The organism is Curtobacterium sp. 'Ferrero' (assembly GCF_002412165.1).
Classification (GTDB): Bacteria; Actinomycetota; Actinomycetes; order Actinomycetales; family Microbacteriaceae; genus Curtobacterium.
Map to the genome: position 1 here is coordinate 1 of NZ_NXIA01000004.1, position 113,766 is coordinate 113,766.

General features: G+C 72.6%; 106 protein-coding genes, 1 tRNA gene and 2 pseudogenes. 53 read left to right on the forward strand and 56 right to left on the reverse strand.

The genetic code is table 11. The features are described 5' to 3' along the window. Window positions 1-36: 36 nt before the first annotated feature. From Csp2054_RS05305 to Csp2054_RS05325, 5 genes are read right to left on the reverse strand one after another with little or no spacing between them, the layout of a single operon-like run. Window positions 37-789, reverse strand: coding sequence for an SCO1664 family protein (locus Csp2054_RS05305; RefSeq protein ID WP_096898276.1), 753 nt, complete (start codon window positions 787-789; stop codon window positions 37-39). After that, window positions 786-1,313 (reverse strand): DUF3090 domain-containing protein, encoded by a 528-nt coding sequence (locus Csp2054_RS05310; protein ID WP_096898277.1) that lies wholly within the window; start codon window positions 1,311-1,313, stop codon window positions 786-788. Before Csp2054_RS05310 ends, Csp2054_RS05305 begins: the two co-directional genes overlap by 4 nt. A gap of 33 nt (window positions 1,314-1,346) precedes the next feature. Continuing rightward, window positions 1,347-2,096, reverse strand: a complete 750-nt coding sequence (locus tag Csp2054_RS05315) for a histidine phosphatase family protein (protein ID WP_096898278.1) — start codon at window positions 2,094-2,096, stop codon at window positions 1,347-1,349. Window positions 2,097-2,106: 10 nt separating this feature from the next. Further along, a complete protein-coding gene (locus Csp2054_RS05320; RefSeq protein ID WP_096898279.1) occupies window positions 2,107-2,847 on the reverse strand; it encodes an ABC transporter ATP-binding protein in 741 nt (246 codons plus the stop codon). Next, on the reverse strand, window positions 2,844-3,950 hold the full coding sequence (locus tag Csp2054_RS05325) for an ABC transporter permease (RefSeq protein WP_096898280.1): 1,107 nt from the start codon (window positions 3,948-3,950) through the stop codon (window positions 2,844-2,846). The genes Csp2054_RS05320 and Csp2054_RS05325 overlap by 4 nt, the downstream gene beginning before the upstream one ends. 149 nt (window positions 3,951-4,099) lie before the next feature. On the opposite strand from Csp2054_RS05325, the gene Csp2054_RS05330 reads away from it, so the two are divergent. From Csp2054_RS05330 to Csp2054_RS05340, 3 genes are all read left to right on the forward strand, one after another. Continuing rightward, entirely contained in the window at window positions 4,100-5,278 is a 1,179-nt protein-coding gene (locus tag Csp2054_RS05330) for a sensor histidine kinase (RefSeq protein WP_096898281.1), read from the forward strand. Then, a complete protein-coding gene (locus Csp2054_RS05335) occupies window positions 5,275-5,904 on the forward strand; it encodes a response regulator (RefSeq protein WP_096898282.1) in 630 nt (209 codons plus the stop codon). Before Csp2054_RS05330 ends, Csp2054_RS05335 begins: the two co-directional genes overlap by 4 nt. A 75-nt stretch (window positions 5,905-5,979) precedes the next feature. Beyond that, the gene (locus tag Csp2054_RS05340) at window positions 5,980-6,408 is read left to right on the forward strand and encodes a BLUF domain-containing protein (protein WP_096898283.1); all 429 of its coding nucleotides are present in this window, start codon (window positions 5,980-5,982) and stop codon (window positions 6,406-6,408) included. 21 nt (window positions 6,409-6,429) lie between these two features. Here Csp2054_RS05340 and Csp2054_RS05345 read toward each other — a convergent pair whose 3' ends face one another. The 3 genes from Csp2054_RS05345 to Csp2054_RS05355 all read right to left on the reverse strand — a co-directional run bounded on the left by Csp2054_RS05345 (window position 6,430) and on the right by Csp2054_RS05355 (window position 9,232). Next, entirely contained in the window at window positions 6,430-7,005 is a 576-nt protein-coding gene (locus Csp2054_RS05345; protein ID WP_096898284.1) for a GNAT family N-acetyltransferase, read from the reverse strand. A gap of 9 nt (window positions 7,006-7,014) precedes the next feature. Further along, window positions 7,015-7,623, reverse strand: coding sequence for a ScbR family autoregulator-binding transcription factor (locus tag Csp2054_RS05350; protein ID WP_176491571.1), 609 nt, complete (start codon window positions 7,621-7,623; stop codon window positions 7,015-7,017). A gap of 64 nt (window positions 7,624-7,687) precedes the next feature. After that, complete coding sequence (locus Csp2054_RS05355; protein WP_096898286.1) at window positions 7,688-9,232, reverse strand: alpha-L-fucosidase; 1,545 nt, start codon at window positions 9,230-9,232, stop codon at window positions 7,688-7,690. 137 nt (window positions 9,233-9,369) lie between these two features. Between Csp2054_RS05355 and Csp2054_RS05360 the strand changes: the two genes are divergently transcribed. From Csp2054_RS05360 to Csp2054_RS05370, 3 genes are read left to right on the forward strand one after another with little or no spacing between them, the layout of a single operon-like run. After that, the gene (locus Csp2054_RS05360) at window positions 9,370-10,362 is read left to right on the forward strand and encodes an aldo/keto reductase (RefSeq protein ID WP_096898287.1); all 993 of its coding nucleotides are present in this window, start codon (window positions 9,370-9,372) and stop codon (window positions 10,360-10,362) included. After that, the gene (locus Csp2054_RS05365; protein ID WP_096898288.1) at window positions 10,359-11,402 is read left to right on the forward strand and encodes a LacI family DNA-binding transcriptional regulator; all 1,044 of its coding nucleotides are present in this window, start codon (window positions 10,359-10,361) and stop codon (window positions 11,400-11,402) included. Before Csp2054_RS05360 ends, Csp2054_RS05365 begins: the two co-directional genes overlap by 4 nt. Further along, a complete protein-coding gene (locus Csp2054_RS05370; protein ID WP_255252625.1) occupies window positions 11,399-11,824 on the forward strand; it encodes an RbsD/FucU family protein in 426 nt (141 codons plus the stop codon). The genes Csp2054_RS05365 and Csp2054_RS05370 overlap by 4 nt, the downstream gene beginning before the upstream one ends. Before the next feature lie 59 nt (window positions 11,825-11,883). Here Csp2054_RS05370 and Csp2054_RS05375 read toward each other — a convergent pair whose 3' ends face one another. The 4 genes from Csp2054_RS05375 to Csp2054_RS05390 form a co-directional block, all read right to left on the reverse strand. Then, window positions 11,884-12,354, reverse strand: coding sequence for a BLUF domain-containing protein (locus Csp2054_RS05375; protein ID WP_096898290.1), 471 nt, complete (start codon window positions 12,352-12,354; stop codon window positions 11,884-11,886). Window positions 12,355-12,447: 93 nt separating this feature from the next. Then, window positions 12,448-13,821 carry an ABC transporter substrate-binding protein gene (locus Csp2054_RS05380; protein WP_096898291.1) on the reverse strand — a complete coding sequence of 458 codons (1,374 nt, stop codon included), beginning with the start codon at window positions 13,819-13,821 and terminating at the stop codon, window positions 12,448-12,450. A 9-nt stretch (window positions 13,822-13,830) separates the two neighbouring features. Further along, window positions 13,831-14,775 (reverse strand): carbohydrate ABC transporter permease, encoded by a 945-nt coding sequence (locus tag Csp2054_RS05385; protein ID WP_096898468.1) that lies wholly within the window; start codon window positions 14,773-14,775, stop codon window positions 13,831-13,833. Window positions 14,776-14,853: 78 nt separating this feature from the next. After that, window positions 14,854-15,810 (reverse strand): carbohydrate ABC transporter permease, encoded by a 957-nt coding sequence (locus Csp2054_RS05390; protein ID WP_096898292.1) that lies wholly within the window; start codon window positions 15,808-15,810, stop codon window positions 14,854-14,856. A 201-nt stretch (window positions 15,811-16,011) separates the two neighbouring features. On the opposite strand from Csp2054_RS05390, the gene Csp2054_RS05395 reads away from it, so the two are divergent. From Csp2054_RS05395 to mtnN, 3 genes are all read left to right on the forward strand, one after another. Then, window positions 16,012-17,277 carry a Gfo/Idh/MocA family protein gene (locus Csp2054_RS05395; RefSeq protein WP_411897137.1) on the forward strand — a complete coding sequence of 422 codons (1,266 nt, stop codon included), beginning with the start codon at window positions 16,012-16,014 and terminating at the stop codon, window positions 17,275-17,277. Between the two features lie 76 nt (window positions 17,278-17,353). Further along, complete coding sequence (locus Csp2054_RS05400; protein WP_096898293.1) at window positions 17,354-18,367, forward strand: LacI family DNA-binding transcriptional regulator; 1,014 nt, start codon at window positions 17,354-17,356, stop codon at window positions 18,365-18,367. A gap of 160 nt (window positions 18,368-18,527) precedes the next feature. Then, window positions 18,528-19,235, forward strand: coding sequence for a 5'-methylthioadenosine/S-adenosylhomocysteine nucleosidase (mtnN, locus tag Csp2054_RS05405; protein ID WP_096898294.1), 708 nt, complete (start codon window positions 18,528-18,530; stop codon window positions 19,233-19,235). Window positions 19,236-19,641: 406 nt separating this feature from the next. Here the strand turns inward: mtnN and Csp2054_RS05415 are convergent, their stop codons facing one another. The 5 genes from Csp2054_RS05415 to Csp2054_RS05435 form a co-directional block, all read right to left on the reverse strand. Then, window positions 19,642-20,184 carry a GNAT family N-acetyltransferase gene (locus tag Csp2054_RS05415; RefSeq protein WP_096898296.1) on the reverse strand — a complete coding sequence of 181 codons (543 nt, stop codon included), beginning with the start codon at window positions 20,182-20,184 and terminating at the stop codon, window positions 19,642-19,644. 4 nt (window positions 20,185-20,188) lie between these two features. Continuing rightward, window positions 20,189-20,273 (reverse strand) — tRNA-Ser (locus tag Csp2054_RS05420). 74 nt (window positions 20,274-20,347) lie between these two features. Next, window positions 20,348-21,256, reverse strand: a complete 909-nt coding sequence (locus Csp2054_RS05425) for an HAD family hydrolase (protein ID WP_096898297.1) — start codon at window positions 21,254-21,256, stop codon at window positions 20,348-20,350. After that, window positions 21,253-22,518, reverse strand: coding sequence for a serine--tRNA ligase (gene serS / locus Csp2054_RS05430; RefSeq protein ID WP_096898298.1), 1,266 nt, complete (start codon window positions 22,516-22,518; stop codon window positions 21,253-21,255). Before serS ends, Csp2054_RS05425 begins: the two co-directional genes overlap by 4 nt. A gap of 74 nt (window positions 22,519-22,592) precedes the next feature. Next, on the reverse strand, window positions 22,593-23,054 hold the full coding sequence (locus tag Csp2054_RS05435) for a MarR family winged helix-turn-helix transcriptional regulator (RefSeq protein WP_096898299.1): 462 nt from the start codon (window positions 23,052-23,054) through the stop codon (window positions 22,593-22,595). A gap of 60 nt (window positions 23,055-23,114) precedes the next feature. Between Csp2054_RS05435 and Csp2054_RS05440 the strand changes: the two genes are divergently transcribed. Next, entirely contained in the window at window positions 23,115-23,480 is a 366-nt protein-coding gene (locus tag Csp2054_RS05440) for a VOC family protein (protein ID WP_096898300.1), read from the forward strand. A 77-nt stretch (window positions 23,481-23,557) separates the two neighbouring features. Beyond that, window positions 23,558-24,625: a diacylglycerol/lipid kinase family protein gene (locus Csp2054_RS05445; RefSeq protein ID WP_096898301.1), complete on the forward strand. Its 1,068-nt coding sequence runs from the start codon at window positions 23,558-23,560 to the stop codon at window positions 24,623-24,625. Between the two features lie 28 nt (window positions 24,626-24,653). Here the strand turns inward: Csp2054_RS05445 and pheA are convergent, their stop codons facing one another. The 4 genes from pheA to Csp2054_RS05465 all read right to left on the reverse strand — a co-directional run bounded on the left by pheA (window position 24,654) and on the right by Csp2054_RS05465 (window position 28,127). After that, the gene (gene pheA / locus Csp2054_RS05450) at window positions 24,654-25,610 is read right to left on the reverse strand and encodes a prephenate dehydratase (RefSeq protein WP_096898302.1); all 957 of its coding nucleotides are present in this window, start codon (window positions 25,608-25,610) and stop codon (window positions 24,654-24,656) included. 103 nt (window positions 25,611-25,713) lie between these two features. After that, on the reverse strand, window positions 25,714-26,265 hold the full coding sequence (locus tag Csp2054_RS05455) for a MarR family winged helix-turn-helix transcriptional regulator (protein ID WP_096898303.1): 552 nt from the start codon (window positions 26,263-26,265) through the stop codon (window positions 25,714-25,716). 9 nt (window positions 26,266-26,274) lie between these two features. Beyond that, complete coding sequence (locus Csp2054_RS05460; protein WP_096898304.1) at window positions 26,275-26,730, reverse strand: hypothetical protein; 456 nt, start codon at window positions 26,728-26,730, stop codon at window positions 26,275-26,277. Then, the gene (locus Csp2054_RS05465) at window positions 26,727-28,127 is read right to left on the reverse strand and encodes a molybdopterin-dependent oxidoreductase (RefSeq protein ID WP_096898305.1); all 1,401 of its coding nucleotides are present in this window, start codon (window positions 28,125-28,127) and stop codon (window positions 26,727-26,729) included. The genes Csp2054_RS05460 and Csp2054_RS05465 overlap by 4 nt, the downstream gene beginning before the upstream one ends. Before the next feature lie 54 nt (window positions 28,128-28,181). Here Csp2054_RS05465 and Csp2054_RS05470 point away from each other — a divergent pair, with 54 nt between their 5' ends. From Csp2054_RS05470 to Csp2054_RS05480, 3 genes are read left to right on the forward strand one after another with little or no spacing between them, the layout of a single operon-like run. Continuing rightward, window positions 28,182-29,696: a glycosyltransferase family 87 protein gene (locus Csp2054_RS05470; RefSeq protein ID WP_096898306.1), complete on the forward strand. Its 1,515-nt coding sequence runs from the start codon at window positions 28,182-28,184 to the stop codon at window positions 29,694-29,696. Window positions 29,697-29,701: 5 nt separating this feature from the next. Beyond that, window positions 29,702-30,730 (forward strand): GTP 3',8-cyclase MoaA, encoded by a 1,029-nt coding sequence (moaA, locus tag Csp2054_RS05475; RefSeq protein WP_096898307.1) that lies wholly within the window; start codon window positions 29,702-29,704, stop codon window positions 30,728-30,730. A 4-nt stretch (window positions 30,731-30,734) separates the two neighbouring features. Continuing rightward, window positions 30,735-30,974: a MoaD/ThiS family protein gene (locus tag Csp2054_RS05480; protein ID WP_096898308.1), complete on the forward strand. Its 240-nt coding sequence runs from the start codon at window positions 30,735-30,737 to the stop codon at window positions 30,972-30,974. A gap of 4 nt (window positions 30,975-30,978) precedes the next feature. Here the strand turns inward: Csp2054_RS05480 and Csp2054_RS05485 are convergent, their stop codons facing one another. From Csp2054_RS05485 to Csp2054_RS05505, 5 genes are read right to left on the reverse strand one after another with little or no spacing between them, the layout of a single operon-like run. Further along, a complete protein-coding gene (locus Csp2054_RS05485) occupies window positions 30,979-31,986 on the reverse strand; it encodes an ABC transporter ATP-binding protein (RefSeq protein WP_096898470.1) in 1,008 nt (335 codons plus the stop codon). 5 nt (window positions 31,987-31,991) lie between these two features. Next, window positions 31,992-32,834: an ABC transporter permease gene (locus Csp2054_RS05490; protein ID WP_096898309.1), complete on the reverse strand. Its 843-nt coding sequence runs from the start codon at window positions 32,832-32,834 to the stop codon at window positions 31,992-31,994. 3 nt (window positions 32,835-32,837) lie between these two features. Then, a complete protein-coding gene (gene modA, locus Csp2054_RS05495) occupies window positions 32,838-33,662 on the reverse strand; it encodes a molybdate ABC transporter substrate-binding protein (protein WP_096898471.1) in 825 nt (274 codons plus the stop codon). Between the two features lie 8 nt (window positions 33,663-33,670). Then, window positions 33,671-34,795, reverse strand: a complete 1,125-nt coding sequence (locus tag Csp2054_RS05500) for a HesA/MoeB/ThiF family protein (RefSeq protein ID WP_096898310.1) — start codon at window positions 34,793-34,795, stop codon at window positions 33,671-33,673. After that, complete coding sequence (locus tag Csp2054_RS05505; RefSeq protein ID WP_096898472.1) at window positions 34,792-35,205, reverse strand: molybdopterin-binding protein; 414 nt, start codon at window positions 35,203-35,205, stop codon at window positions 34,792-34,794. Before Csp2054_RS05505 ends, Csp2054_RS05500 begins: the two co-directional genes overlap by 4 nt. Window positions 35,206-35,314: 109 nt before the next feature. Between Csp2054_RS05505 and Csp2054_RS05510 the strand changes: the two genes are divergently transcribed. Then, window positions 35,315-36,940: a glycosyltransferase family 39 protein gene (locus Csp2054_RS05510; protein ID WP_176491572.1), complete on the forward strand. Its 1,626-nt coding sequence runs from the start codon at window positions 35,315-35,317 to the stop codon at window positions 36,938-36,940. A gap of 95 nt (window positions 36,941-37,035) precedes the next feature. On the opposite strand, the gene Csp2054_RS05515 is transcribed toward Csp2054_RS05510, so the two are convergent. From Csp2054_RS05515 to Csp2054_RS05530, 4 genes are all read right to left on the reverse strand, one after another. Beyond that, window positions 37,036-37,968 (reverse strand): 4-(cytidine 5'-diphospho)-2-C-methyl-D-erythritol kinase, encoded by a 933-nt coding sequence (locus tag Csp2054_RS05515; RefSeq protein ID WP_096898312.1) that lies wholly within the window; start codon window positions 37,966-37,968, stop codon window positions 37,036-37,038. 262 nt (window positions 37,969-38,230) lie between these two features. Then, entirely contained in the window at window positions 38,231-39,535 is a 1,305-nt protein-coding gene (locus tag Csp2054_RS05520) for an O-acetylhomoserine aminocarboxypropyltransferase/cysteine synthase family protein (RefSeq protein ID WP_096898313.1), read from the reverse strand. Continuing rightward, window positions 39,535-40,587: an LLM class flavin-dependent oxidoreductase gene (locus Csp2054_RS05525; protein ID WP_096898314.1), complete on the reverse strand. Its 1,053-nt coding sequence runs from the start codon at window positions 40,585-40,587 to the stop codon at window positions 39,535-39,537. Before Csp2054_RS05525 ends, Csp2054_RS05520 begins: the two co-directional genes overlap by 1 nt. Window positions 40,588-40,671: 84 nt before the next feature. Next, on the reverse strand, window positions 40,672-41,670 hold the full coding sequence (locus Csp2054_RS05530; RefSeq protein WP_096898315.1) for a RimK family alpha-L-glutamate ligase: 999 nt from the start codon (window positions 41,668-41,670) through the stop codon (window positions 40,672-40,674). Window positions 41,671-42,305: 635 nt separating this feature from the next. Here Csp2054_RS05530 and Csp2054_RS18705 point away from each other — a divergent pair. Further along, window positions 42,306-42,485 carry a DUF3800 domain-containing protein gene (locus Csp2054_RS18705; RefSeq protein WP_411897138.1) on the forward strand — a complete coding sequence of 60 codons (180 nt, stop codon included), beginning with the start codon at window positions 42,306-42,308 and terminating at the stop codon, window positions 42,483-42,485. Window positions 42,486-42,615: 130 nt separating this feature from the next. Here Csp2054_RS18705 and Csp2054_RS05545 read toward each other — a convergent pair whose 3' ends face one another. Further along, window positions 42,616-43,974: a sensor histidine kinase gene (locus tag Csp2054_RS05545; protein WP_176491573.1), complete on the reverse strand. Its 1,359-nt coding sequence runs from the start codon at window positions 43,972-43,974 to the stop codon at window positions 42,616-42,618. A gap of 26 nt (window positions 43,975-44,000) precedes the next feature. After that, entirely contained in the window at window positions 44,001-44,687 is a 687-nt protein-coding gene (locus tag Csp2054_RS05550) for a response regulator transcription factor (RefSeq protein WP_096898319.1), read from the reverse strand. 161 nt (window positions 44,688-44,848) lie between these two features. Between Csp2054_RS05550 and Csp2054_RS18020 the strand changes: the two genes are divergently transcribed. Next, on the forward strand, window positions 44,849-45,463 hold the full coding sequence (locus tag Csp2054_RS18020; RefSeq protein WP_176491574.1) for a hypothetical protein: 615 nt from the start codon (window positions 44,849-44,851) through the stop codon (window positions 45,461-45,463). 10 nt (window positions 45,464-45,473) lie between these two features. Here Csp2054_RS18020 and Csp2054_RS05560 read toward each other — a convergent pair whose 3' ends face one another. After that, window positions 45,474-46,316 (reverse strand): helix-turn-helix transcriptional regulator, encoded by an 843-nt coding sequence (locus Csp2054_RS05560; RefSeq protein ID WP_096898321.1) that lies wholly within the window; start codon window positions 46,314-46,316, stop codon window positions 45,474-45,476. Between the two features lie 101 nt (window positions 46,317-46,417). Here Csp2054_RS05560 and Csp2054_RS05565 point away from each other — a divergent pair, with 101 nt between their 5' ends. Continuing rightward, on the forward strand, window positions 46,418-47,158 hold the full coding sequence (locus tag Csp2054_RS05565) for an SDR family oxidoreductase (protein ID WP_096898473.1): 741 nt from the start codon (window positions 46,418-46,420) through the stop codon (window positions 47,156-47,158). Between the two features lie 78 nt (window positions 47,159-47,236). Here Csp2054_RS05565 and Csp2054_RS05570 read toward each other — a convergent pair whose 3' ends face one another. The 6 genes from Csp2054_RS05570 to rsmI all read right to left on the reverse strand — a co-directional run bounded on the left by Csp2054_RS05570 (window position 47,237) and on the right by rsmI (window position 52,968). Then, window positions 47,237-47,776, reverse strand: coding sequence for a hypothetical protein (locus Csp2054_RS05570; protein ID WP_096898322.1), 540 nt, complete (start codon window positions 47,774-47,776; stop codon window positions 47,237-47,239). Window positions 47,777-47,822: 46 nt separating this feature from the next. Then, entirely contained in the window at window positions 47,823-48,341 is a 519-nt protein-coding gene (locus Csp2054_RS05575) for a hypothetical protein (protein ID WP_141399149.1), read from the reverse strand. A 339-nt stretch (window positions 48,342-48,680) separates the two neighbouring features. Then, window positions 48,681-49,529, reverse strand: a complete 849-nt coding sequence (rsmA, locus tag Csp2054_RS05580; protein WP_096898475.1) for a 16S rRNA (adenine(1518)-N(6)/adenine(1519)-N(6))-dimethyltransferase RsmA — start codon at window positions 49,527-49,529, stop codon at window positions 48,681-48,683. Between the two features lie 2 nt (window positions 49,530-49,531). Next, window positions 49,532-50,461 carry a TatD family hydrolase gene (locus Csp2054_RS05585; RefSeq protein WP_096898324.1) on the reverse strand — a complete coding sequence of 310 codons (930 nt, stop codon included), beginning with the start codon at window positions 50,459-50,461 and terminating at the stop codon, window positions 49,532-49,534. Then, complete coding sequence (gene metG, locus Csp2054_RS05590) at window positions 50,458-52,038, reverse strand: methionine--tRNA ligase (RefSeq protein WP_096898474.1); 1,581 nt, start codon at window positions 52,036-52,038, stop codon at window positions 50,458-50,460. The genes Csp2054_RS05585 and metG overlap by 4 nt, the downstream gene beginning before the upstream one ends. A 108-nt stretch (window positions 52,039-52,146) precedes the next feature. Further along, the gene (gene rsmI, locus Csp2054_RS05595; RefSeq protein ID WP_096898325.1) at window positions 52,147-52,968 is read right to left on the reverse strand and encodes a 16S rRNA (cytidine(1402)-2'-O)-methyltransferase; all 822 of its coding nucleotides are present in this window, start codon (window positions 52,966-52,968) and stop codon (window positions 52,147-52,149) included. Window positions 52,969-53,022: 54 nt separating this feature from the next. Here rsmI and Csp2054_RS05600 point away from each other — a divergent pair, with 54 nt between their 5' ends. Beyond that, window positions 53,023-54,657 carry a dolichyl-phosphate-mannose--protein mannosyltransferase gene (locus tag Csp2054_RS05600; RefSeq protein WP_096898326.1) on the forward strand — a complete coding sequence of 545 codons (1,635 nt, stop codon included), beginning with the start codon at window positions 53,023-53,025 and terminating at the stop codon, window positions 54,655-54,657. Between the two features lie 105 nt (window positions 54,658-54,762). On the opposite strand, the gene Csp2054_RS05605 is transcribed toward Csp2054_RS05600, so the two are convergent. After that, window positions 54,763-55,410 (reverse strand): TetR/AcrR family transcriptional regulator, encoded by a 648-nt coding sequence (locus Csp2054_RS05605; protein WP_176491575.1) that lies wholly within the window; start codon window positions 55,408-55,410, stop codon window positions 54,763-54,765. A gap of 148 nt (window positions 55,411-55,558) precedes the next feature. On the opposite strand from Csp2054_RS05605, the gene Csp2054_RS05610 reads away from it, so the two are divergent. The 7 genes from Csp2054_RS05610 (at window position 55,559) to Csp2054_RS05640 (ending at window position 66,475) form a co-directional block, all read left to right on the forward strand. Then, complete coding sequence (locus Csp2054_RS05610) at window positions 55,559-57,115, forward strand: MFS transporter (protein WP_096898327.1); 1,557 nt, start codon at window positions 55,559-55,561, stop codon at window positions 57,113-57,115. A 202-nt stretch (window positions 57,116-57,317) separates the two neighbouring features. Then, the gene (locus Csp2054_RS05615; RefSeq protein ID WP_176491576.1) at window positions 57,318-58,178 is read left to right on the forward strand and encodes a sulfurtransferase; all 861 of its coding nucleotides are present in this window, start codon (window positions 57,318-57,320) and stop codon (window positions 58,176-58,178) included. 119 nt (window positions 58,179-58,297) lie between these two features. Continuing rightward, window positions 58,298-59,353 carry an NAD-dependent epimerase/dehydratase family protein gene (locus Csp2054_RS05620; RefSeq protein WP_096898329.1) on the forward strand — a complete coding sequence of 352 codons (1,056 nt, stop codon included), beginning with the start codon at window positions 58,298-58,300 and terminating at the stop codon, window positions 59,351-59,353. A 2-nt stretch (window positions 59,354-59,355) separates the two neighbouring features. Continuing rightward, entirely contained in the window at window positions 59,356-59,901 is a 546-nt protein-coding gene (locus Csp2054_RS05625; RefSeq protein WP_096898330.1) for an ATPase, read from the forward strand. Between the two features lie 99 nt (window positions 59,902-60,000). Beyond that, on the forward strand, window positions 60,001-61,833 hold the full coding sequence (locus tag Csp2054_RS05630) for a thioredoxin domain-containing protein (RefSeq protein WP_096898331.1): 1,833 nt from the start codon (window positions 60,001-60,003) through the stop codon (window positions 61,831-61,833). A gap of 30 nt (window positions 61,834-61,863) precedes the next feature. Continuing rightward, complete coding sequence (gene hrpA, locus Csp2054_RS05635; RefSeq protein ID WP_096898477.1) at window positions 61,864-65,724, forward strand: ATP-dependent RNA helicase HrpA; 3,861 nt, start codon at window positions 61,864-61,866, stop codon at window positions 65,722-65,724. Between the two features lie 94 nt (window positions 65,725-65,818). Continuing rightward, window positions 65,819-66,475 (forward strand): CatA-like O-acetyltransferase, encoded by a 657-nt coding sequence (locus Csp2054_RS05640; protein WP_096898332.1) that lies wholly within the window; start codon window positions 65,819-65,821, stop codon window positions 66,473-66,475. Between the two features lie 77 nt (window positions 66,476-66,552). Here the strand turns inward: Csp2054_RS05640 and Csp2054_RS05645 are convergent, their stop codons facing one another. Next, window positions 66,553-67,224, reverse strand: coding sequence for a DUF2461 domain-containing protein (locus tag Csp2054_RS05645; protein ID WP_141399151.1), 672 nt, complete (start codon window positions 67,222-67,224; stop codon window positions 66,553-66,555). Window positions 67,225-67,320: 96 nt separating this feature from the next. On the opposite strand from Csp2054_RS05645, the gene Csp2054_RS05650 reads away from it, so the two are divergent. The 6 genes from Csp2054_RS05650 (at window position 67,321) to Csp2054_RS05675 (ending at window position 72,314) form a co-directional block, all read left to right on the forward strand. Next, the gene (locus Csp2054_RS05650; protein WP_096898478.1) at window positions 67,321-67,794 is read left to right on the forward strand and encodes a nucleoside deaminase; all 474 of its coding nucleotides are present in this window, start codon (window positions 67,321-67,323) and stop codon (window positions 67,792-67,794) included. 97 nt (window positions 67,795-67,891) lie between these two features. After that, complete coding sequence (locus Csp2054_RS05655) at window positions 67,892-68,914, forward strand: Gfo/Idh/MocA family protein (protein WP_096898334.1); 1,023 nt, start codon at window positions 67,892-67,894, stop codon at window positions 68,912-68,914. Continuing rightward, the gene (locus tag Csp2054_RS05660) at window positions 68,911-69,999 is read left to right on the forward strand and encodes a Gfo/Idh/MocA family protein (protein ID WP_255252628.1); all 1,089 of its coding nucleotides are present in this window, start codon (window positions 68,911-68,913) and stop codon (window positions 69,997-69,999) included. The genes Csp2054_RS05655 and Csp2054_RS05660 overlap by 4 nt, the downstream gene beginning before the upstream one ends. A gap of 46 nt (window positions 70,000-70,045) precedes the next feature. Next, a complete protein-coding gene (locus Csp2054_RS05665; protein ID WP_096898335.1) occupies window positions 70,046-70,795 on the forward strand; it encodes a class I SAM-dependent methyltransferase in 750 nt (249 codons plus the stop codon). Window positions 70,796-70,826: 31 nt separating this feature from the next. Continuing rightward, window positions 70,827-71,834, forward strand: a complete 1,008-nt coding sequence (locus Csp2054_RS05670; protein WP_096898336.1) for a LacI family DNA-binding transcriptional regulator — start codon at window positions 70,827-70,829, stop codon at window positions 71,832-71,834. A gap of 93 nt (window positions 71,835-71,927) precedes the next feature. Next, window positions 71,928-72,314 carry a VOC family protein gene (locus tag Csp2054_RS05675; RefSeq protein WP_255252629.1) on the forward strand — a complete coding sequence of 129 codons (387 nt, stop codon included), beginning with the start codon at window positions 71,928-71,930 and terminating at the stop codon, window positions 72,312-72,314. 70 nt (window positions 72,315-72,384) lie between these two features. On the opposite strand, the gene Csp2054_RS05680 is transcribed toward Csp2054_RS05675, so the two are convergent. Together Csp2054_RS05680 and Csp2054_RS05685 are read right to left on the reverse strand one after the other, a co-directional pair. Next, complete coding sequence (locus tag Csp2054_RS05680; RefSeq protein WP_255252630.1) at window positions 72,385-73,107, reverse strand: esterase/lipase family protein; 723 nt, start codon at window positions 73,105-73,107, stop codon at window positions 72,385-72,387. Further along, complete coding sequence (locus Csp2054_RS05685) at window positions 73,104-73,895, reverse strand: alpha/beta fold hydrolase (protein WP_176491577.1); 792 nt, start codon at window positions 73,893-73,895, stop codon at window positions 73,104-73,106. Before Csp2054_RS05685 ends, Csp2054_RS05680 begins: the two co-directional genes overlap by 4 nt. Window positions 73,896-73,979: 84 nt before the next feature. Between Csp2054_RS05685 and Csp2054_RS05690 the strand changes: the two genes are divergently transcribed. From Csp2054_RS05690 to Csp2054_RS05700, 3 genes are all read left to right on the forward strand, one after another. Then, window positions 73,980-74,528 carry a hypothetical protein gene (locus Csp2054_RS05690; protein ID WP_096898338.1) on the forward strand — a complete coding sequence of 183 codons (549 nt, stop codon included), beginning with the start codon at window positions 73,980-73,982 and terminating at the stop codon, window positions 74,526-74,528. 26 nt (window positions 74,529-74,554) lie between these two features. Then, complete coding sequence (locus Csp2054_RS05695; protein ID WP_096898339.1) at window positions 74,555-75,103, forward strand: dihydrofolate reductase family protein; 549 nt, start codon at window positions 74,555-74,557, stop codon at window positions 75,101-75,103. Window positions 75,104-75,204: 101 nt separating this feature from the next. Continuing rightward, on the forward strand, window positions 75,205-76,503 hold the full coding sequence (locus Csp2054_RS05700) for an NAD(P)/FAD-dependent oxidoreductase (protein WP_096898340.1): 1,299 nt from the start codon (window positions 75,205-75,207) through the stop codon (window positions 76,501-76,503). Between the two features lie 231 nt (window positions 76,504-76,734). On the opposite strand, the gene Csp2054_RS05705 is transcribed toward Csp2054_RS05700, so the two are convergent. Further along, complete coding sequence (locus Csp2054_RS05705; RefSeq protein WP_096898341.1) at window positions 76,735-77,640, reverse strand: SDR family oxidoreductase; 906 nt, start codon at window positions 77,638-77,640, stop codon at window positions 76,735-76,737. A gap of 96 nt (window positions 77,641-77,736) precedes the next feature. On the opposite strand from Csp2054_RS05705, the gene Csp2054_RS05710 reads away from it, so the two are divergent. Then, a complete protein-coding gene (locus tag Csp2054_RS05710; protein WP_096898342.1) occupies window positions 77,737-78,309 on the forward strand; it encodes a TetR/AcrR family transcriptional regulator in 573 nt (190 codons plus the stop codon). 94 nt (window positions 78,310-78,403) lie between these two features. Further along, entirely contained in the window at window positions 78,404-79,609 is a 1,206-nt protein-coding gene (locus tag Csp2054_RS05715; protein ID WP_176491578.1) for an acyltransferase family protein, read from the forward strand. 135 nt (window positions 79,610-79,744) lie between these two features. Here the strand turns inward: Csp2054_RS05715 and Csp2054_RS05720 are convergent, their stop codons facing one another. Beyond that, entirely contained in the window at window positions 79,745-80,653 is a 909-nt protein-coding gene (locus Csp2054_RS05720; protein ID WP_096898344.1) for a DMT family transporter, read from the reverse strand. Between the two features lie 70 nt (window positions 80,654-80,723). On the opposite strand from Csp2054_RS05720, the gene Csp2054_RS05725 reads away from it, so the two are divergent. The 12 genes from Csp2054_RS05725 (at window position 80,724) to Csp2054_RS05780 (ending at window position 99,188) form a co-directional block, all read left to right on the forward strand. Then, entirely contained in the window at window positions 80,724-81,587 is an 864-nt protein-coding gene (locus Csp2054_RS05725; RefSeq protein WP_096898345.1) for a LysR family transcriptional regulator, read from the forward strand. A 32-nt stretch (window positions 81,588-81,619) separates the two neighbouring features. Then, the gene (locus tag Csp2054_RS05730) at window positions 81,620-82,447 is read left to right on the forward strand and encodes a fructosamine kinase family protein (RefSeq protein ID WP_096898346.1); all 828 of its coding nucleotides are present in this window, start codon (window positions 81,620-81,622) and stop codon (window positions 82,445-82,447) included. Between the two features lie 94 nt (window positions 82,448-82,541). Further along, the gene (locus tag Csp2054_RS05735; RefSeq protein WP_096898347.1) at window positions 82,542-84,755 is read left to right on the forward strand and encodes an ArnT family glycosyltransferase; all 2,214 of its coding nucleotides are present in this window, start codon (window positions 82,542-82,544) and stop codon (window positions 84,753-84,755) included. A 32-nt stretch (window positions 84,756-84,787) separates the two neighbouring features. Then, window positions 84,788-85,507 carry a response regulator transcription factor gene (locus Csp2054_RS05740; RefSeq protein WP_096898348.1) on the forward strand — a complete coding sequence of 240 codons (720 nt, stop codon included), beginning with the start codon at window positions 84,788-84,790 and terminating at the stop codon, window positions 85,505-85,507. Window positions 85,508-85,566: 59 nt separating this feature from the next. Then, window positions 85,567-87,102: a sensor histidine kinase gene (locus tag Csp2054_RS18650; protein ID WP_141399152.1), complete on the forward strand. Its 1,536-nt coding sequence runs from the start codon at window positions 85,567-85,569 to the stop codon at window positions 87,100-87,102. A gap of 73 nt (window positions 87,103-87,175) precedes the next feature. Next, window positions 87,176-87,448 (forward strand): hypothetical protein, encoded by a 273-nt coding sequence (locus tag Csp2054_RS05750; RefSeq protein ID WP_096898350.1) that lies wholly within the window; start codon window positions 87,176-87,178, stop codon window positions 87,446-87,448. Between the two features lie 100 nt (window positions 87,449-87,548). Continuing rightward, on the forward strand, window positions 87,549-88,013 hold the full coding sequence (locus Csp2054_RS05755; RefSeq protein ID WP_141399153.1) for a hypothetical protein: 465 nt from the start codon (window positions 87,549-87,551) through the stop codon (window positions 88,011-88,013). A gap of 248 nt (window positions 88,014-88,261) precedes the next feature. Continuing rightward, complete coding sequence (locus Csp2054_RS05760) at window positions 88,262-89,539, forward strand: bifunctional glycosyltransferase family 2/GtrA family protein (protein WP_217990869.1); 1,278 nt, start codon at window positions 88,262-88,264, stop codon at window positions 89,537-89,539. A 399-nt stretch (window positions 89,540-89,938) separates the two neighbouring features. Then, window positions 89,939-95,509, forward strand: a complete 5,571-nt coding sequence (locus Csp2054_RS05765) for a glutamate synthase-related protein (protein ID WP_096898352.1) — start codon at window positions 89,939-89,941, stop codon at window positions 95,507-95,509. Next, window positions 95,506-97,308: a sulfite reductase subunit alpha gene (locus tag Csp2054_RS05770; protein WP_096898353.1), complete on the forward strand. Its 1,803-nt coding sequence runs from the start codon at window positions 95,506-95,508 to the stop codon at window positions 97,306-97,308. Before Csp2054_RS05765 ends, Csp2054_RS05770 begins: the two co-directional genes overlap by 4 nt. Window positions 97,309-97,808: 500 nt before the next feature. Then, on the forward strand, window positions 97,809-98,153 hold the full coding sequence (locus Csp2054_RS05775) for an ArsR/SmtB family transcription factor (protein WP_096898354.1): 345 nt from the start codon (window positions 97,809-97,811) through the stop codon (window positions 98,151-98,153). 51 nt (window positions 98,154-98,204) lie between these two features. Beyond that, window positions 98,205-99,188: an SRPBCC family protein gene (locus Csp2054_RS05780; RefSeq protein ID WP_096898355.1), complete on the forward strand. Its 984-nt coding sequence runs from the start codon at window positions 98,205-98,207 to the stop codon at window positions 99,186-99,188. Between the two features lie 230 nt (window positions 99,189-99,418). On the opposite strand, the gene Csp2054_RS05785 is transcribed toward Csp2054_RS05780, so the two are convergent. From Csp2054_RS05785 to mvk, 5 genes are read right to left on the reverse strand one after another with little or no spacing between them, the layout of a single operon-like run. Further along, window positions 99,419-100,576: a hydroxymethylglutaryl-CoA synthase gene (locus tag Csp2054_RS05785; RefSeq protein ID WP_096898356.1), complete on the reverse strand. Its 1,158-nt coding sequence runs from the start codon at window positions 100,574-100,576 to the stop codon at window positions 99,419-99,421. Then, window positions 100,573-101,637, reverse strand: a complete 1,065-nt coding sequence (locus Csp2054_RS05790; protein WP_096898357.1) for a hydroxymethylglutaryl-CoA reductase — start codon at window positions 101,635-101,637, stop codon at window positions 100,573-100,575. The genes Csp2054_RS05785 and Csp2054_RS05790 overlap by 4 nt, the downstream gene beginning before the upstream one ends. Continuing rightward, complete coding sequence (locus Csp2054_RS05795) at window positions 101,630-102,730, reverse strand: phosphomevalonate kinase (protein WP_096898358.1); 1,101 nt, start codon at window positions 102,728-102,730, stop codon at window positions 101,630-101,632. The genes Csp2054_RS05790 and Csp2054_RS05795 overlap by 8 nt, the downstream gene beginning before the upstream one ends. After that, a complete protein-coding gene (gene mvaD / locus Csp2054_RS05800) occupies window positions 102,727-103,734 on the reverse strand; it encodes a diphosphomevalonate decarboxylase (protein WP_096898359.1) in 1,008 nt (335 codons plus the stop codon). The genes Csp2054_RS05795 and mvaD overlap by 4 nt, the downstream gene beginning before the upstream one ends. Beyond that, window positions 103,731-104,702 (reverse strand): mevalonate kinase, encoded by a 972-nt coding sequence (gene mvk / locus Csp2054_RS05805; RefSeq protein ID WP_096898360.1) that lies wholly within the window; start codon window positions 104,700-104,702, stop codon window positions 103,731-103,733. The genes mvaD and mvk overlap by 4 nt, the downstream gene beginning before the upstream one ends. A gap of 164 nt (window positions 104,703-104,866) precedes the next feature. Here mvk and Csp2054_RS05810 point away from each other — a divergent pair, with 164 nt between their 5' ends. From Csp2054_RS05810 to Csp2054_RS05825, 4 genes are all read left to right on the forward strand, one after another. Further along, window positions 104,867-106,483, forward strand: a complete 1,617-nt coding sequence (locus tag Csp2054_RS05810; RefSeq protein WP_096898361.1) for a DHA2 family efflux MFS transporter permease subunit — start codon at window positions 104,867-104,869, stop codon at window positions 106,481-106,483. 137 nt (window positions 106,484-106,620) lie between these two features. Beyond that, complete coding sequence (locus tag Csp2054_RS05815) at window positions 106,621-107,049, forward strand: MarR family winged helix-turn-helix transcriptional regulator (RefSeq protein ID WP_096898362.1); 429 nt, start codon at window positions 106,621-106,623, stop codon at window positions 107,047-107,049. A gap of 21 nt (window positions 107,050-107,070) precedes the next feature. After that, window positions 107,071-107,493 carry an organic hydroperoxide resistance protein gene (locus Csp2054_RS05820; RefSeq protein WP_096898363.1) on the forward strand — a complete coding sequence of 141 codons (423 nt, stop codon included), beginning with the start codon at window positions 107,071-107,073 and terminating at the stop codon, window positions 107,491-107,493. A gap of 24 nt (window positions 107,494-107,517) precedes the next feature. Then, window positions 107,518-108,492, forward strand: a complete 975-nt coding sequence (locus Csp2054_RS05825; protein ID WP_096898483.1) for a zinc-binding dehydrogenase — start codon at window positions 107,518-107,520, stop codon at window positions 108,490-108,492. A 120-nt stretch (window positions 108,493-108,612) separates the two neighbouring features. Here the strand turns inward: Csp2054_RS05825 and Csp2054_RS18710 are convergent. The 6 genes and pseudogenes from Csp2054_RS18710 to Csp2054_RS05850 all read right to left on the reverse strand — a co-directional run. Beyond that, window positions 108,613-108,822, reverse strand: a pseudogene (locus Csp2054_RS18710) (hypothetical protein); the annotation flags it as partial. 6 nt (window positions 108,823-108,828) lie between these two features. Beyond that, a pseudogene (locus Csp2054_RS05830) lies at window positions 108,829-110,361 on the reverse strand (chloride channel protein); the annotation flags it as partial. A gap of 100 nt (window positions 110,362-110,461) precedes the next feature. Next, window positions 110,462-110,911 (reverse strand): MarR family winged helix-turn-helix transcriptional regulator, encoded by a 450-nt coding sequence (locus tag Csp2054_RS05835; protein WP_176491580.1) that lies wholly within the window; start codon window positions 110,909-110,911, stop codon window positions 110,462-110,464. A 27-nt stretch (window positions 110,912-110,938) separates the two neighbouring features. Further along, on the reverse strand, window positions 110,939-111,646 hold the full coding sequence (locus Csp2054_RS05840) for a DUF4396 domain-containing protein (protein WP_217990871.1): 708 nt from the start codon (window positions 111,644-111,646) through the stop codon (window positions 110,939-110,941). Between the two features lie 76 nt (window positions 111,647-111,722). Then, window positions 111,723-113,168, reverse strand: a complete 1,446-nt coding sequence (locus Csp2054_RS05845; protein WP_096898365.1) for a sugar porter family MFS transporter — start codon at window positions 113,166-113,168, stop codon at window positions 111,723-111,725. A 6-nt stretch (window positions 113,169-113,174) separates the two neighbouring features. Continuing rightward, window positions 113,175-113,672 carry a hypothetical protein gene (locus tag Csp2054_RS05850; RefSeq protein ID WP_096898366.1) on the reverse strand — a complete coding sequence of 166 codons (498 nt, stop codon included), beginning with the start codon at window positions 113,670-113,672 and terminating at the stop codon, window positions 113,175-113,177. Window positions 113,673-113,766 lie beyond the last annotated feature (94 nt).

Here is a 113,766-nt window from a genome sequence, read left to right on the forward strand (position 1 = left end):
ACGGCCGCGCGTACCCGATCAGCCGAGCGGACCCGGTCAGAACAGCGGCCACGGCACGGCGGGGCCGTGCCCCGGCGGCGGCGGGAAGATGCCGACGGCGCGGAGCGCCGCGCACCGGGCGCCGAGCGTGTCGATCTCCTGCGGGGTCAGGTGCTCCTCGAGCGCTCGGCCGAGGTCGCCGCGCAGGGCCTCGGACACGCGGTCCACGCCCTCGAGTTCGTCGGGGGTGAGCGGTTCGCCGATCCACCCCCACAGCACGGTCCGGAGCTTGTGCTCGACGTGGAAGGTGAGCCCGTGGTCGACGCCGTACCGGTGGCCGTCGGGCATGGCCAGGACGTGCCCGCCCTTCCGGTCGGCGTTGTTCACGACCGTGTCGAACACCGCCATCCGACGCAGCTGCTCGGTGTCCTCGTGCACGAGGGTGACGGGCTGTTCGTGCTCGTCGATCGCCTCGAGGACCGGCAGCCAACCGCTGTCCGGCGCCTCGGCGACGTCCGGCGCGACGATGTCGACGGCGTCCTGCTCGGGATCGATGTCCTGCCACCGCTGGACCATCCCGGGTCCGAACGGGCCGTCGCCCAACCACGTCGGCGGGACCACCGACCATCCGAACGCCTCGGACACCAGGAACGCGGCGACCTCGCGACCGGCGAGCGTGCCGTCTGGGAAGTCCCACAGCGGCCGCTCGCCCTCGACGGGCTTGTAGACCACGGCTTCGCCGTCGAGGTCGGCGAGGAAGGTCGCGTTCGACGCCTCGCGGATGCGCGCGCGGATGGTCAGGTCGGTCATGCGACGCCGGGCGGCCGCCCTGCCGCGACGACCTCGCGGGTGCGCTCGACGAAGGCCCGGGCGGTCCCGACCGGGATCTTCACCTGGAAGAGCTCAGCGGGCTCGGGGATCTCGACGACGGCCTCGACCTCGCCGTCCTCGCCGGTCTCCTCGGCGACGATCTCGACCTCGTCGTCGATGGGGTACGCCTCGATCACGACCTGCGCGGTCGCGGGGTCGAACCCCAGGCTGAGCGCCCCGGCTCGGAACTCCGGCTCGACGGGCTGGTCGAGCGGGTCGCCGTCGAACAACTCCTTCGGCGCGGTCTCCGGCACGCTGAAGCGGTTGTCGTCGACGGTCGCGACCTCGTCGAGGAGTTCGGCGACCTTGTCGGCGAGGACGGCCGACTGCTCCTTCTCGAGAGCGACGCTCGTGACGCGTCTGCCGTCACGTGCCTGCAGGTAGAACGCGCGCTCGCCGGGCCGTCCGATCGTGCCGACGACGATGCGGTCCGGCCAGTCGAAGCCGTGGACGATGGTGGGCATACCCGAAGTGTAGGAGCCGACGGCTCCGGTCGTTCAGGGAGCGACGGTCCCCGGACGGTCGCCGTCGGACGTGGCCGACGACGGCTCGTGTCCGGCGCCGCCGCCGACGGCCGCGTCGCCGGCCGGCGCGGGTGCAGCGGCCAACCAGGACAGGTCGCCGGACTCGGTGTTCGTCGCGACGACCTCGGGCCGGTGCTCGCCGTATCGCACGATCGACACCGAGGCCGGACCCACGGCGATCCGCTGGAACAGGTCGAGGTGCATGCCGAACGCGTCCGCGAGCACGGACTTCACGATGTCGCCGTGGCTCACCGCGACCCAGACCGCACCGGGACCGTGCTGCCGTTCGACCTCGGCGTCGAGCCGCCGGACGGCCGTCACCGCGCGCGACTGCATGGTCGGCATGGACTCCCCGCCGGGGAACACGACGGCGCTCGGGTTCGCCTGCACCGTGCGCCAGAGGGGCTCCTTCGCCAGGTCGGCGAGCTTGCGGCCCTGCCACTCGCCGTAGTCGGCTTCGGTGATGGCCCGCTCCACGACGGTGTCGGGCGCGCGGCCGTGCGCGGCGCGCTGGGCGTCGGCGATCGCCCGGGCCGTCTGACGGCAGCGTTCGAGGGGGCTCGTGACGAGTGCGGCGAGCGGGACCGCGGCGATGCGCTCGGCGGTCCGCTGGGCCTGCCGGCGCCCGACGTCGTCGAGCCGGACCCCGGCCGTGCGGCCGGCGAGGAGTCCGGTGGCGTTCGCGGTGGTGCGTCCGTGCCGGACGAGGAGGACGGTCGCCATGCCGACGATCCTAGGCCGCGTGCTGCGCCGCGCCCGCGGGCTCCGGCACCAGCCGCCCGTCGACCACCCGCGGGTCGACCACCCGCCCGTCGACCACGCTCACGAGCTCGTCGAGCGCTCCCCGGTGGACGAGGTCGTGCGTCACGAGCAGGGTCGCCGTCCCGCGCTCGTGCGTCAGCCGGGCGATGAGGTCCATCACGGCACCGCCCCGCTCCTGGTCGAGGGCGCTCGTCGGTTCGTCGACGAGCAGGACGTCGGGGTCGTGCACGAGCGCCCGGGCGATCGCGACCCGCTGCCGCTGCCCGCCGGAGAGCTGCGCGGGGCGCTTGTCACCGTGACCGGTGAGCCCGACGGCGTCGAGCAGGTCGTCCACACGGTCCCGCGACACCGACCCGCCGCCGCCGCCGAGGTGCCCCATCACGAGCAGCTGTTCCCGTGCCGTCAGCGAGGGGATCAGGTTCGACTGCTGGAACACGATGCCGATGCGCTCACGGCGGAGCGAGGTCGCCGCGTTCCGGGACAGCTGCGCGGCGTCGACGACCGGCCCGTCCGCACCCCCGACGAGCACCCGTCCGGAGTCCGGCCGGATGAGCGTCGCCGCGACCGCGAGCAGCGAGGACTTCCCGGAGCCGGACGGGCCGGTGATGCCCGTCACCACCCCGGCGGGCGCGGTGAGGGAGACGTGGTCGACGGCGGTGACGCGGCGGTCACCGTCGGGGAAGGTGAGGGTGACGTCGTCGAGGGTGATCATCGGTTGCTCCCGAGTGCGGTGAGGGGGTCGGCTGCGGTGACGGTGCGGAGGGCGACCGCGGCGCCGGCGAGCCCGAGCAGGGCCATCGCGGCACCGGGCACCAGGGTGGTGAGCGGGCTGAGGAGGAACGGGAGCGCACCGCCGGCGAGCACTCCGAGCCCGACGACGAGGGCGGTGCCGACGCCGATGCCGAGCACGAGGACGACGAGTGCCTGCCCGAGGGCGTCGCGGACGAGCGACGGCGTGCTCGCGCCGAGGGCCTTGAGCACGGCGACGTCGCCGGCGCGCTGCATGGTCCACACGGTGAAGAACGCACCGACCACGAGCGCGGAGACCCCGAAGAGCATCACGATCATCAAGCCGAGCGAGCCGATCTCGGACCGGAAGGTCTCGAGCGCGGTCAGGGAGCCGAGGGGCGTCGCGGCCGAGGTGTGGGTGCGATCGGCGACCGCCGCCCAGTCCGGCTGGCCGGTCACGGCGAGCACCGTCGGGTCGCCGTCGCCGCCGAGCCGACGGTCTGCCTGAGCCCACGCCGTCGGGGTCATCGTGACGACCGGGGTGTGACTGTACCAGAGGTCGTCACCGACCGTCGCGACCGTGAACGTCGCCCCGGCGATCGTGACGCGGTCCCCGGTCCGGACGCCGAGGTCGTGTGCGGCGCCGGAGGACAGGCCGACGTCGCCGTCGCGTTCAGGAGCGAGCCGCGCCACCGCGCCGTCGTCCGACGGGGGCAGCCCGAACAGCGCGACCCCGACCGCGGAACCAGAACCAGAACCAGCACCGGCACCGGACTCGCCCCCGCGAGCCGCGCGCCCCTGCAGGATGCCCACGGGGACCACCCGCTCGACGCCGGCCGACGCGCGCCAGTCGGCCCGTGCCTCCCGGCCGACGCCCGACGTGGAGAACGACGGCTGCCCGCCGGACGGCTGCTGCAGGACGAGTCGGTCGCCCGGCAGGGCGAGCACGGCCGACACGTTCTGTGCGGCCAGGCCCCCGGTCAGCCCCGCGAGGAAGCCGACGAGGACGGTGATGAGCGCCACGACGGACCCGATGAGCAGGAACCGTCCGCGGGCGAACCGGAGATCGCGCCAGGCGACGAACACGGTGGTCCTTCCCGTGTCGCGGACCCTCCGCGACCACGACGACCAGCCTCGCGAGCGGACCGCTCGGGGACATCGACGGGCATGCTGGTCCTCCGCTCCGACTTTCGGTTGATCCGCCGACGCCCGCGCGACCGTACGCTGACGGGGACATGGCGCACGGAACCCTCACCCCGGTGTTCGTCGGTCTCCGGACCGGCCTGCACGTGCTGTCCGCGGCACTCCTGGCGCTCGTGGTGGCGCGGGTCGTGGTCGTCGGTGGTCCGACGGCGCTGCCGGCACTCGTGCTCGCCGCGCTCTTCGCCGGTGTGTACCTCCTCGGCGCCCGCGTCGCGCGGACGACCGGCCCGCGACGGCAGCGTGCCGGGGCGTGGTGGCTCGTAGCGCTGACGGTGGTGTGGGCGGCCCTGCTGGTCCTGGTGCCCGAGGCCGCCTACCTGGTGTTCCCGCTGTTCTTCCTGTACCTGCACGTGCTGCCGCGGATGGTCGGTCCGGCAGCGGTCGTCGTCGCGACCGCCGTGTCGATCGTCGCGCTCGGACTGCACGGGGGCTTCACGGTCGGGGGCGTGATCGGGCCGCTCGTCGGTGCCGGGGTCGCACTGCTGATCGGGCTCGGGTACCGGGCCCTCGCGCGCGAGGCCGCGGAACGCGAGCAGCTCGTCGCCGAACTCCTCGCGACCCGCGACCGCCTGGCCGCGACCGAGCGCGAGCAGGGCGTGCTCGCCGAACGGGCTCGGCTCGCGCGGGAGATCCACGACACGGTCGCGCAGGGCCTGTCGAGCATCCAGATGCTGCTGCACGCGGCCGAGCGCGCGGACGGCGACCGACCCGGCACGGAGCACATCCGGCTGGCGCGCCAGACCGCCGCCGAGGGGCTCGCGGACACGCGCCGCTTCATCCGCGAACTCGCGCCGCCCGCGCTCGAGGCGGGGCTGCCCACCGCCCTGCGGCGGCTGGCGGACGCCAGCTGGTCGGTCGACGGGCTGACGGTCGCGGTGGACGCGCCGGACACGGTGTCGCTGCCGATGGACGTGCAGACGGCGCTGCTGCGGATCGCGCAGGGCGCGCTCGCCAACGTGGTGCAGCACGCGCAGGCCACCTCGGTCCGGCTGACGCTCACGGTGGACGGACGGGAGGCGCGGCTCGCGGTCGCCGACGACGGTCGCGGGTTCGACGTGGCCGGGTCCGGTGACGGCGTGGGAGCGGGCCGGTCGGACTCGTTCGGCCTGCGCGCCATGGCGGACCGCGTCGCGCAGTTCGGCGGTCGGCTCGACGTCGAGTCGCTGCCCGGCCGCGGGACCTCGGTCGTCGCGACGCTGGAGGTCCCGTGATCCGCATCGTCATCGCCGACGACCACCCCGTGGTCCGCGCCGGGCTCCGTGCGCTGCTCGACGGCGAACCGGACGTCGAGGTCGTCGCCGAAGCCGCCACGCCGGACCAGGCGGTCGACGCCGCCGTCCGGTTCGCTCCCGAGCTCGTGCTCATGGACCTGCAGTTCGGCGAGCGCACCACGGGCGCGGACGCCACCCGTCGGATCCGGGCGCTCGAGGCCGCGCCGTACGTGCTCGTGCTGACGAACTACGACACCGACGGCGACATCCTCGGCGCGGTGGAGGCCGGAGCGAGCGGGTACCTGCTCAAGGACGCACCGCCGGAGGACCTCGTGGCCGCGGTGCGCGCGGCGGCGTCCGGGCAGAGCGCCCTCGCCCCGACGATCGCCGGGCGGCTCATGGCGCGGATGCGTGCGCCGCAGGTGAGCCTGTCCGCGCGGGAGATCGAGGTCCTGGCACTCGTCGCGGAGGGGGCGTCGAACGGCGAGGTCGCCGCGCGCCTGTTCATCTCCGACGCCACCGTGAAGTCGCACCTGGTGCACGTGTTCTCGAAGCTCGGGGTCTCCTCGCGCACGGCGGCGGTGAACGAGGCGCGTCGACTGGGGGTGCTGCGACGCGGCGCGTGACCGCTCCTGTGCGATCGCGACTGCGCGATCTGGACAAGGTTCGGATGCCGCGCGGTGAGGCACCAGGATGGGACGGTGCTCGTCTCCATCCTCTACATGAGTCGCGCGAACGTCCCCTTCGACGATGCGGACATGCAGGAGCTCCTCCGCGAGGCGCGCATCCGGAACACGGCGCTCGGGGTGTCCGGGCTCCTCGTCGCCAAGAGCGGCCGCTTCATGCAGCTGCTCGAGGGGCCGGCGTGGAGCGTGGACGACCGGTTCGCGGCGATCTCCCGCGACGCCCGACACGGAGACGTGAAGTCGCTCGTCCGCGAGGACATCGAGCGTCGTCGGTTCGACGGCTGGGCCATGGCCTACCGCTCGCTGGAGGACGCGGACGTCGAGCAGCAGGAGGGCTTCAGTCCCTTCCTCACCGGCGACATGGACTTCCCGCGCGCGTTCGACCGCACGAGTTCCGCGTGGCTCCTGAAGTGGTTCCGCTCCCGCGAGCTCAACGACGCCTGACGCCCCGCCCGGGCCGCGGCGTCACCGTTCGAGGGTGACCCACTCCTCGTCGCGGCGGTACCCGAGTGCCGCCCCCGCCGCGATGATCGCCGCGTTGTCCGCCGAACCACCGGTGCGGAACCGGCGGACGCCGTCCTCGACGAGCGCGAGCACCGACGCGGCCTTCACGGCGACGCCGACGCCCCGACCGCGGAACGCCGGGTCGACGACGGTGAAGTCGGTCTCGACGGTGTCGCCGTCCCGGTCGACGTAGGTCAGGCCGACGAGCCGTCCGTCCGGCGTCCAGGCGCCGAATGCCCGGCGGTCGTGGTGGAGCGCGGCGGTCACGTCGGTGAGGAGCTCGTGCCGCGTGGCGACACTGCCCGGGTAGTCCCCGACGGTGGCGGCATCGAGCGCGCGCACGGCGCGGAGGTCGGCCTCACCGAGCTCGCGGACGACGAACGGTGCGACACGGTCCACACGTGCACGGAGCTGGGCTCGGTCCAGTCCACCGGCGTCGAGCTGCGCACCGAACGAGCGGGCCGTCGTCCGCCACCCCGCCGCGGCGAGCGCCCGGACGCGCGGGTCGTCCGCGCGCAGCACCGTGGTCTCCCCCATGGCCGCAGCCTACGGCGTGCCGAACAGGTCCGCGACGACGCCGAGCAGACGCTCGCGGTGCCTCGGGTCGACGATGCCGGCGAGCACGAGCCGCCACATGGACTCGAGCGCCGGGAAGAGGTCCTGCCGTCCGGTCCGGACGGCGGAGACCAGGTGGACGCCCGTGAACATCGGCACGACGGTCGCGCCGAGCTGCTCGGCGGTGAGGTCGGTCCGGAGCTCTCCTGCCGCGAGCGCCAGCCGGAACAGGTCGCTGATGCCGCCGATCCACTGCTCGTAGAACGCGGCGGTCGCGGCGCCGAACTCCCCGCGCTCCAGGGACAGGCGGATGCCGGCGCTGACCACCGGGTCGTCGAGGAGCATCTCGGCGATGCCGTGGGAGGCGCGGAGCAGGGCGTGGAGCGGCGACGCGTCGGCGAGGCGCACGACGTCGAAGGTCCGGACGTTCTGCTCGTCGATGACCCCGAGGGCGAGCGACAGCTTCGTCGGGAAGTGGAAGTGCAGCGCGCCCTGCGAGACGCCCGCTCCGCGGGCGACGGCGGCGATCGTGGTCGCGGACCAGCCGACGCGTTCGAACTCGCGCGCAGCGGCTTCGAGGATCAGGGTGCGTCGTTCCACGACACCAGTGTCGCGGACTGGAGGCACGGGGCGGGCCCCGCCACGCGCCTCCCGTCCGCGCGCGTCAGCCGTGGAGCGCGTCGTGGCGCTCCTGCCGCACCTCAGGGCGGAGCCAGACCTTGACCACCGGCCCGGACCCGGGCGTCGGGTCGGTCGGGACGGTGACCTCGAGTGCCTCCGCGGTCTGCGTCCACGCCGCCTCACCGTCCTGGCCGAGGACCTCGACACTCCGGACCGGACGGCCCAGCAGGTTCGCGCCGCTGCCGAACGACCGGATCCGTGCGACGCCGTCCGCGGGCGTGCCGAGCAGCATCGCGTAGACGTACTCGCCCGTGACGTCGATCCGCCGGGTGAAGCGGACGTCCTCGTGGGTGTAAGCCGGGGCCTCCCCGTCGACGAACGACCCGGCCTGCACCGCGGTCGGGCCCTCGCCGAACACCGTCCACGGACGGGAGCCGTAGATCGCCTCGCCGTTCACGACGAGCCACCGGCCGATCGCCTCGAGCAGCTCCTGCTCGGGCTCGGCGATCGTGCCGTCCGGCTTCGGTCCGACGTTGAGCAGCAGGACGCCGTTCTTCGAGACCACGTCCACGAGCTCGGCGACCAGGTCCGGGACCGACTTGTGGTCGTGCCCCTCGATCCAGCACCAGGCGGACTTGGACACCGAGGTGTCGTTCTGCCAGACGGTGGGTGCGATGCCGCCCAGGGCGCCACGCTCGATGTCGTAGACCGCGGACCCCTCCGCGAAGGCGTCCCACTTGTAGTTGATGACGACCTCGCGGCCCCACTCGGCCGCCCGGTTGTAGTAGTACGCCGCCAGTGTCCGCAGCCACGGCTCGAACGCGGGCTGCTCGATCCACCAGTCGAACCAGAGCACCTGGGGCCGGTACTTGTCGATCACCTCGACCGTCCGGAGCAGCCAGTCCTCGAGGTGCCGCTCGTTCGGGGCGGTCTCCTCGCGCTGGGCGGGGCCGTAGAAGTCGATGAACCGGGGGTCGAGGACGTCGGAGTCGAACCGGGCGCCGCCGTTCATGAAGAACCAGTGCTCCGCCCGGTGTGACGAGGCACCCCGGACCATGAACGCGTCGTCGGCGGCCTGGAGCAGGTCACCGAACACGTCCCGCTGCGGTCCCATCCGTGCCGCACTCCACCGGGAGCGGTCGGTGTCGTACATGGCGAACCCGTCGTGGTGCTCGGCGACGGGGACCACGAACTGCGCCCCCGCCCGACGGAACAGGTTCGCCCAGGCCTGCGGGTCGAAGTGCTCCATCCGGAACGACGGGATGAAGTCCTTGTAGCCGAACTCGGCCTGCGGCCCGTAGGTGGCGACGTGGTGCTCGAACTCGGGCGTGCCCTCCCGGTACATGTCACGGGAGTACCACTCGTTCCGGAACGCCGGCACCGAGTACACACCCCAGTGCAGGAAGATCCCGAACTTCGCGTCCTGGTACCACCGCGGCGGGGTGTACCGGCGCAGGGACTCCCAGGTCGCCTCGAACGGGCCGGCCGCGACCACGGCCGAGACCCGGGCCAACGCCTCGGAGTTGTCGGACACGTCCACCGGTTCCGGCAGCGTGGTCGGGTCGATGCGGGGCAGGTCGCTGGTCATGACTCCTCCTCGAGCCTGGCGATCGGATCAGAACGAAACGTTCCGCTCGTGCTGTTCGACACGGTAGCGTTCCTTCCAGCCGTCGTGAAGAGGTTGCGACGAAACGTTTCGGGCAGTGCCGCCCGGGAAGGAGCACCGTGGACGTCGAGACCAGCCGCCTGCTGCGTACCGGGGCGCGGATCCCCTCGATCGGGCTCGGCACCTTCGGGTCCGACCGGTACGGACCCGACGAGGTCGCGGCTGCTGTCCGCGGGGGGCTCGCGGCCGGGTACCGGCTGGTCGACTGCGCATCCGTGTACGGGAACGAGGCCGAGGTCGGCGCGGCCATCGCGGACAGCGGCGTCCCGCGCGACGAGCTCTTCGTGATGTCGAAGGTCTGGAACGACGCGCACGAGCCGGACGCCGCCGTCGCGTCCGTCCGCCGGTCGCTCCGTGACCTGCGGACCGACCACCTCGACGCCGTGTTCGTGCACTGGCCGTTCCCGAACCACCACGCCCCGCACGCCTCCGTCGAGGACCGCGACCGCCGTGCGCGCCCGTACGACCACGGGGCCTACCTCGCACTGTGGCGCGCCCTCGAAGAACTCGTCGACGAGGGGGTCGTGCGGCACCTCGGCACGTCGAACACCACGGTGCCGAAGCTCCGACTCCTGCTCGAGGACGCCCGGGTACTCCCGTCGCTCAACGAGATGGAGCTCCACCCCACCTTCCAGCAGCCCGAGCTGTTCGACTTCTGCCGCGCGAACGCCGTGCAGCCCATCGGGTACTCGCCGCTCGGTTCGCCGTCCCGGCCCGAGCGGGACCGCACCGACGAGGACCCGGTCGACATCGACCACCCGGTCGTCCGACGGATCGCGGCCGCCCACGGCGTGCACCCGGCGGTGGTCTGCCTGAAGTGGGCGGTGGCGAGGGGGCAGGTGCCGATCCCGTTCTCGGTCAAGCCCGAGCAGTACCGGGCGAACCTCGAGGGCGCGCTCACCGATCCGCTGACGGCCGACGAACTCGCGGCGATGACGGAGGTGGACCGGGGCGTGCGCCTGATCAAGGGCCAGGTGTTCCTGTGGGAGGGCGCCGACAGCTGGCACGACCTGTGGGACGAGGACGGCACGATCCCGGGCGGCCGCGGGTGACGGCGACCTACAAGGACCTGCAGCAGGCCACCGGCCTCTCGCTCGCGACGATCTCGAAGTTCTACAACGGCGGCACGGTTCGCGACGGGAACGCGCGTGCCATCGAGCAGGCCGCCGAGCGGCTCGGGTACCGACCGAACGGCGTCGCCAGGAGCCTGCGCTCGCGGCGCTCCGGCACCATCGGGGTCCTCCTGCCGGCACTCGACAACGACTTCCACCTCACCGTGATCGCGGGCGTGGAGAGCGCTCTGCGCCCGTACGGCATGAGCGTGATCGTTTCCTCGAGCCCGGACGCCGCCGCCGGTGCCGTCGACCTGCTCCTCAGCCGCATGGTCGACGGGATCGTCGCCGTGCCGTCCCGGCACGACGTCGACGCCCTGCGCCGGGCGGCCGAGCGGGTCCCGGTCGTGCAGGTGGACTGGCGAGCCGACGGTCTCGACACCGACGGCGTGTACCTCGACAACCACGGCGCAGGGGCCCTCGCCGCCCGGCACCTGGTGGACCACGGGCACCGGCGGCTCGCCGTCATCGGGGGCGACCCCGCGATCTCGACGATGCGGGAGCGGACCGAGGGGTTCCTCGACGTCGCCCGGGCCCACGGCGCCCAGGTCGACGACGCCGCGGTCTCCGGCGGACCCCTGACGGTCGAGAACGGCCGCGACGCGATGCAACGGCTGCTCGTGCTGCCCGAGCGTCCCAGCGCGGTGTTCTGCGCGAACTACGAACTGACCCTCGGAGCGGTCATCACCCTGAACGAGTCGGGGCTCCGGCTCGGACAGGACCTCTCGGTCGCCGGGTTCGACGGGCTCGAGCTCGCGCAGGCCACGGTGCCGAAGCTGACCGTCGTCGTGCAGCCGACCCACGAGCTCGCCGTCCGCGCGGCGGAGCGCATCCGGGAGCGGCTCGACGAACGTGGGAGGGACCGTCCGGGGAGCGCCGTCCGCGACGTCGCCGACCCGATCGACGTCGTCGTCCCGCCACGCCTGGTCGCCGGCGGCTCCGTCGCCCGGCTCCCCCGCCCCGACGCCCTGGAGGCATGATGCTGCGCTACACCCTCACCCACCAGCCGACGCTCAGTGCGCTGGCGTCGCTCGGGCACGGCTCGAAGGTGCTCGTCGCGGACGCGAACTACCCGTTCGCGACGGCGATGCACCCGGGGGCGGCCCTGGTCCACCTGAACTTCCGACCCGGGCTGCTCGACGTCGACGAGGTGCTCACGACGCTCCTCGACGCGGTCCCGGTCGAGGCCGCCACGGTCATGACGCCGCCGCCGGAGGGGCCGGTCGCGGCGCACGACGGGTACCGGCGGATCCTCGGGCCGGACGTCCCGCTCGGGCACCTGGACCGCTTCGCCTTCTACGACGCCGTCCGCGCCCCGGAGACCGGCCTCGTCATCGCGACGGGCGACCAGCGCTCGCACGCGAACCTGCTCCTCGAGCTCGGGTTCGTCGCGACGGTCTGATCGGGGTCGCCCGACGCCGCAAGACGCGGTCGCGGGACGACCGTGACCGCACCACCCGCTCAGGCGGCGTGCCTGCCCAGGGTGATCCGCTCCTCCTGGCCGTCCTGCAGGTCCCGCGCGCGGAACCAGCGGAGCAGGAAGTCGGCGGACGTGCCGGCGAGCGTCCCGGGCAGCGCCTCGCGCCGCTGCAGGAACCCGCTGAAGCCCGGCTCCTCGAGGACGTCCACGTCGGAGGGCGAGCCGAACGCCATCGCCCACCCGTCGAAGCGGCGGCTCTCGATCGCCTCCCGCGACAGCGACTGCACGTCACGGTGGCGCGGGTCGCGTTCGATCGCGGCGTAGCGGTCCTCGACGCTCCAGCTGGGGCCCTCGAGGACCTGCATGAAGCGGCCGCCCTTGGCGAGCAGCAGCCCCGAGACCCCGAGCGCGTCGTTGCGCAGACGGGCTTCGCGGAGCATGTCGACGAGCTGGGCGTCAGTGAGCTCGTCGACGGCGACGGACATGTACACGAGGGAGGTGAGGGAGGTCATCGGCGCCAGTGTCGTTCCGCACCCGGACCGACGTCAACGCGGTCGTCCACGGACCGCACCGGGCCGTGGACGACTGCGTCGACCGGATGAGGGTCAGGTGAGCGCGAGCAGGGTGTTCACCTGCTCGTTGACCCCTGTGAGCGTCGACACCGGCTTGCCGTTCGCGTAGATGTCGTCGAAGGCGGGCTGCACCAGCGCCTGCACGTCGGCGGGGTTCCGCGTCACCGGGAAGAGGAACGTGGTGCCGTCCTCGACCTGCTGGGTGAACGCCGTGACGTCGAGGCCGCGCTCGGCGTACGCGGCCACCGCGGCGTCGGTCCCGGAGCGACGGGCCGGGAAGACGATGCCCGCCCGGCCGACGATGTCCTGTGCGGCCGCGCTGCCGAGGAAGGCGACCCACTTCGCCGCCGCCACGGGGTTCTTCGCCTGCTTCGTGATCGAGTCTCCGAGTCCGTTGAACATCGACGCACGGTGACCGACCGGGCCCTTCGGGGTCGGTGCGATGCCGACGTCCACCCCCTGCAGACCGGCGTAGGTGCCGATCATCCACGAGCCGTTGAACGACAAGGCCACCTTCTTCGAGCCGAGTTGCACGTCCGGGCCGGTCGTCGTCGAGAACACCCCGTACTCCGGCATGTAGCCCTTCTCGGCGAGCCCGAAGTACCACGAGATCGTCTTCTGCAACACCGGCTCGTCGTAGCGGAACCGGTTCCCCCACGGGTTCTCGTTCGTGTAGAACCAGTCGGTCGAGCCGGTGAAGGGCGACCACTGTGTCTGCCCGAACCCGTCGCCGCCGCTGCCGTTGGCGCTCATGCCGTACACGGCGACGTCGGTCTTGTCGAACCCGGGTTCGTCGCCGCGGCGCCCCTTCCCGTCGATCGTGAGGTGGGCGATCGCCCGCTCGAAGGTCCCGCCGTCGTCCGGGTTCCACTCCAGAGCTGCGAGGTCGTCCGCGGTGTAGCCGGCCTTCGCGATGACCCGCTTGTCGTAGAACATCGCGATGGTGTCCCAGTCCTTCGGCGACCCGTACCGGTGGCCGTCCTGGCCCTTCCAGAGCTGGGCGAGCCCGGACTGGTAGTCGTCGTCGCGGATGGCGCTCGTGGCCTCGAGCTCGTCGAGCTTCCAGAGCACGTCGAGGTCGGCGAACTGCGGGAACTTCGAAAGGTGGTCCGTGAAGACGTCGGGTGCGGTGCCGGCGATGAACCCGGCGGTGAGCTTCGTCCAGTAGTCGGTCCACCCCAGTTGGGTGATCTTGATCCGGATGTCGGGGTTCTCGCGTTCGAAGGCCTTCGCGACGGCCTGGTACGCGGGGAGCTGGTTCGCGTCCCAGAGCCAGTAGGAGACGGTCCCGGTCTTGCCGCTGCGCGGGTTCGGGGTGCTCGGGGACGAGCAGGCGGCGAGCGCGCCGAGGGCCAGGGCGGAGGCGCCGCCCGCGAAGAGGGCTCGGCGGGAGATGGAGTGCGTCATGAGCGGTCCCTACTTGATGCCGGAGAAGCCGATGGAGTTGACGATGCGCTTCGCGAAGAGCCCGAACAGCACGATCATCGGGAGCGCCGCTACGAGGGTCGCGGCCATCAGACCCGCCCAGTCGGTGCCGGACTGCGGCGACTGCGACTTGAAGACGCCGAGTGCCACGGTGAGCACCCGGGAGCTGTCCGTGTAGGACACCATCAGCGGCCAGAAGTAGTCGTTCCACGCGGTGATGTAGGTGAGCACGGCGAGCGTCGCGATCGGGGCGGAGGCCATGGGCAGGATGAGCCGGAAGAACACCCGGACCTTGCCGGCACCGTCGATGAGCGCGGCCTCCTCGACCTCGCGCGAGATCCCGAGGAAGAACTGCCGCAGGAAGAACACGGCGAACGGGGTCATCAGCATCGACGGGAGGGAGATACCGAGCAGTGTGTCGACGAGTCCGAGGGACTTGATGAGCGCGAAGTTCGGCAGGAGCGTGAAGATGGTCGGCACCATGAGCCCGGCGAGGAACACCGCGAACACCCTGTCGCGCCCGGGCCACCGCAGCCGGGCGAAGGCGTAGGCGGCCGCTGCGGAGAAGAACACCTGGCCGACCGTGATCATCGTCGCCGTGATCACCGAGTTCAGCAGGTAGCGCCAGAAGTCGATCGCGGCGCCGGAGCCGCCCTGGGCGAGCGCCTCCTTCGTGGACTGCATGCCGAAGACGCGCTCGAACCCGCCGAGGCTGAAGCCCGTGGGCAGCAGCGAGGTGGGGTCGGCGGAGATCGCGCCGTTGGACGAGAGCGCGGTGCGGAGGATCCAGTAGAACGGGAACAGGGTGACGACGATCACGGCGATCATCGCGCTCCAGGCGACCACCCGACCGACGGATGGTCTGCGACGCGGCGGACGCGGACCACCGCGTGTGGTGATCGCACGGGTGGTCTGGGGTTCGACCACGGGAGGCATGGTGCTGGTCATCTTCGACTCGCTTCCGGGAGGTGAGGGGCGGCCGCCTCGGCGGACGGCCGGGTGGGATCGGCCGCGTCAGTCCAGGTCGCTCTCGCCGGAGCGCGAGAGGCGGTACTGGACGAACGTGATGACGCTGAGGACGACGAGGAGGGCCACCGAGACGGCGGACGCGTAGCCGAACTGGAATCGCCCGAAGGCCAGGTTGTAGATGTAGTTCTGCACGACGTTCGTGGCGTTCGCCGGGCCGCCCTGCGTGGTGACGGCGACGGTGTCGAACACCTGGAACGAGCCGATGATCGTGATGATGAGCACGAGCGAGAGGATCGGCCGGAGCAGCGGGACCGTGATGCGCCAGAACATCTGCCACTCGCTGGCGCCGTCGATGCGACCGGCCTCGTACACCTGCTCGGGCAGGGCCTGCAGGCCGGCGAAGATGAGCAGCGCCGTGTAGCCGACGTTCCTCCACACGTTGATGAAGGCGATCGTCGGGATTCCCCACACGTCGCTCTGGAGGAACGGGATGCGTCCGACGCCGATGGCCGACAGGACCTCGTTCCCGATGCCGAGCTGCGTGTCGAGGATCCACAGCCAGATGAGCGCGGCGACGACGTTCGAGACGAGGTAGGGCGCGAGGACGATCCCACGGACGAACGTGGACTTCGTCAACCGGTGCATCATCACCGCGATGAACAGGGCGAGGACGGTCTGGAACCCGATGTTGAGGAGCACGTACTCGACGGTCACCGACATCGAGTTCCAGAAGATCGAGTCCTGCACGAGCCGTGCGTAGTTCTGCAGTCCGGTGAAGACCGGGGGCGTGAGCAGGTTGTACGTCGTGAAGCTCAGGTAGATGCCCCGGACCGTCGGCCAGACGAGGAACACCAGGAACCCGATCGCGGCCGGGGCGATGAACACCACCGCGAGCCAGAGGTCGTTGCGGGGCCGACGCCTCGGGGAGACGCTCCGGGCACGGGCGAGGTCGGCAGAGCGCCCCCGCCCCGCGCGTGGTGTCGACAGGGTTTCCGTTGCCATCGCGACTCCTTCGTCTGCGGCGGACCGGCCGGATGCGGCGGTCCGTGGCCGGGAATCTACACGTGGAGACCCGTTCCGACAAGAGTCAACGGTGTTCATGGAAAACGTGGTTGTCACGAGTAGACAAGCGTGCAATGCTGGCCCGGATCGCACCGGCGCGGCCCGCCCGGCGACGCAACCCTCCGTTCGGAAAGGTCACTGATGATCTCCATCGCCATGGTCGGCGCCGGCCAGTTCGCCCCCCAGTTCGCCAAGCTGTTCAAGCTCCACCCCGACGTCGACCGGGTCTTCGTGACCGACCTCGTCGAGGACCGCGCGGCGGACCTCGTCGAGAGCCAGCACCTCGACGGCACGTTCGCGGACTTCGACGCCGCGCTCGCGTCGGACGTCGACGCGGTCGCGATCTTCACCCAGCGCTGGACCCACGGTCCGCTCGTGGTGCAGGCCCTCCGTGCCGGCAAGCACGTCTACTCCGCGGTACCGATGGCCGTCTCCGTCGACGAGATCCGCGCGATCATCGAGACCGTCCGCGAGACGGGACTCACCTACATGATGGGCGAGACCAGCTACTACAACCCGGCGACGGTGTTCGCCCGGAAGCAGGTCGCTGCCGGCGCGTTCGGCCGGGTCTTCTACGCCGAGGGCGACTACGTCCACGACATGGACCTCGGGTTCTACGCCGCGTACCAGTACAGCGGCGGCGAGGACTGGAAGCGCACCGCCAGCTACCCGCCCATGCTCTACCCGACACACTCCGTCGGCGGCGTGCTCGGCGCGATCCCCGGACACGCGGTGAGCGTCAGCTGCATCGGTGTCAGGGACGACCGCGGCGACGGCGTCTTCGACAAGGACGTCAGCCAGTTCGACAACGACTTCTCGAACGCGACCGCGCTGTTCGAGCTCGACAACGGCGGCGTCGTGCGGATCAACGAGATGCGCCGTGTCGGCTACCCGTCGCACATCCGCGAGTCCCGCTTCCGGTACTTCGGCACCGAGGGCAGCTTCGAGCAGCTCGCGAAGGTCAGCGTCTGGCAGGACAAGCAGGACTCGGTCGACATCAGCGACCAGATCGACACCCAGCCGACCATGTCCCTCGACGACCCCCGACTCGCTGGCGTCGACCCATCGCTCCGCGAGGCGTTCGTGTCCGGGTACGCGCCGGTCCACGACACCGGGCGCCTGCCGTCCGAGTACGACGGCGTCCCGACCGGCCACGAGGGCAGCCACCAGTTCCTCGCCGACGACTTCGTCCGTGCCGTCGTCGACCGCACCCTGCCGCCGGTGAACGCCTGGACCGCCGCCCGGTTCACCCTCCCCGGCATCATCGCGCACCAGTCCGCCCTCCGCGGCGGCGAGCGGCTCGAGGTGCCGGACTTCGGTGACGCCCCCGTGACGGTGGACGCCGGGGCCGCGAGCACCGGGTCGGAGGACGCGGCGGTGTCCGGCGGCGGGTCGAGCGCCGTCTAGGATCGCAGCCACGACCGACCGTCCGGGTGTCGGCCCCGCTCGGGGTCGGCACCCGGACGCCATCCAGGAGGCCTCCGTGAGCACCCCGACCACCCCGAGGGCGGTCACCCGCGCGGACGTCGCCCGGTACGCGGGCGTCAGCACCTCCGTGGTCAGCTACGTCGTGCACGACGGCCCGCGACCGGTCGCGGCCGAGACGGCGGCACGCGTCCGCGAGGCGATCCGCGTGCTCGGCTACCGCCCGAACGCGAGCGCGCAGGCGCTGCGGACCGGCTCCTCCAAGATGCTGGGGCTCATCGTCCCGGAGCTCGACAACCCGTTCTGGCCGGAACTGGCGCAGGAGGTCATGCACGCCGCCGCCGCCCGTGGGTACGACGTGCTGCTCGCCAGCAGCGACGGCGAGGCCGCACAGGAACGCGACCGTCTCCGCACTCTGTCCGCTCGCCAGGTCGACGGGATCATCGTGACGAGCATCATGACCCGGCCGGACCTGTCGACCGTTCCCGATCCGGGCATACCGATGGTGCTCCTCAACACGTTCTTCGAGGTGCCCCGGTACGCGTCCATCGGCGTCGACGCGCTCCGCGGCGCACACGACGGCACGACGCACCTGATCGAGCACGGGTACGACTCGATCGGGCTCGTGATGGGGCACGCGGGGTCGCTGGAACTCCGCGAGCAGGGGTGGATGCGGGCGCTCCGGGACGCCGGTCGCCCCGACGGACCGATCGTCCGCTGCGCGTTCACCCGCCAGGGCGGCCACGAGGCCGGACTCCGCATGTTCGGCGACGGCACCGGCCCCCGCGCGGTCTTCGTCAGTTCCGACATGCAGGCCGTCGGGGTGCTCCGCGCGCTGCACGAACTCGGGCTCCGCGCCCCCGATGACGTCGCGATCGTGTCCTTCGACGGGTCCGCCGAGGCCGACTACACGACCCCGCAGCTCACCGTCGTGCGGCAGCCGGTCGAGACGATGGCCCGCGCCGCCGTCGACCGGGTGCTCGGCCTCGACGGCGACCACGAGTGGCACCGCGACCTCGTCCCGCCCCGCCTGGTGCTCGGGTCGAGTTGCGGGTGCGACGTGCGTCGCTGACGCGACCGCCCACCGGACGGGAGGAACGGGGCGGGCCCGCCACGGGCCTCCCGTCCGTCACGGGACCGCGCGGGTGATCCAGCACGCTCGCAGCGATCGACGCGCGCTCTTCGGCGGGCGCGGATCCACGGGCCCCCGCCGAGCATGGGAGACTCGATCAGTGCAGCACCCACCGATCGCGGTCGTCATCGCCGCCATGAGCGAAGAGGTCTCCGCGTTCACGGACCTGTTCAGCGGCAGCCCCGTCCTCGACGGTCCGGTCGGCGGCCACGACGAGCACCACCTGCTCGACGTCGGCGGGGCCACGGTCGCGGTCCGCCGCAGCGGCATCGGGTTCGCCAACGCCACCGCGGCGATCGCCCACGCGTTCCACGACTTCGGCTCCGGCACCCCCGTGATCAGCGTCGGGACCGCCGGCGGCCTCATGCACGGCATCGCGATCGGCGACGTGGTCGTCGGGGACCGCTACGTCAACCTGAACGCCGACGCCACCGCGTTCGGCTACGCGCTCGGGCAGGTCCCCGGGATGCCGACCGGCTACGCCCCGGACCAGCGCCTGGTCGACCTGGCGCTCGGTTCGGACACGGACTCGCCGCTCCGGACGGCCACGATCGGTTCGAGCGAGATCTTCGTCACCGAGGGTCGCGCCCGACTCCTGCGCGAGTCGTTCCCCACCGTCGCCGCCGTCGACATGGAGACGGCGGCGATCGCACAGTTCGCCCACGTGCACGACATGCCGTTCCTGTCGGTCCGGTGCATCAGCGACCTCTGCGCGCCGGACGGCGACGAGTTCGAGGAGCACCTCGACGACGCGTCCGCGCGCGCAGCGCGCGTGGTGCACGACGTGGTGACCGGCCTGGTCGGCTGACCCCCGGCTCGACCGCACCGGACGACGGTCGGGAGGCACGGTGCCAGCCCGTCACGTGTCTCCCGTCCGGCCGGTGCCGCCTTGTGGCCGCGCGATCGCGCGGCCACGGACGCACCGTGATCGGAGAACGTGTACTCCTTCTCAGACGTTCTGCGCACGCGTCGGGGGGTCCGCAGCGGTCCGCCGGGCAAGGTTGGGCGACCAGGACGGACGACCGAGGGGCGGCGAATGGCGTCGAGAGCGAGCAGGCCGTCCCGCGGGCGGCTGGACGGGTGGGGCTTCGTCGTCGTCGGGGGCGTGGTCGTCGCGGTGGCCCAGGTCATCGGTCTCGTCGTGATGCTGGTCGACCTCGTCGTGTGCGAGCCGCTCGAGATGGCGGCGGACGGCTCGGTCGAGGAACCGACGGTCAGTCCTGCGTCGCCGAGGCCCGCGGTGCGACCACCTGGAACATGACGTGGTCGCGCCACTGGCCCGCGATCTGCAGGTACTCCGGCGCCACCCCGTAGCGGACGAACCCGTTCCGTTCGAGCACCCGCTGCGAGCGGTGGTTCTCCGGCAGGGTCTCGGCCTGGACGCGGTGCAGGCCGAGCCGGTCGAAGGCGTGTGACACCGCGAGGCGCACCGCCTCCGTCGCGTGGCCCCGACCCTGCCGGTCCGCCCGCACCCAGTACCCGAGGGCGCAGGACTGCAGCGCTCCCCGGGTGATGCCGCTCAGGGTGATCCGGCCGACGATCTCCCCGTCCGAGTCGATGACGAACGACTGCCCGGTGCCCCGACGTTCCGCGGCGCGCAGCTGCGTGATCGTGTCGAGCTGCCCCGCGACCGTGAACCAAGAGTCAGGCCGCTGTGGCTCCCACGGCCGGAGGTGTTCCGCGTTCGCGGTGACGAGCGCCGCCAGGTCGGGGGCGTCGCCCGGTTCGATCGGGCGCAGGCGGGTGGTGGGTCGCATCGCGCGGAGGGTGTGGGATTCGAACCCACGAGACATCACTGCCCACCTGTTTTCAAGACAGGCTCCATCGGCCGCTCGGACAACCCTCCATGACCCGGCCACGTGGCGAGACGTGACCGCGTCCCGGGAAGTCTAGCGGGCTGCAGACCGGCCGACGAGGTCGCTACCGCGGGAGCGTGTCGAGCGCCGCGGCGAGTCCGTCGTCGGTGACCCCGCCGGTGAGCTCGTTGCCCGCGTCCACGACGTCCTGCGGCGCCTGCCCCATGACGACCCCACGGCCGGACGTCGACGCCCAGCGGAGCATGTCGATGTCGTTCCGGCCGTCGCCAGCGGCGAACACCCGGGAGCGCGGGATGTCGAGCCACTCCCGGACCCGTTCCATGGCGGTGGCCTTCGTCACGCCCTCGGGGGCGATGTCGAGCCACGACGTCCAGCCGACCGAGTACGAGACCTTGTGGAGACCCATCCGCTCGACGACTTGCAGGAAGTCCTCGGTGTCGTGCCCGGGCGAGATGACGACCACGCGGGTGGCCTGCACGCCGAGCAGCTGCTCGAACGGCACGTGCTCGCCCTGCACGGTCATGGTGTCGTCGGGGAAGTTGCCGGACAGCAGGAAGTGGCCGTCCTCGTCCTCGACCCCGAATGCGGCGTCGGACAGGGCGCCGTGGATGGTCTGCAGGACCTCGGTGGGGTCGAACTGCTCGACGTGCGCGTGCTCGTACGAGCCGTCCTCGCGGCGTCGGAGCGTGAGGGCGCCGTTCGCGCAGACGAGGAACCTCGGACGGATGCCGAGCGTGTCCAGGAGCGGCACCGTCATGCTCTCGCTCCGGCCGGTGGAGAGCATGACCTCGTGCCCGGCGGCCTCGGCGTCACGGACGGCGGCGGCGACGGTGTCGGTGATGACACCGTCCTCGCGCATGGTGGTGCCGTCGATGTCGAGTGCGACGAGCCAGCGCTTCGTGCCCGTGCGCGCGGACGCTCCGCCCGCACCGGCGCGCACGGCACCGTGCTCCGCGGCGGTCGGACCGCCCGCGCCGCCGGACCCGTCGACGAACCGCTCGTGGGAGGTCATCGGGGCTCGATCACCTCGACGCCGCCGAGGTACGGACGGAGGACCTCGGGCACGACGACCGAGCCGTCGGCCTGCTGGTGGGTCTCGAGGATCGCGACGATCCACCGGGTGGTGGCGAGCGTCCCGTTGAGGGTCGCGACGGGCGCGGTCTTCCCCGACTCGGTGCGGTACCGGATGTCGAGGCGACGGGCCTGGAACGTCGTGCAGTTCGAGGTCGACGTGAGCTCGCGGAAGGTGCCCTGCGTCGGGACCCACGCCTCGATGTCGAACTTGCGGGCGGCGCTCGTGCCGAGGTCTCCCCCGGCGACGTCGATCACGCGGTAGTGCAGCCCGAGGTCCTGGAGCATCGACTCCTGGTACCCGACGAGCTTCTCGTGCTCGGCCTCGGCCTCGTCGGGGTGCACGTACGAGAACATCTCGAGCTTGTTGAACTGGTGCACGCGGAGGATGCCCCGGTTGTCCTTGCCCGCCGACCCGGCCTCGCGTCGGTAGCAGGTCGACCAACCGGCGTACCGGTGCGCCTGACCGGGCTCGATCGACAGGATCTCGTCGGCGTGGAACCCGGCGAGCGCGACCTCGCTCGTGCCGGTGAGGTAGAGGTCGTCGGCCTCGAGCCGGTAGACCTCGGCCGCGTGCTCGCCGAGGAACCCGGTGCCGGCCATCGTCTCGGGCCGGACGAGCGTCGGCGTGATGAGCGGCTCGAACCCGGCCGCGACGGCTCGGTCGAGCCCGAGCGACATGAGCGCGATCTCGAGCCGGGCGCCGAGGCCACGGAGGAAGTAGAACCGCGAGCCCGACACCTTCACACCGCGGGGGATGTCGATGATGCCGAGATGCTCGCCGAGGTCGGCGTGGTCCTTCGGCTCGAAGGCGAACTCGGGCTTCGTGCCGACCGTGCGGAGCGTGACGAAGTCGTCCTCGCCGCCCTTCGGCACGCCGGGCAGGACGACGTTGGGGATCGACCGGACGACCCGGTCGAAGGTCTCCTCGGCCGCGGTGACGGTGGCCTGCGCCTCCTTCACCTTCGCCGCGAGCGCCTGGGCCTGCTGCACGAGGGCGGCCTTCTCGTCCTTCGGCGCCTTCGCGACGGTCTTGCCGAAGGCGTTCTGCTCGGCGCGGAGGGACTCGAACGCGGTGATGGCGCTCCGCCTCGCCGCGTCCGCGGCGACGGCGTCGTCGACGACGTCGACGGAGGCGCCGCGCGCCTCCTGCGAGGCCTTGATGACGTCGGGGTGGTCGCGGAGCAGCTGGGGGTCGATCACCGGTTCATCCTAGAGGGAGCGTGTGACCGCCGGACGGGAGGCGCGTGGCGGCCCCGCCCCGGGCCTCCCGTCCGTCATCGGGTCGCGTCCACGGGATGGTCGTCGCGCAGGGCGGCGACCATCCCGCGCAGCAGGCGGAAGGCCGCTGCGCGGCCCTCGTCGTCGAGGTCCCTGGTCATCCGGAGCTCGACCTCCCGCACGGCCGCGCTCGCCGCCTCCCGCTGCCGACGTCCTGCCTCCGTGAGCGTCGTGGGGAGCACCTTGCCCGTCGTCGGCGTGGACGGCCGGCTGACGATCCCGTCGCGTTCGAGCTGCTGCAGGAGCGTGTTCATCGACTGCCTCGTGACGAAGGTGCCGCGCGCCAGGTCGGAGTTCGACAGGCCGGGGCGCTGGGCGAGCAGTTCGAGGCACGAGTAGTGCGTGACCGTCATGCCGAGCGGCCGCAGGGCGTCCTCCATGGCGGACCGGAGTGCGCTCGCCGCCTCCTTGAGGGCGTAGCCGACCGAACTGTCGAGGTCGATCCGGGCTTGACGCATGTCAGAATTCTGACACGTACTCTCTGTGTCAGGCATCTGACACGAACGAAGGAGCACACCATGCCCGCCACCGGGATCGACTTCACCTCGCTGCAGGTCCGAGACCTCGACGCCTCGCGCGCGTTCTACGAGCGGTACCTCGGACTCGTCCGCGCTCCGGCGGGACCGCCGCACGCCGTGGTCTTCCAGACCGAGCCGTCCGCGTTCGCCCTGCGGGACATCGTCGAGGGCACGGACCTCTCCGACGGACAGCCCGCGCTCGGCGTCGCGCTGTGGTTCCACGCCACCGACGTCCAGGCGATCCACGACGCGCTGGTCGCCGACGGGCACACGATCGTGACCCCGCCGTTCGACGGACCGTTCGGGCGGACGTTCACGTTCGCGGACCCGGACGGGTACCCGGTGACGCTGCACGACCGGCACTGACACGGTCCCCCCACCTCCCGGCCGGTCCAGGGTCGGTTCCGCGACCGCTCGCAGCACGCGCTCGGTACGGTGGGGGCATGTCGAGCCCCTCGGAGACCGCGCCCGCAGACGACGCACTCCAGACCGAGCAGCGGACCGCCGCCGTGGTCTACAACCCGGTCAAGGTGCACCTGGAGACCCTGCAGCGCACCGTCGCGGAGCACCAGCAGGAAGCCGGGTGGGCCGAGACGCTCTGGTTCGAGACCTCGGAGGAGGACCCGGGCGGCGGCATGGCGCGCGCGGCGATCGAGGCCGGGGCCGACGTCGTCGCGGCCGCGGGCGGTGACGGGACGGTCCGGGCGGTCGCCGAGGTCGTGCACGACTCCTCCGCCGCGCTGGCCCTGCTGCCGAGCGGCACCGGCAACCTGCTCGCGCGCAACATGAAGCTCCCGCTCGACGACCTGCCCGCGAGCGTCCGCACGATCTTCCACGGTGACGACCGCACCATCGACTTCGGCACGCTGCAGGTCGAACGCGACGGCGGCGACCGGGAGCGGTTCGGCTTCCTGGTCATGGCCGGGCTCGGGCTCGACGCCCGGATGCTCGCGAACACCAGGCCCGAGCTGAAGAAGCGCGTCGGCTGGCTGGCGTACGTGGACTCGCTGTTCCGGTCGGTGCGCGACGCCGACGCGTTCGAGTTCCGCTACCAGCTCGACGACGACGGCAACCACTCGATGCGCGCGCACTCGCTCATCGTCGGCAACTGCGGGCAGCTGCAGGCCGGGGCGATCCTGCTGCCGGACGCCGAGATCGACGACGGGGTGTTCGACATCGCCGTGATGCGGCCGCGCGGCTTCCTCGGCTGGGTGCGCATCGGCGCGCGCGTGTTCTGGGAGAACGGGATCCTCCGCACCTTCCGGCGGTCGTCCCTCGCGAAGACCGTGGTCGGGCAGAAGCTCGTCACGGCGTCGCGCGAGGAACGCCCGCTGCGGTACCTCCGCGGTCAGGAGTTCACCGCACGGCTGGAGCGTGCCGACGAGTTCGAGGTCGACGGCGACCCGGTCGGCCAGATCGTGGCGTTCCGTGCCCGCATCGACCCGATGTCGCTCACGGTCCGGGTGCCGAAGCCCGGCGACGACCGCCACGGTTCCCGCCAGGTCCCCTGAGCCGCGGCGAGCGTGCGGCGGGCGGGTGCTACCGCGCGTCGGGCTCGCCGGCGAGGATGCCGCGCAGCCAGTCCCGCGCCTCGACGAACGCCTCGTCGGAGTAGCGCGCGGACACCTCCGGACGCTGCCCGTCGGCACGGGGGTACGACCCGAGGAACGTCACACGCGGGCTGAACCGGCGCAGACCGAGCAGGGCGTCGGCCACCCGCTCGTCACGCACGTGCCCGTCGAGGTCGATGACGAACCGGTAGCGTCCGAGCTCGTCGCCGATCGGCCGCGAGGACAGCAGCCCCATGTTGATCCCGCGGGTGGCGAACTGCTCGAGCATGTCGACGAGGGCGCCCGGGTGCTCGCTCGGCAGCTCCACGATGACGCTGGTCTTGTCGGCGCCGGTGGGCTCGGGCAGCGCGAGGGTCCGCGAGACGAGGACGAACCGGGTGACCGCCGAGGGGTTGTCGCCGATGGAGGACGCGAGCACCGCGAGGTCGTGGTGGTCGGTGATGCCGGGGGGCGCGACCGCGGCGTCGGCCGTCGGGTGCTCGTCGAGCAGGGACACGGCTGCCGCGACGTTCGAGGAGGCCGGGATGTGTCCGTGTCCGGGCAGGTTGGTCTCGAGCCACCGGTGCGTCTGCGCGTAGGCCACCGGGTGGGCGTTCACCGTGCGGACGTCGGCGAGCGTGGTGCCGTGGCGTGCGACGAGCACGAAGTCGACCGGGACGAGGTACTCCCCCACGATCCGGACACCGGGGATGCGGGCGAGGGCGTCCTGCGTGGCGCTGACCCCGCCGTCGACGCTGTTCTCGATGGCGATGACGGCTCCGACCGACCGGCCGCTCACCACGTCGTCGAGGGCCTCGCCGACGTTGTTCACGCTGCGCCAGGGCTTGCCCGCGGCGGCCTCGACGAGCTTCAGTGCGGCCTCGGTGAAGGTGCCGGCCGGTCCGAGGTACGAGTACGTGTCGGACGGTTCGGCGGGCGCGTTCATGCGGCGAGCCTATTGCAGCGCGCGCCTCCCCCGGAGCGCACACCGAGGGACGCCCCGGCCGCAGCGTGAGCCCACCGCGGGGTGCGCCGACCGCAGCAGGCCCCTACCGCGCCGCCTGCTCCTGTCCGGTGAGCCGCTCCTCGCAGATCGCGGGGGCGTCGTCCTCCCGCGGGTACGTCAGCGCGGCGAACCGTCCCTCGGGGTCGAGCCGGCCGAGCAGCGCCTTCGTGATGGCGTCGAGCTGCGCGACCTGCTCGTCGGTGAGCGCGTCGATGACGAACGCCCGCGCGGTCCGGACGTGTTCCGGGGCGGCCTCGACGATGGCCGCGTAGCCGGCGTCGGTGAGGCGGACGTCGGTCGCCCGGCGGTCGTCGGCGGAGGGGCACCTGCTGACGAGCCCGCGCTTCTCGAGCCGCGACACGACGTGCGACAGCCGCGGCAGCGACGCGTTCGTGGCCGACGCGAGGGCCGACATCCGCAGGGTCCGGGACTCGGTCTCCGAGAGCATGGCGATGACCATGTAGTCGAAGTGCGTCAGGTCGGCGTCGCGCTGCAGCTGCTGGTCGAGTGCCGCCGGCAGGAGCTCCATGACCGCGACGAGCTTCATCCACGCGCGCAGCTGCGTGCGGTCGAGCCACGGGACCTCGTCGGACATGCCGACAGCCTACCGATTGGTTGTCGGTGCAACCAGACCTCGCCGCCGTCGCGGGGTCGTGACCGCACCGACCACGAGCACCGCCACGACGACGACGAGCAGCACGCCCTCCACGATCGCCAGCCGGGCCGCGTAGTCGAACGGCAGGATGGTGGCGTTGCGCGTGCCGTGGTCCTTCGCGGCGATCTCGGGCAGCACCACCAGGGCGAGCACGCTGCCGAGCACGATGGCTGCCTGCACGACGACGAGCATCCACGGACGGATCGCCCGCCCTGCCCGGCGGAGGAGCAGGCCGACACCGACGACGAACGGCGACAGCACGACGTCGTGCAGGACGACGGCGCCGACGAGCCAGGTCGCGAGGCCCCAGATCCGGTTCGGCCGGACGGTGGTGACGAGGACGTACGCGCCGTACGCCATCACCAGCACGCCGACCACGACGAGCACGATCCGTGCGGCCTTCACCGGAGCACCTCGATCTTCTCGATCCACTTCGTCTGCAGCACGCCGGGGCGTCCGGGCGCGATGACCCGGGCCGGGAACCCGTGGTCGAGGTCGAGCGTGCCGCCGTTCAGCTCCAGCGCGACCAGGGTGGTCGGGTCCTCGGCGAACTCGGGCCCCATCTCGGTGACGCGGTAGCCGCCGTGCTGCTCGAGGCTCGTGATGCGCAGGGTCGAACCCGGCTCGGCCTGCACCGCGCGGAGCAGGTCCCGCATCCGGACACCCTTCCACCGGGCCATCTGGCTCCAGCCCTCCACACAGGCGATCGGGAGGTCGACCTCGGCCGTCCCGAGCGCCACGAGCTCGGCCCGGGAGAACGTCCGGCTCACCGCGCGTCCGGCGACCGTGAGGGTCCAGTCGGCGGCGGTCGCGGTCGCGAGCACCCCCGCCGCGCGCGCCGTCCGGTTCACGGGCAGGTCGTTCGGCCCGCGGTGCCGTTGGCGCGCACCGAACACGTTGAAGGGCTCGGCGAGCGCCGACGACTGGCCGGCGGTGAGCGCGACGACGCCGACCGCGGCCGCGGTGACGCCGGCGAAGAAGCCGCGTCGGGCGATCCGCTCACGACGACCGACGGTCGCCTCGGCGGACGGCCTGGGCCCACGCCGCCGGTTCCGGGACGACGCGCCAGCGGCGTCCCGGCCGTGCCGGTGGGGAGAGGCACGGCGCGCCGCCGACACGTCGCCTCCCGCCGACGGGGCGGCAGCGCCGTCCACCCACCGGAGCAGCCGACCGGTGAGGCCGCGGGGGTACGTGGTGACCGGGTCGGCACCGGGTGCCGACCCGTCGGGGCCGAGCCGCGCCTCCCGGTCGGCCGCCGGCGGCAGCAGCTCGCTGCCGACGGAGGGGTCGGCCACGAACCGCCCGTGCTCGTCGTAGGAGTCCCGCGCCCGCCAGTACCGCGCGATGATCCGGAGCTTGACCGCGACGTGCACGACGAGCGAACCGATGATGACGTACGCGAGCGCGTAGTGGACCTGGCGGAACGGGAACGGCCAGGGGTACCACTGGTAGGTGTTCACGAGGCCGGTGCCGACCTGCACGATCGCGGCCGAGACGAGCACGCCGATCGACAGCCGTTCGAGCAGGTGCAGCACGCCCCGGACGGGTGGGAACTGCGCGAGGGCGGGCATGACGGCGTTGAGCTTGGCGAGCAGCAGCGGGATGATCGCGATGCCCGCCGTGATGTGCAGGCCCTGCGTGAACTGGTAGAGCCGCACCGGCCTGGTGGGGAACCGCATCCACGGCAGCGGGTCCTGGAGCAGGTGGCTGTACACGCCGGTGCCGAAGCAGACGAGGAACGCGATCCCGAGCAGGCGGCCGAGCACGACGGCGGACCGGGCGTTGCGGTTCGGCGACGCCATCGCGGATCGTGCATCCAGGAGGACCCGCCGCACGATCGCTAGCCTCGAGCCACCATGAGCGACCGCACCGTCACCCGCCGCCCGTCCGTCCCGCCGATGATCGGCGTCGTGGGCGCGGTGGTCGGGGTGCTCGCCCTGGCGGGCGTCATCGCCTGGGGCGTCACGCATCTGGGGTTCCTCCGGTCCGGCCATCGTGCACCATTCGTCGCGTGGACGTTGATCGCTTGGAGCGTCTTCACGGTCGCGGTCGTCGCGCTGCGGTTCGTGCCACGCCGACTGGCGGGCTGGTTCGTCGTCGTCGGGGCGGTCGTGGTCGGGATCGCGGCCCTGTCCGGACCGCCGAACACGAGCACCGACTCGGCACGCTACGCCTGGGACGGCATCGTGCAGCACGCGGGCATCTCGCCGTACGCGCACACGCCGCAGTCCGAGGCACTGTCCGCTCTGCGACCCGACTGGTTGTTCCCGGACAAGGTCGACGGCACCTGCAAGCCGATCGAACCACGGTTCCGGGGGCTCGGCGACGGGGCGGACGGGCACTGCGTGGCGATCAACCGTCCGGACGTCGTGACGATCTACCCGCCTATGGCGCAGCTGTGGTTCGCGCTGGTCCGCTCGGTCGTGCCGGTCACGGCCCAGTACATGCCGTTCCAGGTCGCCGGGCTGCTCGTGTCGCTCGCCGTCACGATCGCGCTCGTCGTGGTGCTCCGCCGCCTGGACCGACCGGTGTGGTGGGCGGCGCTCTGGGGCTGGTCGCCGCTCGTCGCCTCGGAGGCGGTCACCAACTCGCACGTCGACGTCCTCGGCGCCGCGCTCGCGACCGCCGGCGTCGTGCTCGTCGCGTTCGGCCGGCCGGTCTGGGGCGGGATCGCCCTGGGCGCGGCGACCGCGACGAAGCTCATCCCCGCCCTGGTCTACCCGCCGCTCCTCGGCCGGTGGAAGCACTGGTGGGCGATCCCCGTCGGCATCGCGGTGTTCGCGCTCCTGTACGTCCCCTACGTCATCAGCACCGGTTGGAAGGTGCTCGGCTACCTGCCCGGGTACCTCTCCGAGGAGGGCTACGAGGACGGCTCCCGGTTCGCCCTCGTCTCGCTCGTGTTCCCCGGCGACGCCGCCACGGTCGTCGTCGGCCTGCTCGTGCTCCTCGCGGCCTTCGTCGCCTGGCGGCTGTCCGACCCGACGCGCCCGTGGTCCGGCGAGGTGCTGCTCATCGGCGTGACGTTCCTCGCGGTGAGCCCCCGGTACCCCTGGTACGCGCTGCTCCTCATCCCGTTCGTGGTGCTGTCCGGGCGCTGGGAGTGGCTGTCGATCGGCCTCGCCATCGCCCTGCGCGGCGTGTGGCCGTCGACCCCGGCCTACCGCTGGTGGCTCGCGGCGGCACTCCTCGTCGTGGTCGTCGGCACGCTGGTCCGGGCGAGCCGCTCGGACTGGGCGCGGTGGCGCGACCGGCTGCTGTTCCGGGACCTCCGCGGGGGTGGTGGCGGGCGCGGTGGACCCGCCGCCGGGTCCTCCGCATCCCGCACGCGCGCGGTGCCGTCCGGTGCCGGTGCCCGGGACGACGTACGCTGACGACCATGGCTCCCGCGACCCTGCTCGGCTCCTCCGGGGCACTGCTCGACCGGTTCGGACGGCGCGCGGTCGACCTGCGGGTCTCGCTGACCGAGCGGTGCAACCTCCGCTGCACGTACTGCATGCCGGCCGCCGGGCTGCCCTTCGCGCCCGACGACGCCCTGATGACCGCTGCGGAGATCGAGCGGCTCGTCCGGCTCGGCACGACGCGCTTCGGGGTCAGGAAGGTCCGGTTCACCGGCGGCGAGCCGATGCTCCGGCACGACCTCGTCGACGTGGTCGCCCGCTGTGCGGCGCTGCCGGACGCCCCCGAGCTGTCGCTGACGACGAACGCGATCGGGCTGGCCCACCGTGCGCAGGCGCTCCACGACGCCGGCCTCCGGCGGGTGAACGTGTCGCTCGACACGGTCGACCCGGACGTCTTCACCGAGGTCACCCGTCGGCCGTTCCTCGACAAGGTGATCGCCGGGCTGGACGCCGCCGCCGCGGCCGGACTCGCGATCAAGGTGAACGCGGTGCTGCTGCGCGGGGTGAACGACGCACTCGCCCCCGACCTGCTCCGCTGGTGCCTCGACCACGGCTACGAGCTGCGCTTCATCGAGCAGATGCCGCTCGACCCCGACCACGCGTGGGACCGGACGTCGATGATCACGGCGGCCGAGACACGTGCACTGCTCTCGGAGACGGTCGGACTGGTGCCGGACGAGGCCCCCCGCGACGGTGCCCCGGCCGAGCGCTTCCGGGTGCTGTCGCCGACGGGCGAGGACCTCGGCACGATCGGCATCATCGCGAGCATCACCGAGTCGTTCTGCGCCGACTGCACCCGGACCCGGTTGACCGCCGACGGGCACGTGCGCAGCTGCCTGTTCTCGGACGACGAGACCGACGTGCTCGGCCCGATGCGTGCCGGTGCCGACGACGACGAGGTCGCGGAACTGTGGCGGCGGGCCATGTGGGCGAAGCCGCGCGACCACGGCGACGACAGCGACGACCTGGTGCACCCCGCGCGGGGCATGAGCGCGATCGGCGGGTGAGACGGTGACCACGATCCGGTTCTTCGCCGCGGCACGGGCAGCGGTCGGCGTCGACGAGACCACCACGACCGCGACCGTCCTCGACGACGCCCTCGCCGCCGTGCCCGCGGCCGACGCCGAGCGCTGGGCGCGGCTCAGGGAGCGCTGCTCCTACCTGGTCGACGGCGTCAGCACACGGGACCGCGCGACGCCGCTCGTCGACGTCGGGGTCGTCGACGTCATGCCGCCCTTCGCCGGCGGCTGACCGGTCAGGGCCCGTAGACGACGACCTCGTCGGCGGGCACGTCGACCGCGCACGGGTCCCCGACCGCGAGTCCGACCGCGGCCAGGCGGGTCACCGTGACGTCGGCGACGAGGTCCCCGGCCCGCACCCGCACCAGTCCGTCGCGCGGCTCGAGCGCGTCCACCCGGCGCCCACCGTCGCCGACCGCGGTGAGCCGCGCGGCCGTGGGGTGGTAGGCGGCGAGGGCGGGCCGGCCAGGAGGCACGGTGCGCGTCGTCGATGCCAGCGCGCCGCCGTCGTCGGTCACGATCCCCGCCTCGGTGGCGGTGCCGCGGACGAGCGCGAGTCCGGAGAACCGCGCCGCGAACCCGGTGCGCGGTCGGCCGAGCACCTCGGCGGGGGTGCCCTGCTCGACGACCCGGCCGTGCTCCACGACGACGACCCGGTCGGCGAGCGCGACGACCTCGACCGGGTCGTGCGACACCAGGACCGTCGGACGACCGGCCACGGCGGTGCGGAGGGCGGCGCGGACCTCCTCGCGCGCGCCGAGGTCGAGCGCCGAGGTCGGTTCGTCGAGGAGCAGCACGGCCGGTTCGGTGGCGAGCGCGCGGGCGATCGCGACCCGCTGTGCCTGCCCGCCGGACAGGCTCGTCGGCGCCCGGTCCGCCAACGCGGCCACCCCGGCGTCGGCCAGCGCCTGCCGGGCGCGACCCCGGGCCTCCCGGCCGGACGCACCGGAGGCACGGGGTCCGTACGCGACGTTCGCCAGGACGGACCGGTGCGGGAACAGGTCGGGCCGCTGCGCGACCAGCCCGATGCGCCGACGGTGCGTCGGGACGTTCCTCCCGCGCTCCGCGACGATGCGGTCGGCGAGGACCACCTCGCCCTCGTCGAGCGCGACCAGTCCGGCGAGCGCGTCGACGAGCGTCGACTTGCCCGCCCCGTTCGGCCCCACCACGGCGACGCACTCGTCGTCCCCGACCTCGAGGAACAGGTCGACGTCGCGGGCGCGGACGACGACGCGCGCGTGCACCCCCGTCACGTGGCCACGCCCCGGGTCCGCAGCGACGACGCCCCGATGACGACGACGGCGACCACGACCAGCACGAGCGCGAGGGCGACGGCGGTGTCCGGGTCGAGCTCCCGCTGCAGGTAGATCTCCAGCGGGAGGGTCCTCGTGACGCCCTCCAGGCTGCCGGCGAACGTGAGGGTCGCGCCGAACTCCCCGAGCGCACGGGCGAAGCAGAGCACCAGACCGGAGACGATCCCGGGCAGCACCCGCGGGGTGGTCACGGTCAGGAACGTGCGTGTCGGGCCGGCCCCGAGCGTCGCGGCGACCCGTTCGAGCCGGTCGCCGCCGACCCGGAGCGCGCCCTCGACGCTCGAGACCAGGAACGGCATCGACACGAACACCTGCGCGATGACGACCGCGGTCGTGGTGAACGCGATGCGGAGACCGTGGGCGTCGAGGAACGCCCCGACCGGGCCGATCCTGCCGTAGGCGGCGAGGAGCGCCAGGCCCCCGACGACGGGCGGCAGCACGAGCGGCAGCAGGACGACGGCGCGGGCGGCTCCGACCCAGCGCGACGTCGACCGGGCGAACAGGACGGCGAGGGGGTAGCCGAGGACGAACGCGATGCCCGTCGTGGCAGCCGCGGTGCCGAGGCTCAGGCCCAGGGCGGTGACCGACGCGGGCGAGGTGACGAGCGCGACGAACGACCCCCAGTCGACGCGGCCGACCATCGCGGCGACCGGGACGAGCACGAACAGGCCGCCGAGGACCGCGGGGACGGGGAGCCACCAGGGGACGGGGAGCGGGGCGGTGTCGTGTCGTCGGCTGGTCCTGGGGCGTCGGTCGTCGCCGTGTCGCGGGTCCGGCACGGGCTACGGCTTCCCGAAGCCCGCGTCGGCGAGGACCCGCTGCCCGGCCGTGGAGCGCACGAACGCCTCGAACTCGTCCGCGAGCGCCGGGTTGCCGGCGTCCCGGAGCACGCCGATCGGGTACGTGTTGACCGCCTCGGCCGACTCGTCGAACCGGACGCCGTCGACCTTGCCGCCCGACCCTGCCACGTCCGTGACGTACACGAGGCCCGCGTCCGCCTGGCCGGACTCCACCTTGCCGAGGACGTCCGTGACGGACTGCTCCTCGCTGACCGGGTGCAGGTCGATCCCGCTCGCCTGCTCCACCTTCGTCGTGGCGGCCCCGCACGGCACCGGGGCAGCGCACGTGACGACCTGGAGGCCGGACGCCGTCAGGTCGCGGAGGTCCTCGACGTGGTGCGGGTTGCCCGGCGCGACCGCGATCTCGAGCACGTTCGTGGCGAACGCGCGCGGGGCACCGTCGACGAGGCCGGCGGCGGACACCTTGCGCATGTTCGCCTCGTCGGCGGACGCGAAGACGTCGGCGGGGGCGCCGTTCTCGATCTGCGTGGCGAGGTCGCTCGACCCGGCGAACGAGAACCGGACGGTGGTGCCGGGGTGGTCGTGCTCGAAGCGGTCGCCGAGGGTCGTGAAGGTCTGCTGGAGCGAGGCGGCGGCGAACACGGTGATCGATCCGGTGGCGGTGTCGGTCGTCGTCCCGCCCGCGGTCTTCGTCGCGCCGGGGGTCTTCGTCGCGACCCCGATGGGCGCGGTCGCCTGTGCTCCCGAGCAGCCGGTGAGGGCCAGCGCGGCGGCGAGCGCCACGATCGACAGGGCAGGGGTCCGCATCCGCGTGGTCACACGGCGATCGTACCCGCATCTGCGTCGGTGCCGATGCCGGTGGTCAGTGGTCGCCCCTCGGCACTCCAGGCGGTGATGCCGCCGTCGAGCACGAGGACCGCGATGTCGTCCCCGAGCGCCGCCGTCCGCGCCCAGGCGTCGGCCCGCCGTCCGGACGCGCACACGACCACCACCGTGGCCGCCGGGGCGAGCGTGTCCGGAGTCGTGCTGCCCGCGATCACCCCGGTCGCGAGCTCCTCGGGGGTCCGGACGTCGACCAGCGCGAGTTCGCCGCGCGCCACCTCACCGCGCGCGATCCGGTCGGCGAGCGCTCCGGGTGCGATGGTCGCGGGCGGTTCGTCCGTCGTCGCGGCCGGTCGCTGTGAGGCGGGCCCGCGTCGGAGCGGACTCTCGGTCCAGCGCCACCGTCGCGCGTCGACCGTGAGCACCCTGCCGACCAGGGGCTCACCGAGCCCCGCGACCACGGCGGTGACCTGCGCCGCCATCACCGATCCGACCGCACCGCACAGGGCGGGGAGCACCCCGTCGAGCGCGCAGGAGCCCTCGTCGGGCAGGACGTCGGGGTGCAGGTCGTGGAAGTCGACCGGGTCCGGACCGGCGTCGTGGAAGACCGACACCTGGCCGTCGTAGCCGAGGACCGTCCCCCAGACGAACGGGATGCCCGCTCCGGCGCACGCGTCCGACACGGCTCGGGTGACGACGACGCTGTCGGCTGCGTCGACCACGACGTCGTGGCCGGCGACCTGCTCGGGGTCGAACCGGGCGACGATCGCGGTCACCGCCACCGCGGGGTCGACCGCTCGGAGGTGGTCGGCCGCGACCTCGGCCTTCGGTCGGCCGATGTCGTGCCGGGTGAAGAGCGTCTGGCGGGCGAGGTTCGACGGGTCGACGGTGTCGTGGTCGACGACCGTCACCGCGGCCAGCCCGGCGCCGGCGAGGTACTGCAGCACGGGCGCGCCGAGGCCGCCGGCACCGACGACGAGCACCCGCGCACGGGCCAGCCGTCCGAGCGCGGCCTGCCCGGCACCCTGGAGCGCCGCGGTCCGCGACGTCATCGCCCGCCGGAGCTCGTCGCCGGTCGTGCTCGGTCCCCGTTCGTCCTCCGGTGCCGACCCGGTCACGCGCGGCCCCCGTCCTCGTCCGGGACCTCGACCGTCACCATGGTGGCCTTCACCGACGCCACCGCGACCGAACCAACCTCGAGGTCGAGGTCCCGGACGGCCTCCGCGCTCATCAGGGAGACCACGCGGTGCGGGCCGCTCTGCAGCTCCACCTGTGCCATCACACCGTCCACGACGAGGTCGGTGACGATCCCGACGAAGCGGTTCCTGGCCGAACTCCGCACCCCGGACGGGTCGCCGAGCCGCGCCGCACGCTGCCGGGCGTGCTCGGCCAGCTCCCGGCCGTCCACCACCGCCCGTCCAGCTCCGTCGTCGTGCCGGGTGAACGTGCCGCTGTCGACGAGCCGTCGGACGGTGTCGTCGCTCACCCCGAGGTAGGTCGCGGCGTCGCGGATGCGGAGCATCGTCATGGTGCCTGACGATAGTCCGTGGACGCGGAGGCGGCCGACATGTGAACTCTCAGTGGACGGCACGTCGGGGTGCGGCACCTGCCCAGGACGCGCGGCTACCGTACAGCGGGTGAGCAGCCCCCGCACCGACACCATCAGCGTCCAGCCCGGTCTGGGCGCGACGTCGGTCCGTGATCGGCTGCGCGCCGTCCCGACGGGTGTCCGGGTCGCCGTCGTCCGGACGCCGGAGCTCACGATCGCTGCGTTCGGCGTGGTCGTCGCGGCCGCGTTCGCCTGGGTCCCGTCACTCTGGTACGACGAGGCGGCGACCGTCACGAGCGCGCGTCGGACCTGGCCGGAGCTGTGGGCCGAGCTGCACAGCGTCGACGCGGTGCACGGCTTCTACTACGCGCTCATGCACGTGTGGTTCTGGCTCGTCGGCTACACGCCCTTCACGCTCCGTTTCCCGAGCGCCCTCGCGATCGGCGTCGCCGCCGGACTCGTGGTCGCGCTCGGTCGGCGGTTGGGCGGGCGCCGACTCGGCATCGTGGCCGGCCTGGTCTTCATCGCGCTCCCGCGAGTGCAGTGGGCGGGCACCGAGGGCCGCTCGTACGCCACCATCACGACGCTCGCGGTCTGCCTCACCCTGGTCGGGATGACCGCGGTGCGTCGGACCCGGACCGGGCGCAGCCTGCACTGGTGGGTCGCGTACGGTGTGCTCGCCGTCGTCGCCGTCGTGCTCAACGTGTACCTCGCGCTCGCCGTCGCTGCGCACGGCGTCTCGTTCCTCTGGACGATGTGGGCCGACCGACGTGCCCGCACGGCGCGGCCGCTGGTCCCCGGCGGGGCGCTGCTGCGTTGGGCGATCGTGTCGGCCGTCGTCCTGGTCGCGGTGGCACCGTTCGTCGCCGAGGTCGTCTCGCAGTCGAAGCAGGTCGGCTGGCTCGGGCCGATCGGTCCCCGGACGTTCCCCCAGGTGTTCTCCACCGCCTGGTTCGGCGGGGTCGAGCTGTACGCCGCGGTCGCGTGGGCACTCATGGTGCTCGGGTCGGCCACGGCGCTCGTCGCGGCCCACCGCTCATCGGCCACGGTCCGGTCGCTGTTCCGGGCGCAGGCCGTCCGCGTCGCCCTGCCCCTGGTGGTGCTGCCCACCCTGGCGCTGCTCCTGGCGACCGCGATGGGCAAGCACCTGTACACGCCGAAGTACGCGTCGTTGAGCCTGCCGTTCGTGGCGCTCCTCATCGCGCTCGGCCTGACGCTCGTCCGGCGCCGGGCGGCCCTCGCCGCCGTGCTGGCCGGAGCGCTCCTGCTGTCCGTACCGACCGCGGTCACGGTGAAGCTGCCCCGCGCGAAGCAGGACTCCACGTGGGCGGTCGCGGCGTCGATCATCTCCTCGGAGCGGTCCGCGCACCACGACCGCGACGAAGGCGTCGTGTTCGGCAGCGTCTACGGACACCCCGGCGCGACGGCCGACATCATCCGGGTCTCGTACCCTGCGGCGTTCGCGGGCATGACCGACCTGGGTGTGCGCAAGGACGGCGCTGCGTCGGGCGTGCTGTGGAACCAGACCGGCGACCTCGAGTCGAACATCCCGAACCGTCTGGCCGACATCGACACCGTGTGGTTCGTCGGCGGCACCGTGAAGGCGCGCAACATCCAACCGGAGACCGCGCGGATCCTGGCGCAGCACGGCTTCACCGCGGCCGAGCACTGGAAGACCGGCACGGTGGTGCTGACGGAGTACGTCCGGCGCTAGTCGTCCGACCCGGCGACGCGGTCGGCTGCGCCCGCGCGACGCGCAGTGCGGGGGCTGGGGGCGGGTGCTGAGTGCTGGGGCTGGGTGCGGGGCGCTCAGTGCACGACGCGGGCACCGTGCACCGGGCCGCTGGCGCGCACCGCCACCAGTCCCGCGGCGCTCAGCTCGACCTGCAACTCGAGCGCCGCGTCCCGGTCGGCGACGAGGAACGCCACCGTCGGGCCGCTCCCGGACACGATGCCGGCGAGGGCGCCGGACCGCTCCCCGAGCTCGAGGGTCTCGGCGAGCTCCGGCTGCAGGCGCATGGCCGGTGCCTGCAGGTCGTTGTGCAGACAGTCCGCCAGCAGGTTCGGATCCCCCGCCCGGAGGGCCTGCAGCACGTTGGCGTCGACCACCGGGGTGGTCGGTGCCGGTGCGATGTCGGCGCGGTAGCGCTCCCGGTGCTCGTCGAGGGCGCGGTAGACCGCGGGCGTCGACAGCCCCGCGTCGCTCAGCGCGAGCACCCAGCGGAACTCCCCCTTCGCGAGCGCCGGGCTGAGTTCGTCGCCGCGGCCGGTGCCGACCGCCGTTCCCCCGGCGAACGCGAACGGCACGTCGGCACCGAGCTGCGCCGCGAGCCGGAGCAGTTCGTCGCGACCGAGGGCAGTCCCCCAGAGGGTGTCGACGGCCAGGAGGGTCGCCGCCGCGTCCGCGGAGCCTCCGCCCATCCCGCCGGCGACGGGCACCTGCTTGTCGATCGTCAGCCGGACTCCGCCGCGGTGCCCTGCAGCGTCGGCGACCAGGCGCGCAGCACGGATGGCGAGGTTCGACTCGTCGACGGGCACTGCGCTCGTGTCGATCGGCCCGGTGAAGGTCACGGAGAAGTCGTCCGCAGGTTCGGCGACGACGTCCTCGTAGAGGGACACCGCCTGGTACGCCGTCGCCACGTCGTGGTAGCCGTCGTCCTGCAGGGCTCCGACCGACAAGAACACGTTGATCTTGCCCGGGGCGCGCGTCCGCACGCGGGTGGGAGCGGACAGCGAGGTCATGCCCCCAACCTATCCTCCGGCCGGGGCGGGTTCCTGCGCGTGACTCCGGGACGGACAGGAGGCACGGCTCACCTCCGCCACGTCACTTCCGACCCATCGCGCCCGAAATGGGTTGCCGCATCGCTCGTGGGTGGTCGAAAGTTCGGGCCTCCTACGAGCGATCCGGCCCACCACGAGCGATTCCGCTCACCACGAGCGATTCCGCCCACCACGAGCGACTCCGCCCACCACGAGCGGTCCGGCCCACCACGAGCGGGACGGCTCAGCGTGCGGCAGCGGCGAAGCCCCGGGCGAGGTCGGCCAGGACATCGTCGATGTGCTCGAGGCCGATGGACAGCCGGACGAGCCCGTCGCCGACCCCGGCGGCGGCACGCTCCGACGGTGTCATCTGCACGTGGGTGGTCGACGCCGGGTGGACGACGAGCGACCGCACGTCCCCGATGTTCGAGACGTGGTCGAACAGTTCGAGCGCGTCGACGAACCGCCGCCCGGCCTCCACCCCACCGTCCAGGTCGAACGCGAGGACCGCCGACGGCCCCTTCGGCACGTACCGCTGCGCCAGGGCGTACCACGGCGACGAGGGCAGCCCGGCGTAGTGCACCCCGAGGACCTGGTCGTGGGCGTCGAGCCAGGACGCCACCGCGGCGGCGTTCGCCACGTGCCGGTCCATCCGGAGGGACAGCGTCTGGATGCCCTGCAGCACCAGGAACGCCGTGAACGGAGCGATGGCGGGGCCGAGGTCGGCGGCGAGCTTCGACCGCGTGCGCTGGATGAACGCCCGCGGGCCGAACTTCGCCGCGAAGTCCGTCCCCGCGAAACCCGAGTGCTCGACCGACGTCAGCTGCGGGTACTTGTCCGGGTACGCGGCCCAGTCGAACTTCCCGCTGTCGACGATGATCCCCGCGATCGCGCTGCCGTGACCGGCGAGGTACTTCGTCGCCGAGTGCACGACGATGTCCGCCCCGTGCTCGATCGGTCGCACGAGGTAGGGGGTCGCGATGGTGTTGTCGACGATGAGCGGCACGCCGGCCTCGTGCGCCACCTGCGCGACCCCGGCGAAGTCGAGGACGTCGCCGCGCGGGTTCGGGATGCTCTCGCCGTAGAACGCGCGCGTCTCCGGTCGGACGGCCGCGGCCCACTCGTCGAGGTCGGTCGGGTCCTGCACGAAGGTGAAGGTGATGCCGAGGTCGCGGAGCGTCGACGCGAACAACGTGTAGGTCGCGCCGTACAGCGACGCGCTCGACACCACGTGGTCGCCGGCGCGCGCGACCCCGAGGACCGCGAGCGTCGTGGCGGCCTGCCCGGACGCGAGCGCCAGCGCGCCGACCCCGCCCTCCAGGTCCGCGATCCGGCGCTCCAGGGCGGCTGCCGAGGGGTTGTTCACGCGGGAGTACGTGTGCCCGGGCGCGTCGAGCAGGAACCGGGCAGCGGCGTCGTCGGCGGACGGGTACACGAACGCGGCGCTCTGCGCGATCGGCGGGACGTTGGCACCCCACCCGGGGTCGGCCTTGTACCCGGCGCGGATCTGCCGGGTCTCGAACGCCCACCCCTCGTCGGCGGAGGCCATCAGGCGTCCACTCCGGAGGCCACTGCCACCGCGGGGCGGACGAGCGGGATGACCTGCTCGCCGAAGCGCTCCATCTCCTCCAGCTGCGGCGAGAACTGCAGGAGCAGCGTGTCGACCCCGGCGTCCTCGAACTCGCGGATGCGGGCGGCGACCTGCTCCGGCGTGCCGACGAACCCGGGCCGCAGCCCACGGTTCGACACGGAGTAGTCCTCGAGCGACGGGACGTGCTCGAGCTGCGACTTCGAGATGAAGTCCTGGTACGACTCGTACGCCTTGCCGTGCCGCACGTCGGTGATGCGGGCGAGCTCGGCCTGCGCCTCCTCCTCGGTCTCGCGCACGATGACGTACGCCGCCATGCCGAAGGCCTCGAACGGCTCGCGACCCGCTTCCTCGCGTCGGCGACGCATCTCGGCGATCTTCGTCCGGAGTTCCTCGACGGTGCCGCCGTGGGTGACGTACGCGTCGGCGTACCCGGTGATCGCGGTCTTGCCCGCCTCGCTCTCGCCGCCGGCGTAGATGCGCGGGGTCACGCGCGGCTTCGGCTCGAGGTGGGCGTTCTCGACGTCGTAGTACTCACCGTGGAACGAGTACGGGGTCTCCCGCCACAGGCCCTGCATGACCTCGACGAACTCCGCGGTGCGCTTGTACCGGTCGTCGTGCTCCGAGAAGATCCCGCCGTACTGCTTCGCCTCCTCCGCCCACCAAGCGCTCACCACGTTGAACGTGAAGCGCCCGCACGAGATGTCGTCGATGGTCGCCGCCTGCTTCGCGGTGACGGCCGGCAGGTGGTAGCCCGGACGCATCGCCGCCATGATCTCGAGCCGCTCGGTCGTCGCCGCGATCGCGGCCGCGAGCGCCCACGCCTCGAGCGACGGTGCCGCGGTGCCCTTGATGTCGTTGAGGTTCAGCTCCGGCACGAGCGTCAGGTCGAAACCGATCCGCTCGGCCCGCTGCGCGAGCCGCTTCACGTAGTCGAACGTGACGGGCATGGCCTCGTCCTCGACGTTGCGCAGCCAGCCGCCGAAGAGCGGGGTCCAGTATCCGAATCGCACGTGTGGTTCCTTCGATGGGGCGGGTCGGCCGGGAGGCGCGGGGCGGGCCCGCACCGCGCCTCCCGGCCGTGGGTGGTCCGGTCCTCAGACCGCGGCGGTCTGGTACTGCGCGGCCAGCAGGCCGCCGGTGAAGCGCGCGATCGCGCGCGGTCCGGAGACCGGCGCGGACGCCTCGACCGCGGGGTTGTAGTTCGTGTTCGTGTTGATGTCGTAGACGACGTGTCGCCCGTCCGTGGTCTCCATGAACTCGACGCCGGCGATCGGGATGCGCTGCTCGGCGAGGAAGCCGCGCAGCTGCTGCACGAGCGGGTGGGAGGCGGTGACGTCCTCGCGGACGCTGAACGCGCTCGGCACGCCGGTGCCGGGGACCTCGCAGACCGCACCCGCGAACGTCTGGCTCCCGGGCTGGGGCACCTCGCACGCGTCGGCCGGGCAGAGCTCGAAGCTGCCGGCGCTGGTGTCGACGCGGACGGCGTAGACGAACTCGCCGCCGACGAACTCGACGCGGGTGATGAACGGCTCCCGCGCGGTGAGGTACTCCTGCAGGAGCGTGATGCCGTCGACCGGCTCCTCGAACTCGGGGCTGTCGACGTACGCGTCGAACTCCGCGAGCGAGTCGAACCGGCGCACGCCGAGGCCCTTGCCGCCCTGGTTGTGCTTCGTGATGAACGGCACATCCTGCCCGTCCGTGAAGCTCCGCGCAGCGTCCTTCAGCCCGCTCGACCCGAAGACGGCGGTCGTGCGCGGGACGTCGAACCCGGCGTCGCGGAGCAGTCCGTGCTGGGCGACCTTCGAGACCTCGAGCTCGAGGACGTGGCTGCCGTTCACGACCGTGCGACCAGCGCGCTCGAGCCAGCCGAGGAGCGCACGGGTGTACTCCTTGCTGTGCTCGTGCCCGCGGGTGTGGCTCGACGCCGACATCCGGCTCCAGTACACGCCGGGCGCGGGCTCCGACGCGAGGTCGATCTGCCCGTCGGTGAGGAGGATCTCCTCGACCGGGACGCCCTCGGCCTCGAAGGCGGCGGCGAGCGGCGGGAACCACTCGGGGTTCTCGTGGATGACGTACACGCGCGGAGTGCTCACCGCACCAGCCTAGGCACGCCGCGTTGCACGCTGCCAAGTGTGTGACGCGCCATTGCGATCCGTCCCGTAGGATTCCACACATCAGTACAGTGTCCGCGTGCGACTCATCTTCATCGACGAATCGGCCCGCGACGACGCGTTCTACTTCTTCGGCGCGCTGGTGGCCGATGCAGCTGCGGTGAGACAGATCGAGCGAGGTCTGGACGGGGTGGCCCGCCTCGTCGCCGCACACGTCGCCGGCTTCGATCCGGACACCGAGTTCCACGCCGTCGACATGTTCCACGGCGATCGGGCGTGGAAGCGTGTGCCGATCGGTTGGCGGGTGAAGGCGTGCACGCTCGTCGCGAAGGTCCTCGCGCGTTCGAGCGCGTCGTTCATCTTCCGTGGTGTCGATCTCGAGTCACACGAACGGAAGTACGGACTGGACGCCTACCCGGCGCACCTGCTCACGCTGGCACAGGTCCTCGAGAGCGTGCATGAACGCCTGAAGTGGTTGGACCACCCGGAGCAGTTGGGGCTCGTGCTCGCCGACGAACACCACTCTGCCGCAGGCGCGCGCAGGAGCCTCAGGAGCTTCAAGGTCGAGAGCGCCCCTTGGGTACACGAGGAAGCCCCTCACGCGCATCGCCGACACGATCTACTTCGGCCCGTCCCACGAGAGCAGGATGCTGCAGGCTGCCGATGTCGCGACGTACTTCCTCAACCGCTCGAAGACGATCGCGGAGAAGGACCCGCGGTCAGCTGACGCGGTCCGGAAGATCGTCCATTTCATCGATCAGATCACCGTCGTCGACTACGTCTGGGCGCCGAGATGACACAACGCCCCGCGAGAGCGGGGCGTTGGCTGGGTGCGGGAGGCCTTCGGCGTCCTGCTCTGCCACAGTAGCGCGACCATCCGAAAGTGGGCAAGTGCGCCGGAGGCACTTCCCGCTCCGTCCGGGCCCGTCACGACACTCGATCCCGCTGCTGGGGGTGGCCCGACCCGCGCGACAGGACGACGCGGAAGCGCGCGCCCCGGTCGGCGGGCTCGGCGGTGATGCGTCCGCCGAGCCGTTCGACGAGACGCGCGGCGATCGAGAGGCCGAGCCCCGTGCCGACCGGACGATCGTCGCGGTACCGGTCGCGGAGCGCGCCGCGGACGAACGCACGGTGGAGGTCGTCGACGGCGATGCCCGGCCCGTCGTCCGCGACCTCCACGGCCACGCCGTCCGGCTCGTCCGTGACGCGCACCTCGACGAGCCCGCCGGGGTGGGCCACCCGCAGCGCGTTCTCGAGGAGCCCGTCGACGACCTGGCGCAGCCTGAGCGGGTCGGTGAGCGTCGCCGCGTCGGCGGCCGCGGGCACCTGGACGACGCGCGCCCCGACCGTCGCGGCACGTCCCTCCCACGCCCGGACCGACGCGGCGACGACCTGCACGACGTCGACGAGCTGGCGGCGGATCGGGAAGTCGACCGCCTCGAGACGCGCCAGGGTCAACAGGTCGGCGACGAACGCGTCGAGGCGATCGGTCTCGGCCCGGACCACCGTGCCGACGCGCGCCGTGTCGTCGGCGGGGACGAGGCCGTCCGCGAGCGCGTCCGCGTAGCCGCGCACGGCCGCGAGCGGGGTCCGGAACTCGTGCGAGATCGACGTGAGGAACTCGCGCTGGGCGGCCTCGGAGCGGGCCAGCTCACTGTCGAGCACGGCCAACGCACGGCGGACGTCGGCGATCTCCGTCACCTCGGCGGCTCCGGCGTCGGGCGCTCCCCGGTCCCCCGCCAGCACGCCGCGCTCCCCCGCGGCGAGTCGGGCGGCGATCGCCGAGACACCCCGGAGCGGCCGGGTGACGAACCGCGCGACCGCCACACCGAGGCCGATGGCGACGAGGACCCCGATGAGGAGCGCGACCGCGAAGCGGGCGAGGACGGTGTCGGCGTGCAGGACCGACACGTCCTCGACGGCGACCACGGACCCGCCGCCGCGGGCCGGGACCGCCTCGACGAGCAGCGTGCGCCACCCGTCCACCTGCCGGACCGACAGCCGGTCCGCCGTGGTGAGCCGTGCCTCCAGGCCGGACGGCACGGACGTGGTGACACCCCGGAGCTCGCCGTCCCCGCCGGCACCGAGGTCGATCCGGCCCTTGCTTCGACGCTCGACGCGGGCGGCGAAGGCCGCGCGCTGCCCGGCCGGCGCAGCGGCGACGGCCTGCGCGGTGGCGAGGAGCACCTGACGGGTCTGCCCGATCGACTCCTGCCGGACGAGCTGGAACCCGACCACGCTGACCGCGAGCACCGCGACCAGCGCGACCGCCACCGTCGTGGCCACGATCCGTCCGGTGAGGCTGCGACTCCTCACCGGGGTCCCGCCGGGTCGAAGGCGTACCCGACGCCGCGGACCGTCCGGATGCCGGCGGAGTCACCGAGCTTGCCGCGCAGCTGGGCGACGTGCACGTCGACCGTCCGGGTCCCGCTGAAGTCCGCGACGCCCCACACGGCGCTGAGCAGCCGGGACCGCTCGAAGACCCGACCCGGCTCCGAGGCCAGGTGGGCGAGCAGGTCGAACTCCGTCGCGGTCAGGGCCACCGGCCGTCCGTCGAGCGTCACTGTGCGGCGGACCGTGTCGATCCGGAGCGCGCCGGCCACCACGACGGGCGCGGACCGCGGAGTCGCCCGCCGGACCAGGCCGCGCACCCGCGCCGCCAGCTCACGGCCGGAGAACGGCTTGGTGACGTAGTCGTCCGCGCCGAGCTCGATGCCGAGCACCCGGTCGACCTCGGTGTCCCGCGCGGTGACGAGGACGACCGGGGTCCAGTCGTCCTCGGCCCGCAGCGCCCGCACGAGCTCGATGCCGTCGAGCCCCGGCAGCCCGATGTCGACGACCGCTGCCACCGGAGCCGCCCGTCGGATCGCGGCGAGGGCGTCGGCGCCGTCACGCAGGACGAGCACCTCGAACCCCGCGTCGCGCAGGTACAGGCGTTCGACGTCGGCGATCGCCGGCTCGTCCTCGGCGACCACCACCAGTCCGCGTGCTCCGTCCACGTCGCCGATCCTCCGACCTGCCGGCCGGGAACGGCACCGGAACCGGCCACGCTCGGTACACGTCCGTACAGAACCCGAACGAACCGGTGACCGAACCCGATCGCGCGCGCCACATCATCGTCCCCGAGGCGGTCGAGGGACCGCCGACCGAAGGGAACACCATGCGCACCACCACCAACCGGCGTCTGCTCGTCGGCACCGCAGCCGTCGCCGTCGGCCTGTCCGTACTCGGCGGCGCCGCCGCCGCGAACGCCGCGCCGACCACGCCCGCGCACGCACACGCGCGGCTGACCGCCGCCGAACGCACCGACCTCCGTCGCATCGAGCACGCGATGCCGACGTCCCTCCGGCACGCGCTCCGGGCGGCCGAGCACCACCGCACCGAGGCGGAACGCCGCAGCGCGCTCGCGGCCGTGGAGCGGAAGGTCGCGTCGGGCGGGTACGGCAGCACCGCCGAGACCGTCCTGCACGACGTCACGGCCGCCGGGACCTCGGTGCTGCCGACGAAGACCGCGGCACGGCTCCGGGCGATCGAGGAGGGACGGCGGACGCGCATCGATCGTGACGTGCGGGTGTTCCTGCGCCGGGCGCTCGACGGGCGGTACGGGTCGACGCTGCAGCAGGAGCTGACGTCCCTCGGGAGCGGGCTGCCTGCGGTGCCGGGGTCCGGGTCCGCTTCCGGGTCGGCGTCGTCGTCCGGGTCGGCGTCGTCGTCGGGGTCGGCGTCGTCGTCGGGGTCGGCATCGTCGTCCGGGTCGGCGTCGTCGGCCAGCTGACGGGCTCCGGTCAGCCGGCGAACGTCTGCGTGCCGAGGACGCCCAGGAGCGCGAGCTTCTCGGCGTCCTCGGTCCCGGCCGGTGCGGTGAAGAGCAGCAGCGCCTGAGCCCGGTTGTCGGTGTGCAGCACCTGGCAGTCGACCGCGATGCGACCGAGCTCCGGGTGCACGAACGTCTTGTGGTCCTCCCACCGGCTCCGGACCTCGTGCAACGCCCAGAGCTCCCGGAACTCTGGGCTCTCCCGCTCCAGGTCGGCGACGAGCTGCTGCGCGCGCCGGTCACCCGGGCCCGCCGCACCGACCGCCGCGCGCAGGCTCGCCACCTGCGCCCGAGCCAGGCGGTCGTGCTCCTCGGGCGCGTACTTCGCCCGCTCGGACCCGGTCATGAACCACCGCCACGGCTGGTACCGCTCGTTCCCCGGCAGACCGACCGTCGACCCGATGAGCGCAGCGCCGAGCCGGTTCTCGACGAGTGTCTCCCCCAGGTCGTTCACCACGATCGCGGGGGTGTCCTCCAGCCGGTCGAGCACGCGCAGGATCGCCGGGTCGACGTGGTCCGCTCGACGCACCCGCAGCGGAGCGTTGTGCCCCGCGAGGTGGAAGAGGTGGTCACGTTCGTCGAGGGAGCAGCGCAGTGCTCGGGCGATCGCCGCGACCATCTGCTCGGACGGCTGCGGTCCGCGCTGCTGCTCGAGGCGCGTGTAGTAGTCGACGGACATCCCGGCGAGGGACGCCACCTCCTCGCGGCGGAGGCCCGGCGTGCGCCGTCGCGCTCCGGCCCCGAGTCCCACGTCCTCGGGTCGCAACAGCTCGCGTCGGCGGCGGAGGAAGTCGGCGAGGCCCGGGCGGTCCATGCCTCCATCGTGCCTCCCTCGCCGCGGGCGTGCCAGGGATCGCCGGTCCCCCGATGACCGCGCTCTGCCTCGCCGACACCCGTCGGCGCATCGTGGTGGTCATGGACATCACGAACGCCACCGTCTTCATCCCAGGCGCGACCTCCGGCATCGGCCTCGGTCTCGCCCTCCGTCTGCAAGCGGCGGGCAGCACCGTCGTCATCGGCGGACGCCGCGCCTCCCTGCTCGAGTCGCTCCACGAGGAGCACGGCTTCGACACCGTGGTCGTGGACGTCGCCGACCCCGCGTCGATCGCCGCTGCCGCCACCACGGTGCTCGCTGCGCACCCGGACCTCGACACCCTGGTCACCATGTCCGGCATCATGCGTCCCGAGGACCTCCGCGATCCGGGGCACGTCGCCGACGCCGTGGCCACCGTCGAGACCAACCTGCTCGGCACGATCCGGCTCGTGGACGCGTTCCTGGCGCACCTCCTGACGCGACCGGCCGCGACCGTCGTCACGGTGTCCTCGGGGCTCGCCTTCACGCCGCTCGCCGCCACCCCGACGTACAGCGCGACGAAGGCCGCGGTGCACTCGTACACGCAGTCGCTCCGGCAGCAGCTGTCGGGATCGCCGGTGTCGGTGCTCGAGCTCGTGCCGCCGGCCGTGGCGACCGACCTGCTCGGCGGCGCCGACTTCGGGGGGATGCCGCTGGACGCGTTCCTCGACGAGGTCGTCGGGCTGCTGACCGACGGTGCCGGGCCGGAGCTCCTGGTCGAGAACGTCCTGCCGCTCCGGTGGTCCGAGCGCAACGGGAACCAGCAGGAGCTCATCGAGGCGCTGGCCGGCCGGGGGCACTGAGCGGGGGCGACATCGGCGTGGTCGTGTGGCGTGCGGCCGGCCGGGCGCGCGCGGCTTCGGGGGGCGGGTGCAGCCAGGTCAGAGGGCGTCGAGCAGTCGCCGCAGCTCAGCCTTCGCCTCCGGCATGCGCTCCGGACCGATGAGGCGCTCACGCTGAGCACTGATGCGGACGGTCCCGGGCTTCGCGCCGTCCTCGGTGTTCACGAGCACGGATTCACGTGTCGGGAACGTCCACCGTGCCGAAGGACGCTTGCCCCCGCGGGACTGCGCGGTCGGCGCGAACCCGAATGCTCCTGAGCAGACCGGGACGATCGCGTCGAGGACCGGCTCGCGCTCGCCTGGCACCTGTCGCGACGCCGAGACGGCGAACGTCCCGTCGGAGCGCTGCCCCGGGATCCGCAGGCCCCGGGACTGCTCGTACCCGATGGTCACGCCCTGCGCCCACCACGAGTCCACGCCGTGCTCAGCGAGCCAGGCCGCGATCGCGGCGTGTCCGATCCGCTGGCCGTCCGCTGCGTCGATCGCCGCGTACCACTCGTCCGGGTGTCTCCCCGTCGCTGCGAGGACGCGCTCCGGCGCCATCCCCTGCACGTGCGAACGCACCGTCCCGTCGGTCATGCGGACATCGTAGGGCCGGTCCGTTCGCAGGACAGGTGGTGGGTCCTCAGGCGCGGAGCGCTCGGCCGCGCCCCACGAACCGCACCACGTCGGCGGGGAGGAACAACGGCAGGAGCGAGGCATCGACCACGCCGAACGAGGGATCGACCGTCACGAGCCCGTCGGCGTCGGCGGCCATCACGAGCGCTGCGTGCACCGCGCTGGACGACGACAGCCGGAAGCGCTCGCTGTAGTACATCAGGTCTTCCATCAGGTCCGACACCTCGACGTGCACGGCGTCCGAGTGCATCAGGACGGCCCGCCACCGACCGAGGAAGGCGCGAGCGAGCTCGACCTGTTCTCCGGACGTCAGCCGACGGGTACTCCCCTGCCTCGAGGACGCGGCGAGCCGGGCCGTGGCGAACGCCCGATCGTGCAGTTGGAGTTCGAGCAGATCGGTGAACAGCAGCCGCGTGCCTGCCGAAGTGAGGCGTTCGAGGAAGTCCGAAGCGGCGGAGTGGTGCTGCGCTTCGGACTCCAACGCCGCGAAGACGAACGTGTGCTCGAGCACCACGCTCTCCGGCATGCACTCAACCGTCTCCATCGCGCTGACCCGGTCGAACCGGGTCACCGGGGGCCCAGCGTCCAAGCCGGGTGATGGATGCGGCTCGGCACCACGGGGAACGTCGGGGCGTCGAGGATCGACCGCACCGCCCGTGCCCGCTCGGCCGGGCTGCCTTCCGGGCGACGTCGCCCTCGTTCCAGTTGTGCCGAGCTGAGACGCCCGATCGCCGGCCCGTGCCGAACCGAGTCTGTCCGGCTGCCAGTGATGTCAATGGTCATCGTTCCTCCCCGAGTTCGAGGAACACCCTAGGAACGCAGCTTTCCGACCACCAAGAATGTCGCATTCCGCTGGCCGGGTCCGTCAGCCGGCGGCGAGCACCGTCCGAGCGAGGCGCACGAAGTCCTCGCTCCCGATGACCTCGCCCCGCGCGGTCGGGTCGATCCCCGCAGCGGTCAGGACCTCGGCCGCGTGCGCGCTGCCCCCGAGCACACCGGACAGACTCTGCCGGAGCATCTTGCGCCGCTGCTGGAACGCCGCGTCGACGAGCACGAACACCCGCGACCGCAGGAGCTCGTCGCCCGGCTGCTCGCCACGGTCGAAGCCGACGAGGACGCTGTCGACGTTCGGCACGGGCCAGAACACCTGGCGGCTGACCTGCCCCGCGATCGACCAGGAGCCGTACCAGGCGGCCTTCACGCTCGGCGCGCCGTAGACCTTGCTACCCGGGGCGGCCGCGAGCCGGTAGCCGACCTCGGCCTGCACCATGACGAGCGCCCGCTCGATGGACGGGAAGGTGGCGAGCAGGTGCAGCAGCACGGGCACGGACACGTTGTACGGCAGGTTCGCGACGACGTGCGTCGGGGCCTCCGGCAAGTCGGTCGCGGCGACGGTCAGGGCGTCCTGGTGCACGACCTGCAGCCGTGCCCCGGGCTGCATCGCCGACACCGTCGCCGGGAGCTGCGCGGCCAGGCGTCCGTCGATCTCGACCGCGGTCACCGATGCTCCGGTCTCGGTCAGCCCGAGCGTGAGCGACCCGAGACCGGGCCCGATCTCGAGCACCCGCGACTCCGGGGTCACCCGACCGGCGGCGACGATGCGCCGCACGGTGTTCGCGTCGTGGACGAAGTTCTGCCCGAGCTTCTTCGTCGGGGTCACGTCGAGCTTCGCGGCGAGGTCGCGGATCTCCGCAGGACCGAGGAGCGCGCCCACGGTCACTCGGCCACCGTGACGGGCTCGGCGTCCCACGCGCCGTACACGGTCTCGGTGTTCGAGGCGATCTGCGCGGCGAGCATCGAGACGTCGGTCCCGATCGTCTCCGCCATCGACCGCAGCGTGAGCGGGATCAGGTACGGCGCGTTCGGACGGCCGCGGTACGGCGTCGGCGTGAGGAACGGCGCGTCGGTCTCGACCATGACGAGGTGCCGCGGAGCGATCTCGAGGGCGTCGCGGAGGTTCTGGGCGTTCTTGAACGTCACGGTGCCGGCGAAGGACATGTACCACCCGCGCTCGGCGCAGAGGCGAGCGAGGTCGGGTCCGCCGGAGAAGCAGTGGAAGACGGTGCGCTCGGGAGCGCCGACACGATCGAGCACCTCGACCACGGCGTCGTGCGCGTCCCGGTCGTGGATCGTCAGCGCGAGGTCGTGCTCCTTGGCGATCCGGATGTGCTCCTCGAACGAGCGGACCTGTGCGGCGCGGCCGTCCTCCCCCGTGCGGAAGAAGTCGAGCCCGGTCTCGCCGATCGCCCGGACGCGCGGTAGGGCGGCGAGCTCGGCGATCCCCGCGAGGTGCTCGTCCAGGGTGCCGGCGGCGTCGAGTACCGGCGCCTCGTTCGGGTGCAGCGCCACGGCCGCCAGCACGCGTGGCTCGCGGGCGGCGATCGACGCGGACCACCGGGACGTCGCGAGGTCGGTGCCGACCTGCACGACGCCACGGACGCCGACGCTCGACGCCCGGTCGAGGTGTTCGCGGTAGTCGAGCGGACCGTCGCCACCGTCGCCCACACCGTCGGCGATCTCCATGTGGGTGTGGTTGTCGTAGACGGGTACGACGAGTGCCTGGGGCAGTGGCGGGTAGCTGAGGTCGCGCTTCGAGCCGCCGCCCGATCCCTCGCCGCGGGCTCGGACGTGCGCCGCGTCGGTCACGCTGCGCCCTGCTCCGGCTGCTGCTCGATCCGCGGGAAGAGCCCGGACTCGAGCGGGACGACCTGCGCGGCGGCCTGCCACTCCCATGCACGGTCGATGCGCTGCTCCGCGATGGAGCCACCGGCACCGATCGACGCCCACAGCTTCTGGGTTGCCTTCGGCATGACGGGCGACACGAGCACGGCGACGGTGCCCAGCCCGCGCAGCGCGGTGACGAGCACGGTCGCGAGCCGCTCACGCTTCGTCTCGTCCTTCGCCAGGGCCCACGGCTCATGCTCGGTGATGTAGCCGTTGAGGGCGTCGACGAGCTCCCACACGGTGGCGATGGCGTCGTGCGGCGCGAAGGCACCCACCGCGGCGTCGGCGCGCTCGGTCACGGACTTCGCGAGCGCCTCGATCGCCGCGTCGGCCTCCGTCAGCTCACCCGCCGCGGGCACGACGCCGTCGAAGTACCGGCCGAGCATCGCGACGATGCGCGACGCCAGGTTGCCGAACCCGTTGGCGAGTTCGGCCTGGTAGCGCGCGGAGATGTCCTCCCAGCTGAAGTTGCCGTCCTGCCCGAACGTGATCGCGCGCAGGAAGTAGTAGCGGAAGGCGTCCGAGCCGAACGTGTCGGTGATCTCCGACGGCGCGATGCCGGTGAGCTTCGACTTCGACATCTTCTCGCCGCCGACGAGGAGCCAGCCGTGGCCGAACACACGCTCCGGGACCGGGAGCCCGGCGGCCATCAGCATGGCCGGCCAGATCACCGCGTGGAAGCGGGCGATGTCCTTGCCGACGATGTGCACGCTCGGCCAGAGGCGCCGGAAGGCCTCGTCGTCGTCCGACCCGTAGCCGAGCGCCGTGACGTAGTTGAGGAGCGCGTCGAACCACACGTAGAGCACGTGGTCGTGGTCCCACGGGATCTGGATGCCCCAGTCGAAGCTCGACCGCGAGATGGACAGGTCGCGCAGGCCCTGCTTGACGAACGCGATGATCTCGTTGCGGACGCTCTCGGGCTGGATGAACTGCGGGTTCGACTCGTAGAGGTCGAGCAGCGGCTGCTCGAAGTCCGACATGCGGAAGAAGTAGTTGCGCTCGGACAGCACCTCGACCGGTATCGAGTGGATCGCGCAGACCTGCTGCCCCTCGTACGCTCCGGTGCCGGGGACGAGGTCGCTCGGCTGCTTGTACTCCTCGCAGCCCACGCAGTAGAAGCCCTCGAACTCGCCGGCGTAGATGAAGCCGTCGTCGTACAGCTTCTGCAGGAACGCGGTGACGCCGCGCTCGTGCCGCTCGTCGGTCGTGCGGATGAAGTCGTCGTTCGCGACGTCGACCGTGTCGAGCAGCGGCTTCCAGGCGTCGGTGACGAGCCGGTCGGCCCACTCCTTGGGCGTGACGTCGTTCGCCGAGGCGGTGCGCAGGATCTTCTGGCCGTGCTCGTCGGTGCCGGTGAGCAGCCAGGTGTCGTCCCCACGCTGACGGTGCCAGCGCGCGAGCATGTCCGCGGCGACCTCGGTGTACGCGTGCCCGATGTGGGGCACGTCGTTCACGTAGAAGATCGGCGTGGTGATGCTGAAGGAGCTGCCGTCGGCCATGCCGACCATCCTACGGGCGCGCGGCGCGCGCATGACGCGGCTGTGGACGAGCCGGACGGGAGGCCCGTGGCGGCGCCGCCCCGTGCCTCCCGTCCGGTCGTGGGTGCGTCAGCGCGCCGCGAGCGCGCCCTCGTAGAGGTCGCGCTTGGACAGGCCGGTCGCGTCCGCGACCGCTGCGGCCGCGTCCTTCATCCGCGAGCCCGCCGCGACCCTTTCGAGCACGAGGCGGACACCGTCCTCGACGCTGGTGGCGTCGAGCGCGCCGGACGACCCCTCGACCACCACGCAGATCTCACCGCGCACCCCCGCTGCCGCCCACCCCGCGAGTTCCGACAGCGACCCGCGCCGGACCTCCTCGTGCAGCTTCGTGAGTTCACGGCACACCACGGCGCGTCGCTCGTCGCCGAAGCCCGCGGCCATGTCCGCCAGGGTGTCGGCGAGCCGGTGCGGCGACTCGAAGAAGACCATCGTGCGCTGCTCGCCCGCGAGTGCCGAGAACAGCCGCCGGCGCTCGCCCTGCTTGCGGGTCGGGAACCCCTCGAAGCTGAACCGGTCCGTCGGCAGACCCGACACGGCGAGCGCCGTGAGCACCGCCGACGGTCCCGGCAGCGCGGTCACGGTGACCCCGGCGGCCGCGGCGGCGGCGACGAGCGGGAAGCCCGGGTCGCTGATCGCCGGCATGCCCGCGTCGGTGAGGACCACCACGTCCTGGTCGCGCGCGAGCTCCACGACCTCGGACGCCTTCGCCCGTTCGTTGTGCTCGTGGAGGGCGACGAGCCGGGGCCGGTTCTCGATCCCGAGGGCGCGCATGAGGTGCACGGCGGTCCTGGTGTCCTCCGCGGCGACGACGCTCGCGTTCGAGAGGGTCTCGACCAGGCGCCGGGACGCGTCTCCGAGGTTGCCGATGGGGGTGGCTGCGAGCACGATCACCCTCCCATTGTCGTCGCAGCCCGTTGCTGGACTCGCCTCCGTAGGATGTGCGCGATGACCAGCGAGCTGACCGACGACCGCACGGACGTGGCGGGACGCCCCACCGGCTCGCGCCTCGACGACTGGTGGGGCCGCGTGCTGCGGACCTCGACCCGGGTCGCGGTGTGGCGCTGGACCGGGCCCCTCGCGGTCACGGTGCTGGCCGCGCTGCTGCGGCTGGTGGCGCTCGGCACCCCGCACGCGCTGGTGTTCGACGAGACGTACTACGTGAAGGACGGCTGGTCGATCGTGCACCTCGGGTACGAGGGCACCTGGCCGGCGAACTCCACCGAGGACGGCGCACCGACGACCGACCAGCGGTTCGCGGACGGGCAGACCGACCTCTACACGAGCGCCGCGGAGTTCATCGCGCACCCGCCGCTCGGCAAGTACCTCATCGGCCTCGGGATGCTGCTGTTCGGGGCGGACAACGCGTTCGGGTGGCGGTTCACGGTCGCGGTGCTCGGGACCGCCACGGTGTTCCTGACCGCGGTGATCGCGCGTTCGCTGTTCCGTTCGACGCTCGTCGGCACGCTCGCCGGGTTCCTGCTCGCCGTCGACGGCCAGGCGATCGTGCTGTCGCGGGTGACGCTCCTCGACGGCATCCTCACCTTCTTCGTCGTCCTCGGCGCGGGGGCGCTGCTGCTCGACCGGCGGTGGACCGAGCGGCGGCTGGACGCGTGGGTGTCCCGCCGGGTCGCCGCGGGCAAGGCGACACTGTGGGGGCCGTTCCTGTGGTGGCGGCCGTGGCTCGTCGCGATGGGCCTGGCCCTCGGGCTCGCCACGGCGACGAAGTGGTCGGGACTGTACTTCCTCGCGTTCTTCGCGGTGTACTCGGTGCTGAGCGACATGCTGATGCGTCGCCGTGCGGGCATCGCGTTCTGGTCGTCGAGCGCCGTCCTCCAGCAGGCGCCGGTGTCCTTCCTGCTCACCGTGCCGATCGCGGCCGCCACGTACCTGGCGTCGTGGACGGGCTGGTTCGTGTCCCGCGACGGCTGGGACCGCGACTGGATCGGCACCGGCGGCGGGCAGCGCTGGACCGGCGTGCTCGCGTGGGTGCCGGACAGCCTGCAGAACTGGTGGCACTACCAGTCGGAGATCTACGGGTTCAACATCGGCCTGCACACGCCGCACTCGTACCAGGCGAACCCGCTGCTCTGGCTGGTCATGCAACGACCGACGTCGATGTACTACGTCGGCACGGACGCAGGCCAGGACGGCTGCACCGCGAGCCGCTGCGGCGAGGCCATCACCGGCATCGCGAACCCGTTCATCTGGTACGCGGCGGTCGCGGCGGTGATCGCCCTCGTCGTGCTCTGGTCGATGCGCCGCCGGTGGGAGTACGGCTTCGTCCTGCTCGGCGTCGCGGCGGGGTACCTGCCGTGGCTGATGTACGTGGACCGGACGGTGTTCCAGTTCTACACGATCGCGTTCGAGCCCTTCATGGTGATGGCGCTCGCGGCGGTGATCGGGTTGGTGCTCGGTCGGCGGACGGACGAACGCTCGCGGCGGACCCGGGCGATCGTGTGGGTGGGCGTGTACCTCGGCGTGGTGGTGCTCGCGTCGGCGTACTGGTACCCGATGTGGACCGCGATGCAGATGCCCTGGGACTTCATCCGATCGCACTACTGGATCCCGAGCTGGCTGTAACCGGTCCGGGGGCTGCGGGCGCTGCCATCGCGGGTTCGGGCGTCGCGGGTGCGGCCGTCGCGGGTGCGGCCGTCGCGGGTGCGGCCGTCGCGGGTGCGGCCGTCGTCAGGCCTTCGGCTGCATGGCCCGTTCGAGGGCGTCGCGGTCGAGGGGCGACCCGACCATGGGGTCGGCGTGCTCGGGTGGCATCACGCCGTCGATGAGCACCTGCGCGTAGCGCCGCCAGGCATCGGGATCGGTCGCGCGGGTGGTGTCCGCGACGGCGCCGAGCATCTGGGTCAGCATCGGCAGGTCGCGGTAGTCGAACCCGTCGCGCACGACCCCGGCGGCTCGGGCTCGGCCGATGATCTCGGACACCTGGGACTCGAGCCGGTTGCGCTCCTCGACGATCGACGGCCGGGCCTTGCCGGCACGGACGATGGCGTCGGCCAGCGCGCGGTCGCGAGCACGGAACTCGAACACGCCCATCAGGTAGACGCGGAGCGACTCACGGGGGTCGAGCTCCTCGGCAGCACGGGCCGCGGCGCCGTTCATCGCCTCGAACTTGGTCGCGAGGAGCGCCTCGATCAGGGAGTCCTTGTCGGCGAAGCGGCGGTAGACCGTGCCCACTCCGACACCGGCCTCGTGCGCGATGTCGTTGAGCGTGACCGACAGCCCGCGTTCCGCGAAGCACTTGCGTGCCGTCTGGAGGATCAGCTCGCGGTTGCGTGCGGCGTCCGCCCGGAGGGGGCGGTCGAGGTCGGTGGTGCTCACGGCTCCGAAGATAGTTGAACTTTCTGGGAACAAGCGGATGCGGTCCCTCCGTTTTGCCCTACACTGGCCGCAAGCGGATGCACCACATCCGCTTCGTCGGTCCGTCCGACCCCTCCATCCCCTCCACCTTCCAGAAGGAGGCCTGCCCGTGACGGCAGAACAGACCGCGCCGACCCCGACCGGGTCCGTGCCGACCACCGCACCCACCCCGCCGACCGCCCCCGCCGGCGGTCGCACCGAGCACCGTTGGATCGCCCTCGCGGTCATCGCGCTCGCCCAGCTCATGGTCGTGCTCGACGCCACCATCGTGAACATCGCGCTGCCCTCGGCGCAGGCCGACCTCGGGTTCGGAACCGACCAACGGCAGTGGATCGTCACCGCATACTCGCTGGCCTTCGGCTCGCTGCTCCTGCTCGGCGGGCGACTCGGCGACCTCTTCGGCCGCAAGAACACCTTCATCATCGGGCTCGTCGGCTTCGCTGCCGCGTCCGTGCTCGGCGGCCTCGCCGACTCGTTCGGCCTGCTCGTGGCCGCCCGGGCCCTGCAGGGTGCGTTCGGGGCGCTGTTGGCACCGTCCGCGCTCGGCATGCTCACCACGACCTTCCGCGACCCGAAGGAGCGCGGCCGGGCGTTCGGCATCTTCGGCTCGATCGCGGGCTCCGGCGCGGCGATCGGCCTGCTGCTGGGCGGCGTGCTGACCGAGTACGCCACGTGGCGCTGGTGCCTCTACGTCAACGTCGTCTTCGCGGTCCTCGGCGTGATCGGCGCCCTCGTGTTCATGGCGAAGCCGCCGAAGGTCGAGCGACCCCGCATCGACGTCGCCGGTGTGCTGACCATCACGGCGGGGCTCGTCGGCATCGTGTACGGGTTCTCGAACGCCGAGACCAACGGGTGGGACGCCCCGCTCACCATCGTCATGCTCGCGCTGGGCGTCGTGCTGGTCGCCGCGTTCGTCGTGATCGAGACCCGGGTCGCCCACCCGCTCCTGCCGCTCCGCATCGTGCTCGACCGCGACCGCGGGGGCTCCTACCTCGCGATCGGGCTCGTCGCGATCGGCATGTTCGGCATCTTCCTGTTCCTGACCTACTACCTCGAGCAGACCCTCGGGTTCTCCTCGCTGCAGACGGGCCTGGCGTTCCTGCCGATGCCGCTGTCGATCATCGTGTCGTCGACCCAGATCGGCGGCCGACTCCTGCCGCGGGTCGGTCCGAAGGTCCTGGTCTTCGTGGGCGGACTGGTGGCGGCGACCGGACTGCTCCTGCTCCTCCGCACAGGGGTCGACAGCACCTACGCCGGCACGGTCCTCCCCGCACTCGTCGTGATCGGTCTCGGCATGGGGACGATCTTCTCGTCCGCGATGAACACCGCCACCACCGGGGTCGCCCGGGCAGACGCGGGCGTGGCCTCGGCGACGGTGAACACCATGCAGCAGATCGGCGGCTCGATCGGCACCGCGCTCCTGTCGACGATCTTCGCCGACGTCGTGCAGGCGCGGCTCGACGGGCTGACCTCGGCGCCGACGAAGCTCCAGCAGGCGCAGGCCGTGATCGACGGGTACCACGCTGCGTTCGGCATCTCGGCCGGGGTGCTCGTGCTGGTCGCGCTCGCGGGCGGCCTGCTGATCAACCGGCAGTCGGTGCGCCTGGGTCGTCTCGAGCACGCCGCCGCCGGAACGACCGGGAGCATCCCGACCGCGGCGCACTGACCGTCGCGGCGAGCTGACCGCAAGGTCACCGCTGTGGAACGACTCCGCCGCCGTCGAACGAGGGCCGCGGAGTCGATCCACAGCCGCGTCCCGATCACGCTCGCCCACTTCGATCCGAATCGCGCGGCACCGATTCCTGTGCCGTTGCGCAGTGTTGCGGGAGCCCTGTGACGCGTCAGGGGTCGCGATTATGGTGAGCGGCATGGCCCCCGTCCTGACCTCGCCGCTCGTGTCGACGCAGTGGCTCGCGGACCACCTCGGTGCCGACGAGCTCGTCGTGCTCGACGCGTCCGTGCACACGGTCGGCACGGGACTGGACACGGTCTGGCGCCCGGCGCACGACTCCTACGAGCAACACGGCCACGTCCCCGGCGCGCACTACGCCGACCTCGTCACCGACCTGTCCGCCCCGCACACCGACGTCCCCTTCACCCGTCCCGGGGCCGAACAGTTCGAGTCCGCCGTGCACGCACTCGGCGTGACGAACGCCTCGACGGTGGTGGTGTACGACGACAGCGTCGGCGAGTGGTCGGCGCGGCTGTGGTGGATCTTCCGCTCGTTCGGCTTCGACTCGGTCGCGGTGCTCGACGGCGGCTTCACGAAGTGGCGGGACGAAGGACGACCGGTACGCATCGGCTCGTCGTCGTCCGCCGCGCCCGCAGCCGGCCAGGACTCGTTCCTCGCCGGGGAGACGCGCGAGCTCTGGGCCGACCACGACCGCGTCGTCCGGGCCACGACCGGCGAGCAGCCGGCGGCCCTCGTCCTGGCCGCCGACGAGTCGGTCCTCGGGGACGACCACCCGCCGGTGATCCCGGGCAGCACCCCGATCACGGTGGGGAGCCTCGTCGACCCCGCCACCAACGCCTACCGGAAGGGGCAGGCCCTCGCGGACGCGTTCGCCGAGGTCATCGACTCCGAGGAGATCGTCACCTACTGCGGCGTCGGCAGCGCGGCGTGCGTCGACGCCCTGGCACTGACGGTGCTCGGTCACGAGCGGGTGCAGGTGTACGACGGCTCGCTCGTCGAGTGGTGGCGCCTCGAAGCGGGGTCCGTCGCCTCCTGACGGCCCGCCGCGCCGACGGACGCACCACCGGGCTGTCCGACGGACCGACCGACCGACCGACTGAGTGACGGACGAGCCGCGGCAGCGCCACCGACGTCCGACCGCACTACCGTTGCACCATGGGCACGAGACGAGCGGTCATCCTCGGCGGCACGGGCGGCATCGGCTCGGCGGTCGCCCGCGAGCTGCTCGACGGCCCCGACGACTGGCAGGTGGAGGTGGTCGCGCGCCGAGGCGGTCCGGTCGCCGACGCGCTCGTCACCGACGGTGCCACCTTCACGCCGGGCGACCGACGGGACACCACGCTGCTCCGGTCACTCCTCCGCCCCGGTGCCGACCTGCTCGTCGACACGGTCGGCATGACCCGGGACGACGCCCTGCAACTCCGCCCCTTCCTCGACGACGCCGGCTCGACGGTGTTCGTGTCGTCGAAGGCGGTCTACGTCGACGAGCAGGGGCGGCACGCGAACTCGACCGAGCGCCCGGTCTTCGGCGGCCCGGTCACGGAGCTGCAACCGACCGTGGCACCGGCCGACGCCGACCCGACGAGTCGCGATGGCTACGGCGCGTCGAAGGTCGCGGCCGAACAGGTGCTGCTGGACCACGGCGCCCCGGTCACCGTGCTCCGACCGTCGAAGGTGTACGGACCGCACATCGGACGCCCGCGCGAGTGGTTCGTGGTGCGGCGAGCGCTCGACGGCCGGGAGCGGATCCTGCTCGCCGACCGTGGCCGCGGGGTCGACCACACGACGGCGGCGTCCGGGATCGCATCGCTCGCCGCTCGCGCCGCGGACGTGCCCGACCGTCGCATCCTCAACGTCGCCGACGCCACGGCCCCGTCGGTCCTCGAGATCGTCCGGACCGTGGCCGCACACCTCGACCACGAGTTCGAGGAGGTCCTGCTCGACGAGGACGCTCCGGCATTCGTCGGGCTGACGCCGTGGTCGTCCCCGACTCCCTTCGTCCTCGACACCACGGCGGCACGAGGGCTCGGATGGCAGCCACCCGCCTTCGGCGACGCCGTCGCACCAGAGCTCGACTGGCTGGTCGACACGGCGCACCGCGTCCCGGTGGACGGCGACGTCCCGTGGGCGGACGACCCGTTCTGGGAGCGGATGTTCGACTACGGCCCCGAGGACGCCGCACTCGCCCTCCTCATGCTCGGCCGCGGCTGACCGTGCCGCGTTCGGAGGTCCTGTTCATCGGTGGACGGTCGGGGGTCGGTAAGTCCACGGCCGCCGAGGCCCTGCACGACCTCCTCGTGGCGGCCGACGTCCCGCACGCCGTCATCGAGGGCGACACGCTCGACCTCGCCCACCCCGCTCCGCACCTCGCGCACCCGGAGGCGCACCTCGCCGAACGGAACCTCGCCACGCTGTGGGCGCGGTACCGCGAGCTCGGACACCACCGCCTGGTGTACACGAACACGGTGTCGGTCCTCGAACACACCGCCCTGGCGGCGGCGATGGGCGACGATCCCGTGGTCACCGCCGTCCTGCTGCGTGCGGGTGATGCGACCACCGCCGACCGGCTGCGGCGTCGGTCCGGCGGCCGACTGCCCGAGGCGCAGGTGGCGCACAGCGCCAGGACGGCCAGGAGGCTCGACGCGGCTGTCGAGGGCCAGGTCACCCGGGTGGACACGGACGACCGCGCGCCGGAGGACGTGGCACGTCGACTCGCGTCGCTCACGGGGTGGTTGCCCGCGCGTCCCGCACGCCTGTGACCGGGTGACTCGGGGGCTGACGTTTGTGGACGGCACGGCGCCGTCCACAGGTCGCCGCTGCCACTCTCCCATCCAGGTCCGGCGGGGCAGGCTGGACGCATGACCGACAACCGACTCGGCTCCGCGATCAGCCCCTACCTCCGTCAGCACGCCGACAACCCGGTGGACTGGCGGGAGTGGGGTCCGGACGCCTTCGCCGAGGCACGCGAGCGCGACGTCCCCGTGCTCGTGTCCATCGGGTACGCCACCTGCCACTGGTGCCACGTGATGGCGCGCGAGAGCTTCTCGGACCCCGACGTCGCCGAGCTCCTGCGGCAGGACTTCGTCGCGGTCAAGGTCGACCGTGAGGAACGTCCCGACGTCGACGCCTCCATGATGGCGGCGGCGAGCGCGTTCACCGGGCAGCTGGGGTGGCCGCTCACGGTGTTCACCACACCCGATGCCCACGTCTTCTTCGCCGGGACCTACTTCCCGCCGCAACCCGTGCAGCAGGTGCCGTCCTTCCGCCAGGTCCTCGGCGCGGTGCTCGATGCGTGGCGGGAGCGTCGGCAGGAGGTCGACGCGAACGCGTCCGCCATCGCGCGGGCGATCCGGCAGGGAGCCGAAGCGGACGCGACCGCCACGTCGGGTGACCAGCGGGGCGGCGACGAGCCGCGCCTCCCGTCCGTCGACGCGATCCACGGGGTCCTCGACCAGTTGCTCGAGGTCGAGGACACCGTCCACGGCGGTCTCGGCGGCGCCCCGAAGTTCCCGAGCGCGCCGCTGCTCGAGTTCCTCGCCGACCTCGCGGCCGACGGCGCAGACCGGGCGCGAGGACTGCTCGACCGGACCCGCTCCGCGATCGTCGGGTCGGACCTCACGGATGCCGACGGCGGCGTGTTCCGCTACGCGACGAAGCGTGACTGGAGCGTGCCGCACTACGAACGGATGCTCTACGACAACGCCGGACTGCTCGCCGTGGCGGACGCCGAGCAGGCTCGGGGCATCGCCGCCTTCCTCCGCGACACCCTGCGACGACCGGACGGCGCGTTCGTGGCGGCGCAGGACAGCGAGTCGACCATCGACGGCCGGCGGGTGGAGGGCGAGTGGTACCGACGACCGCTCGCGGAGCGCGCGACGCTCGACCCGCCACCGCTCGACGACCAGGTGCTGACCGGGTGGAACGGACTGGCGATCCGCGGGTTGGCCGTCGCGGGTGGTCGACACGGCGACGACGAGATGATCGGCCTGGCGCGTGGGGCAGCCGACGCGGTGATCGCCGCGCACCTCGACGACGGACACGTCGTGGTGCGCTCGAGCTCACCGCGTGGTGCATCGACCGCGCCGCCGACCATCGAGGACGTCGGGCTCTTCGCGGACGGCCTGCTCGAACTCGCCCTGGTGACGGGCGAGGTGACGTACGCCACCGTCGCACGCGGGCTCGTGGAGGACGGTCTGACCGGGCGGTTCGACGCCGACCCCGTGCTGGCCTCGGCGGGCACGGCGACCGGGGAACAGCCGCAGACCGCGCTCCGGTCGGGCACGGTCGGACTCGCCTCGGCGGCGGCGACGCTCGCAGCGCTGACGGGCGAGCAGCGCTTCCGCGACGACGCTCGACGGCTCGTCGCGGACCGCGCACGGAGCGGCACGGAGCGCCCGCTCGGGTACGCCGATGCCCTCGGGGTCGCCCTGGCGCTCCAGCGACCGTCACGTGAGGTCGTGGTGATCACCTCGGACCCCGGCGATCCGCTGCGCGACGCCGCCCAGACGAGTCGCCGTCCCGGCACCGTCGTCGTCACCGTCACGCCCCGGCAGGCACAGGCGTGGGCGGCCGCGGGATACGGGCTCCTCGACGGTCGCGCCGGCAAGGACCCCGCGGCGTACGTCTGTCACGACCACGTCTGCGCGCTCCCCGCCACCACGGTGGACGCCCTCGTGGACCAACTCGGCTGACCGGCCCGGGGACGGTATCCTGGAATGCTCATGTCTGACACGCCCGTCATCACGTACCCGCCCGAGCTGCCCGTCTCGCAGCGGCGGGACGACATCGCCGCCGCGATCCGCGACCACCAGGTCGTGATCGTCGCGGGTGCCACGGGGTCGGGCAAGACCACGCAGCTGCCGAAGATCTGCCTCGAACTCGGCCGCGAGTCGATCGGCCACACCCAGCCCCGACGCATCGCGGCACGCACGATCGCCGAGCGGGTCTCCGAGGAACTCGGCAGCGAACTCGGCGACCTCGTCGGCTACCAGGTGCGCTTCACCGACAAGGTGTCCGCGAACACCAGAATCAAGCTGATGACCGACGGGATCCTCCTCAACGAGATCCACTTCGACCGCGACCTGAAGCGCTACGACACGATCATCATCGACGAGGCGCACGAGCGATCGCTGACGATCGACTTCCTGCTCGGGTACCTCAAGCGGCTGCTCCCCCGCCGTCCGGACCTCAAGGTCATCATCACGAGCGCGACGATCGACCCCGAGTCGTTCTCGCAGCACTTCGGCGGGGCTCCGATCATCGAGGTGTCCGGCCGGACGTACCCGGTCGAGGTCCGCTACCGCCCGCTGGTCGCGGAGGACGCCGACGCCCCGGACGGCGACGACGACGAGGACGACCCGCGGACGGACGACCACGGCACCCGCTCCGGCCCCGGCGGCACCGGCGACGACCGCGACGTCCTGCAGGGCATCACGGACGCGCTGGACGAACTCGCACGCGAGGACCCGGGCGACGTCCTCGTGTTCCTGTCCGGCGAGAACGAGATCCGCGATGCGCAAGAGGCCATCGAGGGCAAGCGCTACCCGGGCACCGAGGTGCTCCCGCTCTACGGTCGGCTGTCCGCCGCGGACCAGCACCGGGTGTTCGAGCGCCGCAGCACGCCGGGCATCCGCCGTCGCGTGGTCCTCGCCACCAACGTCGCCGAGACCTCGCTCACCGTCCCCGGCATCAAGTACGTCGTCGACACCGGCACGGCCCGCATCTCCCGGTACTCGCCGCGCGCCAAGGTGCAGCGCCTCCCGATCGAGGCGATCAGCCAGGCGAGCGCGAACCAGCGTTCGGGTCGCGCCGGCCGCACGAGCGCGGGCATCGCCATCCGGCTGTACTCCGAGCAGGACTTCGACCGGCGCCCGGAGTTCACCGACCCCGAGATCCTCCGGACGAACCTCGCCGCGGTCATCCTCCAGATGATCAGCCTGGGCTTCGGCGACATCGAGTCGTTCCCGTTCCTGCAGCCGCCGGACTCCCGGGGAGTGAAGGACGGCCTCGACCTGCTGCGGGAGCTCCGTGCGGTGGACCGTGACGGCCGCATCACGAAGACCGGCCGGCAGCTCACCCGACTGCCGATCGACCCGCGGCTCGGACGGATGGTGCTCGAGGCCGGTCGCCAGGGCGTCGGCCGCGAGGTCATCGCCATCGTCAGCGCCCTGAGCATCCAGGACCCGCGAGAGCGTCCGCTCGAGAAGCGCGCACACGCCGACCAGCTGCACGCCCGCTTCGCCGACCCCACGAGCGACTTCCTGACGCTGCTGAACCTCTGGAACCACATCGAGGACAAGCAGGACGAGCTCTCGTCGAGCGCGTTCCGGCGGTTGTGCAAGGCCGAGTTCCTCAACTACCTCCGCATCCGCGAGTGGCAGGACCTGTACCGCCAGCTCTCGCGCGCGGCGAAGCAGGTCGACGTCCGCGTGGGGCAGTCGCGGAGCGAGGACGGCGACGCCGTGCACCGCTCGCTGCTCGCCGGACTCCTCAGCCAGATCGGGCTCCGCGACCGCGAGAAGCGCGACTACCTCGGCTCCCGGAACACCCGGTTCGTGGTGTTCCCGGGCAGTGTCCTCGCGAAGAAGCAGCCGGACGCCGTGATGGCCGCCGAACTCGTCGAGACCAGTCGGCTGTTCGCCCGGACCGTCGGCAAGATCGACCCCGCCTGGGTCGAGCCGCTCGCCGGCGACCTGCTCAAGCGGACCTACGGCGAGCCGCACTGGGAGAAGAAGCAGGGCGCCGTCGTCGCGTACGAGCGCGTCACGCTCTTCGGTGTGCCGATCGTGCAGCGGCGACGCGTGCAGTACAAGCGCGTCGACCCCGAGCACTCCCGCGAGCTCTTCATCCGGCACGCCCTGGTGGAGGGTGAATGGGACTCGCAACAGGCGTTCGACCGTGAGAACCGTCGCCTCCGCAAGGAGCTGGAGCAGCTCGAGGAGCGCACCCGCCGCCATGACATCCTCTTCGACGACGAGAAGATCGTCGACTTCTACGACGCGCGCATCCCCGCCGACGTGGCGACCACCCGCGACTTCGAGGGGTGGTGGCGGAAGGCGAGGCGCGACCAACCGGACCTCCTCACGATGCGTCGGTCGGACCTCCTGGCCGAGGACGCGGCGGAAGCCGCGCAGGACCAGCAGGAGTACCCGACCCAGTGGCGCTCGGGCGACCAGCGCCTGGCGATCAAGTACCGCTTCGAGCCGGGCGCGCAGGACGACGGCGTGAGCGTGCAGGTGCCCCTCGCGCTGCTCCCGCGCATGCGCGAGGAAGGGTTCGACTGGCAGGTGCGGGGCCTGCGGAAGGAGCTCGTGACCGCGCTCATCAAGTCGCTCCCGAAGCAGATCCGCAAGAACATCGTCCCCGCGGCGGACTGGGCCGAGAAGATCGTCGCCGAGCTCCCCGACGACGCACCGACGGAGCCGACCGAGTCGTTCCGCTCGACGCTGGCGAAGACGATCCAGCGCATGACCTACGTGCCGGTGTCCGAGTCCGACTTCGACCTGTCGCGCGTCCCGCCGCACCTGCTGCCGACGTGGGCCGTCGTCGACGAGCGCGGCCGTCGGGTCGAGTCCGGCAAGGACCTCGCGGCCCTGCAGACGAAACTCAAGGACCGCACCCAGCAGAGCGTCGCCTCCGCCACGGCGAGGGCGAACCGGCCGGGAGGCGCGGCCCGCGTCGCGCAGGCCGGTTCCGACCTCGAGCGGTCTGGGCTCACCGCGTGGCCCGCTGGTGACCTCCCGCGCGTCCTCGACACGAAGCAGTCCGGCGGTGTGATCCGTGCCTACCCCGCGCTCGTCGAGGAGGGCTCCGGACCCAAGGCGACCGTCGCCGTCCGGCTGCTCGCCACCGAGCACGACCGCGCGGTCGCGATGCCGGCCGGGGTCCGTCGACTCGTCATGCACGCGGTGCCCTCGCCGGTGTCGTACATCCAGCAGCACCTGACCGCGCAGGAGAAGCTCGCCCTCGCCGCCTCGCCGTACGCCTCGACGCAGGCGCTGTTCGACGACGTCCTCGCAGCGGTCGTCGACGCGGGCATCCGCGGCACGCACCCCGACGGCCTCGTGTTCGAGCAGGCGGCGTTCGAGCAGGTCCGCGACCGGGTCTCCGCGACCGTCGTCGACACGATGTTCACGGCGGTGTCCGAGGTCGCGGCCGTGCTGACCGCGCACCGTGACGCCGAACGGGCCCTGAAGCAGGCGAACTCGATGTCACTCCTCGGCGCGCTGACGGACATGCGGCAGCAGCTCGAGCGCCTCGTGTTCCCCGGGTTCGTCTCGGTCGCCGGACTCGACCGACTCCGCCGCGTCCGCGTGTACCTGCAGGGGGTGACCGCGCGGGTGCAGAAGCTCCTGCAGAACCCCGGGCGTGACGCCGCGTGGATGCGCGAGGTCACCGTCGCGACCGACCGCTACACCGACGCGGGCGGGACGTTCCCCCCGGCGGTCGGCGCGCACCCCGAACTCGTCCACGCACGGTGGATGCTCGAGGAGTTCCGCCTGAGCCTGTTCGCGCAGGAGCTCGGGACCGCTGAAACGGTGTCGCTGCAGCGGATCACGAAGGCCCTGGCAGCGGCGCGCTGACGACCGCGCACGCAGCGAGCGGGACGAGCGTGCAAGCAGCGAGCAGCACGAGCCCGCACACGGCGCCCGGCCCCGACGGGCCAGACTGACTGCCATGACCGCACTCCGCCCCGTCGACCTCGCCACCTGGCCCCGCCGTGAGCACTTCGCGCACTACCGCGACCGGGTGCCCTGCACGTGGGAGATGACCGTCGAGCTCGACGTCACGGACTTCGCCGAGACCGTCCGGCGCACCGAACGCCGCACGTACGCGTCGCAGATCTGGGCGATCGCCTCCGTGGTGAACCGCCACGAGGAGTTCCGGATGCAGCTCCTGGAGGACGGCTCCCCCGCCGTGTGGGACGTCGTGCACCCGATGTTCACGGTGTTCCACCCGGACACGGAGACCTTCTCGGTGCTGTTCGTCCCGTACGACGACGATCCGGCGCGGTTCCACGCGGCGGCCGTGTCTACGATGGAGCGCTACCGGGACGACCACCGGATGTTCCCGCAGCCGGACCGGCCCCGGAACGTGTTCGACGTGTCGACGCTGCCCGGGGCATCCTTCACCGGGTTCGCGCTGCACGTCAAGGAGGGGTTCGACCACCTGCTGCCGGTCTTCACGATCGGGCGCTACCGGTACGTCGAGGGGCGGACGATGATGCCGATCGCGGTGCAGGCCAACCACGCCGCGGTCGACGGGTTCCACGGCTCCCGCCTGTTCGCGGAGCTGCAGACGACGTTCGCCGAGGCCGGCTGGCTCCGCGACTGACGCCCGACGGCCGACGACGAGCACGCAGCAGCGCAGGCGCTCGCGCGGACGCGCCAACCGACCGGACCAGCAGTCGCTCAGGCCCGCTCGTCGATGCGCCGCGCTCCCGGCACCGGCGGCGCGGGGTCGTCGAGCGCCTCCGGGTCGTCCGCGCGGGCCCACTTGACGGTCCACCGCACGAGCGGCTGCACCGCGTCCCACGCCGCCACGACGTCGTCGAGGGGACTCGTCAGCGGCAGGTGCCGCAATGCCGCGTAGTGCTGCATCCGGAGCAGCTCGATCCTCGGGTGGTCCTTCGGCCACCCCCGCGGTGCGGTCTTCAGCGGCGGTCCCGCCAGTTCGAACCCGGCGTCGGTGAGCGCGTCGAGCTCCCGCTGCAGGGCCGCGGCGGCCTGCGGGTGCTCGTCGATCGCGGTCCGTGCGGCGTCGAGCTGCGCCCGTGACGGCGTGTAGAGCCCGCCGCCGACCTGCAGTCCGTCGACGCCGGCACTCAGGTAGACGCCGCCGGCGGTGAGGCCGGTGTCCTCCCGGTACGGGCGCTTGTCGGGGGTGAACCGGACGTCGCGGTGCTGCCGGAGCACCCGGCCGGGTCCGTAGCGTCGCTCGGCCTCGGCGAGCAGGGCCTCCATGGGTGCCTGGACGTCACGCTCCCACTCGTCGCGGTGCTCCTCGAACCAGGCCTTCTCGTTGTGCTCGGCGAGCCCGCGGAAGAACGTCGCGAGGGCGGGGCGGAAGGGGTGGTCGGTCATGCGGGCCAGCGAACCGTCGACCGCTGCGACCCGCCCGCGAGCCGCCGTCCCCCGATCGTGCACGGCGCGGGCAGCCGCCGCGAGCACGGTGGTGCGATGCACGACAACGAACTCACCGAACTCGCCGTCCGCCGAGCCCTCGAGAACGTCGAGGACGGCGGCAAGCCCTTCGCCTGCCTGATCGTCCGCGACGGCGAGGTGGTGGTGGAGGCCGTCAACCACGTCGCCCAGACCGGCGACCCGACCGCACACGCGGAGATCCGCGCGATCCGTCAGGCGGCCGGACAGGGCATCACCGACCTCACCGGCTACGAGGTCGTCGTCACCGCGTACCCCTGCCCGATGTGCCTCGGTGCGCTGTACTACGCCCAGCCGGACCGTGTCGTGTTCGCCGCGACGCGGGAGCAGGAGAGCGAGCACTACGAGGACGGCAACCGCCTGATGACCCTCGACACGTTCTACGACGAGTACGCGAAGCCCGCCGAGGAGCGCGCGCTGCGCGCGGAGCAGGGCGACGCCGCCGACCCGACCGCGCCGTTCCGGGCGTGGAGCGCCCGCCACGCGGGCTGACGGCCGACCACCTTTCGGGCGGGAGGCACGGTGCGGCGCCGCCCCGTGCCTCCCGTCCGCCCTGTGGTCACGCGCCCACGTTCCGTAGGCTGTCGGCATGCCGTCGTCGTCGACCTCGCAGCCCCAGACCAGGATCGGACTCGTGGGGGCGGGTGGCATCGCTGCCGCCCACCTGCCCGGGCTGCTCCGACTCGGTGACGTGGTCGTGCACTCGATCGACGGCGCCGAGGACCTCGTCGCCGCGCACCGGGACCGGGCGGCCGGGGCCGGCGCGGAACTGACGGTGGCGGCCTCGCTCGACGACCTGCTCGGCGTCGTCGACGTCGTCGACGTGGTGGTGCCGACACCTGCCCACGCCGAGGTGGTGCGGCGCGCGGTCGACGCGGGACGCCCCACCGTGTGCGAGAAGCCGCTGGCCCGCACCGACGCGGACGCCGACGAACTCGTGGCACGGGCGGCCGCCGCGGGCGTGCCCCTGTTCCCGGCGCACGTGGTCCGGTGGTTCCCGGCGTACGCGCGGTTGCGGGAGTCCGTCGAGGACGGGACGCTGGGCGAGCTCGCGGTGCTCCGGTTCTCGCGTGCCGGCGCCTACCCGACGCGGGTGCCGTGGTTCGCGGACCGCGCTGCCTCCGGCGGGATCGTGATGGACCAGATGATCCACGACCTCGACATCGCCCGCTGGGTGGCCGGTCCGGTCGTGCGGGTGTCGGCCGTGGACGTCCGCTCCGGCACGGCCGCCGAGCCGATCGAGGCCGCGCACGTGCTCCTGACCCACGCGTCGGGCGCGATCAGCCAGGTGTCCGGGCTCTGGGGTCCGCAGCACCTGGCGTTCTCGACCGAGTACAGCGTGACGGGCACCGGCGGCACGCTGTCGTGGTCGTCCCTCGACGAAGCCGACACCCGGACGGACCTCGCTCGCGCGGAGTCCGTCGACGGGTTCCTGCCGCCGGTCGACCCCGCCGACGACCCGTACGCGCTCGAGCTCGTCGACTTCTTCGCGGCGTTCTCGGGTGGTGCGGCGCCACGGGTGTCCGCGCTCGACGGCGCGGTCGCGGTGCACCTGGCGAACGCCGCCCTGGCCTCGCTCGCGTCCGGTCAGCCGGTGGAGGTGTCGCTGTGAGCGGGCAGCGGTTGCGGGTCGGGGTCCTGTCCTTCGCGCACACGCACGCGATCAGCTACCTGTCCGCCCTGTCGGCGATGCCGGACGTCGAGGTCCGCGGCACCGATCCGGACGGCGAGGTCGGCGCCGGTGTGGAGGCGGGGGCTCCCGCTCACCCAGCGAGCACCGCCGGTGCGGACGTCGGGTCGCTCCGCGGACGCGCACTCGCCGAGGCGCTCGGCGTCGGGTACGAGGAGTCCGTCGCGGACCTCCTCGCCTGGGGCCCCGACGCGGTCGTCGTCGCCTCCGAGAACGCTCGGCACCGCGAGCTCGTCGAGGCCGCGGCCACGGCCGGGGTGCACGTGCTCTGCGAGAAGCCGCTCGCGACGTCGTGGCAGGACGCGGTCGCGATCCGGAACGCGGTGGAGCGCGCCGAGGTGCTCCTCATGGTCGCCTACCCGGTGCGGTTCGCATCGGCGTTCCGGCGGCTGCTCGGCACCGCCGGGTCCGGCGCGCTGGGCGAGGTGGTGTCGGTGCGCGGCGCGAACAACGGCATGCTCCCGGCGACCCGCGACTGGTTCACCGATCCGGCGCTGAGCGGCGGCGGGGCGCTGGCGGACCACGTGGTGCACGTCGCCGACCTCGTCGATGCGCTGACGGGAGCGACGCCGGTGTCCGTGACGGCCGTGACGAACCGGGTCCTGCACGCCGACCGGGCGCGCGCCGAGACCGCGGGCCTCGTGACCGTGACGTACGACTCCGGGGCGGTCGTCGCGATCGACTGCTCGTGGAGCCGCCCCGACACCGCGCCGGCGTGGGGCGGCCTCACGCTCGACGTCGCGGGGACCGGGGGCACCGTGTCGATCGACTTCTTCGGGGCCGCCGCCCGTGGTCTGCGGGCCGCCGACGGTCGGCCGCTCGAGCTGCGCACCGGGGCGGACTTCGACACCGCCATGCTCGACCACTTCCTCGACGCGGTCCGCACAGGAGTCCGACCGCAGCCCGACGTCGGTGTCGGGATGCGCACGCTGTCCGTCGTGCTGGCGGCGCAGGAGTCGGTCCGCACCGGCCGGACCGTGCGGGTCGACGAGGTCACGGACGGCTGAGCGGAGTCGCACCCTTGCCGGGCGGGTGCGGTGCCAGGGTGGACGCATGACCTTCGAACAGCACGCCCGGTCGTTCGGCAGCGCCGTGGACGCCTACGAGCACGGTCGCCCCGGCTACCCGACCGAGGTGGCTGCCTGGCTCGTGCCCGAGGGGGCACGGCGGGTCGTCGATGTCGGGGCCGGGACCGGGAAGTTCACGCGGGTGCTCGCCGACGTCGTGGCCGGCACGGACGCCGACGTCGTCGCGGTCGAACCGGACGCTGCGATGCGGTCCCGGCTCGCCGAGGTCCTGCCGGACGTCCGCGCGCTCGACGGCAGCGGCGAGGCGATCCCGCTGCCGGACGGCTCCGCGGACCTGGTGACGTTCGCGCAGTCGTGGCACTGGGTGGACCGGGACGCCGGCGTGGCGGAGGTCGCGCGGGTGCTGCGGCCGGGCGGGGTGCTCGGTCTGGTGTGGAACGTCCGTGACGAGACCGACGACTGGTCGCGGCGTCTCGGCGACGTGATCACCCGGCCCGAGGCCCGGCGGATGTCGTACGACGACGACACCGTGCTCGGCGGCCCGTTCGTCGGCCGTGCGCACCGGGTCTTCGAGTGGGTGCACGAACAGGACCGGACGGCGTTCCTCGACATGGTCCTGTCGCGCAGCTACCTGATCGTGCTGCCCGACGACGAGCGGGCCGCACTCCGCCAGGAGGTCGTCGACCTGCTCGACTCCGACCCCGCGACCGCCGGCTCGGACCTCGTGCGGGTGCCGTACCGGACGCACGTGCACCGGTACGAGCGTCGTCCCTAGCCGCGTTCGACCGGCACGCTACGCTCGGACGGTGCGCGCCACCGTGCGGGACGTGGCAGCCCTCGCCGGGGTGTCACCGAAGACCGTCTCCAACGTCGTCAACGGCGGTGTGCCGGTGCGCCCGGAGACCCGCGCCCGCGTCGAACAGGCGGTCGCCGAGCTCGGCTACGTGCCGAACCTGTCCGCCCGCGGGCTGCGGAACGGCCGTTCGGGCGTGATCGCCCTGACCCTGCCGGAGATGCGGAACCCGTACGCCGCCGAACTGACGGAGTGGTTCGTCGAGCTCGCCCGCGACCACGGATGGGTGGTGCAGCTCGACCAGACCGGCAACGACCCGGAGCGGGAACAGGAGCTGGTGTCCCGGGCACGGGCGCACCTCGTGGACGGACTCGTGCTCAACCCGGTGACCTTGAGCGCGAGCGTGCTCGCCCGCACGGAGGGACTGCCGCCCACCGTGGTGATCGGCGAGGTCGAACCGGAGCACGTCGACCAGGTGCACGTCGACTCCCGGGCGGCCGCGGCCGAGGCGACGACGTGGCTCGTCGGCGCAGGACACCGGCGCATCGCGATCGTCGGGGCCGCGACCGAGACGTGGGTGACCGCCACGAGCGACCTCCGCGAGCGCGGCCACGCCGACGCCCTCGAACAGGCGGGACTCCCCCGCGACCCGGCGCTCCGGGTGCCGCTGCCGGACTGGTCGACCGCCACGGCCGCGCGCGGCTTCGACGCGTGGCTCGATCGCAACCCCCTGCCGGACGCGGTGTTCGCCTTCACCGACTCGATCGCGTTCGGCGTGCTGCACGTGCTCGCCGCACGCGGACTGCGGGTCCCGGAGGACGTCAGCGTGATGGGCTTCGACGACATCGGCCCGGCGGCGTTCGCGATCCCGGCGCTGACGACGGTGGCGTTCGACCGCAGGACCCTGGCGTCCGCGGCACTCCGGCTGCTGGCCCGGCGCATCGAGGACCGCTCGGCCCCGCCGGAGACGGTCGTGGTCCCGCACCGGATCGTCGAGCGCGCGAGCGTCGCCCCCCGCTGACGGCCGCTCGGTCCGCGACGGCGGCCGGTCGGGTGACCGCACCGGCTCCGGTGCTCACCGGCCGTCGGGAGGACCACGCGTACGATCCGCGGCATGACGAGCGACGACGCGACGATGCCGACCCTGGTGTCCACCGTGCTGCAGTCTCCGGAGCCGATCCGGCTCGCGCGCTTCTACGGAGCACTGACGGGCTGGACCGTGCACGAGGACGACCCCACGTGGGCCCGGGTCCGACCCGACCACGGCGCGGGGCTGTCGGTGCAGTACGACCCGGAATACGTCCAGCCCGTGTGGCCCAGCGAACACGGCGCCCAGAACATGCAGCTCCACATCGACTTCCAGGTCGAGGACCTGCCCGGCGCCGTCGCGCGGGCGGTCGACCTCGGTGCCCGCGAAGCGGCGTTCCAACCACAGGATGACGTCCGCGTACTGCTCGACCCCGACGGGCACCCGTTCTGCCTGTTCCTGCCCGGGGCCTGACGCCGGGAAGGAGCGCGGACCGACCGGACGCCCACGGAGGCCCGTCGGCCGGTGACCGGCCTGGGCACCGTCAGTCGGTCGCGGCGAGGACGGCGTCGCGCGCCCGCGGGTCGCCGAGGATCCGGAAGTGCCCGCCGATCGGCAGCCGCACGTTCGTCGCGCCCGCGAGCTCACTGCCCTCCGGGATGAGCGTGTCGAAGACCCCGTACACCGAGGTGATCCGCGCGTTGACCTCGAGCTCCCGCCCCATCGCCGCGAGCACCGGGTCCGCCGCGCGGAACACCCGCAGGTGCGGCACGGGCGCCAGCCGCGCGAGCGACGACCCGCCGAACGGGGTGGACACGGCCACCATGCGGTCGATCCGGTGCTCGGGGTCGAGGGACGCCATCGCGTACTTGCCGATCAGGCCGCCCTTGCTGTGCGCCACGATCAGCACGTCGCGCAGGTCGTGCTCTTCCAGGTACCGGACGAGCTCCGCAGCGGAGGCAGGGACCGGCCGGAGGTTGTGCCGGAGGACGGGCAGCACGTGCACAGGGTGGCCGCGATCGTGCAGCGCGTCCATCAGCGGGCGCATGAAGTGCCAGGTCTCGTACACGCCGGGGACCACGACCACGGGCGGCCGGTCCCCGTCGAGGTAGTCGTCCGCCGTGGTCGGGCCGAGGCTCCGCACCTGCCACCGCACGGCGTAGCACCAGTCGCGGACGGCCCACGCCGTCCGCCTGCGCAGCCCGACGGGAGGCACGGATCGCCGCCCGCGGGCAGGGTGCGTCGTCGGGGTGGCCGGCTCGGTCATCGGTGGTCCTCGGGGGCGACGAGACGCTCCAGTGCGTCGACCCGTCGGAACTCGGCGACGAGGTCCGCGAAGGCGACCGGTCGGTGCTCCTGCACGTGGTGCGCCCCGGGCAGTTCCACGATCGCCCCGCGTCGCGCCCGGGCGGCGACCCGCGCAGCCCAGTCCCGCCGGGCGATCGGGTCGCGGTCACCGCGGACGACGAGCACCGGCACGTCGAGGGCGGCGACGCGGTCCAGCAGCGGGTGGCGGAGCATCGGCCGGAGCTCGCGGACGTACTGCCGGACGCTGCGGAAGTAGTCGGTGAGGACGACGGCGTTCATGCGCGGGGTCTCGACGAGGCAGTCCCGCCCGAGGTCGACCGCCTGGTGGAACAGGGTGCGACGGCGATCGTCCACGACGGGTCCGACCAGGACGACCGACGACACGGCATCGGGGTGTCGGAGGGCCGCCTCGACCGCGACCTGCGTGCCCATCGACTGCCCGACGACGACGAGTTCCCCGGCACCACGCGACCGGACGGCCCGCACGACGACGTCGGCGAGCTCCGCGGGGTCGAGCCGACGCCCGGCAGCGGGCAGCCCGCCGAAGCCGGGGAGGTCGACGGCGACGGTCCGGTGCGTCCGCGCGAGGACGGCCTGCGCGCGGGCGAAGGAACGGTGGGACATGCCGATGCCGTGCACGAGCACGACGGTCGGCACGAGCGCGTCGTGCAGGCGTCCTGCCGGGGCCAGGGTGCGGAGCCGCACGGTCAGCCCGTCCACCGGCACCGTCTCGACCTTCGCACGCACGACGACGACGGTACGCGCGCGTCCACAGTGCTGCGTCAGCGTCGTCATCAGCCACTCATAGCCGAACGGTGTGCACTCGTCGCCATGGACGACACCATCCCCACGACCCCGTCGGCTCCGACCCACCACACCCAGACGCAGGCCGCGACCCGGACGCAGACCCAGACGAACGAGCGTCGGTACCCGTCCGCCCCGGACGGCTGGGGAGCCGCACCGGCCGCGGCACCGCACGGCTGGGACGCCGCCCCGACCCCGACCGCGACCCGGGCGCCCGGCGGCGACCCGTACGCCGCCGAGTGGGACACCGCCCAGCAGACCCCGACGCCCTGGTACGGCCGGACGGACGCTCCCGGCTCGACCAAGCCGCGACCGCCGTGGTTCTGGCCGGTCGTGGCGGCGGCCGTCGGCGTGGCCGCGCTCCTCGCCGGCGGAGGCATCGGCTTCGCGATCGGCCACGCGATCGGCGGACAGACGCAGAGCACGTCGCAGTTCCCGGGCCGCGGCACGAACGGCTTCCCCGGGTACGGCGGCGGGACGGGCCAGTTCCCCGGCAGCACGCAGGGCGGCACCGGCACCGGCACCCAGGGCGGCACCGGCACCGGCACGCAGGGCGGCACCGGCACTGGCAGCTGACCAACCCGCGGCACTACGCTTCGCGCATGCGGAAGGTCACCTCAGGGCTCTTCACCTCGGTCGACGGCGTGGTCGACGAACCCTACAAGTTCCAGCACGACAGCTTCGACGAGGAGCTCGGTGCGGGCATGACGGCGTTCATGTCCCGGACCGACACCGTCCTGCTCGGTCGGAACAGCTACCTCGAGTGGGCGGAGTGGTGGCCCGCCCACGCCGACGACCCCTTCGGCCGGTGGATCAACCCGATGCCGAAGTTCGTCGCCTCCACCACGCTGGGCTACGACCTGGCGTGGGAGAACAGCACACACATCCCGGGCGACCTCGACGACTTCGTCCGCGACCTCAAGGAGCAGGACGGCGGCGACATCGCCGTCACCGGGAGCATCTCGGTCGTCCGGCACCTGCTGTTCGCCGGCCTCCTCGACGAGCTGCAGCTCATGATCCACCCGGCGATCGCCGGCCCCGGTCGTCGGCTCTTCGAGCCGACGGACCCGCCCACGCGCCTGACGCTCGTCGACAGCACCGTGACGAGCAAGGGGAACGTCCTGAACACCTACGCGCGGCGCGACGCCTGACGGGGCCGACCCGCGCCTCCCGGCCGTGACGGTCATCGGAGGCGGCTGAGCGCGCGTACCCTCGGAGGCGACCATCCGCCGTCCGAGGAAACAGGGAGCACATGCCGCAGGACACCCGCCCACACGTCGTCATCGTCGGTGGAGGCTTCGCCGGCATCGCGGCCATGCGGGAGCTCGCGGACGCCGACGTCCGGGTCACGCTCGTCGACCGCCACGTCTACAACATGTTCCAGCCGCTCATGTACCAGGTGGCGACCGGTGGCCTGAACGCCGGAGACGTGACCTACTTCCTGCGGAGCCTCCGGGCGAAGCAGTCGAACGCGGACTTCCGGCACGGGCTCCTCACCGGCATCCGGACCGACGAGCGCATCGCGGAGATGAGCGACGGGGAGCACCTGCACTACGACTGGCTCGTCCTCGCGAACGGCGTCAACACGAGCTACTTCGGGACGCCCGGCGCGTACGAGTACGCGTACTCGATGTACTCCCGGTCCCAGGCGCTCCGCATCCGCGACGAGCTGTTCACCCGGCTCGAGGAAGCGGCGGCGAACCAGGGTCCGGACGAGATCAAGATCGTGATCGTCGGCGGTGGGGCGACCGGCGTCGAGATGGCCGGTGCGCTCGCCGAGCTCCGCGACCAGGCGCTCGTCGGCGCCTACCCCGAGATCGAGCGCGGCAACATCTCGATCACGCTCGTGCACCGCAGCGGGGAGCTCCTCAAGCCGTTCGCCCCGCGCCTGCGCCGGTACGCCGCGAAGGTCCTGCGGAAGCGCGGTGTCGTGCTGCGGCTGAACACCGGGGTCGCCGAGGTGCGCCCGGACGGGGTCGTCACCGAGTCGGGCGAGGTGATCCCGGCGTCGCAGGTGATCTGGGCGACCGGCGTCGCGGCGCACAAGGAGGTCTCGGGCTGGGGTATGCCGCAGACCCACGGTGGGCGCATCCAGGTGAACGACGACCTCAGCGTGAAGGGCGTCGAGCGGGTGTTCTCGGCCGGCGACATCGCGGCGCAGGACGACGCCCTCGCCCAGCTCGCCCAGCCGGCGCTGCAGGGTGGTCGGCACGTGGCGAAGCAGATCAAGCGCCTGCTCGAGGGCAAGCCGACCGAGCACTTCAAGTACTTCGACAAGGGCACGATGGCGACGATCGGCACGAACGCCGCGGTCGCGCAGCTCCGTGGCGGTGTGACGATGGTCGGCCCGGTGGCGTGGGCGGCCTGGGTCGCGGTGCACATCGCCTCGCTGCTCGGCAACGGCAACCGGCTGTCGACGCTGTCGCACTTCTTCGTCCGGTACCTGTGGTTCATGCGGAAGCGGGCGATCCCGATCGTCGGCGACGTGCGACCCGTGCGACCGAACGGCGACCGCGAGCCCGAGCCCTGGCAGATGCAGAAGGCCGAGTAGCGCAGCGCGCCGCCGGCGGGGCGGTTCCCGTGCTCCCCGTCCGCGACGAAACACGCGTCGGTCGACAGGCGCACCGTCGTTCCATGCACCCGCACAGGATGTGCGCGCATGGACCGACCTCACGCGCGTCGTTCGACGCGCGGATCGTCGAACGCACGCATCGCGCCGGACTGGAGGCACGGTGCGGGCTGGCACCGTGCCTCCCGTCCGGCGGTGAAGCGGTCGAGCGCGCTACGCGCCGCGCACGGGGAAGTACGCGCCGCCCGCGATGTCCTCGAGGAGTCCGACGCCCGTCGGCTCCCACCCGAGCAGCTCGCGGGTCGCCTCCGAGGTCGCCGACATGTCCATCGCGAAGAAGCGGCCGATGAACCCGAAGTGCTCCTCGGCGTCGGCGGGGTCGATCGAGGTCACCGGGAGGCCGAGGCCGGCGCCGATAGCCTCGGCGATGTCGCGGCTGGGGATGCCCGTCTCGGCGACCGCGTGCAACCGCGACCCGGCGGGCGCCTGCTCGAGCCCGAGCCGGACCATGCGCGCGGCGTCGGTCACGTGCACGGCGGCCCAGCGGTTGCTGCCGTCGCCGACGTAGCCGGACACGCCCGTGCGCTGGGCCGCGGCGACGATCGCGGCGATGAAGCCGTGGTCGCCGGTGCCGTGGGTGGTCGGGCTGAAGCGGGCGGCGATCGTCCGGACGCCCTGGTCGACGAAGTCGAAGCCGCGGTTCTCGCTGCCACCGCGCATGCTGTCCGGGCCGGTGAACGGGCTCGGGTCACGCTCCGTCGCGGGTCGGCCGTCGGCGAGCGCGGCGATCCCGGAGGCCACGACCAGCGGACGGTCGGAGCCGACCAGCGCGGACGCGAGGGTCTCGACCGCGGCACGCTCGGTCGCGTTGGTCGACACCGGGTCCGCCCAGTCGTGCTTGTTCGCGAGGTGGAGGACGCCCTCGGCACCGGAGGCACCACGGTGCAGGGCGTCGAGGTCGTCGAGGTCGCCACGGATCACGGTGACGCCCTTCGCGGCGAGGGCGTCGGCGGAGGCGTCCGAGCGAGCGAGGCCGGTGACGCTGTGACCGGCGGCGAGGAGGTCGTCGACGGTGTGGGAGCCGATCCATCCGGAGGCCCCGGTGACGAACACGTGCATGAGTTCTTCCCTTCGCAGGTGTCCGTGGCGGTGATGTCACGAACTGACATCACCCTAGCACTCGATGTCAGTAACTGTCATCACTAGGATGGCTGCATGGTCCGATGGCAACCCGGCACCCGCGAACGCCTGCAGGCGACCGCCATGCAGCTCTTCGCGGACCAGGGCTACGACGCCACCACCGTGGCCGAGATCGCCCGCGCCGCCGAGGTGACCGAACGGACCTTCTTCCGGCACTTCGCCGACAAGCGCGAGGTCCTGTTCGCCGGCCAGGCGGACTTCCTCGGCGTGTTCACCCACGGGATCGACGAGGCACCGGCCGACGCCCCCGCGTTCGAGCTCGTCCGGCGCGCGCTCGGAAGCGCGGGCACCTACTTCGACGAGGAACGACGGCCGTTCTCCCGGGCCCGCCAAGCCGTCATCGACGGGGAGTCGGCACTGCAGGAACGCGAGCTCGGCAAGCTCCAGACCCTGAAGATCCACCTGGGTGCGCTGCTCCGCGACCGCGCCGTCCCGGAACCCACGGCGACGATCGCCGCCGAGACCGCTGTCACCGTCTTCCACCTGTCGTTCCAGCAGTGGATCGCGCCGGACGAGGACCGCTCCTTCGCCGAGGTCGTCGCCGAGCGCCTGGCCGCCCTCACGGACCTGGTGCACCCCGGACACTGAGGCTCCTCCTACCTCGCGCGGGCATCCTGGGTCGATCAGGTCACGTTCCGGTAACGGACCGTGCAGCAGGGAACCGATCTCGCAGGAGGCGACCGTGGCGACCACCACGCTCTCGCCGGAGCGGACAACACCGACCTCCGCCCCGGCCGACACCGACGGCAGGCGCACGCGCACCACGCCCCCGCCGCCGCTGACGAACCGCGCGCCGGCACTCGACGGGCTGCGCACGATCGCGATCCTCGCCGTGATCCTGTACCACCTGCACGTGCCGCAGTTCGAGGGCGGCTTCATCGGCGTCACGGTGTTCTTCGTGCTGTCCGGGTTCCTCATCACGACGCTGCTCCTCGGCGAACGCCGGAAGACCGGCCGCATCCGCCTCGGCGCGTTCTGGGGCAAGCGGGTCCTGCGCCTCTACCCCGCGCTCATCGCGTTCGTCCTCGTCGGACTGGCGCTCTGGAACTGGGTCGGCGACTACAAGGGCGCCACGTTCTCGCCCGGTGAGGCCGCGTTCATCGCGCTGAGCTACACGGGCAACCTCTTCCGCTCGTTCTGGGACACCACGCAGGGCGTGTTCGCGCACACGTGGAGCCTGTCGATGGAGGAGCAGTTCTACCTGGTCTGGCCGCCCGTCCTGGTCCTGCTGTTCCTCGTCCGGTCGCGTCGGCGGTGGCTGCTCGCCGGACTGGGCGCCCTGATCGTCGCGGCGTCGACGGTGTCGTTCCTCGTCTACGAGAAGCCGAACGGCGGAGCGACCCCGGACGTCTACTTCTCCCCCGTGCTCGGCGTCGTCCCGCTCGCCACCGGCTGCCTGCTCGCACTGCTGCTCGACGACGCCCGGGTCCGGCGTGTGGTCGCAGGGCTCGCCGGGCACGTCGCGACGTGGGTCGGCCTGGCGTTGCTCGTCGGGATCCAGCTCTGGATCGACGGCGACTGGACCCAGCACGCGTCGACGTTCGGTGTGGTCCTGCCGGCGACCGGTCTCGTGTCGGCCGTCCTGATCGGCGGGCTCGTCTCGGTCCGGAGCCCGGTGTCCGCCGCGCTCGCGTGGACGCCGGTGTCGTGGTTCGGCCGTCGGGTGTCGTACTCCGCCTACCTGTGGCACCCGCTCGTCATCGCGCTGCTCAGCACGTTCGCCATCGGGGCATGGGGGAAGGTCTGGCTCGTCGGGGTCGCACTGCTCGTGGCCGTCGGGGCTGCCTACGCGGTGGAGGTCCCGGTCGAGAAGGCACGGAAGCGCGTGCGCGAGGCGAAGCGCCTCGTCGCCGCGGACCGCTCCGCGCGCGAGCACGCGACGACGTAGCCCGCGCACCGGGAACACGCACCGACGAAACACGCCTGTTCCGACGCGGCGCGCGTCGATCGACGCGCGCCGCGTCGGAACAGGCGTGTTTCCCGGACCCCCGGCCGGCCGGACGCCTGGACCCGGAGGAGCCGATCAGCCGGCGGTGGCCGGTTGCGCGACCATCCGCCGCCGCAGCACCCCGGAGGCGAGTGCGATGCCGAGCAGCACGACGATCCCGCCCACCGGCTCGTTCCACCGCAGCGGCTCCCCGAGCACGAGGACCCCGAGCGCGACCCCGACGACCGGCGTCAGGTAGGTCACCGTCGACGCCCGCCCCGCTCCCCACGCGCCGACCAATCGGGTGTTCCAGGCGTAGGCCAACCCCGTGCCGACCGCCCCGAGCGCGACCATCGCGGCCACGATCCTCCAGTCCAGCCGAACCGGACCGGTCGCGATGACTGGCGCGACCAGCAGCATGAGGACCGCCGCCAGCGAGAGCTGCACCGTCGCCACGGTCGTCGGGTCCTGCCCGCTGCCGACGCCGAACCGGCGGAGCCACGCGAGCCCGATGCCGTACGACGCGGTCATGCCGAGCAACGTCACCTGGCCGGGGACCGTCGCGAGCACCGCCGGGTCGCCGACGAGGTCCCACGGCCCGACGAGCACGAGGACGCCGACGATCCCGAGCACGATGCCGCCGAGTTGCCGACGGCTGAGGCGTTCGGACGGCACGAGGACCGCGAGCGCCAGGAGCGTCATGATCGGCGTCGTGGCGTTGTAGATGCTGGCGAGGCCGGACGGCACGGTCTGCTCCGCCCACGCCATGAGCGACGACGGCAGGGCGTTGAGGAACACGGCGACGACGAGCAGGTGCCCCCACACCCGCGGCTCCCGCGGCCAGCGCCGACGGGTCACGAGCAGCACGACGACGAGTGTCAGCGCCCCGAGCACGGTGCGCACCGTGGCGACCTGCTGGGGCGCGAGTCCCTCGAGGCCGATCTTGGCGAAGAAGAAGCTCGATCCCCAGGTGAGGGCGACGAGGACGTAGAGGAGGGCGTTCACGAGGGCTAGCATCGAGCACCACCGCACATGTGTCGAACGCATGTGCCTCATGCCGACATGAGGAGGACGCATGGCTGTCTCGATCCCGCAGCTCCGCGCGTTCACGGCCACCGTCGACGCGGGATCCTTCACGGGCGCCGCCGCTGTGCTCGGCATCGGCCAGTCCGCCGTGTCCCATGCCGTCGCGGGGCTCGAGCGCGAGGTCGGCGGTGCCGTCGTGCACCGCGGCGGCTCCGCCACCGCGACGCCGCTCGGCGAACGCCTGCTCGCACACGCCCGCAGCGTGGTCGCCTCCATCGACGCCCTGGAGGCCGTGGTCCGGCCCGCCACGACGCGCGGCACCGTCCGGCTCGCGGCCGTGCCGACGGTGTGCCAGGGTCTCGTCCCGCGGCTCCGCGAGCTCTGGGCCGTGGTGCTGCCCGACGTCGAGGTGCAGGTATACGAGGGCGACGACGAGGAGATGCCCGAGTGGCTCGAGGCCGGCACCGTGGACGCAGCGGTCCTCGTCGACCCGTCCCCCGTGCCGTCCGGCGCGGTGGTCGTCGCGCGGGACGAGATGGCCGCCGTCGTGCGCCGGGACCACCCGCTCGCGGACCAGCCGACGCTCACGCTCGACGACCTGCACGAGGACGGCCTCGTCGCGGGCGGCGGCGGGTGCGAGGTGCAGATCCAGCGCCTGCACGAGCTCGACGGGCAGCCGTTCCGGTGGGCCCACCGTGTGCGGGAGATGAGCACGATGTTCGGGATGATCCAGCGGGGCGAGGGCGTCTCGATCGTCCCGACGCTCGGACGGGGCATGCTGCCCGACGACCTCGTGATGCTGCCGCTCGAGCGACGACTGACCCGGACGCTCGTGCTCAGCGGGCCGGCGTCCCGGCCGTGGCATCCGCTCGCGCAGGCGCTCGTCGACGCCCTGGGTCCGGTCCCGCTGTGACGCCCCGTGCCCTCGGTCGGCAGGATGGACCGATGGCCGAGACGTACGTGAAGACCTTCACCGACCCCGACGAGGCGACCGCCGAGGCCGCTGGGCTGGAGTGGCTCGCCGAGGCCGAGGACGCCGGCGGCACGCGGATCGCCCGGGTCCTGGCGCACCCGGAGCCGCGGGTGCTGCACCTCGAGCAGATCAGCGACGGAGCGCCGACCTCCGACCAGGCCGAGCGCTTCGGCCGGTCGCTCGCCCACACGCACGCGGCCGGCGCTCCGCACTGGGGTGCTCCCTCGCCGGGCTTCCCGCAGCCGGGGTCGCTCCGGATGGGGCGGTCGCGCACGGCGTTCGTGTCCGCCGCGGAGGCACCCGACACGTGGGGCGAGTTCTTCGCCGAGTACCGGATCCGCGACTACGTGCACCGGATCGTCGACCAGGGCGGGTTCGACGGGTCCGAGGCCGCGGTGTTCGAGCGGGTGGCCGAGCGACTCGAGGACGGGGAGTTCGGGTCGCCGCAGCCCGCGCTCGTCGGGGACGGGCCCGCCCGGTTGCACGGAGACCTCTGGGCCGGGAACGTCCTCTGGCCGACGCCGGGCCAGCCCGTGGACGGCACGACCCCGACCGGTGCGGTGCTCATCGACGCGAACCCGCACGGCGGGCACGCCGAGACCGACCTGGCGCTCCTCGGGCTGTTCGGGCTCCCCCGCCTCGAGACCGTGCTCGCCGCGTACGACGAGGAGTCTCGGCTCGCCGACGGCTGGCAGGACCGCTTCGAGCTGCACCAGCTCGCGCCGCTGCTGCTGCACGTGTTCCTGTTCGGCGGGTCGTACCGGCAGGCGGCGCTCCGGGCGGCACGGCGCTACGCCTGACCCGGCGCCGAGCCCGGCGTGGCGCGAGCGGGTCTTAGGGAGCGCCAAGGTCATCCATCGAACGGTTCGGGGAACGCCCGGGAACCTCATCGTCATGACCACGTTCCCGACCCCCGTGACCGATCGTCGCGACCGCGCGCACCCCGGCGGCAGCACCGCCGCGCGGGGCCGGCGTCGCCCGCCCCTCGCTCGCCTGTTCCTCGGCGAGCGCGAGGACGCCCGCTGGCTCCGGCCCGCGTTCTGGGCGCTCCTCGCCCTGACCGCCGTCGTGTACCTCTGGGACCTCAGCATCTCCGGGTACGCCAACAGCTTCTACGCCGCAGCCGTGCAGGCCGGCACGAAGTCCTGGGAGGCGTTCTTCTTCGGTTCCCTCGACTCGTCGAACTTCATCACGGTCGACAAGCCACCGGCGTCCCTCTGGGTGATGGTGCTGTCAGCGCGGCTGTTCGGCTTCTCGTCGTTCAGCCTGCTGCTGCCCCAGGCACTCATGGCGGTCGGCTCGGTCGCGCTCGTGTGGGGCACCGTCCGCCGCACCCTCGCCCGGCTCGGCGCGACGACCGCGAACGTCGGGGCCCTGCTCGCCGGGTTCGTCGTCGCGGCGACCCCTGCGGCGGCGCTCATGTTCCGGTTCGACAACCCGGACGCGCTCCTCGTGCTGCTCATGACCGCGGGCGCGTACTGCACCGTGCGGGCACTCCCCCGTGGCAGCTGGAAGTGGATCGCCCTCGCCGGGGTGGCCCTCGGCTTCGCGTTCCTGACGAAGATGCTGCAGGGACTCCTCGTCCTGCCGGCGTTCGGCCTCGTGTACCTCTTCGCCGCCCGGACGAGCTGGGGCCGACGTGCGATCGGCCTCGGCATCGCGGCGGTGTCCCTCGTCGTGTCGGCCGGCTGGTGGGTCGTCGCGGTGTGGTTGTGGCCCGCCGACTCCCGCCCGTACATCGGCGGCTCGACGAACAACACCGTGCTCGACCTGGTGTTCGGCTACAACGGCCTCGGTCGGATCTTCGGCGGCGACGGCAACGCCGGTGGCGGCATGGGCGGCACCGCGGGTTCGTCGTTCGGCGGCGCGACCGGCCTGGACCGCCTGTTCTCGTCCGAGATGGGCCTCGAGATCTCGTGGCTCCTGCCCGCGGCGCTCCTCGCGCTCGTCCTCGGCCTCGTGGTCGTCGGTCGACGGCACCTCGGCGACCCGGTCCGCGTCGGCCTCGTGCTCTGGGGCGGCTGGCTCGTCGTCACCGGACTCGTCTTCTCGTTCATGTCCGGCACGATCCACCCGTACTACACGGTCGCCCTCGCCCCCGCGATCGCAGGCCTGGTCGGCACCGGCGGCGCGCTCCTCTGGAGCGTCCGCGAGCGGGTCATCGGCCGCCTCGGCCTCGCCGGGATGATCGGCATCACCGCGTACTGGGGCTTCTGCCTGCTGAACGAGAACCCGACCTGGCTGCCCTGGCTCCGCTGGGTGGTGCTCGTCGGCGGGCTCCTGTCCACCGCCGCGGTCCTCGTCGGCAGCGTCCCGACACTCCGCAAGCTCGTCACGGTCGGCGTCCTGGCCGGCACGCTCTTCGGACTCACCGGCACGACGGCCTACGCCCTCGCCACCACGACCGTCGCGCACTCCGGGTCGATCCCGAGCGTCGGTCCGTCGGGCAGTGGCTCCGGCGGGATGGGCGGCACGGGCGGCGGTCAGCCGGGAGGCACGGGAGGCCCCGGCGGATCGGCCTCCGGGACCGACAGCGACAGCTCCGACAGCAGCACCGACGGCACCCAGCAGGGTCCCGGCGGCACGCCGCCGGGCGGCACCTCCGGCGAGGCGCCGGAGGGCACGACCGGCGAGGCACCGTCGATGCCGGACGGCACGTCCGGCAGCCAGGGCAGCACGGGTACCCAGCAGGGATCCGGCGACGCGACGTCCGACGGCGAGTCGGGGACGAGCCTCCAGGCCGGAGGCGGCGGCATGGGCGGTGGCGGCGCGTCGACGTCGTCGGCCCTGAAGAAGCTGCTGCAGTCCACGGACACGACCTGGGCCGCCGCGGTCAACGGTTCCCAGTCGGCCGCGCAGCTCGAGCTCGACACCGACACCGCCGTCATGGCGATCGGCGGCTGGTCGAGCGACCCGGCGCCCACGCTCGCCGAGTTCAAGGCGTACGTCGCCGAGGGCAAGATCGCGTACTACATCTCCTCCGGCTCCGGCGGCGGGATGGGCGGCGGCAGCTCCACGGCCTCGGCCATCCAGGAATGGGTCGCGGCGAACTACAGCAGCACCACGGTCGGCGGCTCCACGGTCTACGACCTGAGCAGCCAGAAGTGATGCACGACGAGGGCGCGGATAGGCTCGCCGACATGGCCGGCACCCCGCTGCAGCGCACCGACGGCTCCCCCGTCCGCGCCCTCGTCGTCGACGACGAGCACGCGCTCGCCGACGCCGTCGCCCTCGCGTTCGAGGGCGACGGCTGGGCCGTGCGCGCGGTGCACCGGGGGCGGGACGTGCTCTTCGCGGCTCGGGAGTTCCAGCCCGACGTCATCGTCCTCGACGTCATGCTGCCGGACATCGACGGATTCGAGGTGCTCGAACGGCTCCGCGACGCCCGGGACGACGTCCGCGTGTTGTTCCTCACCGCACGCGACGCCCCCGAGGACCGGCTCGCCGGACTCACCGGCGGCGGCGACGACTACCTGACGAAGCCGTTCGGGATCGCGGAACTGCTCGTCCGAGCGCGCATCCTCGCCCGTACCTCGGCCCGGGTGGCGGCGTCCGGAGCGGCCGGGCTCGTGGTCGGCGACCTGCACCTCGACGAGGACGCCCGCTCCGTGCTCCGGGGCGGTGCGCCGCTGGACCTGACCCCGACGGAGTACGAGCTCCTCCGCTACCTCGCCCGGAACGCCAACCGGGTGCTCTCGCGGGAGCACATCCTGGCGAACGTGTGGGGGATGGACTTCGGGTCGTCGTCGAACCTCGTCGACATGTACGTGTCGTACCTGCGGAAGAAGCTCGACGCAGGACGTGAGCCGATGTTGCAGACCGTCCGCGGGGCCGGGTACGTGCTCCGCCCGACGACGTGAGCCGGTCCGGCGCGACTCGGTCGGGGTCGGGGCGGGTGCCGTCGCTCCGGTGGCGGATCGTGGGGGCCGTCGCGCTCCTGCTCGTCGTGACGAACGTCGTGGTCGGGGCGGTGACGGTCGTGGCGTTCCGGGAGTACCTCGTCGGTCGGTTGGACGCGGAGCTGTCGAGTGCGGCGAATCGGACGGTCGGTGGGGCGGAGGGGGCGCCGGACGGGCCGCCGCCGGGGTCCGGGTCGTCGTCCGGGTCGGGGTCGTCGTCCGGGTCCGGGTCGTCGTCCGGGTCCGGGTCGGCGTCCGGGTCCGGGTCGTCGTCCGGGTCGTCCCGACCCGATCCCGAGCACCAGTTCATCGGCGCCCCCGGCCAGTCGGCCGGCACCGTCGTGGCCATCTACCGGTCCGGCACGGCCACCCTCGCCGGGTACACCGACGCCGAGGGACAGCAGCACGCCCTGACCACGGCGCAGGAGCGCACCCTGTCCGCGGTCGCGAGCGACGGTGATCCCGTCACGGTCCGGCTCGGCGCACTCGGGTCGTACCGGGCGCAGGCGATCGGCCGCGACGGCGACGTCTTCGTCACGGCGGTGCCGCTCGGCTCCCTCGACTCCACGGTCGTCCGGCTCGCCGCGGTCTTCGGCGGGGTGACTTTGCTCGGCCTGCTCGTCGCCGCGTGGGCGCTCACCCTGCTCGTCCGGCGGGCGCTCCGACCGCTCGACCACGTCGCACGGGTCGCCTCGGACGTCACCGCCCTCGACCTCGAACGCGGCGACACCGAGATCACCGGCCGGGTGGGAGCCGCAGACCTGACGGCGAACCGCGAGGTCGGACAGGTCGGCACCGCCCTGAACCGGCTGCTCGGGCACGTGGGACGTGCCCTGACGGTCCGGCGCCAGGCCGAGTCGGGCATGCGCACGTTCGTCGCCGACGCCTCGCACGAACTCCGCACCCCGATCGCCACGGTGCGGGCGTACGCGGAGCTCTCCGCCACGTCCGACGACCTCGACGCCGTGCACGCCAACGTCCGGCGCATCGCCACCGAGGCCGTCCGGATGGGCGACCTCGTCGAGGAGCTCCTGCTGCTCGCCCGGCTGGACGCCGGAGCCCTGTCCGCCGCACAGGACGTTCCGGTCCGCGAGCCGGTGGACCTCACCGCGCTCGTCGTCGAGACCACGATGGACGCCAGGACCACCGCGCCCGGCCACCGCTGGACCCTGCAGGTCGCGGACGACCACCCCGTCTCCGTGACCGGCGATCCCGTCCAGCTCCGTCGGGCCGTGCGCAACCTCCTGACGAACGCGGCGACGCACACGCCGGACGGCACCGCGGTCGTCGTGTCGTTGCAGCGGCTGCCCGGAGCGACGGAGCCCACCGTCCGCTTCGTCGTCGCCAACGACGGACCTCCGATCGACCCCGAGGTCCTGCCGACGCTGTTCGACCGGTTCACCCGTGGGTCGGCGTCGCGGTCGCGCGAGCAGGGCACGAGCGGGCTCGGTCTCGCGATCGTCCGGGCCGTGGTGGCGGCGCACGGCGGCGCGGTCCGGGTGGCGTCCGGCCCCGGGCGGACGGCGTTCACCGTCGACCTGCCGGCGGCCGACTGACAGACGGACGGACGGACGGCGTGCGCGCTCGCAACGGTGTGCGTACCCTGACGTCAGACGATCGGGGGCGACGATGCCGAGGGACTACACCCACCTGCCCGGTGCTCCTCGTGCCGAGGACCTCGTCGTCGAGGTCCCCGCGTTCGAGGACGACCGGCCGCAGCCGGAGCCCGAGCCGCCGGCGGCCGCGCCCGAGCTCGTCGCCGCCACGCGCTTCGCGCAGACGTCCCACGAGGCGCCGACGATCCGACGGACGCAGATCCGCGCGGGCCTCTGGATCGCGGGTGTGCCGATCGTGGCGCTCGTGGTGGTCGCGGTGGTGCAGATCATCTTCGCTGATATGTAGAGTTGTACGCCGTGGGGCAACGGCGATGAACAAGGATGCACGGACCCGCCTCCGCGCGTTCGTCGACGAATCGAAGGCGAAGGACTCCCTGCTCGTCTCCGTGGCGCTCGAGGTCAGCGCCGTGCAGGATGCCCGAGATGCAGTCCGGTCCCTGATCCTGCCCGGCCAGAGCCGACTGCACATGCGGAAGGAGAGCGACCGACGACGGCGCTCGATCGTGAATGCCCTGGCGGTGCCGACGATCTCGACGACGGTCATCCGTGCCCCGAAGGACGGTCGCACTGACCGCGAGCGCAGATCCGCCTGCATCGACGCCCTCGTCCGGGCTGCGGTGTCCGACGGGATCGATCGGATCTGCTTCGAGATCGACGAGACCCAGCAACGTCAGGATCGACAACGCATCGTCGAGACGCTGCACCGTTTGCGCCCCCTGACAGTGGAACACCGTCACGAGCGGGCGTCGAACGAACCGTTGCTCGCACTGCCTGACGCGGTCGGATGGGCCTGGGCCAAGGGCGGCGACCGGCGTCGGAGGTGCGGACCGGTCCGCGTCACCGAAGTGTGAAGCACCCGCCCAGCGAAACCGCTCTCGACGTCGCGCACCGACAGCGCGAGACCCGAGCACCCAACCGTCCGGATGGGTCTCGGGTCCACTTCTCGCAGCTCAACGCAACGAGCGAATTCAGTACATCAGAACGGGATCGAGCACGGCGATCGGTTTCGGGGCACTCCGGGAACCGTGACGAGGCGTTCTTAGGGCGGCCACAGTCTCCTGCTGCGGTGTGCATGACCCTGCTGCCGAACCTGATCGGCATGACGGAGACGAACCAACCCCTCGAGATCGACATCGTCGTCCCCTGCTACAACGAGCAGGACACGCTCGCCGCGCACGTGCGACGACTGCACACGTTCTGCCGGACGTCGATGCACCACACCTGGCGGATCACGATCGCCGACAACGCCTCGACCGACGACACGGCGAGGATCGCGGACGACCTGGCCGCGATGCTGCCGGAGGTCCACGCCGTGCACCTGCCGGCGAAGGGCCGCGGCCGGGCGCTCAAGGCGGTGTGGGGCGCGTCCGAGGCGCAGGTCCTCGTGTACGTCGACGAGGACCTGTCCACCGATCTCGCCGCACTCGAGCCCCTCGTGGCGCCCCTGCTGTCCGGCCACTCGGACCTCGCGATCGGCACACGCCTCGCCGGGTCGTCCCGGGTCGTGCGCGGCAGCAAGCGCGAGTTCATCTCCCGCTCGTACAACCTGCTGCTCCGCACGACGATGGGCGTGGCGTTCTCCGACGCCCAGTGCGGGTTCAAGGCCGTCACCCGCGAGGCCGCGGAGCACCTCCTGCCGCTGTGCGAGGACGACGCGTGGTTCTTCGACACGGAACTCCTGGTGCTCGCCGAGCACGCCGGGCTGCGCGTCCACGAGGTCCCGGTCGACTGGGTGGACGACGTCATCTCCTCGGTGCACATCGCCTCGACCGCGACTGAGGACCTGAAGGGGATGTGGCGCGTGTCCCGCGGACTGGCGACCGGACGGATCCCCGTCGCGCGCGTCTACGAGGCGATCGGTCGACGCCCGTTCACCCCGCCGCACGTCGGCATCCTCGGCCAGGTCCTGCGCTTCGGAGCGATCGGCGTGTTGTCGACGATCGCCTTCGCCGTCCTGTACGCCCTGTTCCGCCCGGCGATCGGCGCCCAGACGGCGGACTTCCTCGCCCTGCTCCTCACCGCGATCGGCAACACCGCGCTGAACCGCCGCTTCACGTTCGGGGTGCGGGGCCGGGCCGGCGCCGGGATGCACCATGTGCAGGGGCTCGTCGTGTTCGGGATCGCCTGGGCCATCACGTCGGGGTCGCTCGTGGTCCTGCACGCCACCACACCGAGCGCCTCGCACGGGGCGGAGATCCTGGTGCTGACCGCTGCGAACCTCGTCGCGACGCTCGTGCGCTTCGTCCTGTTCAAGGCGTGGGTGTTCCGCTCCCGGCGCCGCCCCGAGCTCATCCGCCCCGGGTCGACCCCCGCGACCGACGCGGCGAGCCTCGCGGACACCGAGCCGATCCCGGTCGAGGAGCACCGCGCGGCGTGACGTCGTCCAGGCCGACGGCGAACCGCACGACCGGACGCACCTCGCACCATGGCCACCCGTGGTGCGAGGTGCGTCGGTTGTGCGAGTGCAGGCGGCGCCACGGGGACGCGCGATGCGGCGCGCGCGGCACATCGGGGCGCGACCACGGCGCGACACGGCACGGGCGGCGCGGGTCGACGCGACCACCAGCGCGGGGCGACGCGCGGTGGCGGACCCGCACCGTGCCTCCCGTCCAGCCGGTCTGTTGCGTCGGCGGTATACCAACCCGTAGCATCGCCTCACCGCACCACCCCCACAGGGCCCGACCGTCAGCACCCGACGGCCTGCCCGCGGCGAGCGCTCCGAGGATGCAGCGTGGCCGTCCGCTGCCTGTCGGCACACGCTCCACTGGACCCGCACGTGAACCACTCCTCCTTCGGTCTCTACGACCCTGCCCGCGAATCGAGCGACTGCGGGGTCGGCTTCATCACCCGTCTCGACGGGACGCCGACCCACGACGTCATCCGCAAGGGCGACGAAGCGCTGTGCTCGATCCCGCACCGCGGCGGCAAGTCCGCCGAGGGTGTCGGAGACGGCGCGGGCGTGAGCATCGACCTGTCGGTCGAGTTCTTCAGCGCGATCACCGGTGAGGCCCTGCGCGCCGGACACTTCGGTGTCGCGAACTGCTTCGTGCCGAGCGACGCCACGCCGACCGGTGCCGCCGAGCGTGCCGCCGCCGTCGCCACGGTGACCGACGCCATCGAGCACGAGGGCTTCGAACTGCTCATCGTCCGCGACGTGCCGGTGGACCACTCGGTCACGCGTCCCGAGGCGGAGCAGTACCAGCTCCCCATCGTGCAGTGGGTGTTCCGTGCGCCGTCGTCGTGGACCCGCGCGGACGTCGACGCCGCCGCCAACCGTGCGCTCCTCGCCGTCGAGCGCGTCTCGTACACGCAGGCCGCCGAGGCGCACGCCCCGCACGCCGCCCTGTACCCGCTGTCGCTCAGCGCGCGGACTCAGATCCTCAAGGGGCGGCTGAACTCGGGCGAGGTCATCTCGTACTTCCGCGACCTCACGGACCCGCGGCACTCGGTGCGGACGCTGTACTTCCACACCCGGTTCTCGACGAACACCGAGCCGCACCCGACGATGGCGCAGCCCTTCCGGCTCATGGCGCACAACGGCGAGCTGAACACCGACCGCAAGAACCGGCTGTCGGACGAGGCCCTGGCACGTGCCCGCACGCGGAGCATCGTGCGGCCGCCCGGGCAGTCGGACTCGAGCCGCCTCGACCAGACGCTGCAGAGCCGGGTGTTCGACGACGGGCTGGACATCGTCGAGGCCGTCGTCACGCTCATGCCGCCGGCGTGGGAGAACGACCGCACGCTGTCCGCCGTCGTGCGGGACATGCTCGAGTACTTCTCGCTGTACGAGGAGAAGAACGACGGGCCCGCCGCGGTGATCTTCAGCGACGGTGACGTGGTCGGGGCCCGGCTCGACCGGCTCGGCCTCCGTCCGCTGCGCACGGTGCAGACGGACGAGTACCTGATGGTGGCGTCCGAGGCCGGCCAGGTGACGTTCGAGCCGGAGGGCGTCGTGCACCGCGGCCGGATCGAGGCGGGCGGCATGCTCGTCGTCGACCACCGCTCCGGCACGGTGATGCGCTCGGACGAGGTGCTCCGGATGCTCGCGGCGCGCAAGCCCTACGCCGAGCTGCTCGACGCGGCCCGGGTGGACCTGGACGACCTGCCGGTGCCCGGCTACCAGCGCGGGACGACCACGCTCGGCTACGACGGCGACCTGTCGCTCGCGGGGCGGTACGTGGCGTACTCGCTGAACCAGGAGAGCTTCCGGTTCATGCTCGACCCGATGCTCGCCAACGGGTCGGAGCGGATCTCGGCGATGGGCTACGGCACCGCCATCAACGCGCTCAGCGACAGCGAGGGCGGCATGGCGAAGTACTTCTCGCAGCGCTTCGCCCAGGTGACGAACCCGCCGCTCGACTCGATCCGCGAGGCCGACGGCATGTCGATGCGCGTGGCGCTCGGCGCCAAGCCCGACGGGACGGGGTCGACGAGCCGCCAGCTCGTCGTGCAGTCCCCCGTGCTCGGGCACCTCGACATGGTGCGCCTGCGCGACCAGGACATCGTGCCGCTCGAACGCTTCGACATGCTCTACGTGCCGGTGCTGGGCGACGAGCAGGCGAACGCGGACGCGGTCCGCTCCGCGACGGAGCAGCTCGCCGAGGCGGTGGCGGCGTTCGCCGAGCGGTCCGGCGGCATCGCGGTGCTGACCGACCGCAGCGTGTCGTCGACGCACGCACCCCTCCCCGTGATCCTGGCCGTCGCCGCCGTCAACCAGCGACTCATCGAGACCGGCCTGCGGCTGCGGGTCTCGATCGTCGCCGAGTCCGGTCAGCTGCCATCGTCACACCACGTCGCCACCGCGCTCGGCTTCGGTGCCTCGGCTGTGTACAGCCTGTCGGCGCGGCTCCGTGCGGAGGAGAAGTACCCCGCCGAGGCTGCACCCGCGGGCGAGTCCACCGCGACCGACCTCGCCCTGAAGCGCTTCCGCAAGGCGGCCGAGAAGGCCCTCGCGAAGACGATGGGCCGTGTCGGGCTGTGCACCGCGGAGAGCTACATCGGCGGTGAGTTCTTCGAGCCGAACTACCTCGACACCGGCGACGACCTGTTCGCCCGGGTGTTCCCGCACATGGACGCCCCGGTCGGCGGTGTCGGCTTCGCCCGCATCGCGCAGGCCGCGACCGACTGGCACGAGCGTGCCCGGAGCGTCGACACCGAGGGCCAGGTGCCGCTGCTCGGGCTCTTCAAGGAGCGCTCGGACGGCGCCGGCCACTCGTTCGGCGTCGCGAGCGTCCGCGGCTTCGGCGGCATGACCGAGGAACGTCCGGCGTTCGAGCGCTCCGGCGACTCCGAGGCGCTGCGGCTGCTCACGCTCCGCCAGCTCGACGACTCGTTCGGCATCACCGACGCCGCCTACCGGAACACCGGGTACGACCGGCTGAGCGATGCCGAGATCGACGCGCACCGCATCACGCCGGGCTACGTGTCGTTCCTGCAGACGACGCACGAGGAGCGGTCCCGCCGCCCCGCTGCGCTCCGCGACGTGCTCGCACTGCCGGCGGACGTCACGGGCATCGACGAGGCGGAGGACTTCGCCCGCGAGCTCGGCCGCTTCGCGACGCGCGGCAACGCCAGCATCACGGTGCGTGGCCTGTCCGGGTCGCGTCCGGCGCCGGGTGACGACGAGCGGACGGGAGGCCCCACCCGCTTCCGCCTGCAGCTCACCTCCACGGGACCCACCGGAGCACTGCGCCACCGGGCCCTCGCGGACGGGCTCGCGCTCCTGCACCCCGGCCTGGTCGACGTCGACTCCGTCGCCGACGACCAGGTGACGCTCCGCGCCACCGGCGCCGCGGCCGACCTGCTCGGACTGCTGCAGCAGGCGCCCGCGAGCGTCGACGTCGCCGAGGTCCAGCCGGCGCACGAGATCACGCGCACGCTCGCATCCGGCGCGATGAGCCACGGAGCCCTCGTGGCCACCGCGCACGAGGCCGTCGCGCACGGCACGAACATGGTCGGCGGCATGTCGAACTCTGGTGAGGGCGGCGAGCACCACTCCCGCTACGGGACGATCCGCGGCTCGCGCATCAAGCAGTTCGCCTCCGGCCGGTTCGGCATCTGGGCGGGCTACCTCGCCGACCCGATGCTCGAGGAGCTCGAGATCAAGATCGGCCAGGGCGCCAAGCCCGGCGAGGGCGGCCAGCTCCCCGCGCCGAAGGTCACGGTGGACATCGCCGCGGCCCGAGGAGGCACGCCGGGCGTCGAGCTCATCTCGCCGCCGCCGCACCACGACACGTACTCGATCGAGGACCTCGCGCAGCTCATCCACGACTGCAAGGCCGCACGGGTCCGGGTGGTCGTGAAGCTCGTGTCCTCCGAGGGCATCGGCACGATCGCGGTCGGCGTCGCGAAGGCCGGCGCGGACGTCATCAACGTCGCCGGCAACACCGGCGGCACGGGCGCCGCGGCCGTCACGAGCCTGAAGTACGCCGGCCGCTCGGCGGAGATCGGCGTGGCCGAGGTGCACCAGGCCCTCGTGGCGAACGGCCTCCGCCAGAAGGTCACGCTCCGCTGCTCGGGCGCGCACCAGACCGGCTCCGACGTCGTCACGAGCGCCCTGCTCGGCGGTGACTCGTTCGAGTTCGGCACGACCGCGCTCATGATGCTCGGCTGCGTCATGGCGAAGAACTGCAACGTGAAGTGCCCGGCCGGCCTCACCACGAACGCCGAGGCGTTCGAGGGTGACCCGCGTGCACTGGCGCAGTACCTGCTCAACATCGCGCACGACGTGCGGCAGATCCTCGCCCGCCTCGGCCTGCGCTCCCTGCGCGAGGCCCGTGGTCGCACGGACCTGCTGCAGCTCCTCGACCACCCCGCGTCCGTCGGTCGGCTCGACGTCCGGAACCTGCTCGCGCAGGTGCCCGAGAAGGTCGTCACCGACCCGGAGTACCTCGAGAAGGACTACCGCACCGACGATGCCCTCATCGAGCAGGTGCGTGCCGCGCTCGTCGACGGGCACGAGCACTCCCTGACCGTGGACGGCATCGCCCTGGGCAACGCGGACAAGTCGGTCGGGGGCCAGCTCGGCATCGACGTCGAGCGCATCCTCAACCACGAGCTGCGCGGCGTCGACCTGTCGGCGCACCCAGCGATCACGACCGACGACCGCGGTCGCCGTCGCCTCGTCGACGGCGCGCTGACGATCCGCACGAGCGGCTCGGCCGGGCAGTCCTACGGCGTGTTCACGAACGACGGCACCACCCTCGAGCACGTCGGCACGGCGAACGACGGCGTCGGCAAGAGCCAGTCCGGCGGCCGGATCGTCGTGCGCGCACCCGGCGGCGGCAGCGTCGAGCGCGGCGGGAACGTCCTCGTCGGCAACTTCGCGCTGTTCGGCGCCACGGGCGGACGGACGTTCGTCGAGGGTGAGGCGGGCGACCGGTTCGCCGTCCGGAACTCCGGTGCGACCGCGGTCGTCGAGGGCGTCGGCGACTTCGGCTGCGAGTACATGACCGGCGGCGCCGTGTTCAACCTCGGCGGCTACGGCAAGGGTCTCGGCAACGGCATGTCCGGCGGGTTCCTCTACCAGTACGACCCGTCCGGCGCGGTGACCGAGCGGGCGAGCACCGACTCGCTCCTCGTGTTCCCCGTGACCGAGACCGAGCGCGGCGCCTTCCACGAGGCCGCCGCGAAGCTCCTGCTCGCGTGGCACGTCGAGGCCACCGGGTCGACCCTGGCCGGACGGCTGCTCGCCGAGTGGGAGACCACCCGTGAGCACGTGTACGTCGGCATGCCGCGGGCACTCCTCCTCAGCCAGGACGCCGACGAGATCCTCGCCGCCGCGACCCGGCCCGAGCTGCTCGACGAGCTCGCGAACTCGGTGGCGACGGACAAGCTCCGCGCGTTCAAGGTCGACTACCGCGACCAGCGCACCGTCCTCGACGGCCGGGCCCCCGCGCTCGGCGACCAGGGCGACGACATGTTCTCGTTGCTGTCGTCGTACGCGGTGCTCGGCGTCGCACAGGACGTGGCGCAGGAGCGGGTCCCGGGCGCCGGTCCGAACGACCCCCGCGTGACCGAGGCGGTCCGGAACCTCGTGCTGACCGAGGACTTCCAGGTCAAGCAGCGCGTCGTGAAGTACCTCCGCGGCACGTTCGACCGGTTCGCGGACGACGAGCTCGCGACCCTCATCGCCGTGAAGCGGCTCGACGACGCGAAGCGGGCCCTCGCGCAGCGGAACAACCGCAGCGCGGACATGCCGGGCACCACGGGGTGGATCATGCACCAGAACGCCAAGAACGCCGGACGCGTGCGAGCGGCACGCTTCGACGAGCTGCTCGCGAACGCGGCCCTCGAGGACCTCGCCGGCCGCGCCCCGCAGGCACCGACCGAGGCGGTGTCCGCATGAGCACGCTCCCGCCCACCGGGCAGCTCATCCCGGTCGACGCCCCGTTCTCGGCCGCGCAGGAGTCCTGGCTCGCCGGGTTCATCGCCGGCATCGCCGCCGCGGGCAAGCGCGCCGCCGGCGGTGCCCCGACCACGACGGTCGACGTGCTGTTCGGCACGCAGACCGGCAACGCCGAGTTCCTCGCCGACGAGCTCGTCGCCGGCGCGAAGGCCCGCGGGCTCGGCGGCCGGGCGACCCCGCTCGACGCCGTGACCCCGGAGCAGCTCGCCGGCATGTCGCACGTGCTCGTCGTGACCTCGACGTACGGCGAGGGCGAGATGCCCGACAACGCCGGACTGTTCTGGGACGCGATCCAGGCGTCGACCGTCCCGCGGCTCGAGGGCCTGCAGTACGCGGTGCTCGGCCTCGGCGACACGAGCTACGACGAGTTCTGCCAGGCCGGCAAGCTCCTCGACACCCGCTTCGAGCAGCTCGGCGCGACGCGGATCCACGAACGCGTGGACTGCGACGTCGACTTCGAGGACCCCGCGGCGCTCTGGAGCGCCGCGGTCCTCGACCGCCTGGCCGCCGAGGCGGGGGCCAGGCCGGGTGCCGGCAGCCACGGTGCGGGCGGCCCCGCCGCCGACACGACCACCCCGCCCGCCGCAGCCGGCGGGGCAGGGGCGAGCCGTACCTCCCGGCCGGGGTCGCAGTGGAACAAGCGCAACCCGTACCGCGCGCCGCTCGTCGTGAACCGGCTGCTCTCGTCGCCGCGCAGTGCGAAGGAGATCCGGCACTTCGAGTTCGCGCTCGGCGACTCGGGCATCGAGTACGCCGCGGGTGACGCACTCGCGGTCGTGCCGCACAACGACCCGGCACTCGTCGACCAGCTGCTCGGGCACCTCGGCGCGGACGGCTCCGCGGACGTCGACGGGCGACCGCTCGCCGAGGTCCTACGGCTCGACCGCGAGATCCGCACGCCGTCGAAGGACCTCGTGGCCGACCTCGTGCAGCGTGCCCCGGCGTCGGAGCTCGCGGCCGTCGTGTCGCACGGGGACAAGCACGAGCTCGACCGGTGGCTCTGGGGGCGCGACGTCCTCGACCTGCTCCGCGACGCCGGCAGCGCGGCGCCGACGATGGAGGAGCTGCTGCCGAACCTCCGTGGTCTGCAGGCGCGCCAGTACTCGATCTCGTCGAGCCCGCTCGCGCACCCGGATCGCATCCACCTGACGATCGCTTCCGTCCGGTACGGCGACGTCCACCGGTCGCACGCCGGTGTCGCGTCCACGTACCTGGCCGACCGGGTGCAGGCGGACGGCGAGGTCGACGTGTACCTCCAGCCGAACGCGGCGTTCGGGGTGCCCGCTGACAGCGATGCCCCGATGGTCATGATCGGCCCCGGCACGGGCATCGCGCCGTTCCGCGGGTTCCTGCACGAGCGCGCCGCCGCGGGTGCTTCGGGTGCGAACTGGCTGTTCTTCGGCGACCAGCACCGCGACACGGACTTCGTGTACGAGGACGAGCTCATCGATCTGCAGGAGCGTGGCGTGCTGACGCGGCTCGGCCTGGCGTTCTCGCGTGACCAGGCCGAGAAGGTCTACGTGCAGACGCGGATGCGGGAGCAGGCGGCGGAGCTGTACCGGTGGCTCGAGGACGGCGCGTTCGTGTACGTGTGCGGCGACGCGTCGCGCATGGCGAAGGACGTCGAGCAGGCGCTGCTCGACGTGGTCGCGGAGCAGCGGGGGCGCGGGGCGGAGGACGCGGCGGCGTACGTCGCCGACCTCCGGCGTGCGAAGCGGTACGTGCGCGACGTGTACTGAGGCGCGGGGCGCGGGCCGGATCGCTCGTGGGCGGCCGGATCGCTCGTGGGCGGCCGGATCGCTCGTGGGCGGCCGAATCGCGCGAGGTTGGCGGAATCGCGCGAGGTTGGCGGAATCGCGCGAGGTTGGCGGAATCGCTCGTGGTTGACCGAATCGCTCGTAGGGAGCCGGAAGAAACGACCTCCTACGAGCGATTCGGCATCCCAATGCGGGCGTGATGGGTCGGAACGTCGCGCGATGCCGATGCGCTGGTGCGTGGTGACGGACGGGAGGCGCGGTGCCAGCCGGCACGCGCCTCCCGTCCGTCGTCCGGTCCCGTCGGCACCGCGAGAGCGACAGTCCGGCGGACGTCCACGACGTCGGTGCCGCGGAAGCGACAGATCTCGCGGGCAGGGCGGCGGCATCCTGTCGCTTTCGCGAAAGCGACACGACGCACCGCACCGCACCGCACCGCACGGCCCCCTTGCGCACCGCCACACCCCGGCGTAACGTACAACCAGATGGTTTCACGAACCGGACTCTCCGACGCCGAGGTCGACCGCGTGTTCCACGCGCTCGCCGACGCCACGAGGCGGGACATCGTGCGGCGGACCCTCGTCGACGGTGTCACGGTCTCGGCCCTCGCGGCGGCCTACGACATGTCGTTCGCCGCCGTGCAGAAGCACGTCACCGTCCTCGAGGGAGCAGGACTCGTGACCAAGGAACCCCGCGGGCGCGTCCGCATCGTGCGCGCCGACCCCGAGCAGCTCGACCGCGTGCGCGGGCTGCTCGAGGACTTCGGCCGACTCTGGAACGCCCGCATCGACCGACTCGACACCCTGCTCGCCAGCGACGACGAGCCCTGACGAGCACCACCGAGAAGACGACGACCCACACCGACTCGACGAGGAGCCTCCATGCCCGTGACCAGCGTCCACACCGATCCGGAAGCCCTGACGACCACCCTCGTCGCGGACTTCCCCGTCCCCGTCGAACGGCTCTGGGGTGCCTTCACCGACCCGCGGCAGCTCGAGCGGTTCTGGGGCCCGCCCGGCTTCCCCGCGACCTTCTCCGAGTTCGACCTCCGCCCCGGCGGCCGCGCCCGCTACGACATGACCGGCCCCGAGGGCGACGTCTACCGCTCGGTCTGGCTCGTCATCACCGTGGACGAACCGACGCGACTCGCGTTCGACGACCTCTTCGCCACCGAGGACGGCGAGGTCGACCCCGCACAGCCGACGAGCACGAGCGTCCTCGACTTCGAGCCGACCGAGGCCGGCTCACGCGTCCGGATCACGACGACGTTCCCGGACGCCGACGCGCTCGAGACCCTGGTCGCGATGGGCATGGAACAGGGTTACGCCCAGGCGTTCGGGCAGCTCGACCGGGTGCTCGCGGACCTCCGGGAGTACGCGCTCGGGAAGGGCGTCCTCACCGAGGTCGTCGACGACACGCACGTCCGCTTCACCCGAGCGTTCGCGGCACCGCGCCACCTGGTGTGGCGGGCGCACACCGAGCCCGAGCTCGTGCGGCGGTGGCTGCTCGGCCCGGACGGCTGGGAGATGACCGTGTGCGACAACGATCTCCGACCGGGCGGCCGGTTCCGGCAGGCCTGGGCTCCCGTCGGCGACACCGAGGGCGAGCCGTTCGGCTTCGAGGGCGAGAACACCGTCGTGCGGCCCGAACGCCGGATCGTCAGCACGGAGGCGATGACCGGCGCGCCGTACCCGCCGAACACGAACGACCTGACCCTCGACGAGGTCGACGGGTCCACTCTCCTGACGCTCCTGGTCACGTACCCGAGCGTCGAGCAGCGGGACGTGATCCTCGCCACCGGCATGACCGACGGCATGGAGGCGAGCTACCAGCGCCTGGAGCGCGAGCTGCTCGCGACGGCGTGACCCGTCGCGTCACAGCGTGACCAGCAGACGGACGGGAGGCCCGTGGCGGCGCCGCCACGGGCCTCCCGTCCGTCACGCGGTCGCGTCCGCACCGCGGGAGCGACAGAGGCGCGGACACGGCGCGCGTCGGTGCCGCACGAGCGACAGATGTGGCGGGCCGGACCGCGCTGTCCTGTCGCTTTCGCGAAAGCGACAGAACGCGGACGCGACACCGCGCGCGGCGCGCGGCGTCAGGCCCCTGTGGCCTCATAGTGCCGGGCACCGCCGCGCACCCCGGCGAACCGGTACGGCGCCGTCGTGACCCGGGGACGCTCGACGTCCTCGCTCGTCGCGGCTCCGGCGGCGTGCAGCTCCCGGTACGCCTCGACCGTCAGCGGGACGCGCGCCTCGAGGAGGGTCCGGACCCGCCCCTCCCGGCGGTGCGACCGGTAGTCGGGCTGCACGATGCCGGTCAGCAGCTCCCCCACGCTCCCCGACCCGTAGCTGAACATCGCGATCCGCTCGCCGGCGAGGTCGTCGTCGAGGTCGAGCAGCGCAGCGAGGCCGATCCAGATCGACGCCGTGTAGGTGTTGCCGGTCTGCCGGTTGTACGTGAAGCCCAGGGCGAGCTCGGCGTCCTCGAACGGCTGGCCGACGTGCTGCGCGAGCTTCCGGTGCGCCTTGATCGCCATCTTCGTGAACGGCTGGTGGTGCACCCAGCGGCCGATGTCCTGGTAGCCGGGGCCACACTGCGCGACGAGGTCGTCCCACGCCCCGACGAACGCGTCGACGTAGGCGGTGACGGACAGCCGACCGTCGACGAGCGCGGTCGAGCGGTCGTTTGGCCGCCAGAAGTCGTCGACATCGGCGGTGAACACCCCGGCCGCGGCCTCGATCTCGATGAGGTCCGGGTCGGCTGACACGAGGATCGCCGCGGCGCCGGCACCCTGGGTGGGCTCGGCCGCGGTGTCGACGTCGTACCGTGCGACGTCGGCGGCGATGACGAGCACCCGCTCGTGGGGCGCCCGCGCGACGATGCCGAGGGCGAGCTGGACGGCCGCGGTCCCGCCGTAGCAGGCCTGCTTCAGCTCCACGACACGGACGGACTGCGGCAGGCCGAGCAACCCGTGCACGAACACCCCGGCGGCCTTCGACTGGTCCACGCCCGACTCGGTCGCGAACAGGACCGTGCGGATGCCCTCGACGCCGTGGCGGTCGATGACCTCCTTCGCGGCGGCCGCGCCCATCGTCACGATGTCCTCGTCGGGCGCCGGAACGCTGAAGGCGTCCTGGCCGATCCCGACGTGGTACTTCGCCGGGTCGACGCCGGTCGTCGCCGCGAGGTCGTCGAGGTCGAGGACGTGGTGTCCGGTCGCGATCGCGATGTCGTGGATGCCGATGGCGGTCATGCTGCACCTCCTGCTGCTGCGCCGCGTCGTTCCATCGCGACGTGCGCGGCCATGAGTTCTCCGGGGTTCGTCTGGGCGGCGAGGAGCGACAGCTCACCGCAGAGCACCGTCGCGGCGCACAGGGCTGCCAGGCGACGGGCGTTCTCGCCGGGCGCGCGGTCCTCGCGGCAACCGAGCCGCACGAGGGCGTCCTCGACGACGGGCAGGTCCCCGCCCTTGCCGTTGCCGACCGTCCCCACGATGAGGTGCGGCAGCGCGGTCGAGAAGTACAGGTCGTCCCCGCGCACCGACGCGCTCGTGATGCCCTGGGAGCCCTCGACGATGTTCGCTGCGTCCTGCCCGGTGGCGAGGTAGAACCCGAGCAGCATGTTCGCGTAGTGCGCGTTCGCGGAGCGCAGCGCCCCGGCGAGCGTGGAGCCGACGAGGTTCTTGGCGACGTTGAGCTCGGCGATCTTCTCCGGCGTCGACCGCAGGCGCTTCGCGACGACCTCGCCCGGGATGACGATCTCGGCGATGGTGTTCCGACCACGACCACGGATGCCGTTCACCGCCGTGGCCTTCTTGTCGGTGCAGAAGTTGCCCGAGATGCTGACGTACTGCAGCTCCGGCTCCCACGCGAGGATCGCCGGCAGGAGCCTGTCCGCCGCCTGCGTGACCATGTTGTGCCCGGAGGCGTCGCCCGTGGTGAACGCGAAGCGCAGGAACAGCAGGTCGCCGACGATCTCCGGGTGCACCTCGATGAGCTTCGCGAACCGGCTCTGTCCGGCGACGAGGGCCTCGAGCTCGCCCTGGCGCGCGAGGATGCGCCCGGTCGCGGCGTGCGCGGCGGCGGCGCTCGACGCCCGGACCACGACGGACCGGGTCATGCGCTCGTCGACGACGGTCGCGACGATGCCGCCCTCGACCATCCGCGAGATGCGGGCACCACGGCCGACCGACGGCCACAGCGGCGACTCGTACGTGGCGAGCGGGACCTCGTGCTCGCCCTCGACAGCGTTGCCGCTCACCCGGATCGGCCCGACCCACCTGGTCGGGATCGGGGTGGTGGTCGTGTCAGTCATCGAGGTCTCCTTCGGGCGCCTGCACCGCGACGCTGAGGTGCCTGATGTCGTGCGCCTCCCAGGCGCGGTGGATGGCGGTGAGGTCGGTGTCCGCCGGGACGAGGGCGATGCCGCAGTCACCGCCGCCGGCACCGGACGGCTTCGCCGCCCCGCCGGCCCGCTCGACCACGTCGCACAGGGTGGCGAGGCGCTCGGTCTCGATCTGCGACCCCACGGACGCGCCGAGGCGCTGCAGCAGGACGCGGGCGCGGCGGAGCGCGTCGAGCGTCCGCTCCGTGTCGCCGGTCTGGAGGCCCGTGGTCAGGTCGTCGACGCAGGTCCGGCTCTCGTCGAGGAACGCCTGGTACCCGCCGTTCCGGTGCTCGCGGACGACGCTGACGAGCTTCGTGGTCGACGCGGGCGAGCCGGTCCAGCCGACGAGGAGCTCCAGGTCCGCCGGTGCGGGCAGCCGCTCGACGTCGAAGCCCGTCCAGGCGTCCGCGTCGTCGAGGATGCCCGACACGCTGCCGTCCCCGCGGTCCGGCGCGTGCTGCAGCATCGCGGCGAGGAGTTCGCGGTCCGGGGCGCTGTAGCGCAGCCAACCGCCGAAGGTGCTCGCGGCGAGGTCACCCCCGGACGCGCGCGGGTTGACCCGGATGGTCGCCAGGAGCGCCACCCGGAACCGGTCACGCTGCGTCAGCCCGAGGCCGTAGAAGCGGTCGAGCGCGCCGACGGTCGCGACCGTGACGGCGGCGGAGGAGCCGAGGCCGAACTTCCGGCCGCTCGCGTCGTCGAGCTGGCTCTGGATCCGGAGGTCGTGGAAGCGCGGGGCGATGCCGCGTTCGGCCCGGAGCTTCTCGACGAGGTCGATCGTCGCCATGACGTAGTCGTAGGGGTGGTGCTCGCGGTCGAGGGCGAGGCCGTCCGCCGCCCGGGTCCAGGTCAGCGGCAGGTGCCCGTACTCCTCGGAGTGCACGCTCCCCGATCCGTGGCCCTCGCTGACCCGGGCCGTGATGGCACGGTCGAGCGCGATGAGCACGGACGGCTGCCCGGGTTCGACGACGGCGTACTCCCCCGCGACGAACAGCTTGCCGTGGGCGCGGAACTCGATCACTCGGCGGTCTCCTCGGGTCGGTCGACGCCCGGCGCGGGCGCCTCCGGTCCTTCGGAGCGGACGAGGCGCGCGCCTGGTCCGGTGCCGGACTCGATGACGTCGCCGTGCCCGGCGAGTGCGGTGGCGACGGCGGCGCGGTCCTCGGGCGTGGTGAGGACGACCACGTTCGGCCCGGCGTCGGCCGTGGCGTACGCCCGGAGTCCGGCGGCGCGGAGCTCCGCGACGGCGTCGAACACGGCGACGCTGCGGGCGGTGAGGTACCGGATCGGGGGGAAGGCGCCCTCGATCGTGGCGTGCATGCGGAGCGCGTTGCTCTCAGTGAGCTCGCCGATCCGGGTGAAGTCGCCCGCGGCGCACGCCGTCAGCATGTCGGTGACGGTCTCGGTGGTCGAGGTGACCCAGGCCGGGTAGAACGGCGAGGTCGCGATGGTGCGGCGCATCGCCTCGCGCGACCCGATCGGCTTCGGGCCGGCGTCGATCGTGACGACGACCATCGCCATCGGCGGCGCGGGGACGGTCTCGGCGAAGGAGCCCGCGTCGTCGCCGGCGTGCCAGACGCTGACTCCGCCGGGGATCGACCGCGTGGCCGATCCCGAGCCGCGTCGGGCGAGCCGGGACAGGTCGCGCTCGGACAGGTCGAGCCCGTACGCGGCGGCCGCGGCGGTGGCGAGCGCGGCGAACCCCGACGCGCTCGAAGCGAGCCCGGCACCGGTCGGGACGGTGTTCTCACTGACGACGTCGGCCCGCACGCGCGACCCGGCCAGCTCCCGGACGAGGTCGAGGAACTCCGTGACCCGGACGAGCGGGCCGTCGTCGACCGCCGCGCCGTTCAGGACGAGCGTGTCCGCCGGGGCGTCGGTGAGCGTGACCGTGGTCGTGGTCGGGAACACGTCGAGGCCCATCGAGACGCTGCCGGTCGCGGGGAGCGCGAGGTGCGCGTCAGCCTTGCCCCAGTACTTGACGAGGGCGATGTTGGGGTGCGCGACGGCCGTTGCGGTGGTCATGCGCGGTCTCCGATCGTGGTGGTCCAGGTGGCTGCGGCCCCGGCGCCGCGGAGGGCGGTCCCGATGCGGTCCGCGTGGTCGTCGGCGGCGGCGAGGACGAGGACGCACCCGCCGCGCCCGCCGCCGGTGAGCTTCGCCCCGAGGGCGCCCGCGCCACGAGCGGTCGCCACGAGCCGGTCGAGGTCGGTGCTCGACACGTCGAGCCCGCCGAGCAGGTCGTGCGCCGCATCCATCGTGGCACCGAGCGCCTGGGCGTCACCGTCCTCGAGTGTCCCCCGTGCGCGACGGGCGAGGTCGCCGATGGCCTCGATGGCCCGACGGGTGGCGGCGGGGTCGCGTTCGAGGCGCTCGCGGACCGAGGCGACCGCCTCGCGCGTGTGGCCCGGGACGCCGGTGTCGGCGACGACGAAGACGAAGCGGCCGCCGAGCACCACCGGCTCGACCCGACCGCCGTCGAACCACACCGGCGCGTCGGCCACGACCCCGCGCGCGTCGAGTCCGGAGGGACGCCCGTGCGCGACGCGTTCGCACTCCTGGACGAGCTCGTGGTGGGCCTCGGCGTCGAGCGCGATCCCGAAGGCGTCGGCCACGGCGGCGGTGACGGCGGCGGCCACGGCGGCGCTCGAGCCCATCCCCCGGGCGGTCGGCACGGCGCTCTCGACCCGGACGTGCACCGGCTGGTCGGGGACCCCGAGCCAGCGGAGCGTCGCGGTGACGGCGGTGACGGTGGGCAGGACGGCTGCGGGCGCGACGTCGAGCGGCCCGGTGTGCACGGCGGACTCGAGGCTGCTGCCGACCCCGGCGGCGAGCGGTTCGACGGTCGCGGTGACCCGCACGTCGGTCACCGGCAGCACGAGTGCGGGTGCGCCGTGGACCACGGCGTGCTCACCGATCAGGATCGTCTTGCCGTGGGACGACGCCGTACCGGTACGGGGAGTCGTGCTGTGCGCGGGGTGGTTGCTGGTCATCGTGGGTCACGTCAGCCTAACCGGCCCGACGGGGGCGCGTCCGACCCGGGCCCGTGGCAGCGCGCCGGGCGCCGTCCGTACCCCTACCGAGAGCGGGCCGAACGTCCGCCGGACGGCGGCGTACAGTGATCGTCAGCATGCTGACCATCTGGAGGAGGCGCCGCATGACCACCCACTCTGCTCCGGACCGCCGTCGCTGGGCCGGACTCGTCGTCATCAGCGTCGCCGTGTCGCTGATCATCGTCGACTCGACGATCGTGAACGTGGCGATCCCGAGCATCGTCGACGAGCTCGACATCGGCTCGACCGCCGTGCAGTGGGTGCAGGAGAGCTACACGCTCGTGTTCGCGGCGCTGCTGCTCGTGTTCGGGTCGCTGGCGGACCGCCTGGGGCGCCGGCTGCTCATGGTGACCGGGGTGACCGTGTTCGCCGCGGCATCGGTCCTCGCCGCCCTCGCCCCGACCGGGGAGCTCCTCGTGCTCGCACGGATCGTGCAGGGCGTCGGCGGCGCCATGGTGCTGCCCACGACGCTGTCGCTCGTCAACGCGAACTTCACCGGTCGGGAGCGCGGCATCGCCTTCGCCGTGTGGGGGTCGACGATCGGTGGCATGGTCGCGGTCGGCCCACTCCTCGGCGGGTGGCTCACCACGGCGTTCTCGTGGCGGTGGGCGTTCGGCATCAACATCCCGCTGGGCATCGCGATCATCGTCTGCGCACTGGTGTTCGTCCGGGAGTCGCGCGACGAGGCGCATGCGGGACGGATCGACGTCGTCGGCTCCGTCCTCAGCGTGCTCGCGAGCGCCTCGCTGGTGTTCGGGCTCATCGAGGGTCGGACCTACGGCTGGTGGACGAACGCCGAACGCCTGCGGATCGGCGACTGGAGCTGGCCGGGGCCGCTCTCCCCGATCCCGTTCGCGTTCCTGGTGGCGGTGGTGGCCGGCGTCCTGTTCGTGGTGTGGACCCGTCGACGCCAGCGCACGGGCCGCTCGACGCTCATCGCGCTCGACCTGTTCGGCATCGCGTCGTTCCGGGGCGGGTCGATCGCGGCGCTCATCGTGTCGCTCGGCGAGTTCGGCATCATCCTGTCGCTGCCGCTCTGGCTGCAGAACGTCCTCGGGTACAGCGCGCTGCAGACCGGGTTCGTGCTCCTCGGGCTCGCGATCGGCTCGTTCGTGGCGAGCGGGTTCGCGGCGACCGCGGGTCAGCGGCTCGGCGCGCTCCGCATCGTGCGGCTCGGCATCGGCGCGGAGATCGTCGGCGTCGCGGCGGTCGGGTTCGTGGTGTCGGCGACGACCTCGTGGTGGGCGATCGTGCCGTGCCTGTTCGTCTACGGGTTCGGTGTCGGGCTCGCGACCGCACAGCTCACCGGCGTCGTGCTGCAGGACGTCCCCGTCGAGCGCAGCGGCGAGGCATCCGGGGCGCAGAGCACCGCGCGGCAGATCGGCTCGGCGCTCGGCATCGCGGTGCTCGGCACGGTCCTGTTCACCTCGACGAACTCGCTCCTCGAGCAGCGACTCCAGGACACGGGCGTGCCGGCAGCGACCGCCTCGCAGGTGGCGGACGCGGTCGTGCAGTCCTCGGGCGGTGCGATCCCGGCGCTGCGGCAGCAGGACCAGGCCACGGCGGACGTCGCGGCGTCGTCGTTCAGCGACGGCACGCGCGCGGCCGCGTTCTCGGCCGCCGGGTTCCTCGTGCTCGGCCTGGCGGCGACGCTGCGGCTTCGCCGCCCGGAACACGAGACGGACGCACAGCCGAGCGAGCAACCGTCCACTGCGGCCTGAGCGGCGATCCTGCTGACGGGAGGCGCGTGACGGCGCCGCCACGCGCCTCCCGTCCGGACCTTCCTGGGGACGATCCGAGAAAGGTTGTGCACAACGTTGTTGCGTGCAACACTGTTGTCGTGCCCGTGACCGATGAAATGGTGTGCTTCTCGCTGTACGCGGCGTCCCGAGCGACGACCCAGGCGTACCGCGCGATGCTCGAACCCTGGGGACTCACCTACCCGCAGTACCTCGTCCTCGTCACCCTGTGGATCGAAGGCGACCAGACCGTGTCGTCCCTCGGCGACCACCTCCAGCTCGACTCCGGCACCCTCTCGCCGCTGCTCCGCCGGATGGAGCAGGCCGACCTGGTCCGCCGCGAGCGCCGCAGCACCGACGAGCGCGTCGTCACCGTCACCCTCGGCGACCGTGGGCGCTCGATCCGGCCGGAGCTCGCGCACATCCCGGGGCGCATCGCGCAGGGGATGGGACTGCCCGACGAACGCGCCGCGGCCGAACTCATCGGTGCTCTCCAGCGGCTCACCGCGACGATGCACGCCGCCGCCGCTGCACACCCGGACCACTGACCCCACGAAGGAAGGAACCCCATGGAAGCCCTCTACACCGCCGAGGCCCTCTCCACCGGCGCCGGCCGTGACGGCCGCGTCGCCACCAGCGACGGCTCGTTCGCGCTCGACCTCGCGATCCCGAAGGAGATGGGCGGGTCCGGCAACGGCACCAACCCCGAGCAGCTCTTCGCCGCCGGGTACGCCGCCTGCTTCCACTCCGCCCTGCAGGGCGTGGCCCGTGCGCAGAAGGTGAAGATCGAGCACTCGTCCGTCGGTGGCCGCGTGCAGATCGGCCCGAACGGCGACGGCGGCTACCAGCTCGCCGTGCTGCTCGAGGTCGTGCTGCCCGGGCTCGAGCACGACCAGGCACAGGCCCTCGCGGACGCCGCGCACCAGGTGTGCCCGTACTCGAACGCCACCCGCGGCAACATCGACGTCACCATCACCGTCTCGGAGGACTAGTCCATGAGCACCACCCCCACCACCATGCGCGCCGTCGTCCACCACGAGTTCGGCGAGCCCGCCGACGTGCTGACCGCCGAGGAGCGCCCGGTCCCCACCCCGGGCGCCGGTGAGGTCCTCGTCCGCACCGTCCTCTCGCCCATCCACAACCACGACCTGTGGACGATCCGTGGCACGTACGGCTTCAAGCCCGAGCTCCCCGCGGCCTCCGGCACCGAAGCGCTCGGTGTCGTCGAGGCCCTCGGCGAGGGCGTCACGAACCTGTCCGTCGGCCAGCGCGTCGCGGGCGGCACCTTCGGTGTCTGGGCCGAGTACTACGTCGCGAACGCCGCCGGCCTCGTGCCGGTGCCGGACGCGATGTCCGACGAGGCAGCGGCCCAGCTCGTGTCGATGCCGTTCAGCGCGATCAGCCTGCTGCACTCGCTCGACCTGCACGAGGGCGACTGGCTCATCCAGAACGCCGCGAACGGGGCGGTCGGCCGCATGGTCGCGCAGCTCGGGAAGGCCCGGGGGATCAACGTCATCGGACTCGTCCGTCGGGCGGCCGGCGTCGAGGAGCTCCGCGAGCAGGGCATCGACCGCATCGTCGCCACCGACGCGGACGACTGGCAGGACCAGGTCCGTGCGATCGCCGGCGGCGCACCGATCATCGCGGGCGTCGAGTCGGTCGGCGGCAAGGCGGCCGGGGACATCGCGTCGGTGATGGGCGAGAACGGCACGCTCGTCGTCTTCGGTGCGATGGCGTCCCCCACGCTCGAGATCCCGTCGGGCAAGGTCATCTTCGGCCAACTCACGGTCAAGGGCTTCTGGGGTGCGGTCGTCAGCAGGACCATGGACGCGCCGCTCAAGCAGCAGCTGTTCGGTGAGCTCATCACCCGCGTGCTCGACGGTTCGCTGACCCTCCCGGTCTCCGAGGTCTTCCCGTTCGAGCAGGCGCGCGACGCGGCGCGCGCCAGCGACACCGCGGGTCGCGTCGGCAAGGTGCTCCTGCGCCCGTAGCGCGAGCAGCAGACGGACGGGCGCGCCCCGCTCGACGGCAACGCGGAGCGTTGCGCGGGGCGCGCCCGTCCGTCTGTGCGTGCGTGCCGTGCGCCGACGGCTCGTACGTCAGGCGGGGGCGAGGGCGCGCAGCGCCTCGGTCTGCCCGAGCCAGCCGACCGGGCGGCGCTCCGCGTCGACCACCGGCAGGCCGCTCGTCTCGACCGCGTCGACGACGTCCGTCAGCACGTCCGACAGGGGTGTGCCGGCGTCCACCGGCGTGACCTCAGCGACGACGTCGGCGACGGTCCGCTCGGCGAGCCGTTCGTCGCCGAGGACCGCGTCCCCGATCGACCGGGCCGAGACGGTGCCGGCGAAGCGACCCTCCGCATCGACCACCACGAGTGCGCCCCCGCCGGCCGCCTCGAGCGTGGCCAGCGCCTCGGCCGCGGTGGCCGTCGTCGGCAGGACCGTCCGGAGCGGGCGCGCGGCCTCGCCCGCCGTCGCCGTCCCCCGGACCGCCGCCGCCGAGTCCGTGAGGTCCACACCGCGGCGACTGAGCTTCAGCGTGTAGATCGTGTCGCGGGACAGCACCTTCGAGATCGCGGTGGCGATCACGATCGCGACGAACACCGGCAGGATCAGCGCGTAGTCGCCGGTCAGCTCGAACAGCATGATGCCCGCGGTGATCGGCGCACGCGTCGACCCGGCGAACACCGCCCCCATCCCGACGACCGCGAACGCGCCGACCTGCCCACGCATCGACGGATCGACGGCGGCGACGACCTCGCCGAACGCCGCGCCGGTCATCGCGCCGACGAACAGCGACGGCGCGAAGACCCCACCGGAGCCGCCGATGCCGAGGGTCAACGACGTCGCCAGGACCTTCCCGACGATCAGCACGAGCAGGAACCCGATCGCGTACTTCCCCGCGACGCCGCCCTCGAGCACGGGGTACCCGACGCCGTAGGCCTGCGGCAGCGCGAGCAGCACCAGCCCGAGCAGCAGGCCGCCGACGACGGGTCGCAGCCACTCCGGGCCACGGGTCGCCTTCCACCCGAGGTCGCAGAGGTCCTCGATCAGGTACAGCACCCGGGTGAAGCCGATGCCGATCGCCCCCGCGAGCAGCCCGAGGAGCGCGAAGAGCAGGTACTCGGGCGGGGTGATCGCCCCGATCGACGGCAGGTGCAGGAACGCCGTGTCACCGAACGCCGCGCGCCCGATCAGCGCGGCCGTGACGCTCGCGATCACGACGGCGCCGAAGGACGTCGGCGTGAAGTCGCGGAGCAGGAGCTCGAGCGCGAAGAACACGCCCGCGATGGGCGCGTTGAACGTGGCGGAGATGCCGCCGGCCGCGCCGCACGCCACGAGGGTCTTCAACCGCACCTCGGGCATGCGCATCCAGCGGCCGATCGTGGACCCGAGCGCCGAGCCGATCTGGATGATCGGCCCCTCACGTCCGACGGAGCCGCCCGACCCGATGCAGATGGCGCTCGCCAGGGCCTTCACGAGCGCGACGGTGCCGCGGATCCGGCCACCGCGTCGGGCGACGGCGAACATCACCTCCGGGACGCCGTGGCCCCGGGCCTCCCGGGCGAAGCGCTGGATGAGCGGCCCGTAGAGCAGTCCGCCCACCGCGGGGGCCAGGACCACGAAGCCGGCGCCGAGCCACGGCACCCACGGGTTGGCCGGGTGCCCGGTGGTCGCGGCGTAGTCGGCGTGTCCGCTGAACACGAGCGTGGCGTGCTCGATCAGCCACCGGAAGACGACGGCCGCGAGACCGGCACCGGCGCCGACGACGAGGGCGGGCAGCGCGAGCCGGACGGCGGCGCCGCCGAAGCGGGTGCCGGCGACGTGCAGGTGCGGACGGACGGGGGTGTGGGCGGACACGGGCCTCCATTGCGAGTTGTACGGGCACAATGATTGTACGCGTGCAAATCGTATTCCGCAGCAGTGAGGGGGTCCGCGGTCGCACCCACCGCGGTCCGGGTCAGCCGCCGAACGCCGAGATCTCCTCGGGCAACGGCTCGTCCATCGCCGTACGCAGTGCGCGCATGCCCTCGACCACGACGGCGCGCTGCGGCTCCGGCACCCGGGCGAGCACGGTCTCGAGCTCGCGCGTCCGACGCTCGGTGACCTCGGCGACGAGGGAACGGCCGGCCTCGGTCGGGGCGATCAAGACCTCCCGACGGTTGTCCTCGCCCGTCCGCCGCTCGACCCATCCACCCGACACCAGGCGGTCGACGTTGCGGGTCAACGTCGACGGCCCGACGGCGAGCCGCTCGGCGAGGTCCCCGGACCGGGTCGGCCCCAGCGTCGTCACCAGCACGATGAGCCGGAACTGCGGCACCGTCACGTGCTCGAGCGCCGCCGTCAGTGACCGGGCGACGACCCCGAGCAGCCCACGGGACGCGGCGAGGAGTTCATCGGTGTCGACCATGCCGACCATCCTCGCAGGCCGATCGGGTCACATCGCCTCCTTGAGCCCGATGCGCACGAGCCACGCGTTCACTGGGTACGCGCACACGAAGCCGGCGAGCATCGCGAACTGCATCGCCACCCAGAACTCCGGCGAGAGCGCGCTCGCCCGGCCCCCGAACACGCTCGGGAACACCGCGAACTGCCACACCGCCATGAGGCCGTACATGCCGACCTGCCACGCCGTGATCGAGAGGGTGTCGGCCTTCAGCGCGGCGATCAACCCGTCGCGCAGACCCAGCTGCCGCATCGGCGCGATGGAGAAGTACTGGAAGACGATGCCGAGTGCGAAGGCGATGACGAAGTCAACGATCCACGCGGCGTAGATGCGGTCATCGTACAGGGTCCCGAGACCGACGAGGGTCGCCAGCGCCGGGAACGCGACGAGGCCGAACTCGCCGATGAGGTCGCCGAGCGCACACCCCGCACCGCAGTGACTCGTGTCGATCGCCGTCCCGATCCACTTCCCGTGCCCCTTGGCGGTGGCGCGACCCCGGCGCAGGTAGAAGACGAGCCACAGCACACTGCCGAACAAGGTGGTGAGCGGCCAGACGAACGCCATCACGCGCATCTGCTGCGGGTGCCGGACGACGTCGACCGTGACGAACAGGGCGCAGGCGACGGCGACGGTGAGCAGGACCCAGCACACGGCGGTGAGCATGGGCGGGAAGTCGGCTGCGGTCAACGTGGGAGACACGGCACACCTCTCGATGGTTGTCCTGGTACAACCGATGAGCGTACGTGCCGGTCGCCCCGGTGTTCCCAGCCCGGCGTCACCCGCGCCGGCGACCGGATCCGACCGTGAAGATGCCGCCCGTCGTGACGCCCCGCTCGACCTCCTCGAGGGTCCGGCCCCGGCTCTCCGGCACGAACCGCCAGACGAAGAGCAGCGCGGCGAGGCCGACGACCCCGAAACCGAAGAACGTCCCGGTGATGCCCGCCGAGGCGACGATCGACGGGAACGCCAATCCGAGGAACGCGTTCGCGGTCCACAGACAGAACACCGCGATGCCCATCCCGAGCGCTCGGACCTGGGTCGGGAAGATCTCGGAGAGGATCACCCACGTGGCGACGTTGAGGAACGTCTGCATCGACCCGACGAACGCCACCACCAGGAACAGGATCACCCAGGGACGAGCCGGGTTCCCGGGCTGCAGGGTCATCGACGCGATGCCGATCAGGAAGTGGCAGACGGTGGTGAGCGAGTAGCCGAGGATGAGCGTCGTGCGGCGGTTGATCCGCTCCATGTTCGCCAGCGCGACGACACCGCCCACGACCGCGATGATGCCGGGCGCGATGTTCACGATGAGGGCCACCGACTCCTTGAAGCCCGACTCGATGAGGACGACCTGCCCGTAGTACATGATCGAGTTGATCCCGGTGAGCTGCTGCGCGACACCGATGCCCGCGCCGATCACGACGATGCGGACGAGCCACTTGTTCCCGCGGAGCGCCCGCCAGCCACGCTCGTGTCGTGTCGGTGCCGACTCGTCGACGCGGACGATGTCCTCGAGCTCGGCGACGGCGCGTTCCCGCGAGCGGACCTGTTCGAGGACGGCGAGCGCCTCGTAGCGCCGCCCCTTCGAGGCCGACCACCGCGGGGACTCCGGGACCCGGAGCATCCCGACGAAGAGCGCCACGGCGGGCAGTGCGCAGACGGCGAGCATGACGCGCCAGACACCGTCGCCCTCGCCCCAGACGGTCCCGATGACGGCGTTGACGACGAAGGCGGCGAGCTGACCGATGACGATCATGAGCTCGTTCCGACCCGACAGCGAGCCGCGGATCTCGTACGGGGCGAGTTCGGCGAGGAACACCGGGACGACGGTCGACGCGCCCCCGACCGCGAGCCCGAGCAGCACCCGTCCGACGACCATGACACCGAACGTCGGCGCGGCGACGCACGTCAGGGTGCCCACGAAGAAGGTCACGGCGAGCGCGATGATCGTGCGCCGTCGCCCCCACCCGTCGGAGATCCGACCGCCGACCACGGCGCCGACGGCGGCGCCGAACAGCAGGGAGCTGGTGACCACGCCCTCGGTCAGGGCCGTCAGACCGAGTTCGTCGGCCATCGGGCGGAGGGCGCCGTTGATGACCCCGGTGTCGTACCCGAAGAGCAGACCCCCGAAGGTGGCGACCAGGGCGAGGACGCCGAGCCGTCGGCGGTGCGGTCCCGTGCCGACCGGGGGCAGGGCTGCGTGCTGGGTGACGTCGACCATGCGCCGTCAGGACTCCGAGGGCGACACATCGCCGAGGACGTCACCCAGGCTCGACATGCCCGCGCCGTGCTCGGTGGTGCGGCGCACGGTCCGACGAGCTGCTGCGCTCGCCGCGCCGGCGAGCGCCGGGTTCCGTCGCGCGGCGTCGGCGACCCGACCGGCGTGCCCCGCGGTGGAGAGCAGGACGTTGGCGAACGCCCGCGTCGCGCCGGCGTCGGGCACGCCGGCGATCGACCACGCGGAACGGACCTGCTCGTCGGGTGTGACGCCCCGCCGGGTGCCCATGCGGTGCCAGTCGGAGAGCGCACCCTCGGTCCGTTCCGCGGCACGGTCCGACTCGGCCGCCCGTCGCCGCGCGGCGTCACGCACCGCGTCGTCGGCGAGTGCGTCCCGGGCCGCGACCGACTCCGCTCGGGCACGGGCGTCGGCGTCGTCGCCGCCGGACTCGGCGATCCGGGCGGCGTGGGCGGCAGCGGCGGCAGCGAGGATCTCGGAACGGTCCATGCCTCCGACGGTACCGCGGGCGGACGACACGCACGTCCACCGCGGACCCGACTCGACGGGCGCGGACGACGCCTACCCGATTCGCGCTCACTTC

Excerpts from the sequence above, each read along its gene's own strand:
- Csp2054_RS05465 (WP_096898305.1), bottom strand. The coding sequence starts at position 28,127 with ATGGCGTCGCCGAACCGCAACGCCCGGTCCGCCGTCGTGCTCGGCCGC.
- Csp2054_RS05380 (WP_096898291.1), bottom strand. The coding sequence starts at position 13,821 with ATGACGCACTCCATCTCCCGCCGAGCCCTCTTCGCGGGCGGCGCCTCC.
- Csp2054_RS05675 (WP_255252629.1), top strand. The coding sequence starts at position 71,928 with ATGACGAGCGACGACGCGACGATGCCGACCCTGGTGTCCACCGTGCTG.
- Csp2054_RS05735 (WP_096898347.1), top strand. The coding sequence starts at position 82,542 with ATGACCACGTTCCCGACCCCCGTGACCGATCGTCGCGACCGCGCGCAC.
- Csp2054_RS05725 (WP_096898345.1), top strand. The coding sequence starts at position 80,724 with ATGGCTGTCTCGATCCCGCAGCTCCGCGCGTTCACGGCCACCGTCGAC.
- Csp2054_RS05455 (WP_096898303.1), bottom strand. The coding sequence starts at position 26,265 with ATGTCCGACGAGGTCCCGTGGCTCGACCGCACGCAGCTGCGCGCGTGG.
- Csp2054_RS05375 (WP_096898290.1), bottom strand. The coding sequence starts at position 12,354 with ATGACCTCCCTCACCTCCCTCGTGTACATGTCCGTCGCCGTCGACGAG.
- metG (WP_096898474.1), bottom strand. The coding sequence starts at position 52,038 with ATGGCCGACGGCAGCTCCTTCAGCATCACCACGCCGATCTTCTACGTG.
- Csp2054_RS05835 (WP_176491580.1), bottom strand. The coding sequence starts at position 110,911 with ATGGTCGACACCGATGAACTCCTCGCCGCGTCCCGTGGGCTGCTCGGG.
- Csp2054_RS05680 (WP_255252630.1), bottom strand. The coding sequence starts at position 73,107 with ATGACCGAGCCGGCCACCCCGACGACGCACCCTGCCCGCGGGCGGCGA.
- Csp2054_RS05520 (WP_096898313.1), bottom strand. The coding sequence starts at position 39,535 with ATGGCCTCCGCCGACGAGGGGTGGGCGTTCGAGACCCGGCAGATCCGC.
- Csp2054_RS05705 (WP_096898341.1), bottom strand. The coding sequence starts at position 77,640 with ATGCACGTGTTCGTCACCGGGGCCTCCGGATGGATCGGCTCCCACACC.
- Csp2054_RS05760 (WP_217990869.1), top strand. The coding sequence starts at position 88,262 with ATGACGGAGACGAACCAACCCCTCGAGATCGACATCGTCGTCCCCTGC.
- Csp2054_RS05770 (WP_096898353.1), top strand. The coding sequence starts at position 95,506 with ATGAGCACGCTCCCGCCCACCGGGCAGCTCATCCCGGTCGACGCCCCG.
- Csp2054_RS05470 (WP_096898306.1), top strand. The coding sequence starts at position 28,182 with ATGAGCGACCGCACCGTCACCCGCCGCCCGTCCGTCCCGCCGATGATC.
- Csp2054_RS05710 (WP_096898342.1), top strand. The coding sequence starts at position 77,737 with ATGGTCCGATGGCAACCCGGCACCCGCGAACGCCTGCAGGCGACCGCC.
- Csp2054_RS05310 (WP_096898277.1), bottom strand. The coding sequence starts at position 1,313 with ATGCCCACCATCGTCCACGGCTTCGACTGGCCGGACCGCATCGTCGTC.
- Csp2054_RS05305 (WP_096898276.1), bottom strand. The coding sequence starts at position 789 with ATGACCGACCTGACCATCCGCGCGCGCATCCGCGAGGCGTCGAACGCG.
- Csp2054_RS05845 (WP_096898365.1), bottom strand. The coding sequence starts at position 113,168 with ATGGTCGACGTCACCCAGCACGCAGCCCTGCCCCCGGTCGGCACGGGA.
- mvaD (WP_096898359.1), bottom strand. The coding sequence starts at position 103,734 with ATGACCACCGCAACGGCCGTCGCGCACCCCAACATCGCCCTCGTCAAG.
- Csp2054_RS05425 (WP_096898297.1), bottom strand. The coding sequence starts at position 21,256 with ATGACCTCCCACGAGCGGTTCGTCGACGGGTCCGGCGGCGCGGGCGGT.
- Csp2054_RS05515 (WP_096898312.1), bottom strand. The coding sequence starts at position 37,968 with ATGACCTCGCTGTCCGCTCCCACCCGCGTGCGGACGCGCGCCCCGGGC.
- Csp2054_RS05655 (WP_096898334.1), top strand. The coding sequence starts at position 67,892 with ATGCCGTCGTCGTCGACCTCGCAGCCCCAGACCAGGATCGGACTCGTG.
- Csp2054_RS05415 (WP_096898296.1), bottom strand. The coding sequence starts at position 20,184 with ATGCGACCCACCACCCGCCTGCGCCCGATCGAACCGGGCGACGCCCCC.
- Csp2054_RS05690 (WP_096898338.1), top strand. The coding sequence starts at position 73,980 with ATGGACGACACCATCCCCACGACCCCGTCGGCTCCGACCCACCACACC.
- Csp2054_RS05780 (WP_096898355.1), top strand. The coding sequence starts at position 98,205 with ATGCCCGTGACCAGCGTCCACACCGATCCGGAAGCCCTGACGACCACC.
- Csp2054_RS05320 (WP_096898279.1), bottom strand. The coding sequence starts at position 2,847 with ATGATCACCCTCGACGACGTCACCCTCACCTTCCCCGACGGTGACCGC.
- Csp2054_RS05695 (WP_096898339.1), top strand. The coding sequence starts at position 74,555 with ATGCGGAAGGTCACCTCAGGGCTCTTCACCTCGGTCGACGGCGTGGTC.
- Csp2054_RS05740 (WP_096898348.1), top strand. The coding sequence starts at position 84,788 with ATGGCCGGCACCCCGCTGCAGCGCACCGACGGCTCCCCCGTCCGCGCC.
- Csp2054_RS05650 (WP_096898478.1), top strand. The coding sequence starts at position 67,321 with ATGCACGACAACGAACTCACCGAACTCGCCGTCCGCCGAGCCCTCGAG.
- Csp2054_RS05445 (WP_096898301.1), top strand. The coding sequence starts at position 23,558 with ATGTCGAGCCCCTCGGAGACCGCGCCCGCAGACGACGCACTCCAGACC.
- Csp2054_RS05700 (WP_096898340.1), top strand. The coding sequence starts at position 75,205 with ATGCCGCAGGACACCCGCCCACACGTCGTCATCGTCGGTGGAGGCTTC.
- Csp2054_RS05600 (WP_096898326.1), top strand. The coding sequence starts at position 53,023 with ATGACCAGCGAGCTGACCGACGACCGCACGGACGTGGCGGGACGCCCC.
- Csp2054_RS05815 (WP_096898362.1), top strand. The coding sequence starts at position 106,621 with ATGGTGTGCTTCTCGCTGTACGCGGCGTCCCGAGCGACGACCCAGGCG.
- Csp2054_RS05640 (WP_096898332.1), top strand. The coding sequence starts at position 65,819 with ATGACCGCACTCCGCCCCGTCGACCTCGCCACCTGGCCCCGCCGTGAG.
- Csp2054_RS05620 (WP_096898329.1), top strand. The coding sequence starts at position 58,298 with ATGGGCACGAGACGAGCGGTCATCCTCGGCGGCACGGGCGGCATCGGC.
- Csp2054_RS05345 (WP_096898284.1), bottom strand. The coding sequence starts at position 7,005 with ATGGGGGAGACCACGGTGCTGCGCGCGGACGACCCGCGCGTCCGGGCG.
- Csp2054_RS05560 (WP_096898321.1), bottom strand. The coding sequence starts at position 46,316 with ATGGACCGCCCGGGCCTCGCCGACTTCCTCCGCCGCCGACGCGAGCTG.
- Csp2054_RS18020 (WP_176491574.1), top strand. The coding sequence starts at position 44,849 with ATGCGCACCACCACCAACCGGCGTCTGCTCGTCGGCACCGCAGCCGTC.
- Csp2054_RS05385 (WP_096898468.1), bottom strand. The coding sequence starts at position 14,775 with ATGCCTCCCGTGGTCGAACCCCAGACCACCCGTGCGATCACCACACGC.
- Csp2054_RS05330 (WP_096898281.1), top strand. The coding sequence starts at position 4,100 with ATGGCGCACGGAACCCTCACCCCGGTGTTCGTCGGTCTCCGGACCGGC.
- Csp2054_RS05785 (WP_096898356.1), bottom strand. The coding sequence starts at position 100,576 with ATGACCGCCATCGGCATCCACGACATCGCGATCGCGACCGGACACCAC.
- Csp2054_RS05390 (WP_096898292.1), bottom strand. The coding sequence starts at position 15,810 with ATGGCAACGGAAACCCTGTCGACACCACGCGCGGGGCGGGGGCGCTCT.
- Csp2054_RS05665 (WP_096898335.1), top strand. The coding sequence starts at position 70,046 with ATGACCTTCGAACAGCACGCCCGGTCGTTCGGCAGCGCCGTGGACGCC.
- Csp2054_RS05395 (WP_411897137.1), top strand. The coding sequence starts at position 16,012 with ATGATCTCCATCGCCATGGTCGGCGCCGGCCAGTTCGCCCCCCAGTTC.
- Csp2054_RS05355 (WP_096898286.1), bottom strand. The coding sequence starts at position 9,232 with ATGACCAGCGACCTGCCCCGCATCGACCCGACCACGCTGCCGGAACCG.
- Csp2054_RS05630 (WP_096898331.1), top strand. The coding sequence starts at position 60,001 with ATGACCGACAACCGACTCGGCTCCGCGATCAGCCCCTACCTCCGTCAG.
- Csp2054_RS05790 (WP_096898357.1), bottom strand. The coding sequence starts at position 101,637 with ATGACTGACACGACCACCACCCCGATCCCGACCAGGTGGGTCGGGCCG.
- Csp2054_RS05645 (WP_141399151.1), bottom strand. The coding sequence starts at position 67,224 with ATGACCGACCACCCCTTCCGCCCCGCCCTCGCGACGTTCTTCCGCGGG.
- Csp2054_RS05370 (WP_255252625.1), top strand. The coding sequence starts at position 11,399 with ATGATGCTGCGCTACACCCTCACCCACCAGCCGACGCTCAGTGCGCTG.
- Csp2054_RS05505 (WP_096898472.1), bottom strand. The coding sequence starts at position 35,205 with ATGACGATGCTCCGCATCCGCGACGCCGCGACCTACCTCGGGGTGAGC.
- Csp2054_RS05730 (WP_096898346.1), top strand. The coding sequence starts at position 81,620 with ATGGCCGAGACGTACGTGAAGACCTTCACCGACCCCGACGAGGCGACC.
- pheA (WP_096898302.1), bottom strand. The coding sequence starts at position 25,610 with ATGAACGCGCCCGCCGAACCGTCCGACACGTACTCGTACCTCGGACCG.
- Csp2054_RS05575 (WP_141399149.1), bottom strand. The coding sequence starts at position 48,341 with ATGCCGGAGAGCGTGGTGCTCGAGCACACGTTCGTCTTCGCGGCGTTG.
- Csp2054_RS05825 (WP_096898483.1), top strand. The coding sequence starts at position 107,518 with ATGCGCGCCGTCGTCCACCACGAGTTCGGCGAGCCCGCCGACGTGCTG.
- modA (WP_096898471.1), bottom strand. The coding sequence starts at position 33,662 with ATGCGGACCCCTGCCCTGTCGATCGTGGCGCTCGCCGCCGCGCTGGCC.
- Csp2054_RS05850 (WP_096898366.1), bottom strand. The coding sequence starts at position 113,672 with ATGGACCGTTCCGAGATCCTCGCTGCCGCCGCTGCCGCCCACGCCGCC.
- Csp2054_RS05570 (WP_096898322.1), bottom strand. The coding sequence starts at position 47,776 with ATGACCGACGGGACGGTGCGTTCGCACGTGCAGGGGATGGCGCCGGAG.
- Csp2054_RS05775 (WP_096898354.1), top strand. The coding sequence starts at position 97,809 with ATGGTTTCACGAACCGGACTCTCCGACGCCGAGGTCGACCGCGTGTTC.
- Csp2054_RS05440 (WP_096898300.1), top strand. The coding sequence starts at position 23,115 with ATGCCCGCCACCGGGATCGACTTCACCTCGCTGCAGGTCCGAGACCTC.
- hrpA (WP_096898477.1), top strand. The coding sequence starts at position 61,864 with ATGTCTGACACGCCCGTCATCACGTACCCGCCCGAGCTGCCCGTCTCG.
- Csp2054_RS05435 (WP_096898299.1), bottom strand. The coding sequence starts at position 23,054 with ATGCGTCAAGCCCGGATCGACCTCGACAGTTCGGTCGGCTACGCCCTC.
- Csp2054_RS05565 (WP_096898473.1), top strand. The coding sequence starts at position 46,418 with ATGGACATCACGAACGCCACCGTCTTCATCCCAGGCGCGACCTCCGGC.
- Csp2054_RS05315 (WP_096898278.1), bottom strand. The coding sequence starts at position 2,096 with ATGGCGACCGTCCTCCTCGTCCGGCACGGACGCACCACCGCGAACGCC.
- moaA (WP_096898307.1), top strand. The coding sequence starts at position 29,702 with ATGGCTCCCGCGACCCTGCTCGGCTCCTCCGGGGCACTGCTCGACCGG.
- Csp2054_RS05810 (WP_096898361.1), top strand. The coding sequence starts at position 104,867 with ATGACCACCCACTCTGCTCCGGACCGCCGTCGCTGGGCCGGACTCGTC.
- mvk (WP_096898360.1), bottom strand. The coding sequence starts at position 104,702 with ATGACCAGCAACCACCCCGCGCACAGCACGACTCCCCGTACCGGTACG.
- Csp2054_RS05615 (WP_176491576.1), top strand. The coding sequence starts at position 57,318 with ATGGCCCCCGTCCTGACCTCGCCGCTCGTGTCGACGCAGTGGCTCGCG.
- Csp2054_RS05820 (WP_096898363.1), top strand. The coding sequence starts at position 107,071 with ATGGAAGCCCTCTACACCGCCGAGGCCCTCTCCACCGGCGCCGGCCGT.
- Csp2054_RS05750 (WP_096898350.1), top strand. The coding sequence starts at position 87,176 with ATGCCGAGGGACTACACCCACCTGCCCGGTGCTCCTCGTGCCGAGGAC.